The sequence below is a fragment of the Rhodanobacter denitrificans genome (genome assembly GCF_003335105.1).
In the GTDB taxonomy this organism is placed as follows: Bacteria; Pseudomonadota; Gammaproteobacteria; order Xanthomonadales; family Rhodanobacteraceae; genus Rhodanobacter; species Rhodanobacter denitrificans_A.
In genome coordinates, this window is sequence record NZ_QFWQ01000005.1 from 219,992 (window position 1) to 335,334 (window position 115,343).

Sequence of the window (115,343 nt, forward strand, 5' to 3'; positions counted from 1 at the left end):
CGGCATCATGCTGCTGGTCTCGGCAGGCAACCTGGTCACCGTCTACCTGGGACTGGAGCTGCTGTCGCTGTCGTCGTACGCGCTGGTGGCGCTGAACCGCGACGCGAAGCTGCCGCCGGAAGCGGCGATCAAGTACTTCGTGCTGGGCGCGCTGGCCTCGGGCATGCTGCTGTATGGCATGTCGATGGTCTACGGCGCTTCCGGCATGGGCGGCACGCCGACGCTGGACCTGGCGCAACTGCACAACGTGATGAGCTACACCACGGCGCCGACCCTGTTGCTGTTCGGCCTGGTCTTCATGGTCGTGGGCATCGGCTTCAAGCTGGGTGCCGCGCCATTCCACATGTGGATTCCCGACGTCTACCAGGGCGCGCCGACCCCGGTCACCACCTTCATCGCCTCGGGTTCGAAGCTGGCCGCGTTCGGCATGGCCTATCGCCTGCTCGACGCCGGCATGGGCGACCTGTCGCAGCATTGGCATCTGATGCTGGCGGTGCTCGCCGTGATTTCGCTGGCGATCGGCAACCTGGTCGCGATCGTGCAGACCAACCTCAAGCGCATGCTGGCGTACTCGACCATCTCGCACATGGGCTACCTGCTGCTGGGCCTTGCCGCCGCCGGCCCGGAAGGCTATGCCGCGGCGATGTTCTACGCGATCTGCTACGCACTGATGGGCGTGGCCGCGTTCGGCGTGATGCTGGCGCTGACCCGGGCCGGTTTCGAATGCGAGGAAATCGCCGACCTGAAGGGACTGAACCAGAAGTCGCCGTGGATGGCGTTCCTGATGCTGCTGGCGATGTTCTCGCTGGCCGGCGTGCCGCCGCTGTTCGGTTTCTGGGCCAAGGTGCTGGTGCTGGAGGCGGCGATCCACGCGAACATGCTGTGGCTCGCGATCGTCGGCATCGTGTTCGCCATCATCGGCTTGTACTACTACCTGTACGTGGTCAAGGTGATGTACTTCGACAAGCCGGTGGAAGGTGGCGCACTGCAGGCGCAGCCGGACCAGCCGTTGCGCGTGGTGCTGTCGCTCAATGCGTTGTCGCTGCTGGCGCTGGGTCTGTACTGGGGCCCGCTGCTGGCGTGGTGCCGGCACGCATTCGGCTTGTGAATGCCTGCGGGGTGACGAATGCGAGGGATTCGAGGCTTGCAAGAAATCGGCCACCCCGGTAAACTCTTCGGACTCTGATGCGGGGTGGAGCAGTCTGGCAGCTCGTCGGGCTCATAACCCGAAGGTCGCAGGTTCGAATCCTGCCCCCGCTACCAGATCTTTCTTGATGCAAGAAAGCCTCCTCGTGAGGCTTTTTTGTTGGGCGCAAGGACGCGTCGTGCGGGGCCGCCTCGGGCAGCACCTGCATCGGAAGGAGCTGCATGGAGTGGGACATCGGCGAGATAGGGAAATGGGCCGTTGGAGCCCATTTTTTGTTTCTGCGGTTCTCACAGGTGATCTGGGAAGGCTACCCATGGATACACAGGCACTGGCGCAACGTTTCAGCGGGGTCCTGGCCGATCTGGGCCTGGAATGCCTCGGCGTGGAGTTCACCCCGTCGCACGGGCAGAGTACCCTGCGCGTTTATCTGGACTTGCTGGACAAGGAAGCGGGCGACGGCGAGCGCCGCGAGGTCGGTATCGAGGATTGTGAGACCGCCAGCCGCGAGCTGTCGGCCCTGCTCGACGTGGAAGACCCGGTTCCTGGCCATTACGTGCTGGAGGTTTCCTCGCCGGGCCTGGATCGGCCGCTGTTCACCGCTGCGCAGTTTGCGCGGGCTGGTGGGCAGGAAGTGAAAGTGCTGCTGAGGGCGCCGCTGGAGGGCCGTCGTCGCCTGCGCGGCAAGCTGGTTTCGGTGGAAGGCGAGCGCATCGTGCTGGAAGCCGAAGGCAAGACATTCGAATTCGACCATGCGCTGGTGGAAAGCGCGCGCGTGGTGCCGGACTGGGTGGCGCTCGGTTATGCGCCGCAGCCCAAGCCCGGCGGCAAGGCGCCCGCCAAGAAGAAGGTTGATTGAGGCTTTGTTGAAGAGCGCAGCCATGGAAGACTGCCTCATGATCTTCGCGTTCAAGGACGAACACACAAGTATTGAACAGTGCAGCCATGGAAGGCTGCTTCGTGATCTTCGCGCTCAAGGACGAACCTACAAGCTATTGAACAGTGCGGCCATGGATGGCTGCCTCTTGATCCCGGCGTTCAGGGATGAACGCAAAAGTTACCGATCGGACGCCGCAGGGCGTTTATGGAGCTGCTGCAATGAGCAAAGAACTTTTGCTGGTCGTCGACGCGGTCGCCAATGAAAAGGGCGTGCCGGAGGAAGTGATTTTCGAAGCCATGGAGGCCGCACTGGCCTCGGCCGCGAAAAAGCGCTACCCGGACGAGGAACCGGACATCCGCGTGTCGATCGACCACAACACCGGCGAGTACGAGACGTTCCGCCGCTGGGAAATCATCGCCGACGACGGCGAGATGGAGTCGCCGTCGTACCAGCTGCGCCTGATGGACGCGCTGGACGAGCGCGCCGACGCCCAGGTGGGCGAGTACATCGAGCAGCAGATCGAGAACGCCGAGTTCGGCCGCATTGCTGCCCAGGCTGCCAAGCAGGTGATCGTGCAGCGCGTGCGCGAGGCCGAGCGCCAGCAGGTGGTGGATGCGTTCGCCGACCGCGTGGGCGAGCTGGTCACCGGCATCGTCAAGCGTGTGGAGCGCGGCAACATCTACCTCGACCTGGGCGGCAATGCCGAGGCGTTCATTCCGCGCGACAAGACGATTCCGCGCGAATCGGTACGCGTGGGCGATCGCGTGCGCGGCTACCTGTACGAGGTACGCTCCGAGGCCCGCGGCCCGCAGTTGTTCGTGTCGCGCGCCGCGCCGGAATTCATGATCGAGCTGTTCAAGCTGGAAGTGCCCGAGGTCGGCCAGGGCCTGGTCGAGATCAAGGGTTGCGCGCGCGACCCGGGCGACCGCGCCAAGATCGCCGTGCTGGCGCACGACACGCGCACCGACCCGATCGGCGCCTGCATCGGCATGCGCGGTTCGCGCGTGCAGGCGGTCTCCAACGACCTCAACGGCGAGCGCGTGGACATCATCCTGTGGCACGAGAATCAGGCCCAGTACGTCATCAACGCGATGGCGCCGGCCGAGGTGCAGTCCATCATCATGGACGAGGAAAAGCACTCGATGGACATCGCGGTGGCCGAGGACAAGCTCTCGCAGGCCATCGGCCGCGGCGGCCAGAACGTGCGCCTGGCCAGCAAGCTCACCGGCTGGCAGCTCAACGTGATGACCCAGGATCAGGTCACCGCCAAGAGCGAGGCCGAGCAGGAGGCCGCGAAGGCGCTGTTCATGGAGAAGCTCGAGGTGGACCAGGAAATCGCCGTCATCCTCGTGCAGGAAGGTTTCTCCAGCATCGAGGAAATCGCCTATGTGCCCAGCGCCGAGCTGCTGGCGGTGGAGGGCTTCGACGAGGACATCGTCGAGGAACTGCGCGCCCGCGCCCGCGACGCCCTGCTGACCGAGGCACTGGCGGCGGAGGAGGGCGTCGACGAACATCAGCCTTCCGACGAGCTGCTTGCGCTGGAAGGGATGGACGAGGCGACCGCCTATGCGCTGGCCGCGCGCGAGGTGACCACGGTCGACGACCTGGCTGACCTGGCGGTGGACGACATGATCGATATCGAGGGCATGGACGAGGAACGCGCCGCAGCGCTGATCATGGCCGCGCGGGCGCCGATGATCGCACGGCTGGAGAAGGGCGGCTAACCGCAGGCGGCGGCGCCCCGGACGGGCGTGCCGAGAAAGGCCATGAGAGGCCTTTCACCATGGATGGAGGCGGCGGTGCAGTTGGTGCCGCACAGATGATAAGCGCGGGAACGGCGGAGCAAAGAACACGATGTCGGACGTCACGATCAAACAACTCGCCCAGGTGCTGGGCATGCCGGTCGACAGGCTGCTGACGCAGCTTGGCGAGGCAGGCATGAAATTCTCCGACCAGGAGCAGGTCATCAGCAGCACCGAGAAGGTGAAGCTGCTGGGCTTCCTGCGCCGCACGCACGGCAAGGGCGGAGTCGCGGCGGAAGTCGAGGACAGCGCGCCGCGCCAGATCACCCTCAAGCGGCGGACGGTCGGCGAATTGAAGGTGGCCACGCCGGGCGGCCGGGGTGCTGCAGGCACGGCCAAGACGGTCAACGTCGAGGTGCGTGCCAAGCGTACCTACGTCAAGCGCAGCGTGATCGCCGAGGAAGCCAGCGTCGAGCCCGAGCGCGAGGACGCCGTACGCAAGCTGCACGAATCGCAGCAGCAGCGCGAGCAGGAAGATCGCGAGCGGGCCGAGGCCGAGCATCGTCGTCAGGTCGAAGCGCAGCAGCGCGCCCTGGACGAGCAGCGGCAGCAGGAGGAAAAGGCGCGGATCGAGGTCGAGGCAGCAGCCAGCGCCGACGAGCCGGACACGGCCGAACCTGTCGCGGCGGCACCGGAGACGCCGGTCGCCGAGACGCCGGCAGGCGCCGGCGGCGAGGCGGACGCATCCGTCCAGCGGATCGACCAGCGCGAGCTGGGCATGATCCTTCCGCGCATCCACGAGCCGCGCAAGCGCGAGAAGCTGGTCAAGCCGGTCGCGGCGCCTGCCCCTGCACCCGCTCCGGCCGCGCGTCCGGCTGCAGGCGACGGGGCTGCGGCTGCGACGGCCGACGGCGGCCGCGGCAAGCCCAAGCATTCTCGCGAGCGCAACGACAGTGTCGGGGACAAGGAAGGGCGCGAGAGCGCCAGCAAGCGTTTCGCTGGCGGACAGATGCATCTCAGCGAGGCCGATCGTGCCCGCCGTTCTTCCAGCGGCAAGCGCGGCAAGACGGCCCGCGGCGGCCGCGAGCTTTCGCCGCGCGCCGGCGGCAGCACACCGACCGGTCCGCACGGCTTCTCGCGACCGACCGCACCGGTGGTGCGCGAGGTGGTCGTGGGCGATGCCAACATCGTCGCCGAACTGGCCCAGAAGATGGCGGTCAAGGGCTCCGAGGTGGTCAAGGCGCTGTTCAAGATGGGCGTGATGGCGACCATCAACCAGACCATCGACCACGACACCGCCGTACTGGTGGTTGAGGAACTCGGCCACACGCCGGTGGCCGACAACCAGAACAACGCCGAGGAGACGCTGGCGGCGCATACCCAGAACATCGAACTGGAGGGCGAGAAGGTCACGCGCCCGCCGGTGGTGACGATCATGGGCCACGTCGACCACGGCAAGACCTCGCTGCTCGACTACATCCGCCGCACCAAGGTCGCCTCCGGCGAAGCCGGCGGCATCACCCAGCATATCGGTGCCTACCATGTGGAGACTTCCAGGGGCGTGATCACGTTCCTGGATACCCCCGGCCATGCCGCGTTCACCTCGATGCGCGCCCGTGGCGCGCAGTCGACCGACATCGTGGTGCTGGTGGTGGCCGCCGACGACGGCGTCAAGCCGCAGACGATCGAGGCGGTGAAGCACGCGCGCGCCGCCAAGGTGCCGCTGATCGTGGCCGTCAACAAGATGGACAAGGACGGCGCGAACCCGGACAACGTCAAGCAGGGCCTGGTGGCGCAGGAAGTGGTGCCGGAAGACTGGGGCGGCGACGTCCAGTTCATCCCGGTGTCGGCCAAGACCGGCATGGGCGTCGAGGATCTGCTCGACGCGATCTCGGTGCAGGCCGAGGTGATGGAATTGAAGGCGGTCGTCGACGGCCGCGCTTCCGGCGTGGTAATCGAGTCCAGCCTGGACCGCGGTCGTGGCCCGGTGGCCACCGTGCTGGTGCAGCAGGGCACGCTGCGCAAGGGCGACTTCGTGGTTTGCGGCGTCGAATACGGCCGCATGCGCGCGCTGATCGACGAAACCGGCAAGCAGGTGGCCGAAGCGGGCCCGTCGATCCCGGTGCAGGTGCTGGGCCTGTCAGGCGTGCCGGAAACCGGTGACGACTTTGTCGCCGTCGAGGACGAGCGGCTGGCCCGCGAGGTCGCCGAGGAGCGTCAGCTCAAGCGGCGCGAGACGCGGATGGTCAGCAAGAGCAACCGGCTCGAGGACATCATCGCCAAGATGGGCCAGGGCGTGGAGCAGCAGACGCTCAACATCCTGGTCAAGGGCGACGTGCAGGGCTCGGTCGAGGCCTTGCGCGAGTCGCTGACCCAGATCGGCAACGATCGGGTCCGGGTCAACGTGGTGGCTTCCGGCGTCGGCGGCATCACCGAGTCCGATGCCACGCTGGCCGCCGCCTCGAAGGCGCTGGTGATCGGCTTCAACGTGCGTGCCGATGCTTCCGCACGCAAGGTGATCGAGACGAACGCCGTGGATGTGCGTTATTTCTCGATCATCTACGACGTGATCGACCAGGTGACCCAGGCGGCCACCGGCCTGCTCGGCATGGAAGTGCGCGAGGACATCATCGGTACCGCCGAGGTCCGCGACGTGTTCCGCAGCTCCAAGTTCGGCGCCGTGGCCGGTTGCATGGTCACCGAAGGCTCGGTCAAGCGGAACAAGCCGATCCGCGTGCTGCGCGACCATGTGGTGATCTTCGAGGGCGAACTGGAATCGCTGCGCCGCTTCAAGGACCTGGTCGACGAGGTGCGCGCCGGCATGGAATGCGGCATCGCCGTGAAGCAGTACAACGACGTCAAGCCGGGCGACCAGATCGAGTGCTTCGAACGCACCGAAGTGGCGCGCACGCTGTAAAGCAGAAACGGGTGTGCAGGAGTGAGAAATAAGAGAAGCGCAAACGCTCTCTCTCGTTTCTCACTCCTCTTCACTCACTACTCAGGTTTTTTTTCATGCCTTCCCGCGATTTCAAACGTACCGACCGCATAGGCGCCGAATTGCGCCGCGAGTTGGGCTTGCTGGTGCACGCGGCCGTGCGCGATCACGGCTTGCCGTCGACCAGCGTATGCGACGTGGAAATCACCCGTGACCTCGACTGGGCCACGGTGTGGGTGACCACCATGCTGCCGGAACAGGGGTTGCCTGCGGTGAAGGCGCTCAACGAGATGAGTCACGAGATCCGCCATGCGCTGGCGCACAGCGGCATGCGCATGCGGCGGGTGCCGGAGCTGAAGTTCAAGTACGACGATTCGGTCGACAAGGGCGAGCGCATCGAGTCGCTGCTGCGCCAGCAGGCGCGCGATCTGGCGCCGCCGGACGGCGACAAGCAGGGCTGAACGCAGCCATTGGGCACCGCCGAGCCGATGAGCCGTCCGCCGCGCATCCAGTTTCGCGACCTGCACGGCATCGTGCTGCTCGACAAGCCGCAGGGCCTGAGTTCCAACCAGGCGCTGCAGGCCGTGCGCCGTCTGCTGCGTGCGTCCAAGGGCGGCCATACCGGCGCGCTCGATCCACTGGCCACCGGCCTGTTGCCGCTTTGCTTCGGCGAGGCGACCAAGCTGGCTGGCAGCCTGCTGGGGGCGCGCAAGGCCTATCTGGCCGAGTGCCGGTTGGGCCTCACCACGGATACGGCCGACAGCGAAGGCGAGCTCGTCCGGCAATGTCCGGTGCCGCAGCTCGACGCGGCCGCGATCGAGGCGGCGCTGGCCAAATTGCGCGGTCGCATCCTTCAGGTGCCGCCGATGTATTCCGCACTGAAGCAGGGTGGCGAACGGCTGTATGCCAAGGCGCGTCGCGGCGAAACCGTCGAGGTGCCTCCACGTGAGGTGGATGTGTACCGGCTGGAGCTGCTGGCGCGTACCGATGACACGCTGCAGTTGCTGGTGGAGTGCGGCTCGGGTACCTATGTCCGTTCGCTGGCGGTGGACCTGGGCGAGGATCTGGGCTGCGGCGCCCACCTGACCGCGCTGCGCCGGATCTGGGTCGAACCGTTCCGCGAGCCGCGGATGGTCACCCTGACGCAGCTGGAGCAGGCGGCGGAGCAGGGCGACGAGGCCTTGCTGGCATGGCTGCTGCCGGTATCGGCCGGCCTGTCCGATCTACCGGTATTGCGGCTCGATGAGACGCAGAGCATGGCGATCTCGCGCGGCCAGCAGATCGCCTTGCCGGGTCTGGCGGAAGCCGGGCGCTGCGTGGCGTACGCCAGCGATGGTGCGTTGCTGGCGCTGCTGGAACCCGACGCCGAGGGGCGCGCGCGGATCCTGCGCGGCTTCAACCTTCCGCCGGATTGACGGATTCGCATGGTTTGACCGCGCCGCACTTGTTGTAACACCGTTCCCATCAGTAGAATACACAAGTTATTTCAACGCTTTCATTCAACTAGGCGAAGCTTGCGCTTGCGTCATCGCGATGACGCAAGCGCAAGCTTCGCATCGCCTTCCAAGGAAACGTATATCCATGTCTCTTACCGCAGAACAGACCGGCAAGATCATTGCTGATTTCGGCCGGGTGCCGAACGACACCGGTTCGACCGAAGTCCAGGTGGCGCTGCTGTCCGCCCGCATCGACCATCTCACCGACCATTTCAAGGAACACAAGCAGGACCACCACTCCCGCCGTGGCCTGCTGAAGCTGGTCAACCAGCGCAAGCGCCTGCTCAGCTATCTGAAGGACAGCGATCTTGCGCGCTATCAGACCCTGATCGAACGCCTCGGCCTGCGGCGGTAATTCGTGCGTTCATCCGTGAACGCAAAGATCAAGAGACGCCTATCCGTGGGCGCACTCCTCCATCAGATCAGGAATTAAGCACGTGGCAAAAGTAACCAAGTCATTCCAGTACGGTAACCACCAAGTCACACTGGAGACGGGCGAAATTGCCCGCCAGGCGTCTGGTGCGGTGATGGTCAGCATGGGGGGTACGGTAGTGCTGGTCACCGCCGTGGCCGCCGCCAAGCAGAAGGAAGGCCAGGACTTCTTCCCGCTCACCGTCGACTATGTGGAGAAGTTCTATTCCGCCGGCCGCATTCCCGGCGGTTTCTTCAAGCGCGAAGGCCGTCCGACCGAGAAGGAGACGCTGACCTCGCGCCTGATCGACCGCCCGGTGCGCCCGCTGTTCCCCGACGACTTCAAGAACGAAGTGCAGGTCATCGCCCAGGTCGTTTCGCTCGACCCGGAAATCGACGGTGACATTCCTGCGCTGCTCGGCGCCTCTGCCGCGCTGAGCCTTGCCGGCATTCCGTTCAAGGGCCCGATCGGTGCTGCCCGCGTCGGCTATGCGAACGGCCAGTACCTGCTGAATCCGTCGGCCACCGAGCTGAAAACCTCCCAGTTGGACCTGGTCGTCGCCGGCACCGCCGGCGCCGTGCTGATGGTGGAATCCGAAGCCCAGCTGCTGTCCGAGGACGTGATGCTCGGCGCGGTGATGTTCGGCCACCGGCAGATGCAGGCCGCGATCCACGCGATCGCCGAGCTGGCCGCCGAGGCGGGCAAGCCGTCGTGGGACTGGCAGGCGCCGGCCCGTGACGAGTCGCTGGCTGCTGCGGTCAAGGGTGCCGTCGGCAACCAGCTGGCCGAGGCGTTCCAAGTGCGCGACAAACTGCAGCGCCGCGACGCAATCGCCGCGATCAAGACCGACGTGCTGGCCGGGCTCAAGGCGCAGGCCGAAGAGAAAGGCTGGGCGGCCGGCTCGCTGGCCAAGGAATTCGAGGAACTCGAATACCACACCATGCGCGACAGCGTGCTGAAGACCAAGGTGCGCATCGACGGCCGCCAGCTAGACGACGTGCGCGCGATCACCGCCCGTGTCGGCGTGCTGCCGCGCACCCACGGCTCGGCGCTGTTCACCCGCGGCGAGACGCAGGCGCTGGTCGTCGTCACCCTGGGCACCACCCGCGATGCGCAGATCATCGACGCACCCGTGGGCGAGTCGAAGGATCCGTTCCTGTTCCACTACAACTTCCCGCCGTTCTCGGTGGGCGAGGCCGGCCGCTTCGGTGCGCCGAAGCGTCGCGAGATCGGCCACGGTCGCCTCGCCAAGCGTGGCGTGCAGGCGGTCAAGCCGACGATCGAGGCATTCCCGTACGTGCTGCGCGTGGTCTCGGAGATCACCGAGTCCAACGGTTCCTCGTCGATGGCCTCGGTGTGCGGCTCCTCGTTGGCGATGATGGACGCCGGCGTGCCGCTGAAGGCGCCGGTGGCCGGCATCGCGATGGGCCTGGTCAAGGAAGGCGAAGACTTCGTCGTGCTGTCCGACATCCTGGGCGACGAGGATCACCTCGGCGACATGGATTTCAAGGTGGCCGGCAGCTCCGAAGGCATCTCCGCTCTGCAGATGGACATCAAGATCGACGGCATCACCGAGGAGATCATGAAGGTGGCGTTGGCCCAGGCCAAGCGTGGTCGCCTGCATATCCTCGGCGAGATGAACAAGGCGATCAGCACCGCCCGTGCCGAGATGAGCGAGTACGCCCCGCGCCTGATCACCATCAAGATCCACCCGGACAAGATCCGCGAAGTGATCGGCAAGGGCGGCGCCACGATCCGCTCGATCACCGAGGAGACCGGTACCACGATCGACATCAGCGACGACGGCACCATCGTCGTCGGCTCGGTCAACCGCGAGGCTGGCGAAGCGGCACGCAAGCGCATCGAGCAGATCGTCTCCGACGTCGAGCCGGGCCGCATCTACGAAGGCAAGGTGGCGAAGCTGATGGACTTCGGCGCGTTCGTCACGATCATGCCGGGCAAGGATGGTCTGGTGCACGTGTCGCAGATTTCCGACGAGCGCGTGGAGAAGGTCTCCGACAAGCTGAAGGAAGGCGACATCGTCAAGGTCAAGGTGCTCGAAGTGGACAAGCAGGGCCGCATCCGCCTGTCGATGAAGGCGGTGACCGAAGAAGAACGCGCCGGCGTCTGAGTTTCCGGACAAGGCGATTCCACAAGGCCCGGCTCATGCCGGGCCTTGTGCATTTGGACGCCGATGATTTTGTGCAATAGGCTTTTGCTAGGATGCCGGGGAACCTTGCGCGAGGATGCATCGATGACCGATCCGGCCAATGATTTCATCAGGGACTACCAGACGCTGGCGCAGCAGTCGTGGGATGCCTGGTCGCGCCAGTTCCAGCCGCAGCCTGCGGCGAATCCGTTCGCGCCACCGCCGGCACCGATTGCCGGCAACGACATGCTGGAGCGCGCGCTGACCGGCCTCAAGGGATACTTCGACTGGATGCAGGCGGCCGCTGCCGGCAGCACGGCCGCGCAACCGGGCAGCGATTGGCGCCAGCAGCTGCAGCAGATGTTCGGCAGTGCCAGCCAGCCGTTCGCGCAGGCGTTCGGCGGCATCGACAGCGCCGGTGCGGAAGGCTTCGCACGACAGTGGCAATCCTGGCTGCAGGCGGCCCGGCACGGCGGTTTCGGCGACCTGCCGGGTGCGCACGGACCGGCACCGGCGTTCGGCCTTAACCGCGAGCAGCAGATGCAGCAGCAGGCCATGGCCACAGCGCTGCTGGAAGCGATGCAGGCGTCTGCCCGGTACCAGGAACTGATCCAGCGCGCCAACACGCAAGGGATGCAACGCCTGCAGGAGAAGCTGGCCCAATATGCCGAGCCGGGTCGCCAGATCGATTCGCTGAAGGGGTTGTACGACCTCTGGGTGGACGCGTCGGAAGAAGCCTATGCCGGGATCGCGCTGTCCGAGGAGTTCCGCGAGGTCTACGGCGAGATGGTCAACACGCAGATGCGCGTGCGCAAACTGCAGCAGCAACAGACCGAACAGCTCTGCCAGCAACTCGGCGTACCGACGCGCAGCGAAGTGTCGAGCCTCGGCGAGCGGCTGCAGGCCATGCGCCGCGAGCTGGCGGCGCTGAAGCGCCAGCTTGCCGGGAACCAGGCGGCTGCGACAGCCAAGGCAACGCCCGTCAAGCCCGCGGCAGCAGCGAAGAAGGCGCCGGCAAAAGCGGCGCGCAAGCCGGCCGCCAAGTCCGTTCCCAGCCCACGCAAACGCCAGTAAGGAGACCCGCCATGCAGACGCCATTGCGCATCGACCCGGCCAGGGTGCTCGCCGACATCGCCACGTTCCAGCGCAAGCTGGCCGCCGGCATGGGCCATCTGCGCGACATGCACGAGCCGGAGTATGCGAACACCCCGCGCGAGCTGGTCTACAGCGAGGACAAGCTGAAGGTGTGGCACTTCACCGGCCACGCCAAGGCAAGGTCGAAAACCCCGCTGCTGATCGTCTACGCGCTGGTCAACACGGTCTGGATGACCGACCTGCAGGCCGACCGCTCGATGGTGCGCAACCTGCTGGAGCAGGGCGAGGACGTCTACCTGATCGACTGGGGCTACCCCGACGGCGCCGATCGCTGGCTGACCCTGGACGACTACATCAACGGCTACCTCGACCGCTGCGTGGATGCGGTGCGCGAGCGGCACGGGCTGGAGGCGATCAACCTGCTCGGCATCTGCCAGGGCGGCGCGTTCTCGCTGTGCTACACCGCGTTGCATCCGGACAAGGTGAAGAACCTGATCACCATGGTCACCCCGGTGGATTTCCACACACCGGACAACATGCTGTCGGGCTGGTGCCGCAACATGGACGTGGACCTGTTCGTCGACACCATGGGCAACATCCCGGCCGGGCTGATGAACTATGTCTACCTCACGCTGAAGCCGTTGCGGCTGAACCAGCAGAAGTACATCGGCCTGGTCGACATCCTCGACAACCCGGTCGAACTGGAGAACTTCCTGCGCATGGAACGCTGGATCTTCGACTCGCCCGACCAGGCCGGCGAAGCGTTCCGCCAGTTCATCAAGGATTTCTACCAGAGCAACAAGCTGGTGAAGAGCACGCTGGAAATCGGCGGCCAGGTGGTCGATCTGGGCATGGTCACCCAGCCGGTGCTGAACATCTTCGCCGAGCAGGATCATCTGGTGCCGCCGGATGCGTCGCGCGCGCTGGGCAAGCACGTCGGCAGCACCGACTACACCCAGCTGGCGTTCAAGGGCGGGCACATCGGCATCTACGTATCGGGCCGCGCGCAACGCGAGGTACCGCCGGCAATCCACCAGTGGCTGCACCAGCGCGACTGAACCGTCCTCGCCTGCCGTGTGAAATGCGCACGCGGCGGGCGATAATGGACGGATGAGCGCATCCACCGACACCCACGATTCCATCCGCGCCGTGCAGTGGCAGGGCGATCACCTGCGCCTGCTCGACCAGCGCCTGCTGCCCGGCGAGGAGCGCTGGATCGACTGCCGCGACGCCGCGCAGGTCACCCAGGCGATCCGCGACCTGGCGGTGCGCGGCGCACCCGCGATCGGCATTGCCGCTGCATGGGGCGTGGCGATGGCAGCGCAGCAGGGCGTGCCGCTGGAACCGGTGCTGGCCACGCTGCGTGCCGCGCGACCCACCGCGGTGAACCTGATGTGGGCGCTGGACCGGATGAAACGGCGCATCGCGACCGGCGCCGACGCCGACGTGCTGCGCCGCGAGGCGCAGGCGATCCAGGATGAAGACCTGGCTGCGAACCGGCGGATGGGCGAGTCGGGCGCCAGCCTGATTGCCGCCGGCTCGGGCGTGCTGACCCATTGCAACACCGGTTCGCTGGCCACCGCCGGCTATGGCACCGCGCTGGGCGTGATCCGTGCCGGCGTGGCGGCGGGACGGATCGCGCGGGTCTACGCCGGCGAAACCCGGCCATGGCAGCAGGGCGCGCGACTGACCATGTGGGAGCTGGTGCGCGACGGCATCCCGGCACAGCTGATCGCCGATTCCGCCGCGGCGCACCTGATGAGATCCGGCGCGGTGCAGTGGGTGATCGTGGGCGCCGACCGGATCGCCGCGAACGGCGATACCGCGAACAAGATCGGCACCTACCAGCTGGCGATCGCAGCGAAGTACCACGGCGTGAAATTCATGGTGGTGGCGCCGTCCTCCACCGTCGACATGGCCACCGGCAGCGGCGAGGAAATCGAGATCGAGCTGCGCGACCCGGCCGAACTGCTCGGTATCGCCGGTCGTCGCGTCGTGGTCGAGGGCGCGCAGGCCTGGAACCCGGTGTTCGACGTGACGCCGGCGGAGCTGATCGACGCGATCGTGACCGAGCGTGGCGTGATCGAGCGGCCGAACAGCCTGGCGATGCAGGCCATGTTCGGATGATGAAACTCCCGCGCGAGATCGCGCTGTTCGCCGTCGGCGGCGTGCTGGGGTTGCTGGTCGACGCCGGGATCGTGCAGGCGCTGGTTGGCTGGGCCGCGTGGAATCCCTACCTGGCCCGCGTGCTGTCGTTCCTGGTCGCGGCAACGGTGACCTGGTGGTGGAACCGCCGTTATACCTTTGCCGCGCGAAGCAGCAACCGCGCGGCACATGCCGAATGGTTGCACTGGCTGGGGCTGATGAGCCTTGGCGCAATGGTCAATTACGGGGTTTACGCCCTGCTGCTGGTGGGCTACCCGCTGTTGCAGCACTGGCCGGCACCGGCCGCCGCCGCCGGTTCCGCCGTGGCTGCGCTGATCAATTTTTCGACAGCACGCGGGATGCTTTTCAAGTCCACCAGGACATCGTCCTAAGTTATTGATTAATATTGGTTAAATACTGTAGTTTTGACACGGTTCGTGCTACACTCCACGGGTTGATTTCGGGTCGCTTGCGCATGCGCTTGAGGCGCGGTGCCAGCGTCCTTTTTTCGTTATCAGGGAAGCCGATTCATGGCAGAACTCGCCAAAGAAGTGATTCGCGTCAACATCGAAGACGAGATGCGCCAGAGCTATCTCGATTACGCCATGAGCGTGATCGTGGGCCGCGCCCTCCCGGATGTACGTGACGGTCTGAAACCCGTGCATCGCCGCGTGCTGTTCGCGATGAACGAACTCGGCAACGTGTGGAACAAGCCGTACAAGAAGTCGGCCCGCGTGGTCGGTGACGTGATCGGTAAGTACCATCCGCACGGCGACCAGTCGGTTTATGACGCGATCGTGCGCCTGGCGCAGCCTTTCTCGCTGCGCTACATGCTGGTCGACGGCCAGGGCAACTTCGGCTCGGTCGATGGCGACAGCGCCGCCGCGATGCGCTACACCGAGGTGCGCATGTCGCGGCTCAGCCACGAGCTGCTGGCCGACATCGACAAGGAAACCGTCGACTTCGGCCCGAACTACGACGAGAGCGAGCACGAGCCGCTGGTGCTGCCCACGCGCGTGCCGAACCTGCTGGTGAACGGTTCGGCTGGCATCGCGGTCGGCATGGCCACCAATATCCCGCCGCACAACCTCAACGAGGTGATCGCGGCGACGATCGCGCTGATCGACGAGCCCGCGCTCTCGATCGACGACCTGATGCACTACATCCCCGGCCCGGATTTCCCGACCCACGGCATCATCAACGGTTCGTCCGGCATCATCGAGGCGTACCGCACCGGTCGCGGCCGCATCCTGGTGCGCGCGAAGGCCGAGATCGAGACCGAGCCGAACGGCCGCGAGACGATCATCGTCCACGAGCTGCCGTATCAGGTGAACAAGGCCCGGCTGATCGAGAAGATCGCCGAGCTGGTCAAGGAGAAGAAGCTCGAAGGCATCAGCGAGCTGCGCGACGAGTCCGACAAGGACGGCATGCGCGTCGTCATCGAAATCCGCAAGGATGCGATGGGCGATGTGGTGCTGAACAACCTGTTCCAGCAGACCCAGCTGCAGGTCACTTTCGGCATAAACATGGTGGCCCTGCTGGACGGCCAGCCGAAGCTGCTCAATCTCAAGGACATCCTCGAGGCGTTCATCCGCCACCGGCGCGAGGTGGTCACCCGTCGCACCATCTTCGACCTGCGCAAGGCGCGTGCCCGCGCGCACATCCTCGAAGGTCTCACCGTCGCGCTGGCCAACATTGACGAGATGATCGAGCTGATCAAGACCTCGTCGTCGCCGGCCGAGGCGCGCGAGCGCATGGTGGCGCGTCGCTGGGAAGCCGGCCTGGTGCGGGCCCTGTTGTCAGCCACCGGCGCCGATGCGTCGCGGCCGGAAGACATGGACCCGCGCGACGGCCTGAAGGCCGACAGCTACCAGCTGTCCGAGGCGCAGGCACTGGAAATCCTGGCGATGCGCCTGCATCGCCTGACCGGGCTGGAGCAGGAAAAGCTTTCCGACGAATACCGGCAGATCCTGGAAACCATCCGCGGCCTGATCGAGATCCTGGAGAACCCGGACCGCCTGCTGCAGGTAATCCGCGAGGAGCTGGAGGCGATCAAGGCAGAATTCGGCGACGCCCGTCGCACCGAGATCCAGCATTCACAGGAAGATCTCAACGTCCTCGACCTGATCGCGCCGGAAGACGTGGTGGTCACGCTGTCGCACACCGGCTACGTCAAGCGCCAGCCGGCCAGCACGTACCGCGCGCAGAAGCGCGGCGGTAAGGGGCGCTCGGCTTCCGCGCTGAAGGACGAGGACGTCGTCGAGCAGCTGTGGGTGGTCAACACGCACGACACCCTGCTCACCTTCACCAGTACCGGCCGCGTCTATTGGCTCAAGGTCTACCAGATGCCGGAGGCCGGCTCCGGTGCGCGCGGCAAGCCGATCATCAACCTGCTGCCGCTGACCACCGGCGAAAAGGTGCAGGCAGTGCTGCCGGTGCGCGAGTACGCCGACGACCGCTACGTGTTCTTCGCGACGAAGCACGGCACGGTCAAGAAGACCCCGCTCACCGAATTCGCCTACCAGCTGCAGAAGGGCAAGCAGGCGATCAAGCTCGACGAGGGCGACGCGCTGGTCAACGTGGAACTCACCGACGGCAACAGCGACATCCTGCTGTTCGCCTCCAACGGCAAGGTCAACCGCTTCGACGAGGGCACCGTGCGCTCGATGGGACGCACTGCCACCGGCGTGCGCGGCATGCGCCTGGCCGAGGGCGAGGCCGTGGTCTCGTTGATCGTGGCAGCCGAGGGAGACATCCTTACAGCGACCGAACGCGGCTACGGCAAGCGCACCGCGCTGGACGAGTTCCCCAAGAAGGGCCGCGGCACCCAGGGCGTGATCGGCATCCAGTGCTCCGAGCGCAACGGCGCGCTGGTGGCCGCGGTGCAGGTTGGCGAGGCGCACGAGCTGATGCTGATCTCCGACAAGGGCACGCTCGTGCGCACCCGCGTAGTGGAAGTTTCGCAGCTCGGCCGCAACACCCAGGGCGTCACCTTGATCCGCCTGCCTGCAGACGAGACCCTGGTCAGCGTAGTGCGGCTGGAGGCGGATGAGGATAACGGCGAGGAGGCCGAATCCACCGAGGCGCCGGGACCGGCCGATGACGGCGGCTTCCCGCCGGAGACCGCCGGGTAGGCCAGCGGCAAGCTGAGAAAAACCCCGGTCATGCCGGGGTTTTTCTTTTAGCGGCCGATCGCCGCCAGCATCGCCTCCGCACTGGAGACGCGCAGCTCGCCGGGTGCCTCGACCTGCAGCAGGCGCACCACGCCGTCTTCCGCGTAGAGCGCAAAACGCCGCGCGCGCAGGCCCATGCCGAAAGCAGTGCCGTCCAGTTCCAGGCCCAGCGCGCGGGTGAAGCTGGCGTTGCCATCGGCGAGCATCAGCAGGCCCGGGGGAACCTGCTGGACGCGGGCCCAGGCCTGCATCACGTAGGCATCGTTTACCGCCAGGCACATCACCTTCACCCCGGCTTCGTGGAAGTCGGCGTAGCGTTGCACGTAGCCTGGAAGATGCCGGCTGGAACATGTCGGCGTGAAGGCGCCGGGGACGGCGAACAGCACCACGCGGCTTCCGGCAAACAGTTCGCCGGTCCGGCAGGGGAGGATCTCCTCGCCGACCGCCGACAGCTCGACATCCGGCAGCGGCTGGCCGATCTGAATGGTCATGATGACGACTTCCTCCGTGGATGGTGTCGCCATGCTAGCGCTGCGGGAGGAAGCTTGTCGCCTTGAATCGGGAGCCATGAAAACCCACTTTCCGGACAGGCGGCGTTGGGCCGCAAACCCCTACCGACGAGGAGATACGAGCATGAATCTGAGTCGCAATTTTCCGTGGAATCCGGCCAGCGCGGCCAACATCGGCGACATCCGCGAGGCGTTCGATCGCCTGCTTGGCAACCCGGCCGAGGCGGACCAGTCCAACGTGGTGACCAGCCAATGGGCGCCGCGCGTGGACATCAAGGAAGAGGACAAGCGTTTCGTGATCTACGCCGACATTCCCGGCGTGGATCCCGAGAAGATCGAGGTGAGCATGGAAAAGGGCATCCTCACCATCAAGGGCGAACGCACCCTGGAGAACCGCGAGCAGAACGGCAAGTTCACCCGGCTGGAGCGTTCGCACGGTCTGTTCTACCGTCGCTTTGCGCTGCCCGACAGTGCCGATGCCGACGGCGTCACCGCGCATGGCAAGAATGGTGTACTGGAAATCGTCATTCCGAAGAAGACGGAGACCACGCCGCGCCGCATCACCATCAATACCGGCAGCTGAAACATTTCCGCGAGTATTGCGCGGGCGACCTGTCACGGACAATGATCCGCGGCAGGTCGTCGCGTGTGGAAAAGATCGAATCGGCAGGAGCGGTGCGTGGAATTCAAAGACTATTACGAGATCCTGGGGGTGAAGCCCGAGGCGAGCGAGGCCGAGATCAAGGCGGCGTATCGCAAGCTGGCGCGCAAGTACCACCCCGACAAGAACAAGGAGGCCGGCGCCGAGGAGAAATTCAAGGCGGTCAACGAGGCCAACGAAGTGCTCAGGGATGCCGAGAAGCGGCGTTCCTACGACCAGTTGCGCGCCGGCGGCTACCGGCAGGGCGAGCAGTTCCGGCCGCCACCCGGTTGGCAGGGCCAGCAGGGTTTCGGCGGCGGCGACGACGGCGACTTCAGCGATTTCTTCGAGAGCCTGTTCGGCCGTGCCGCCGGCGGCGGCCATCGTGGCCAGCCGCGGCCGCGGCGCGGCCAGGATGTGCAGGCGTCGGTGCAGATCGACCTGCAGACCGCCTTCGACGGCGGTCGCACGCGGCTGGCGATGCAGGATCCGGCCGGTGGCGAGCGCGTTCTGGAGGTGAAGATTCCGGCCGGAATCCAGTCGGGGCAGGTGATCCGCCTGTCCGGCCAGGGCCGCAGTGGCGCCGCCGGCGGCCCGAACGGCGACCTGCTGCTGGAAGTAGGTATCCGCGACGATGCGCGTTTCCGCCTGGACGGCCACAACGTGGTGCATGTGCTGCCGATCGCCCCGTGGGAAGCCGCGCTGGGCGCCACCGTGCCGGTGCCGACCCTGGCCGGCACGGTCGACCTGCGCATCCCGGCGGGCTCGCAATCGGGCCGCAAGTTGCGCCTGAAGGGGCGCGGCATGCCGGGTGCGCATCCGGGCGATCAGCTGGTGGAGCTGTCGATCCGCACGCCACCGGCCGACAGCGACAAGCAACACGCTGCCTACGAGGCGCTGCACGAGGCGTTCAAGGGCTTCGATCCCCGCCATTGAGCGGGTGCAACGCCTGAATGAAAACGGCGCCCAAGGGCGCCGTTTTTGCAGAGGCCTGGGTGGCAAGGATCAGCCGGGCAGGAATTCCTGCAGCGCCTTGAGCAGTTCCTCTTCCTTGATCGGCTTGGTCACGTAGGCCTTGGCGCCCTGGCGCATGCCCCAGACCCGGTCGGTCTCCTGGTCCTTGGTGGTCACCAGGATGATCGGGATGTGCGCGGTCTCGGCGTTCTTGCTGATCGTGCGGGTGGCCTGGAAGCCGTTGAGGTTGGGCATCACCACATCCATCAGGATCAGGTCGGGTTTCTCCGCCTTTGCCACTTCCACACCGGCGGCACCGTCCTCGGCGGAAAGGGTCTCATGCCCGAGTTTTTCGACGATCCGCTTGATGCCAAGCAGTTGCGACGGGGAGTCGTCGACGATCAGGATGCGTGCCATAAGGTGATAATCCCCTGCGAGTTTCGTTGATTCTAAGCCGTGGCGATGGTACTTCCAAGCACGGCTTCGTCAAACCGTGTTGCCGATGCGCACCAGGGTGCGGCCGAAGGAATCACCGGCGAGCATACGCGCGAACACGCCGGGGAGTTCGTCGAGGCCGACTTCATGGGTGGCGATACGGTCGAGGTGCCGCGGTTTCCAGTCGCCGGCGAGCTGCCGCCAGACCCGGTCGCGCAGATCGCGCGCAGTCCCGGCCGACGCAATGCCGAGCAGGCTCACGCCGCGGATGATGAATGGCATCACCGTGCTGTCGAAGGCGATGCCGCCGGCGTTGCCGCAGATCGCCACGTTGCCGTACGGGCTGACCAGCGGCAGCAGGCCGCCGAGCATGCTGCCGCCGACGTTGTCCAGCGCACCGCCGAAGCGGACGGAGTCCATCGGCTTGCCGCTGAAGGCGAGCTGGTGGCGGTCGATGCATTCGCTGGCACCGAGGCCGCGCAGGAAATCGAAGTGGTCGGCCTTGCCGCTGATCGCGTGCACCTCATGGCCGGCGCGGCTGAAGATGTCGATCGCCAGCATCCCCACGCCGCCGCTGGCGCCGGTCACCGCGACCGGGCCCAGCGCAGGCGTCTGCCGGTTGTCCTGCATGCGCAGCAGCGCCAGCGCCGCGGTGAAACCGGCGGTGCCGATGATCATGCTCTCGCGCAAGCCCAGGCCGGCCGGCAGCGGGATCGTCCAGCGTGCGTCGAGGCGCGCGTATTCGCCATAGCCGCCGTCGCGTGTCTCGGACAGGCCGCTGCCGGTGCACAGCACCGCGTCGCCTTCCCGGAAGGCCGGGTCGGTCGAGGCGACCACGTGACCGGCCACGTCGATGCCGCCGTTGAGCGGGTAGGTGCGCAGGATCCGGCCCTTGCCGGTGCCGGCCAGTGCGTCCTTGTAGTTGACCGAGGAGTACGCAACCTTGACCAGTACTTCGCCGGGCGACAGCTCGCCAATGTCCATGGCCTCGATGCCGGCGCGGTAGCCGGCGTCGTCGTTGCGGATGCGGAACGCGCGGAAGCTGGTCATCTCGATATTCCTCGGCAGCCGTTCAGGCGTTGACGCTGCTGGTGTCGATCCACTTGGGGATGTAGCTGCCCCGGTAGGCCTGCATCCACTCGAACAGGGCGGCCATGCTGTCGCCGAACCAGATGCTGTCGCGCTGCTCGGGACGCACGAAATGTTCGTCGACCATGTGCTCCATCATCGTGCGCAGGTCGCGATAGTAGCCGCGCACGTCGAGGAAGGCGCAGGGATAGCGGTGCAGGCCGAGCTGGGCCCAGGTCAGCATCTCGAACATCTCGTCCATCGTGCCGAAGCCGCCGGGCAGCGCCACGAAGGCGTCGGACAGTTCGTACATGCGCGTCTTGCGCTGGTGCATGGTCTCGACGACTACCAGCTCGCTGAGGCCCGGGTGCGCCACCTCCAGCTCCACCAGCTGGCGCGGGATCACGCCGACCGCCCTGCCGCCGCCGGCAAGCACCGCGTCGGCCACCACGCCCATCAGGCCGACCTTGCCGCCGCCGTAGACCAGCGCGATGCCGCGTCGGGCCATCTCGGCGCCGAAGGCACGCGCCTGTTCGGCGTACTCGGGATGCCGGCCACTGCTGGAGCCGCAGTAGACGCAGATGGCGGTGGGTAGGGGCATGCATTCGCCTTGGTGATTACGAAGGAACGACAGGACTCGTCATTCCCGCGAAAGCGGGAATCCATCTTGACCCTATCGCACGGGCACCATGGATTCCCGCTTTCGCGGGAATGACGACCGAGTGGGTTGCGGGCGAGCCGAACGAAGGCTCCGGATCCCGGATCAACGCATGTTCATGTGCTGTCCGGGATGAGCCCATCCTGGCCTCAGTTGCCCTTGTGGATGGCGCGCTTGTCGACCGACAGCGCGGCCTCGTGCACGGCCTCGGACAGGGTCGGGTGGGCGTGGACGATGCGGGCCAGGTCCTCGGACGAACCCTTGAACTCCATTGCCACCACACACTCGGCGATCAGCTCGGACACGCCCGGGCCGACCATGTGCACGCCGAGGATGCGGTCGGTCTCGGCATGGGCAATCATCTTCACCTGGCCGACCGCCTCGTTCATCGCGACGGCGCGACCGATCGCCGCGAACGGGAAGCTGCCGACCTTGTACGGCACGCCTTCGTCCTTCAGCTGCTTCTCGGTCTTGCCGGCCCAGGCGATCTCCGGCTCGGTGTAGATCACCCACGGCACGGTATCTAGATTGACGTGGCCGGCCTTGCCGGCGATCCACTCGGCCACTGCCACGCCTTCCTCGGAACCCTTGTGCGCCAGCATCGGGCCGCGCACCGCGTCGCCGATCGCCCACACGCCGTCGACGCCGGTGTGGTTGTGCTCGTCGACCACGATGCGGCCGCGCTCGTCCAGCTTCACGCCGGTGTCGTCGGCCAGCAGGCCGGCGGTGTAGGCGCGGCGGCCCACGGCGACCAGCAACTTGTCGACCACCAGTTCATGCGCGCCGTCCTTGTCCTCGTAGGTGAGGGCAATTTCCTTTTTCTTGACCTCGGCCTTGGTCAGCTTGGCGCCGAGCTTGATGGTCAGGCCCTGCTTGGCGAACTCGCGCGCGGCTACCTTGGCCACGTCGGCGTCGGCGACGGAGAGGAAATCCGGCAGCGCTTCGAGGATGGTGACATCGGCGCCGAGGCGCTTCCACACACTGCCAAGCTCCAGGCCGATCACGCCGGCACCGATCACGCCAAGGCGCTTGGGCACTTCGGCGAGGTCGAGCGCGCCGGCATTGTCGAGGATCATCTTGTTGTCGAACTTCGCGAACGGCAGTTCGATCGGCACCGAGCCGGAGGCGAGGATCACGTTGGTCGCGCTGATGGTTTCTTTCTTGCCGTCGGCGCCGGTGATCTCGACGCTGTTGCCTTTCAGCAGCTTGCCAGTACCGAAGTAAGGCGTGATCTTGTTCGCCTTGAACAGCTGGGCCACGCCGCCGGTGAACTGCTTGACGATCTTGTCCTTGCGGCCGATGAAGGTCGGCACGTCGATCTTCGCGTTGTCGGCCGTGATGCCGTGCACCCCGAAGTTGTGCGTGAGGTTGTGGAACTGGCGCGAGGAATCGAGCAGCGCCTTGGACGGGATGCAGCCCACGTTGAGGCAGGTGCCGCCAAGCGCCTGCTTGCCGTCCTTGCCGGCGAAGGCATCCACGCAGGCGGTCTTCAGGCCCAGCTGTGCGGCGCGGATCGCAGCCACATAGCCGGCCGGGCCGGCGCCGATGACGATGACATCGTATTTGTCGCTCATGATTTTCCTCTTTGCTCTTTCCATCTCCCGCCGGGAGAAGGTGGCGCGAAGCGCCGGATGAGGGTACGGGCGGAGCGAGGTGTTGCGGTATCACCGAACCCTCACCCCAACCCCTCTCCCGGCGGGAGAGGGGTTCAAGCGGTTACAGCCCCAGCAGCATCCGCTGCGGGTTCTCCAGCTGGTTCTTGATGTCGACCAGGAACAGCACCGCGTCCTTGCCGTCGATGATGCGGTGGTCGTAGCTGAGCGCGATGTACATCATCGGCGCGGCGATGATCTGGCCGTTCTCGACGATCGGACGTTCCTTGATCGTGTGCATGCCGAGGATCGCGCTTTGCGGCGGGTTGACGATCGGGGTGGACAGCAGCGAGCCGAAGGTGCCGCCGTTGGTGATGGTGAACGTGCCGCCCTGCAGGTCGTCCAGCGACAGCTTGTTGGCGCGTGCCTTGGCGGCGTAGTCGGCGATGCCCTGCTCGACCTCGGCGAAGCTCATGTCCTGCACGTCGCGCAGCACCGGCGTGACCAGGCCCTTGTCGGTGGACACGGCGATCGAGATGTCCTGGTAGCCGTGGTAGATCACGTCGTTGCCGTCGACCGACGCGTTGACGAACGGGTAGCGCTTCAGCGCCTCGGCGGCGGCCTTGACGAAGAAGCTCATGAAGCCGAGCTTGATGCCGTGTTCCTTCTGGAACGCGTCGCCGAGGGCTTTGCGCATCTTCACCACTTCGGCCAGGTTCACCTCGTTGAAGGAGGTGAGCATGGCGATCGAGTTCTTCGACTGCATCAGGCGCTCGGCGATGCGTGCGCGCATGCGGGTCATCGGCACGCGCTCTTCCGGACGCGCGCCCGGGGTCGGCTTCGCGGCCGGCGCGGCGACGGGAGCCGCGGCAGGGCGTGAGCCGGCGTTGACCACGTCTTCCTTGATGATGCGGCCATCGCGGCCGGTGCCGGCGATGGTGGAGGTGTCGACCTTGTTCTCGGTGGCGACGCGCTGTGCGGCGGGCGAAAGCTCGGCGGCGGCCTTCGAAGTGGCGGGGGCGGGTGCCGCAGCCGCGGGCGCCGGAGCGGCGGCTGCCGGAGCCGGCGCCGGCGCGGCGGCCACGGCGCCGGCCTCGATGATCGCGATGATCTGCTCGCTGTTCACCGTGTCACCGACCTGGTGGCGGATTTCCTTCAGTACGCCGTCGACCGGCGAGGGCACTTCCAGCACCACCTTGTCGGTTTCGAGGTCGACCAGGTTCTCGTCGCGCTTCACCGCGTCGCCGGCCTGCTTGTGCCAGGTGGCGATGGTGGCGTCGGAGACGGACTCAGGCAGGACGGGGACTTTGAGTTCGATGGACATGTGAATCCTTGAGTTGGTGCGCTCGTCCATGATCGCGAAGATCAAGAAGCGGCCATCCTGGCCGCACTGTTCAGAGAAGCCGCTTTATTCCGCAGAGTGGTCGGTGCCGATCGCAGCGGTCAGTGCCTGTTCGACGAGTGCCGCCTGTTCGGCGACGTGGGTGTTGTGGTGGCCGGCGGCCGGCGCCGGCGAGCGTGCACGTCCCGCGTAGGAGAGGCTGTGCTTGGCTCCGATGCAGGCCTGCAGGTGGTGGCGGATCTGGAACCAGGCGCCCTGGTTCATCGGCTCTTCCTGGCACCAGACGACTTCCCTGGCCGACGGATACTTGTCCAGCTCGGCGCTGACCTCGGCACGCGGGAACGGGTAGAGCTGCTCCACGCGCACGATCGCCACCTCGGCGAGGTTGCTCTTTTCGGCTTCCTCCAGCAGGTCGTAGTAGACCTTGCCGGAGCACAGCACCACGCGCTTGACCTTCTTCGCGGCCAGCTCGCGATGCTCGCCGATCACCAGCTGGAAGCTGCCGTTGGCCAGCTCGTCCAGCGTGGACACCGCCAGCTTGTGGCGCAGCAGCGACTTCGGCGTCATCACGATCAGCGGCTTGCGCGCGGCGCGCAGCATCTGCCGGCGGATCATGTGGAAATCCTGCGCCGGCGTGGTCGGCACGCAGACCTGCATGTTGTCCATCGCGCACAGCTGCAGGAAGCGCTCAAGGCGCGCGGAGGAGTGCTCCGGACCCTGGCCTTCGTAGCCATGCGGCAACAGCAGCACCAGGCCGCACAGGCGATTCCACTTTGCCTCGCCGGAGCTGATGAACTGGTCGATCACCACCTGCGCACCATTGGCGAAGTCGCCGAACTGGGCTTCCCAGATATTGAGCGTGTCGGGATCGGTGGTGGAGTGACCGTACTCGAACGCCATCACCGCTTCCTCGCTGAGCAGCGAGTCGATCACCTCGACGTCGGCGCCCCCGCGCACGGTGGCCAGCGGCATCCAGGTGTGGCCGTCCTTCTGGTCGTGCAGCACTGCATGGCGGTGGAAGAAGGTGCCGCGGCCCGAGTCCTGGCCGACCAGGCGCATGTCATAGCCGCCCTCGACGAGGGTGGCGTAGGCGAGGTTCTCCGCGAAGCCCCAGTCGGCCGGCAGCTCGCCCGCGGCCATCTTGCGGCGGTCGTCGTAGATCTTCGCCACGCGGGCCTGCAGGGTGAGGTCGGCCGGCAGGGCGAGGATCTTGCCGGCCAGCTCCAGCAGCTTCTGCTTCGGCACCGTGGTGTCGACCGGCATCGACAGCTTGCCGCCGAGGAAGCGGGCCCAGTCGACGTGGCCGTCGCGCACCGGCGCCGGGTCCAGCTCGGTCATCGGTGCGCCGGCTTCCAGGCGCGCGCGGTAGGCGTCGAACTGCTTGGCGGCTTCGCCCTCGGCCAGCACGCCTTCCTTCACCAGCTGCTGCTGGTACAGGTCGCGCGCGGTCGGGCGCTTGCGGATGATCTGGTACATCACCGGCTGCGTGGCGGCCGGCTCGTCGGCCTCGTTGTGGCCGTGGCGGCGGTAGCAGACCAGGTCGATCACCACGTCCTTGCGGAACTGCTTGCGGAACTCGTAGGCAAGCCGGGTCACCAGAATCACCGCCTCCGGGTCGTCGCCGTTCACGTGCAGCACCGGCGCGTTGACCATCTTGGCCAGGTCGGTGCAGTACATGGTGGAACGCGCGTCCTGCGGGTTGGAGGTGGTGAAGCCGACCTGGTTGTTGATCACGATGTGCAGGCTGCCGCCGATCCTGAAGCCGCGGGCCTGCGACATGTTGAACAGTTCCATGTTCACGCCCTGGCCGGCCAGCGCGGCGTCGCCGTGGATCAGCACGGCCACCGACTGCAGGTGCGCGGTGTCGCGGCGGCGGGTCTGGCGCGCGTGCACCGAGCCGGTCACCACCGGGTTGACGATTTCCAGGTGCGAGGGGTTGAACGCCAGCGCTACGTGCACGCCGCCCTTGGGCGTCTTGACGTCGGCGGAGAAGCCCATGTGGTACTTCACGTCGCCGGAGTGGGCCGGATCGTCTGGATGGTCGAAGCGGCCCTCGAACTCGTCGAACAGGGTCTTCGGCGGCTTGCCCAGGATGTTGACCAGCACGTTGAGGCGGCCGCGGTGGGCCATGCCGATCACCAGCTCCTTGATGCCGTTGTCGCCGGCGGCGCGCACCACGTCGTCGAGCATCGGGATCAGGCTGTCCCCGCCTTCCAGCGAGAAGCGCTTCTGGCCGACGTACTTCGTGTGGAGATAGCGCTCCAGGCCCTCGGCGGCGGTGAGGCCGTCCAGCACGCGCTGCTTGCCGGTCTTGTCCAGGCCGCTCTGGCCGGTGGCCTGCTCGAGCCGGCTGTAGATCCAGTTGCGCTGCTCATGGTTGCTGATGTGCATGAACTCGGCGCCGATCGTGCTGGCGTAGGTCTTCTGCAGGCGACCCAGCAGCTCGCGCAGCTTCAGGCGCTGGCCGCCGCCGGCGTAGTTGCCGGTGTCGAATTCGGTGTCGAGGTCGGCGTCGGAGAGGCCGTGGAAGGCGAGGCCGAGGTCCGGCGCGGGCATCTTCTCGGTCAGGCCGAGCGGGTCGAGCTCGGCGGCGAGGTGGCCGCGCGAGCGGTAGGCGGTGAGCAGGCGCAGCACGCCGGCCTGCTTGCGCGCGTGCTCGTCGCTCACCGGCGCGGCGGCGACGCCGTTGTGGCGCTGCTTCTGCGCCGCCTCGATGCGCGCGATGGCTGCGGTGTGGGAGACGTCCCCCGATTCGCGGCCCTTGAAGGAGGCAAAGTAATTGGCCCATTCGGCCGGCACCGACGAGGCGTCGGCCAGCCAGGCGTCATAGAGGGATTCGACGTAATCGGCGTTGCCGCCGGCGAGTTGGGAGGATTCGAAGAACTCGCGAATCAGGTTTGTAGTCACGTCACCACCGGCAGGGAAGGGATGCTTGCGGCCATCCGTGTGACCTTTGAGGTCGCGGCTTCCGTCCGGTTTTCAAGCCCGGCAGACCGCTCGTACGGATGACTGGGGAGAATCCCGACGATTATAGCCTTTGGCTGCTGCGGCGCGGCAACCCGCGAACCGCCCGGAACGGGCTGCCGGCGGGCATTTCGACGATGGTCTAGGGCACGTTTTGCCGCAGGCTGCGGTTTCATGCGGTTTGCCGCGCGGTCGGTGTCATCCGGGGAAGGCGCGGCGGCCCAGTCGGCTCAGAGATCCAGCGCCTGCAGCACGCTGGCGCGCTCGGAGCGCTCCCAGACTTCGTCGAAATGCTGCTGCAGCGGTACCTGGGCCGCACGGTCGAGGCGGGAGGCGCGGCCCTGCACGCGATCCGCCTCAGGCAGGAACAGGTAGCCGCCGGCGTCGTTGAGCAGGCAGGCCGAGGCGTAGGCGAGGTCGGCCTCCTCTACCGGCGTGCGGATCTGGATCGTACTGGACAGGCGCTGCGCCAGCGCGACCAGGCGGTGGTCGTCGCGCTGGGCCGCGGCCGGGTCGTGCAGCAGGATGCGGATCTGCGCAGCTCGGCCGGAGGTCGCGATGCGCCGCAGCTCGGCCAGTTCCTCCATGCCGGCGTAGCAGTCGTTTTCCAGCAACGGCAGGCGGATGCAGAGCCGGTGGCGGGCGTCGCGAAGCAGCAGCAGGCGCGCGGCGGCGATCTCGCTGCGGCTGCCGGTGGGCAGGGCAATGCCGTCGCGCGGCGGCTCCTGCGGGCCGGCGGCGGCCAGTTCGAGGCGCATGGCCCGGTGCGGCAGGCCGGCATCCTCGAACTCGTCGCCGAATGCCACGAAACCCTGGCGCTGGTAGAAGCCGATTGCGCTGACCTGGGCATCCAGCGCCACCTGCGGCCAGCCCAGCGCGCGGGCACGTGCGAGCAGCTCGCGCAGCAGCGCCATGCCGACGCCGCGTCCCCGCCATGCCGGCAGCACCGCCATGCGGCCGATCTTGTGCTGCGGCGTGAGCCGGCCGCAGCCGATCGGCTGGCCGGCCTCGTCGCGCGCCAGCACGTGCCAGCAGTCCGCATCCAGTCCGTCGCGCTCGCGCTGTTCGGGGACTGCCTGTTCCCGGATGAATACGACCTCGCGCAGATCGAGCAGGGTGCTGCGCTGGTCGGCGCGTGACCAGTCGGCGATCTCGACGTGGAAGTCCTGCAGTTTCATCGGCGGCGGGATTTGCGCGGCAGCAGGTGGCCATCGTTGACCAGGGCCAGCAACAGGGCCCGCCCGGTGGCGTCGGGCTTGCGGGCGATGGTGAGCGCGCGTTGCTCGCACAGCTGCTGCGCCAGTGCCGGCGTGGCCGGGTACGCCTGCCCGTTGGCATAAAGCGTGCAGCCGGACTTGCCGCGGCTCCAGGCCAGCCGCGACCAGGGGTGGCGCAGCAACTGGGCACCGGCATCGAGCTGCTTCGCGAGTGTGGCGTCGGTCAGCGGCTTGTCCGGTAGCGCCGGCACCTGCGCGCTGCGATAGCGGGTGATGAAGCGGCCGAACCAGTCGCGCAGCGCGTCGTCGCGCAGGGCCGCGGCGAACGGCAGCGCGTCCTTCAGCCGTTCGATCGCGGCGCGGTCGATTTCGCCGGCAGCGGTGGCCGGCTTGAGGTCCGGGTCGGCGTAGCGCAGTTCCTCCGGCAGGCGCTCGGCGATGTAGTCGGCCAGGTCGCCGGTCAGTTCGGCCTGGGAGGGCGCGCGCATGCCCACCGAAAACGTCATGCAGGGGCCGCCGAAGGCGACGCCGTCGTGCGGTACGCCCGGCGGCAGATAGAGCATGTCGCCCGGTTCCAGCAGCCATTCGTGGGTCGGCTCGAAATGCACCAGCTGCTTCAGCTCCACGCCGGGGCGGAACGCCTTCGGCGCCAGCGGATCGTCGCTGATCGCCCAGTGCCGCGACCCCAGGCCCTGCAGCAGGAATACGTCGTACTGGTCGACGTGGGCGCCGACGCCGCCGCCGGGCTCGGCGTAGGAGACCATCACGTCGTCCACGCGCCAGCTCGGCAGGAAGCGGAAGTGCTGCAGCAGGTCGGCCACGTCCGCGTCCCACTTGTCGACATCCTGCACCAGCAAGGTCCAGTGGCTGTCGGGGGTACCGGCGAAGTCGGTCTCGTCCAGCGGGGCCGACTTGACCTGCCAGCGGTCACGCTTCTCGTCGTGCACGATCAGCCGCGCCAGCGCGGCCGGTTCGCAGGCCAGGCCGGCCAGGTCGTCCGGCTGCAGCGGCGGCTTGAAATCGGGGAACGCGTTGCGGATCAGCAGCGGGCGCTTCTGCCAATAGTCGCGCAGGAAACGGGCGGGCGGCATGCCCAGCGGCTGCTTCGCGGAACCGCGGACTTCGATCGGAAAGGAGGCTGGCTTGGTCATGCGCGCATTGTAGCGACGACCGGTGGGGGCGATGTCAGTGCAGTGCCTTCACCACGTTGTTGAGCCCCAGCGCCAGCACCGCGGTGGCGGCCAGCAGCGTCGCGGCCCGCGCCGGCATGCGGCGGGCGAGCAGGGCGCCCAGCGGCGCGGCGGTCACGCCGCCGACGATCAGGCCGAGTACGGCCACGCCGTTGGTGGCGCCGACGTGCAGCAGAAAGCTGACGCTGGCGGCGGCGCTGACCACGGACTTGGCCAGGTGCACCGTGCCGATCACCGTGCGCGGCGTGGCGCCGCGGGCGACCAGGGTGGTCACGGTCAGCGCGCTCCAGCCGCCGCCGGCCACGGCATCGGCGAAACCGGCCACCAGGCCCAGCGGACGGGTGGCGCGCGGCACTGCGTCGTCGTGGGGGCGGTCGCCGCGGGTCGCCCGTCGCAGCAGGAACACGCCCATGCCCAGCATGTAGGGGGTGAGCGCCAGCCGCATCCAGTTTGCCGGGACATGTGTGACCACGTAGGCGCCGATCACGGCGCCGATCACGCCGGGGATGGCCAGCGTCCAGAACAGCTGCCGCCGCACGTTGCCGGCCGCCAGGTGACTGAGACCGGAGGCGCCGCAGGTGAAGGTTTCGGCGTAATGCACGCTGGCGCTGGCCGCCGCTGGCGGCAGCCCCAGCCCCAGCAGCATCGCCGCCGAGACCACGCCGTAAGCCATGCCCAGCGCGCCGTCGACCAGCTGGGCGAATGCGCCCACGGCAGCGAAGGTGAAGAATTCGGAAAGCGGTGGCATGGGCAGGAGACATCCGTGCGCGATGCAAAAGTGTAGCAAGTATCGGAAGCGGCCTCAGCACGCGGAAATAAGCACTCGGCATATGCACATGCCGACACATCCTTTCCAAAGAGGGCATCCGGAAAATAATTTGAACGTCGAGAGTTTGGACGTCCAAATGGAGTCATCGTGAATAGCGTCGCCGTGCCGAACCTTCCAGCGCCGAGCCTGGATGCGGAAAAGCTGACCAGGCTGACCCGCGAGCTGGAGAGCCTGACGGTGGCCCAGTTGTACTGGATCGCCGCATGGAGTGCCGCGCAGGCGGCGCAGGCGCAGCGGGACATTCCCGCTGCGGTCGCCGAGCGCACCGCCGAGCGGCTGAGCATCGTCTACGGCAGCCAGACCGGCAACGCGAAGCGCATCGCCGAGCAGCTGGCCAGCCGTGGCGAAGCGGCCGGCCTGCCGGTGCGGCTGCTGCGCGCCGATGCCTATCCGCAGCGCGAGCTGGCGCAGGAACGCCATCTGCTGCTGGTGATCAGCACCCAGGGCGACGGCGAGCCGCCGGACGACGCGCGCGGCCTGTTCGAGTTCATCAGCGGCAAGCGCGCGCCGAAGCTGCCGGCGCTGCAGTTCGCGGTGCTGGGGCTGGGCGATTCGAGTTATCCGCAATTCTGCACGATCGGGCGCCAGCTCGACGCTCGCCTGGCCGAGCTGGGCGGCAGCCGCCTCGCTTCCTTCGGCGAAGCGGACGTGGAGATCGAAGCCGTCGCCGCGCCATGGGTGGAGCAGGCGCTGGAGCAGGCGCGGGAGCGGCTGCGGCAGGCCGGCGCGCCGGCGCGGACGACCCCGCTGCACGTGGTGCCGAGCCGCAGCGTCTGGTCGCGCGAACAGCCGTTCGCCGCCACCGTGCTGGCCAACCAGCGCATCGTGGCGCGCGACAGCGCGCGCGACGTGCGGCATGTCGAGCTGTCGCTGGAAGGCTCCGGCCTGCACTACCAGCCGGGCGATGCGCTGGGCGTGTGGGCGCACAATCCGCCGGCACTGGTCGAGCAATGGCTGGAAGCCCTGCAGCTGGACGGCGCGCAGCCGGTGACTCACCAGCAGCGCACGTTGCCGCTGCGGCAGTGGCTGGGCGGCGAGCGCGAGATCACCCGGCTGCACCGCGGTTTCATCACTGCGCTGGCGACCGCCGGCGGCCACGACGAACTGGCCAGGCTGCTGCAGCCGGAGCAGTCGGCGCAGTTCGCGGCGGTGCTGGCCGACGAGCAGCCGATCGACCTGCTCCGCCGCTACCCGGCGACATGGCAACCCGAAACGCTGCTGGCGGCGCTGCGGCCACTGGCGCCGCGGCTGTACTCGATCGCCTCCAGCACAAAGGCGGTGGGCGAGGAGGTGCACCTCACCGTGGCTGTGGTGGATTACCAGGCGCACGGCAGCGCGCACTGGGGCGCCGCCTCCTCGTTGCTCGCCGCGACCGGCGAGGACGGCAAGATGCCGGTATTCATCGAGCCGAACGAGCGCTTCCGCCTGCCGGCCGACGGCTCGCGCGACATCATCATGATCGGGCCGGGCACCGGCGTGGCGCCATTCCGCGCGTTCGTGCAGGAACGGCGCGAAAGCGGTGCCACGGGTCGCAACTGGCTGTTCTTCGGCAACCGCCACTTCACCAGCGATTTCCTCTACCAGGTGGAGTGGCAGCAGGCGCTGCAGGACGGCTCGCTGCACCGGCTCGACCTGGCGTTCTCGCGGGACGCGGAACACAAAACCTATGTGCAACAGCGCCTGCGCGAGCACGGCGCCGAGCTGAATGCATGGCTGGAGAACGGCGCGCATCTCTATGTCTGCGGCGACGCGAAACACATGGCCCGCGACGTGCACGCCGCGCTGGTCGACGTGATCGTGGCCCACGGCAACCGGTCAGCCGACGAGGCGAACGCCTGGCTCGGCGATCTCCTGCAACGGGGCCGCTACGCCCGTGACGTGTATTGATGCGTTTGTCCATGAACGCGAGAGTCAAGAAGCGGCCATCCATGGCCGCACTTTCAAAGAAAGCGACTATCCCATGACTTCTCATCTCGAACACATCAAGGCGGCCAGCCGCTTCCTGCGCGGCGGCATCGCCGAGGGTCTGGCCGACCCGGTCACCGGCGCGATCGGCGACGACGACACCAAGCTGCTGAAGTTCCACGGCAGCTACCAGCAGGACGACCGCGACCTGCGCGAGGAGCGCCGCAAGCAGAAACTGGAGCCGGCCTACTCGTTCATGCTGCGCGCGCGCCTGCCCGGCGGCGTGGTGACGCCGGCGCAGTGGCTGGTGTTCGACCGCATCGCCCGCGAGCACGCCAGCGGCACGCTGCGCATCACCACGCGGCAGACCTTCCAGTGGCACGGCATCATCAAGCGCAAGCTGAAGCCGACCATCGCGGCGATCCATGAGGCGCTGGCCACCACCATCGCCGCCTGCGGCGACGTGGTACGCAACGTGGTCAGCACGGCGAACCCGGTGGAGTCCGCCGCGCATGCCGAGGCGTACGCCTGGGCCACGCGGCTCTCGGCCGAGCTGGCGCCGAGGACACGCGCCTACCATGAGATCTGGCTGGACGGCGAAAAGCTGCATGGCGACCCTGATCCGGTTGCGGAGCACGAGCCGCTGTACGGCGCCACCTACCTGCCGCGCAAGTTCAAGATCGGCCTGGCGATCCCGCCGCTCAACGACATCGACGTGTTCGCGCAGGATCTGGGCCTGATCGCGATCGTCGAGCAGGGCACGCTGCGCGGCTTCAACATTGCTGTCGGCGGCGGCATGGGCGCGACCCATGGCGACGCCAGCACCTACCCGCGGCTGGCCAGCGTGATCGGTTTCGCCACGCCGGAACAGTTGTTCGCGGTGGCCGAGGCGTCGATCGGCGTGCAGCGCGACTGGGGCGACCGGGCCGAACGCAAGCATGCGCGGCTGAAGTACACGCTGGACCGGCACGGCCTGGACGCCTTCAAGGCCGAGCTGGAATCGCGCCTCGGCTATGCGTTGGCCGCGCCGCGCACGTACCGTTTCGAACACAACGGCGACCGCTACGGCTGGGTCGCAGGCCACGACGGCCGCTGGCATCTCACCCTGCACATCGAATCCGGCCGGCTCGCCGACACGGGCGAACGGCGCTGGCTCAGCGGCCTGCGCGAGCTGGCCAAGGTGCATGCCGGCGACTTCCGCTTGACCTGCAACCAGAACGTGATCGTGGCGAACGTCGCGGCGGCCGAGCGCGAGCGCATCGACGCGATCGTGCGCGAGCACGGACTGGACGGCTACCGCGAGCAAAGTGCGATCCGCCGCCACGCGATCGCCTGCGTGGCGCTGCCCACCTGTGGCCTGGCGATGGCCGAAAGTGAACGCTACCTGCCGGCGCTGCTGCCGAAGCTGGAGGCGTTGCTCGATCGACATGGCCTGGCCGAAGCGCCGATCCTGCTGCGCCTGTCTGGTTGCCCGAACGGCTGCTCGCGGCCGTACCTTGGCGAGATCGCCCTGGTCGGGCGCGGGCCGGGGCGCTACGACCTGCGTCTTGGCGCCGACTTCAGCGGCCAGCGGCTGAACCAGGTCTATCGCGAGAACGTGGACGAAGCGGCGATCCTCGCCGCGCTCGATCCGCTGTTCGCGCGCTACGCCGCCGAGCGTGCGGACGGCGAGGGCTTCGGCGATTTCCTGCTGCGTGCCGGCATCCTCGCGCCGCTGCCGTCGCGGCGCATTCCGGCGGAACTGCTCGCATGAGTGCCGTGCTGCTCGAGCAGGCGCCGCACGAGCCGCGTGCGCTGGCCGCGTTGAACGCCATGCTGTCCCGGCTCGACGCAGAACGCCGGGTGGCATGGGCGCTGGAAAACGTCGCTGGCGAGCACGTGCTGTCGTCCAGCTTCGGCGCGCAGTCGGCGGTATCGCTGCACCTGGTGACCCGCCAGCGGCCGTCACTGCCGGTGGTGCTGATCGACACCGGCTACCTGTTTGCCGAGACGTACCGCTTTGTCGACGAGTTGAGCGGGCGGCTCGGGCTGAACCTCAAGGTGTACAGCTCGCCGCTCAGTCCCGCCTGGATGGAGGCGCGCCACGGGCGGTTGTGGGAGCAGGGCGTGGCCGGGCTCGACCACTACAACCGGCTGCGCAAGGTCGAGCCGATGCAGCGTGCACTGGCCGACCTGCACGCCGCCGGATGGTTCGCCGGCCTGCGCCGCGGGCAGTCGCGGAGCCGGGCGGCGATCGAGTTCGCGGCGATCCGCAATGGCCGCTGGAAATTCCATCCACTGGCCGACTGGAGCGATCGCGACATCGGCCAGTACCTCGCGCGCCATGGCCTGCCGTACCACCCGCTGTGGCAGCAGGGCTACATCTCGATCGGCGACAGCCACACCAGCCATCGCTGGGAGCCGGGCATGGACGCCGAGGACACCCGTTTCTTCGGGCTCAAGCGCGAATGCGGACTGCACAGCATGGCGTAGGTTTTCTCCGCGTCGGTCCGCCGAGGTCGGCTTCAGGCCGTAGGGCGGGCACCGCCCGCCGCGCCTCCCACACTTCGTCGCAAGGTGCCGAAAGGGCGGCGGGCGGTGACCGCCCTACGTGACACGCGCCGGTTCAGGCGGCGTCGGGCAGCGCGGTGGGTGGACGCTCCCGCCAGTGCGGTACCGCTGGCCACTCGATGGGCGCCGTGTCGGCGGCAAGGGCGCGCACCACGTCGCGGCGGTCCAGGTGCGGCGCGAACTGCGCGATGAACTCCAGCACGTATTCGCGCAGCACGCTTTCACGGCGCAGCAAGATCCAGGTCGTGCACTGGGGAAACAGGTGGTCGGCCGGCAGCGCGCGCAGGTCGGTGTCGCTTTCCAGCATCGCCATCTCGGCCAGCACGCCGATGCCCAGGCCGGTGCGCACGTAGGTCTTGATCAGGTCGGCGTCGCCGGCGGTCATCGTGATCTGCGGATGCAGGTCGACGGCCTCGAACGCACGGCGCAGCGACGAGTCGGGCTTCAGCGAGGAGTCGTAGCTGACCAGCGGCAGCGCGGCCAGCTGGTCGAGCGTGGGCGGCTGCCCGCGCGCGCCCAGCGGATGCCCCTGCGGCGCCAGGATCACCCGGTGCCAGCGGTAGGCCGGCAGCGCGATGCCCGTGGCCGGGGGCGCGCCGGCGGTGCTGATCACCGCCAGATCGACGCGGCCGGCCTCCAGCTGGGCCAGCACTTCGCTGTCGCGGCCCGGCTGCAGGTGCACGCTGACCTGCGGGTAGCTGCGGTTCAGCGCGCCGATCGCAGCGGGGAGGGCGAAGCGGGCCTGGGTGTGGGTGGTGGCGATGCGCAACTCGCCGTGTGCCTCGTTGCGCAGGTTGGCGGCGATCGAGCGGATGTTGGCCACCTCGGCGAGGATCGTGCGGGCGCGTTCCAGCACGTGCCGGCCGGCGTGGGTCACCGCGTCAAGGCTCTTGCCCTTGCGCACGAACAGCTGGAAGCCCAGCTCGTCCTCAAGCTGCTTGAGCCGCTTGCTCAGGCCGGGCTGGGTGGCATGGACGCGCTCGGCGGCCAGCGTGATGTTGAGGCCGGAGTCGGCGATGGCAACGAGGTAGCGTAATTGGGTCAGCGTCATGGCGATGGTCTCGTGGGCGGTCGGGATCGTGGGATCGGGGCGCGGACGGAACACGGATACATCGCATGGCACGGGCCGGCAGCGTGCATGGAGCCTGGGCGCAGGCGGCCGACCTGGGGCCGCGGGTAGGTTCGTGGTGGTGGGTGGGACGAATCATGATTGGACGTCTATACGTCCATTTTGTTGAATGGTCAAGTGCGGCGGGCTTCATAACGCGGCGGCATATGGACGTAAGCGCAGATCATTTGCCGGCGTGGCGGCGCTTGCGTAGCGTGGTTTTGCCCTCCCTTGCACGCCGCGGTTCCGCCCGAATGAAGCTCTATCCCCTGTTCGCCGACCTGTCCCGCCGCGCCGTGCTGGTGGTGGGCGGCGGCGCGGTGGCCGAGCGCAAGGTGGCAGCCCTGCTCGGCGCGCAGGCGCAGATTACCGTGAACGCACCCGAGCTCACCCCGCAGCTGCAGCGCTGGGTGGCGGCAGGGCGCATCGCCCATCGCCCCGATGCGTTTCGCGAGGCGTGGCTGGAGCGGGTCTGGCTGGTGGTGGCCGCCACCTCCGACACCGAGCTGAACCGGCTGATCGCCACCTTCGCCGGGCTGCGGCGGATCTTCGTCAACGTGGTCGACGACGCCGCGCTGTCCAGCTTCCACGTGCCGGCGGTGGTGGATCGCGCGCCGTTGACCATCGCGATCTCCAGCGGCGGCGAGGCGCCGATGCTGGCGCGGCTGCTGCGCGAGCGGCTGGAAACCCTGCTCGACCATTCGCTGGGCGCGCTGGCCACGCTGGCGGCGCGCCTGCGCCGACGTATCCGCCTGCGCTACCCGGAGCCGGCGGCGCGGCGCGGGTTCTACGAGGAACTGTTTGCCGGTCCGGTCGCCGCGCTGCTGCGCCAGGGCCGGCCGGACGAGGCCTGGCAGGCGGCCGGGCAGGCACTGGCGGCGCCGTCGCCCGCCCGGACGGGCTCGGTGATGCTGGTCGGCGCCGGCCCCGGCGATCCGGGCCTGCTGACCCTGCGCGCGCTGCGTGCGCTGAACGAGGCCGACGTGATCCTGCACGACCGGCTGGTCAGCGCCGAGGTGCTGGAGCTGGCCCGGCGCGACGCCGAGCGGATCGAAGTGGGCAAGCAGGCCGGCCACCACCACACCACCCAGGACGGCATCCACGCGCTGCTGCTGCAGCACGCGCGGGCGGGGCGGAGGGTGGTGCGGCTGAAGGGCGGCGACCCGTTCGTGTTCGGCCGCGGAGGCGAGGAACTGGAGTTCCTGCGCGCCCACGGCATCCCCTACGAAGTGGTGCCCGGCATCACCGCGGCCGTTGCCTGCGCGGCTTACGCCGGCGTGCCGCTGACCCATCGCGACCACGCGCAGTCGGTGCGTTTCGTCACCGCGCACTGCCGGTCCTCGCGCGACACCCTGGACTGGGCCGCGCTGGCGCAGGAGCGGCAGACCCTGGCCGTGTACATGGGCGTGGCCGAACTGGCCGAGCTGCAGGCCCGGCTGGTCGCGCATGGCCGCGCGCCATCGACGCCGTTCGCCCTGGTCGAGAACGGCTCGCGCCCGGAGCAGCGGGTGGTCACCGGCACCCTGGCCCATCTGGCCGAGCGGGCCAAGGCCCATGGGGTGCGTTCGCCGGCGTTGCTGATCCTGGGCGAAGTGGCGTCGCTGGCCACCTCGCTGGCCTGGTTCGGGACGCCGCCGCTGGGCGCCGCGGTTCACGACATCCGCCCCGCGCGCACGGCCGGCCCGGCCGCCACCGACGTACTGGCAGCGGTGCACCGCGCCTGACGGCAGTTTCACCCGGGCGCGAGCATGCTCTCGCGACCGCCTTCCACCTTGCCACCCGGAGCCTTCCCATGATCCACGACAGCATCCTCGGCACCATCGGCAACACGCCGATCGTCAGGCTTCACCGCCTCGCCCCCAAGCACGTCGAGTTGTACGTGAAGGTGGAGGCGTTCAACCCCGCCGGTTCGGTGAAGGACCGCCTCGCCCTGGCGATCATCCTCGACGCCGAACAGCGCGGCACGCTGAAACCCGGCCAGACCGTGATCGAGGCCACCTCGGGCAACACCGGCGTGGCGCTGGCCGCGATCTGCGCGGCGCGCGGCTACCCGTTCGTGGCGGTGATGTCGGATACGTTCTCGGTCGAGCGGCGCAAGCTGATCCGCGCCTACGGCGGCAAGGTGGTGCTCACGCCCGGCGCCGCGCGCGGCACCGGCATGGTGGCGAAGGCGCAGGAACTGGCGCAGAAGCACGGCTGGTTCCTCGCCAACCAGTTCGAGAATCCCGCCAACCCGGCCTACCACCGGCAGACCACCGCGCCGGAGATCCTGCGTGACTTCGCCGGCCGCCGCCTGGACTACTTCGTCACCGGCTGGGGCACCGGCGGTACGCTGACCGGCGTCGGCGAGGTGCTCAAGGTGGCGCGCCCGGAAGTGAAGGTGATCGCCACCGAGCCGACCGGCGCGGCGCTGCTGTCCGGCAAGGAATGGCAGCCGCACAAGATCCAGGGCTGGACACCGGATTTCGTGCCGGCCGTGCTCAACCCCAAGGTGGTCGACCGAATCGTGCCGGTCGACGACGTACTGGCCCGCGACACCTCGCGCGCGCTGGCGCAGCAGGAAGGCATCTTCACCGGCATCTCCTCCGGCGCCACGCTGGCTGCCGCGCTGGACGTGGCGAAGAGCGCGCCAGAAGGCTCGGTGTTGTTGGCGATGCTGCCGGATACCGGCGAGCGGTATCTGTCGACGTTCCTGTTCGAGGGGGTGAATGAGGGGTCGGATGAGGTGTAATGAAGAGCGGGTATGGCGCTTGAATTGAGCTGTACAGCGATGCGGAAGTTTGAATGAATTGTCACGTGACGTGCTAATCGCGGCACCTGTTTGCGTTGCGCTCTGTGGAATGGCCAGAGATTTCCATGACATCACCGAAGCATTGACTCCGCCATCTCGACCATCTGGTGTTCCGCCAAACGATACGTGGTGGAGTGCGTGCCGCCACGCACCTCGACTATGCGTAGTTTTTCGAGTCCAGGGGTTATTCGCAAGGCAGATAACGGCGTTTCACTATCTGCCGTGCCTTGGAAAGCCACGGCCTGCTTCAAGGGAGTTTGCGAGAGTGCCTCTTTGAGCGAAAAGTCATGAGCCAGCAATGTTGACACCGGCAGCGCCGCCAAGGGTGCCAGGTACCAATGCACCCTCAACCGGAGCCGGATGGCAGATGCCAGGGAAGGAGTGGTTCCCTCGAGAATCAGCCCGGCTGGTTGATGACTCGCCACGCTGTAGGCAGCCACCATGGAACCAAGGGATCGACCGTAGACGATGACGCGGTGTTCCCCGCATATGGCGCTTGCCGCAGCGAGCGTGCGCATGCCGAGCGCTCGCATCTGCTTCAGATCCAGCGCGCCCGGGGCACCGTCCTGTCCTGGGTAGGCAACGGCCAATACGGCGATGCCATGGCCAGTGAAAGCAGGGAATAGTTGGGTGTCGTAACCTGGAATGCTGCCGTGCTGGCCGGGGAAGAAGAGCACGCATCCCACACGCGGTACTCCATAACGTCGGACGAGCAACGTTTCTTCATGGCCGCCAATGCTTTGGAGAGGTGGTATCGATGGCAGCGTTGGCGCGTCCGCGCGTGGTACAAGAAGAGGCTCCAAGTGAAATCGCAGTACGTAGATTCCGGCGCAGAAATACATCGCTGCCAGGAATGCAGTCGTTCCAATAATTGAGCGAAGTCTTATATTTCTGGCAAAAATGAACAACTCGTTCCCCTGGCTGCACACTGATATAGCAACCTGACCGCAAAGCGTTTGACGTCGCCGCAAACGCCCCCGATATCTTTCCGCGGCGTCTGCTATGGGAGCAACCGCACGGCCTCACCCCACCACACGCGTCTGCTTCACTAGCGAAGCCCGCGAATCCCACTCCGCAATCAGCTTCTGCCCCACCCGCGCCAGTGCACTGATGGCCGGCAGTAGTTCGCGGCCCAGCTCGGTGAGCGCGTATTCGGCGGAGGGCGGAGAAGTGTCCAGCAGGCGGCGCGAGACGAGCCCGCGCGATTCCAGTTCGCGCAGGCGGGCGCTGAGCACGCGGGCGGAGATGCGCGGGATGTCGTGGCGCAGTTCACCGAAGCGGCGCGGTTCGCCGCTCAGATACCAGATCACGTTGGGTGCCCAGGCACCGCGCAGCAGCGCCAGGCTCTCTGTGAGCGGGCAGGCGGGCGGCGGCGCGACCTTGCTTTTGCGGACGGGGAGGCCCATGCGGGTGGCTCGGTAACCGGGGAGTTACCGCATTCTAGGACTAACCGGTAGTTAGGTGGTATCCAATGGTAACCATGGTGGCGTAGCATGCCGGGGCTCGGAGGCGTGCAGTTTTGCCCGGTGCGCCTTCCGTGCCCCCACCCACACGGAGTCATCGCATGAAGCTCTACTACTCCCCCGGCGCCTGCTCGCTTTCCCCGCACATCGTGGCGATCGAGGCTGGCATTCCGCTCACGCTGGAGAAGGTCGACGGCAAGGCCAAGCGCACCGAGCACGGTGCGGATTTCTGGCAGATCAACCCCAAGGGCTACGTGCCGGTGCTGGCGCTGGACAGCGGCGAAGTGCTGACCGAAGGCCCGGCGATCGTGCAGTACCTGGCCGACCAGAAGCCGGCGAGCGGCCTGGCGCCCGCCAACGGCACGCCGGCGCGCTACCGCCTGCAGGAGATGCTGGGCTACATCAATTCGGAGATCCACAAAAGCTACAGCCCGCTGTTCAAGCCGGACACGCCGGAAGCCACCCGCGCCGAGCGCAAGGAATACCTGAAGCGGCGCTACCAGTTCATCGAGGACGTGCTGGCGAAGCAGCCGTTCCTGCTGGGCGATGCGTTCACCGCGGCCGATGCCTACCTGTTCACCGTGACCAACTGGGCGAAGCCCGTGGAGCTGGACCTGTCCGGCTTCCCGGCACTGCTGGCGTTCCAGCAGCGCGTGGCGGAGCGCCCGGCGGTGCAGGCGGCCTTGGAGGCCGAAGGGTTGCGCAAGAAGACTGCGTAAAGACAGGGCAATCCAGCAAACGGCCGGCTCGCAAGATGTCGGCCGTTTGCATGCCTGGTGGCGACCCGGCAATCGAAAGCTGTGCCCCGGGTTGTCGTGTGGTTCGGTGAACAACGCTCAAAGTAACTGGCCTGCAGGGTATTTTGCGCAGGTCCCGTTGATCTCAGGGGCCAGTCAAGGCCCTTCCTTCAAGCCGTGCCGGGCCAGGATCTTGTTGGCCACTGTCTGAAATTTGGCCGCATCGCCAAACATGGCCTGCATGAATTGTTTTTGAGTTGCAGGACTTGCCATGGCGCTTTGAAATTTCGTGTAGGCCGGATCGTTGAGTACCTGGCTGAGCCGAGCCAGTTCCGCGTCAGACAAGGACTCCATCGATTTCCTGAAGGTTGTGTCCAGCATGCTTCCCCGTTCAGTCAATGACTGGGTAACCGCAGTGGCAATTTCCTGTCTTATGACGCGCCAGGTATCGTCATTCACCTCGCGGTTGGCAGACTTCGTGGAAGCGAGAAGCATGTCGACAAGTGGTGAGTCGGCCGACAAGGTTGTGGCACGCAGGTAGGCCGTCTCACAGCGTTCAATCAATACATCTCTCGGCGAGGCCTGGGCAGCAGCAATCGAACACGACAAGAACAGGAATAGCGAAAAGCCTGCGAATCTTTTCATGGAACTCCCCCGGTTGGTTCGAGCATGGGTCAATCTGGATTGCGTCTACTGGTGAGTACCACAATCATTCCGATGACAGCGCCGATAAACGCCGTATTAAGCGGTACCAGCCAAGGCTGCCATGTAAAAAAGAGATTGAGTGGAAATGTGCTCAGGATTTCGACGATTGCCGAAAATATACCCACTACCGTCGCATACCCTCCAGGAGCCCCCGTTGACGAGGCTGAAGCATGATGAGTGAAAAAAGCGATCAAGCCAAGAAGAACGCCACCGATGGTGCCACCGATAAGCGATGAGCGAATCACAACCCCAAGTGGACCGGGATGCCATTGCTTCATGTCATGGGCTTCCGTTTGAAGTGCCGATGGGATGATGTCCAGCGTCCGAATTAGGCGCGCGGCCCCGGAATCCCACGATTGAACCTTGCAACTGGTCCTTGCCAACGGGCCGATGTCACCCGCTTTCAGTAGCTGGATGATTCAAGGTCCGGAGCTACTTTACCCGGACACGCGGGGACCGCCACCAGAAGTCATGGCCAACGCAGTGCCTCGCTGCATGATTGAAGTGCTATTCCGGCCTTCGCCGGAATGACGACAGGGGGCAAGTGGACACTTCGAGTCGAGGCGAGGCGAGTCGAGGCGAGGCGAGGCGACGGGCCAAGGATCACCCCGTCTTGTGTCGCAACGCTTCCGACGCCAAGGCACGGGCCTGTTCCGGGCGGCAGTGGGCTTTCGCCGGAATGGCGGTATGCAGGTGGTGACGGATCAGATATCCCGCGCCAGCCCTTCGGCCAAGCCGATGTAGCCGCCCGGCGTGAGCTCGAGCAGCCGCTGCTTCGCCTCGGCCGGCAGGTCGAGGCCGGCGATGAATTCGCGCATCGACTCCTTCGTGATGCCGTGGCCGCGGGTCAGCGCCTTGAGCTGTTCATAGGGCTGCGGCAGGCCGTAGCGGCGCATCACGGTCTGCACGGCTTCGGCCAATACTTCCCAGCTGGCGTCGAGGTCGGCGGCAATGCGTTCGGCGTTGACGTTGAGTTTGCCCAGGCCTTTCTTCAGCGATTCCAGCGCGACCAGGCCATGGCCGAACGCGGTGCCGAGCGCGCGCAGCACGGTAGAGTCGGTGAGGTCGCGCTGCCAGCGGCTGATCGGCAGCTTCTCGGCGAAGTGGCCGAGCAGCGCATTGGCGAGGCCGAAGTTGCCTTCGGCGTTCTCGAAGTCGATCGGGTTGACCTTGTGCGGCATGGTGGAGGAACCGACTTCGCCGGCCTTCAGCGTCTGCTTGAAGTAGCCCAGCGAGATGTAGCCCCAGATGTCGCGGGCCAGGTCGATCAGGATGGTGTTGGCGCGGCGCACCGCGTCGCAGTATTCGGCCACGTTGTCGTGCGGCTCGATCTGCGTGGTGTACGCGTTGTAGCCGAGGCCGAGGCTCTCCACGAAGCGCTGCGAGAACGCGCGCCAGTCGAGTTCCGGGTAGGTGATGGCGTGGGCGTTGTAGTTGCCCACCGCGCCGTTGATCTTGCCGGAAATCTCCACCGCGGCGAGTTGCCTGCGCTGGCGCTCCAGCCGCGCCACCACGTTGGCGATTTCCTTGCCCAGCGTGCTGGGCGAGGCGGTCTGGCCGTGCGTGCGCGAGAGCAGCGGCAGCGCGGCGTTCGCGTGCGCCATCTCGCGCAGCCTGGCGATCACTGCATCCAGCTGCGGCAGCAGCACCTGGCTGCGCGCGTCGCGCAGCATCAGCGCGTAGGAGAGGTTGTTGATGTCCTCACTGGTGCAGGCGAAGTGCACGAATTCCTTGGCCTGCGCCAGGCCGGTGTCGGCGCCGATCTTCTCCTTGATGAAGTACTCCACCGCCTTGACGTCGTGGTTGGTGGTCGCCTCGATCGCCTTGATGCGCTCGCCGTCGGCTTCGCTGAAGTTATCCGCGATGGCTCGCAGGGTGGCGACCTGGCCCGGGTCGAAGGGCGGCAGCTCGACGATCCGCGGGTCGGTGGCCAGCGCCAGCAGCCATTCGATTTCCACGTGCACCCGGCGATGCATCAGGCCGAACTCGCTGAAGATCGGGCGCAGCGCTTCGACCTTGCTGGCGTAGCGGCCGTCCAGCGGCGACAGGGCGGTGAGGGCGTGGGAGGACATCGCTGGTTCCGGCAAGGGGAAAACCGGCATTTTACATTGACGGCGGCGCGATGCGTTGCGGCCTATAGTGGCGAGCCATGAAACGGCTTTTTTTGCTCGTCATTCCTGCGCAAGCAGGAATCCAGTGCCTGTGGTCTTCAAGGGCCCTGAGTCACTGGGCCCCAGCTTGCGCTGGGGCGACGGGAGTTCCCCAGGATTCGGTTTTCTCCATCCACTGAAGGACCAAACCATGAACAACTTCCGCATCGAACACGACAGCATGGGCGAGCTGAAGGTCCCCGCCGAAGCGCTGTACGGCGCACAGACCCAGCGCGCGATCGACAACTTCCCGATCTCCGGCCTGCACCTGCCGCGCCAGTTCATCCGCGCACTGGGGCTGATCAAGGCTGCGGCGGCCGAGGTCAATCTGGCGATGGGGCATCTCAAGAAGAACCAGGCCGCGGCGATCCGCAAGGCGGCGCTGGCGGTGGCCGGTGGCCAGCATGACGCGCAGTTCCCGATCGACATCTTCCAGACCGGTTCGGGCACCAGCACCAACATGAATGCGAACGAGGTGATCGCGCACCTGGCGGTGGCGGCGGGCGCCAAGGTACACCCGAACGACCACGTCAACTACGGGCAGAGCTCGAACGACGTGATCCCCACCGCGATCCACGTGAGCGCCACGCTCACCGCCAGCGGGCAGCTGCTGCCGGCGCTGAAGCATCTGAAGAAGGCGATCGACAAGCGCGCCCGTGAATTGCGCAACACGCCGAAGACCGGTCGCACCCACCTGATGGACGCGATGCCGATCACCTTCGGCCAGGAGCTGTCCGGCTGGGCGGCGCAGATCGGTTCCGCTATCGAGCGCATCGGGGACGCGCTGAAACGCATGCGCCGGCTGCCGCAGGGTGGCACGGCGGTAGGCACCGGCATCAACGCCGACCCGAAGTTCGGCCCGGCGATGGCCGCGCAGCTGAAGAAGCTGACCGGCGTGAAGTTCGAGTCGGCGCAAAACTATTTCGAGGGCATGGCCGCGCAGGACGCCGCGGTGGAACTGTCCGGTGCACTGAAGACGCTGGCCGTCGCCCTGATGAAGATTGCCAACGACCTTCGCTGGATGAATTCAGGCCCCTTGGCTGGCCTGGGCGAGATCGAGCTGCCGGCGCTGCAGCCGGGTTCGTCGATCATGCCGGGCAAGGTCAATCCGGTGATTCCCGAGGCCACCGCGATGGTCGCCGCGCAGGTGATCGGCAACGACGCTTCCATCACCATCGCCGGCCAGTCCGGCAACTTCCAGCTCAACGTGATGCTGCCGCTGATCGCGCACAACCTGCTGCAGTCGATCGGGATCCTGGCCAACGTCAGCATGCTGCTGGCCGACAAATCCATCGCCGGCTTCAAGGTCAACAAGGCGCGGGTGAACCAGGCACTGGCGATGAACCCGATCCTGGTCACCGCGCTGAACCCGGTGATCGGCTACGAGAAGGGCGCGGCCACCGCCAAGCTGGCGTACAAGCAGCACCGGCCGATCATGGAAGTCGCGCTGGAGACGACGGGCTTGTCGAAGGCCGAGCTGCAGAAGCTGCTCGACCCGATGGCACTGACCAGGGGTGGCATCCACGGTGGCGGCTGAGCGCGCCGGCACTCATGCCGTGCGCGGCACGCGCGGCCACCTCCATGCGTACCACACGGCAAGCATGGTCAACGCGGCTTCCAGCGTTGCGAAACCCTGGTAGAAATGCCAATCGGCCTGGACCGCCAGCATGATCATCAACAAGGTGTAGAGCGTGCCGAACACGAGGTTGAGCCCGCGGTTCAGGCGTGGCACGAGCGCGGCGGAGAGGAAGATCATGAGGCTGGGAATGGCCATCATCAGGGAGGTGCCCACCAGCACGCCCTGAGTCGCCGGGCCGAGCGGCCCCAGCCTGGCCTGCAGCATCTCCTGCAGCTTGCCCGGCGTGTAGAGCTCGAAGTAGTCGCAGTAGATGTAGCAGAACATCACCGACGTCCACAGCGCGGCCAGTTTCAGCTGCACGGGCGCGTGCCAGTGTTCGAGCGGCTGTTTGGTGTTCGTGTTCAAGACAAATTCCCTGTATGTGGGTGCGGGGTATTTACACATCCGCCGTGGCGGCCGATGCAGCCTGGGTTCGCCGGAAGCCGGGGCGTGCGCCGAGTGCCAGCAGCCACAGCATGAACAGCACTTCCACGAACTGCAGCGGGCCGAGCAGGCTGGAAACCGTGTCTTGCCAGTCCGGTCGCAGTGCCCAGGCGAAGCTCTGGATCACATAGGCCAGACCGTTGAGGATCAGGGCGTAGCCGAACAGGCGCGGCAGGAAGTCCGAGCGCAGCACCAGCAGCGCCAGCGGGAACAGCCACAGTCCCCACAGCAGTTCGGCGGCGCCGACAGCCTGCCCGTGCAGACGCAGGAACAGCATGGCGAGCGCCGCACGCTGGGGCGGATCGAAGACGGCGAGTGCATCCCCGCCATGCACCAGCAGCAGGGCGGCGGCATCATTGAGTACGTTGAAGAAGTACAGCGCCGGCACCAGCGCGCCGCCGAGCAGCAGCATGGCAAGGCCGTGCCGGCGATCAACGTCGCCAAGCAGGCGGTACAGCGCCAGCGCCACGAAGGCCATCAACGCGCCGCAGACGAGGTCGGTGGCCAGGCCGAACCGGAAGAGTGTCTCGTGCGTGGCGATGTTCGCGACGGTGGTGGCCGCGTCGCCGCTCACGAACAAGGCGTTCGGCACGTAGATCAGGCGATACGGCGCGATCAGCACCACCAGCAGATAAAGCAAGCCGGCTTGGCGTGCGGTTCGATCCCGGGGACTCATGCGTACTCCATGCGATGGCTGCCTGGCGGCGAGGGCGGGAGATACGCCCCGTGGCGTCGCGGGATGCCACGGGGCAGCAAGGGTATCGGCGCGGCCCGGCTCAGTCGGAGAAAACGGCGAAGCCTTTCTTGCCGTCCTTGTCCTTCATGTCCTTGCCGCAGTCGTCGACGTCCTTCTGCGTCATCGTGGCGTAGGGCTGGAACGCGGGCAGGGCGGCGGCCAGCTTCTGCTGCGAGGCCAGCATGTCGGGCAAGCGCTTGCACAGTTGCATGGCGGCGGCCTGGATCTGCTCGGTCTGCGGCTTGATGCTCGCCTCGATCTCCTTGTCGGTCTTGCCGGTGAACGCGCCCCAGATCGCCTGCTTCGCCGCAGTGATGCCGATGTCCGCGCCGCTGGCGCCGATGTCCATGCCGGCCTCGGCAATGCCGACGATCTGCTGCCGGTAATCCACCAGCAGGGTGTGTTGCTCCGGTGAGGCCGGTACCGGCTTGCCGGCGATCACCAACTCGCCTTGCGGGGTGATCACCGCCTTGGGGCGGGCATGGTCGTCGCGGTGCTTGTCACCGTGGAGATGGACGCTGGCGACATCGATATCCTGGGTGACCAGCTCCTTCTTGGCCTGCTCGATGCTCTTGCGGACCTCGGCGGCAATCATCGACGAGGGGGGCTGCTCGTGGACTTCCTTCGCTGCCTGCGTCATGTCGCTGGTGGCGCCCGGCTGGGCGGTGTCCTGCCCGGACCGGCTGCAGGCGGCCAGCGGCAACAGCATGGCCAGGGCGAACGTGCTGAAAATGATGGGCTTCACTGGTGTTCTCCTTTCCCGGAATCGAGCGGAAGTCAGCTGTCGTCGCGCCAGCGGCGGAACCAGATGGCGCCGGCGAGCATGGCGGCCGCAGCGGCGACACCGATCCAGACGTTCGCCGATGCCAGCGCCGCATAGGTATGCGTGACGCTCAGCGTGGACAGCACTTCGGCGGGGTTGCTGCCGCCAATATGCGGAACCTCGGTGAACCAGCCGCCGGGGAACACGCTGAACAGGACGCGGCCCACCACGTTGCGCCAGTACCAGCCGTTCTGCAGGTCGATCGTGCCCAGCAGGTTGAACCAGCCGATCACGATGCCCAGCGCCACCGGCAGCACCACGGCCCACAGGAACGGCTTGCTGCGGGCCCAGGCCGAACACAGCATCAGCCAGCCCACGGTCGGCAATGCCCACAACAGGTACAGCGGGACCGAGCCGACCAGGTTGGCCATGACCTGCAGCGGGTGCGACAGCAGCAGCAAATGCCAGACGCCGACGCCATGGAAGGACAGCGTCACCGCGAACATCAGCAGCATCACGATGCCGGTCAGCATGCCGACGGCCACGGCGATCAGCGGTGCGACCACCGTGGCGGTGACCACTTTGGACAGCACGGTGGCGGTGTCGGTGATCGGCAGCGATTTCCAGAACAGCAGGCTGCGGTCGCGGCGGTCGTCGTAAAGCGCGCCGAGGCAGTAGAAGAACGCCACGAAGCCCAGCACCACGCCGATGATGAGCGTCGGCGAATACATCACCATGTCCAGGCCGGCGCCCACGCTGTCCATGGAATTCTTGTCGAGAGCCCGGTCGAGCAGGTGCAGGTTGCTGTCGGTTCCGCCGAAGGCGAAGTTGAAGCCGTGCTTCCTGCCTACCACCTCGCCGGTGATGATGCCCATCAGGTTCAGCAGCAGGAACACGCCGCCGGTGATGATCGGTGCCCAGAAGAAGCCGCCCCGGTGTTCCCACAGCTCGCGCTTCAGCAGCCAATAGAAGGTTTTCATGCGTAGGTCCCTTTCATGGTGGCGACGAACAGGTCGCTGACGGAGGGGCGGCGGACCTCGCCCAGCGCCTCCAGTCGCGCGCGGTCGGCGCCGTCGAACAGGAAGATGCTCTTGCCGAACACCTGGCGTTCGTCCAGCGGCTTGAGCTGGCGGGCTTCGGCGACCTTGTCGGCGCCCACCATCACCTCGGCGAAGCGCTCGCCCACCGCGTCCATGTCGGCATCCAGCACGATCCTGCCGTCGCGGATGAACATCAGGTCGGTGAGGATGTGCTCGACTTCCTCCACCTGGTGGGTGGTGACGATGATCGTCTTGTTCTCGTCGAAGTAGTCCTCCAGCAGGTTCTGGTAGAACTGCTTGCGGTAGAGGATGTCCAGGCCCAGGGTGGGCTCGTCCAGGATCAGCAGCCTGGCGTCGATCGCCATCACCAGCGCCAGGTGCAGCTGCACGATCATGCCCTTGGACATCTGCCGCACGCGCTGCTCGGGCGTGAGCTTGGTGCGCGCCAGGAAGGCCTCGCACTTCTTGCGGTCGAAGCGCGGGTGCACGTTGGCGACGAAGTCCACCGCCTGGCGCACCTTGATCCAGCGCGGCAGCACGGCCACGTCGGCGATGAAGCAGACCTCGCCCATCAGCTTGTCGCGCTGCCTGCGCGGGTCGAAGCCCAGTACGTTGAGACTGCCTGTGAAATCAGTGAGGCCGAGGATGGCCTTCAGCGCGGTGGTCTTGCCGGCGCCGTTGGGGCCGATCAGGCCGACGATGCGGCCGGGCTCGACCTGGAAGCTGATGTCGTCCAGCGCCAGCGCCGACTTGTACCGCTTGCTCAGGCCGCTGGCCGTGATCACCGCGCTCATGATTTCTCCTCCTTGTCGGCGTTGCCCTTTTCGGTCGGGGCTTCGCGCATAAGCGTCTTCAGGTCCAGTCCCAGTCGCTGCAGCCGGGCAAACAATACCGGCCACTCCTCGCGCAGGAACCGCTCGCGTTCCGATTTCAGCAGCGCCTCGCGTGCGCCTTCGATGACGAACATGCCCAGCCCCCTCCTTTTTTCAACCAGTTGTTCGTCGACCAGTTCCTGGTACGCCTTCGACACGGTCAGCGGGTTGATCTGAAAGTCCGCGGCCACCTGGCGTACCGACGGCAGCGGGTCGCCCTCGTTCAAGGCGCCGTCCAGGATCATCGCCACCACGCGTTGCTGCAGCTGGCGATAGATCGGGACGCTGTCGTTCCAGGTCATGGTCATGTTTTATTCCTTCGCGATGCGGCCGAACTTGTTGCCAAACGCATAGTAGGGCATGACCAGCTGCGACCCGAGCAGGCTGAACTGCTCGGTATTGCCGGGATTTTCCAGGCGGCGCATGGCCGGGATGGTGGCGATTCCGGCGACCCCGATCTCGTTCAACAGGGCGGCCGAGCGCATCTCGGCGGCGCTGGGGCGGACCTGGACCGGGGCCAGGTCGATGACGGGGATGGCGCTGGTCTTGCCGGCCGGGGCGGGCTGGCGCTCGACGTTGTAGTGGACGGCGCTCAGGCTGGCGAAGGTGAACAGGACGGCGGCGGCGCTGGCGATCAGGTTCTGCGCTTTCATGACGGGCCTCCTTAGTGACCTCGTTGAGTGGTGTTGTAGTGAACTATAACACTGAACTTTAAGCCGTCAATAGGTGCGGGGCAATTTCGCAACATGACTGATGGCCTATCCCGGGCAGGAGTCCCGGCGGTGCGGGCAGCACATGCTGGGGCCTGTGGTGGCGGCCGCCCAGGAGCATTCCTCAGCCATCGCTGCTGACAGCCGTCATCCCGCGGTCGCCCGCCCGGCGTGGTTCAATGCGCCGATATCAGTCGCGCGGAGGCACGCATGGATCTCGAATTGGCCGGCCGGGTCGTGGTGGTTGCCGGTGCCAGCAAGGGCATCGGGCTGGCCTGCGCGGTCGCATTTGCGCGCGAGGGCGCGAAGGTGGTGGGCATCTCGCGCGATCCGGCGAACCTGCAGGCGGCGCAGCAGCAGCTCGAATCGCTGGGCCTGGCGCTGGCGGTGCAGCCGGCGGACCTGAAGGACAGCGCGGCGGCGCAGCAGGTGATGGAACGCATCGAGCATGCGCATGGCCCGCTCGACGTACTGGTGAACTGCGCCGGCGCCGCGCGTCGCGCAACGCCGGACGAACTCGATGCCGCGGCGGTGCTGGCGGCGATGCAGGCGAAGTACCTCAGCTACATGCACGCGATCGACCCGGTGATCCGCCGCATGGGCGCGCGTGGCCGCGGCAGCATCGTCAACGTGATCGGGCAGGGTGGGCGGCAGGCCAACCCGCAGCACATCGCCGGCGGTTCGGCCAACGCCGCCCTGATGCTGGCGACGGTGGGCTACGCGAATGCCTATGCGGGCAAGGGCGTGCGGGTGAACGCGATCAACCCGGGCATCACCCGCACCAGCCGGGTCGACGAGGGCCTGGATGCCGCGGTGCGCGCCAGCGGCCTGCCGCGCGAGGTGGTACTGGCCCGGCAGCTCGCCGACATTCCGCTGGGCCGCATGGCCGAGCCCGGGGAAATCGCCGATGTCGCGGTATTCCTGGCTTCGGCGCGGGCCAGCTACGTCACCGGCGCGATCATCCCGATGGACGGGGGCAGGACCTCGGCGATCTGATCAGCCACGCAAGGACCGGCGGTGGGCCGGCCGTTGCGCGTGCGGTTGCCCGATCAATCCTGCGCGGCGTAGACCTGCCTGCCGCCGACCCAGGTCTGCAGTACCTTCGTGTTCCAGATCCTGCTGGCCGGGTCCTTGAAGATATCGTGGTCGATCAGGATGAAGTCGGCCCACCTGCCCGGCTCCAGAGTGCCCAGGGTTTTTTCCGCATGTTCCGCGTAAGCCGCGTCGAGGGTGAAGGCGCGCAGCGCCTGGGCCAGCGTCATGTCCTGGTCCGGGTACCAGCCGCCGGGCGGCTGGCCCTGGTGGTCTTCGCGGGTGACTGCCGAGTACAGGCCGTAGAACGGGTTCGGCGATTCCACCGGGAAATCCGAACCGCCGGCGACGAGCGTGCCCTGCTTGAGGAAGCGCTGCCAGGCGTAGGCGCCCTTGATCCGCTGGTGGCCGATGCGGTCCTCGGCCATGTTCATGTCGGAGGTGGCGTGGGTCGGCTGCATCGAGGCGATCAGCTTGAGCGGCACAAAACGGGGAATGTCCTGCAGCGACACGATCTGCGCGTGCTCGACGCGGTTGCGCAGCGCGATGGCGTCCGGATGGGTCTTGTAGGCGGCGGCGAAACTGTCCAGCACTTCGCGGTTGGCGCGGTCGCCGATGGCGTGGATGGCCACCTGGTAGCCCTTGCCGAACGCCTTGTCGATCTTCGCGGTCATCGTCGCCGGTGGCATGAACAGCAGGCCGCGGTTGTGCGGGTCGTCGGCGTAGGGCTGGAGCATCGCCGCGCCGCGGCTGCCCAGCGCGCCGTCGGCGAACAGCTTGACCGCGCGCACGGTGAGGAAGTCGTTGCCGTAGCCGATCAGCGGGCCGTCCTTGCTGATCGTGTCGAAATCGTCGCCGGTGTCGCGGACCATCGCGTAGATGCGCGCGGTGAGCTTGTGCTCGTCGGCGTAGCGGCGATAGAGCCGGTAATTGGCCAGGTCGATGCCGGCGTCGGCGACGCCGGTGAGGCCCACGCTGGCCATCTCGGCCAGGGCGGTATCCAGCGCGGCGGCTTTCTGCTGCGTGGTCGGCGCCGGGACTTTCGCATCGATCAGCGCGGTGGCGCCGTCGACGAAGACGCCGGCCGGATTGCCGTCGGCATCGCGCTCGATGCGTCCCCCGCTGGGATCCTTGCTGGCCCTGTCGACTCCAGCCAGCCTGATCGCGGCGCTGTTGGCCCAGCTGGCATGGCCATCGACGCGGCTCAGCCAGACGGGGCGACCGGGCACCGCGCTGTCCAGTTCCTTCGCAGTGGGGAAGCGGCCGAGTTTCCAGATTTCCTGGTTCCAGCCGCCGCCGAGGATCCACTTCGCCTCGGGGTGCGCCGCTGCGTACGCCTTCACCTTGGCCAGCGCCTCGTCGAGCGACTTCGTGCCGGTGAGGTCGACGCTGTTGCGCGCGTAGCTGAGCTCCAGCACATGGCCGTGGGCGTCGATCAGCCCAGGCAGCAAGGTATGGCCGCGGCCGTCGATCACCCTGGCGTCGCCGGCGCGGCCGGCCAGTTCGGCGCGGCTGCCGGTGGCGACCACCTTGCCCTGGTCGACCAGCAGCGCCTGGAAGTGCTGCAGCTTGCCGTGGCTGTCCAGCGTGTAGCCGTTGACGTTGTCGACCAGCAGGTCGGCGGCCTGCACGGCGGGGGCCAGCGCCAGCAGGGCGAGCATGGACAGGCATAGCGAACGGTTCATGCGCGGATTCCGGTCGAATGGGTGAACCCGCAGTGTGTCGGCATGCGCGTGGTTTTTCCACCGTGGCGGCCGTCAGTTGCGCATGCTGCAACGAAAAACGCCCTCTCCGCGGGGAGAGGGCGTTTGCGCTCGCGGTGCGAGCGGGGGATCAGGCGGCCTTGGCGACCAGCGTCCCGATCGCGCTGCGTGCAGACTTCAGGGCCGCCGCCTTCTGCTCGTCGCCGATCGCGATGCCTTCGGCCCGCACGAACTCGATGTCGTTGATGCCGATGAAGGCGAACGCGGCGCGCAGGTAGGGTTCCTGGAAGTCCATCGCGGCGGCCGGCGAATCCTTGCTGTAGATGCCGCCGCGGCTGGAAGCGACGATCACGCGCTTGCCGCCGGCCAGGCCCTCGGGGCCGTTCGCGGTGTAACGGAAGGTCTTGCCGGCGACCAGGATGCGGTCGAGCCACGCCTTGAGCTGGCTGGAAATGGCGAAGTTGTACATCGGCGCACCGATCACCACCACGTCGGCGGCGAGGAATTCCTCCAGCATTTCGGTGCCGAGCACGGCGGCGGGATCGCTGGCGTCAGCCACCGGGGTCCAGTGCGGCAGCGGTTGCGCGGCCAGGTCGTGATAATGGACGGCGGCATCCGGCGTGTTGCGCTTCAGCTCGGCTACGATGTCGGCGGTCAGCTGGCGTGATACCGAGTAGCCACCCAGCGCGCTGGAGTCGATATGCAAGAGTTTCATGGCGTTATTCCTGGTCGAGCCGGCTCGCCGGCGATGGAATAAGGATATGTTTGGAACAATCCGGCGATAAGGTAGGATTTGTCAGACTTATCGTTCCCAACAGGAAACAATCAATGACCGTATTGAGTGGCGCCCTGCAGGACCTCAACGATCTGTACTTCTTTGCCGCGGTGGTCGAGCACGGCGGTTTTTCCGCGGCCGGCCGCGCGCTGGGCGTGCCGAAATCGCGCCTGAGCAAGCGCGTGGCCCAGCTGGAGGAGCGCCTCGGCGTGCGCCTGCTGCAGCGGACCACGAGGCGCTTCGTGGTGACCGAGGTCGGCGAGCGCTTCTACGCGCACTGCCGCGCCGTGCTGGAGGAAGCGCAGGCGGCGCAGGATGCGGTGGACGAGTTGCGCGCCGAGCCGCGCGGCGTGGTGCGCCTGAGCTGCCCCGTTTCGCTGGCGCAGACCGTGCTCGCGCATGTGCTGCCGGATTTCCTCGCGCAGTACCCGAAGATGCAGGTGCGGCTGCTGTCGAGCAATCGTCGGGTCGACGTGATCGGCGAAGGCTATGACCTGGCGATCCGCGTGCGCACCAAGCTGGATACCGACGCGAACCTGGTGATCCGCACGTTCGGCCTGTCGCGTACCAAGCTGGTGGCCAGCCCGGCCTTGCTGAAGGCACAGGGACGCCCGCTGCAGCCGGACGACCTGGCCCGCCTGCCGGCGCTGTCGATGAGCGAGCACGAGGGTGCCCAACTGTGGGAGCTGATCGGTGCGAACGGCGCGCAGACCAGCGTGGAAGTGCAGGCGCGGCTGATCACCGGCGATTTCGCGGTGCTGCTGGAGGCTGCCCGCCGCGGCATGGGCGTGGCGCTGCTGCCGGAGTTCGTCTGTGCGCCGGCGATCACCGCAGGCGAGCTCGAAGTGGTGCTGCCGGAGTGGAGCGTCCCCGAGGGCACCATGCACTTCGTCTATCCCAGTCGCCGCGGCATGCTGCCGGGCGTGCGTGCGCTGGTGGATTTCCTGGCCGAGCGGTTGCCGGCCACCACCTTGCAGAAGCACGAGCAATGCAAGCAGCGTCCGCTGGACGAACTTCCCGCGGCGTGATGCGCACGGCGGCCCCGATGCGTTACGCTTTCGGGTTTACGGACATTTATACGGCCAAATGATGATCGCGACCAAGCTTCCCAAAGTCGGCACCACCATCTTCAGCGTGATGAGCCAGCTCGCGCAGCAACACAAGGCGGTCAACCTGGGCCAGGGCTTTCCCGACTTCGAGCCGCCGCAGGGGCTGCGCGATGCGCTGACCCGCGCGATGAACGAAGGCCGCAACCAGTACGCGCCGATGCACGGCACCGCCGCGCTGCGCGAGCAGATCGCGCTGAAGACCGAACGGCTGTACGGCCGCCGGCTCGACGTCGATACCGACATCACGCTCACCTCCGGCGCCACCGAGGCGATCTTCGCGGCGATCGCCGCGACGGTACGCGCGGGCGAGGAGGTGATCGTGTTCGACCCGGCCTACGACTGCTACGAGCCGGCGATCGAGTTGCAGGGCGCGCGTGCGGTACACATTCCGCTGACCGTGCCGGCGTTCGCGATCGACTGGCAGCGCGTGCGCGACGCGGTGACGCCGAAGACCCGCATGATCATGATCAACACGCCGCACAACCCGTCCGGCGCGGTGCTGTCGGCGGATGATCTGGAGCAGCTGGCGGAGATAGTGCGCGACACGGAGATCGTGGTGCTGTCCGACGAGGTCTACGAGCACATCGTCTACGACGGCGCCCGGCACGAAAGCGTGTTGCGCCACCCGGAACTTGCCGGGCGCAGCATCGTGGTTTCCTCGTTCGGCAAGACCTACCACTGCACCGGCTGGAAGGTCGGCTACGCGGTGGCGCCGGCTGCGCTGTCGGCGGAGTTCCGCAAGGTGCACCAGTACCTCACGTTCTGCACCTTCCACCCGGCGCAGGTGGCGTTCGCCGAGTTCATGGCCAGCACGCCGCAGCACTACCTGGAACTGCCGGCGTTCTACCAGGCCAAGCGCGACCGCTTCCGCGCGCTGCTGGCGCCGTCGCGCTTCAAGTTGCTCGACGTGCCGGGCGGCTACTTCCAGCTGGTCGACTATTCGGCGATCCGCGACGAGGATGACCTCGTCTTCAGCAGGTGGCTGGTCGAGCAGGGCGGTGTGGCGGCGATCCCGCTGACGCCGTTCTACGAGCGCGCGCCGGGCACGCGCCTGCTGCGGCTGTGCTTCGCCAAGAGCGACGCCACGATGGAAGCGGCGGCGGAGCGGCTATGCAAACTTTGAAGATATCGCTGGTGCAGGGCGCCACCCGCTGGCACGACGCGCCGGCCAATCGCGACTATTACGGCGCGCTGGTGCGCCAGGCGAAAGGCAGCGACCTGATCGTGCTGCCGGAGACCTTCCTGTCCGGTTTCAGCAACGACACCCGCGCCAGCGCGGAAACCATGGACGGTGAGGGCGTGGCGTGGCTGCGCGCGCTGGCGATCGAGGTCGGCGCCGTGGTCTGCGGCAGCCTGGCGATCCGCGAGGACGGCATCGTCTACAACCGCCTGTTGTGGGTGCGGCCGGACGGCAGCTTCGCGCAGTACGACAAGCGCCACCTGTTCCGCATGGCCGGCGAGCACACCCGCTACGGCGGCGGCAGCGAGCGGCTGGTGGTGGAGCTGAAGGGCTGGCGCATCCTGCCGCAGGTCTGCTACGACCTGCGCTTTCCGGTGTGGCTGCGCAATCGCCGGCTGGCCTCCGCCGGCGGCGGCATGGACTATGACCTCGCCATCTTCGTGGCGAACTGGCCCGCGCCGCGCCGCCAGCCCTGGCGCACCCTGCTGCGCGCGCGGGCGATCGAGAACCTGAGCTACGTGGCCGGAGTGAACCGGGTCGGCGTGGACGGCAACGAACTGCCGTATGCCGGCGACAGCGCAGTGATCGATCCTGTCGGCGAGCCGCTGGTGGAACTGGGCGCGCAGGAGCAGGTGGTGACGGTCATGCTTGACCCGGCGCCGCTGCTGGCGCACCGCGAGCGTTTCCCGGCGTGGATGGATGCCGACGCGTTTTCGCTCGATCCGGATTGAGCACGGCAAGCGAAGCACCGGAGCGCCAGGAAGCGCTCCCGCGGGCTCCTCAGAGTATCGCCAGCACCGCTTCCGGCGGGCGGCCCAGCGCGGCCTTGCCGTTGGCGACGACGATCGGGCGTTCGATCAGCTTCGGGTGCGCCACCATCGCGGCGATCAGGGCGTCGTCGTCGAGCGCCGGATTGTCCAGCCCCAGCGCACGGAACTCCTCTTCGCCGCTGCGCAGCAGCTGGCGTGCGCCAATGTTCAGCTGCTTCAGCAGGGCGGCCAGTTCGGCAGCGCTCGGCGGGGTGTCGAGGTAATGGATCACCTCGAGCGCACCGCCACGCTGCTCCAGCAGCGCCAGCGTGGCGCGTGACTTGGAGCAGCGGTTGTTGTGGTAGATGCGCACCATTGCCCGGTTCCTCAGCGGTTGCCGGAGCGGTTGCCGCCGCGACCGGGCGGCCGCCCGCCAGCGGGACCGCCGTGGCGACCACCGCCCTGCGGCCGGCCAGCGGGCCGGTTGCCGCCTTGGCCTTGCGGACGGGCCGGGCCGCCGTGGGCGCGATTGCCCTGGCCCTGCGGTCGGGCACCGCGGTTGCCGGGGGCGTGGTTGCCGCCGGCGCCATGGCCGCGTGCCTCGCCGCCGAAACCGCTGTACGGACTGCCGCCGGCGGTGCGGCCTTCGCTGCCGTGGTGACCGTGCCCGCCGAACGGTTTGCCGCCTCCGGCCGGCCGGCGATTGCCGGCGCCGGCAGCGCCGCGCGGGCCGCTCGGGCGGGCGGCGCCGTCACGGCTTTCGCCGGCGAACCAGGTACGTACCGATGGCAGCTCCTGGCCCGGCGCGACACGCCGGCCTTTGCCGCCACGCTTGCCGCCGCCGCGCTCGGGGTGGGCGACGTTGCCGTTGACGTCCTTGCCGCCGCCACGTGGCGGCTTGCGGCCGCGCACGGGTTCCTCGCGGATGCGGTCGAACGCGCGCAGTTCGCGCGCCTCGTCCTGGCCGCCGGTCCAGGCCGTGCCGGCGCCGCGCTCGGGCCGGTATTCGGTGACGTTGCGATTGGCGCGGCGCTGGTGCAGCACCGGGCTCAGGGTCAGCACCGGCTGCGGCGCGCCGAGGCCGGCGGTCTGACGCAGCTGCTTGACGTTCTCGGCGTCCAGCGCCTCGCATTCGCCGCGGCGCAGATGGCGCGGCAACTCGATTGTGCCGTAGCGGATGCGCTTGAGCCGGCTGACCAGGAAGCCCTGCGAGTCCCACAACCGGCGCACCTCGCGGTTGCGGCCCTCGCGAATCACCACGCGGAACCAGCTGTGGCTGCCGCCGCGGCTGATCACGGCGATCTCGTCGAAGCGGGCTGGGCCGTCTTCCAGCTGCACGCCGGCCTTCAGCCGTTCGATGACCTCGTCGGGCACCTCGCCATGCACGCGGCACAGGTATTCGCGCTCCAGCCCGCTCTTCGGATGCATCAGCGCGTTGGCCAGTTCGCCGTCGGTGGTCAGCAGCAGCAGGCCGGTGGTGTTGATGTCGAGGCGGCCCACGGCGACCCAGCGCGCGCCCTTCAGGCGTGGCAGCTGCTCGAACACGGTGGGGCGGCCCTCCGGGTCGTCGCGGGTGGTCAGCACGCCTTCGGGCTTGTGGTAGATCACCACCTCGGCGGCGTCGCGGCTGTCGGTGGCGACCACGAACTGCCTGCCGTCGATCACCACGCGATCGCCGGCATGCACGCTGGCGCCGATCGTGGCGGGGCTGCCGTTGAGTTCGACTTCGCCCGACTGGATGCGCACTTCGAGCATGCGGCGCGAGCCGAGGCCCGCATTTGCCAGCACCTTGTGCAGGCGCTCTTCCAGGGCGGGGGCGTCGGTGTTGGCGCGGGGTTCGCGCTTCAGGGACAGAACGGATTTTTGCGGCGCAGTCATGCGCGGTACTCCTCGGGATCTTGCTCGGCGGCGTCGGGTTCGGCGTCCGCGGCGGGGGTCGCTGCCTCGTCGGCAGTGGTTGCAGGGGTCTCGGCGTGCCGGCTCGGATCGGAGCCGGCGTCACCGGATGCGGGGTCGATGGGCGGTGCCTCGGCCTCGGGCGTTTCCTCGTCCGGATCGATCGGCAGGTCGCGCACGATGCGGGCGGGCAGGGGCTCGGGTTCGAAGCGCAGCTGCGGGTCTTCCATGTCGCGGATTTCCGACAACGGCGGCAACTGGTCCAGCGATTTCAGGTTGAAGTAGTCGAGGAACGCGCGGGTGGTGCCAAACAGCGCCGGCTTGCCGGGCACGTCGCGGTAGCCGACCACGCGGATCCACTCGCGCTCCTCCATCGTCTTGATGATGTTGGAGGACACCACCACGCCGCGGATCTGCTCGATCTCGGGGCGGGTGATCGGCTGGCGGTAGGCGATCAGCGCCAGCGTCTCCAGCAGCGCGCGCGAATAGCGGCTGGGCCGCTCGGTCCACATCCGCGAGATCCAGGCATGCACGTCCTGGCGCACCTGGTAGCGGAAGCCGGACGCCACTTCCTTCAGCTCGATGCCGCGCCCGGCGCAGTCGTCGGCCAATGCCTCGAGCGCGCGGGCGATCTGCTCGCGGCCGACGTCGTCGGCCTCGGTGAACAGGTCGCCCAGCTGCTGCACGGTCATCGGCTGGGTGGAGGCCAGCAGGGCGGCCTCGATGATGGGTTTGAGTTGCTCGATCTGCATGACCTTCGGAGTCGGTTGCGGATTCAGGTGGGTATCGCTCATTCGCCGGACGACTCGACCAGCGCCGATTCGCCCGTCGCGGCGTCGTCCGCCGGTTCCTCGGCGGCATGTCCGGAAGCGGACGCCTTCGCCTTCACGTATATCGGCGCCAGCGGCTCTTCCTGGACGATCTCGACCAGCATTTCCTTGGCCAGCTCCAGCATCGCCAGGAAGGTCACCACGATGCCGAGGCGGCCTTCGCTGATGTCGAACAGGCTCTCGAAGCGATGGAAGCTGCTGTCGTCGAGCCGGCTCAGCAATTCGCCCATGCGCTGGCGCACGCTGAGCGCCTCGCGCTTGATCGCGTGATGCCCGAACAACTCGGCGCGGTGCATCACGTCCTTCAGCGCCAGCAGCAACTCGGTCAGGTCCAGCGGCGGCGGCAGCTTGATCACGTTGCGCTCGCCCACGTCGGCGTGCACCACCGCGCTGTCGCGTTCCTGCCGGGGCAGCGCCTCGATGTCCTCGGCCGCGCGCTTGAAACGCTCGTACTCCTGCAGGCGCCGTACCAGCTCGGCACGGGGATCGTCTTCCAGCCCTTCCTCGGCCGGCGGCCGCGGCAGCAGCAGCCGCGACTTGATCTCGGCCAGGATCGCGGCCATCAGCAGGTATTCGGCGGCCAGCTCCAGCCGCATCACGTCCCGCATCAGCTCGATGTAGGCCATGTACTGCCGGGTGATTTCGGCGACCGGGATGTCCAGGATGTCCAGGTTCTGCCGGCGGATCAGGTACAACAAGAGGTCCAGCGGGCCCTCGAACGCCTCCAGGATGACCTCGAGCGCATCCGGCGGGATGTACAGGTCCTGCGGCATCTGCAGCATCGGCTGGCCGCGCACGATGGCCAGAGGCATTTCCTGCTGCTGCGGTACCGATGCAAACGCATCCTGCGCTACGGCATCCGGGCTCTGTGGCTCGACGGGCTCAGTGCTCATCAATACATGTCATTGGGCCGCCTGCGGCGGCTGGCAGTGTGTGCAACACGATCGGAATCATCCACATGCCGGCACAACCATGGGGTGTCCGCACTCGGAACACGGCGGTGAGGCGGCATTCCCGGGGTACTGCGTTTTTCACAATTTCGGTCGAGGCGCGACGGGCGCTATCGCCACGACGGGCATGACGAGGCCGCTCGATGGCGGTTCGGTCAGGCAGGCCGCAAGCGACCGTTGTACGCCGGCTCCAGGTTGTCAGCCACGGCTAGGGCGAAAGCCAGGGGCGGCTAGGGTGGCGCCACTGACGGTTCAACGGGTCGGTTCAGAGAGCAATCGCACGGAAGCCACGGGGTGCCCGAGGTGATCGGCAACCGTTTCCATGGAACCACGCGTGGGCAAAGAGTAGCGTCTGCCCGGCGGCAAGTCCAGCGGCGCGTGTGTGCCGGAACTGGAATCCCGTGCGCTTGTCGGCTCCCCGCGTAGCCCCTGATCCCGATGACCGGCACAATACGCCGGTCCCGCCGTGGTGAATCGGGGATTCCCGCGGTGCGGGGCGGCATGTGACCCAATGCGTCGGATGGGACTTGGCCGCGTCAGACGCAGCCTTCGCATCGACGACGGGTAGCGGTGGCGAACCCCGCGTGATGCCATGGCCCATCCGGCGCGGTTTCAGCAGGCGTCGATCGGCACCTGCATCCGGCCAGACGGAATGGATGGCATGGTGGTTGCTTGTAATATCCCCGATGAACACGACCCGCCGACACGCTGGATAGTGAGGGCGTGAGGCATGCACGGAATGCGCGAGGCATCCACGTGCATGATGCGGCAGGAAGGTTTCAGGATGATGTTGGCCACCGCTGTCGTGGCCGTAGGGCAGGCACAGGCGGATGGTTGACTGATGGCGAACGACAACAAGCGCGGACCAGACGGCGCAGGCGCGGAGCAATTGCGCCCGGCGCGTATGCAGATCGAGACGACGGTGCTGATGAGCCGGCACGGCGAGTCGCATCCGACCGAGCTGGTCGATATCTCGGCTACCGGCGCCTTGCTGCGGCGTCCGCTGGGCTGGTCCGGAGAGGTGGGGCAGAGCTGGGTGCTCGACATGATCTTCGGGCACAACCTGCACATCCACCTGGAGGCCGTGATCGCGCGCATCTCCGACCACCACATCGGGTTTTCGTACAGCCACATCCCCGAGGACAAGCAGGTGCCGCTGTGGAACCTGCTTGGCGGTTACGCCGATATCCTGGAGCACTGGAAGGGGGGCTGAGCGAAACGCCGCTGCCACAGAAAAACGCCCGCATCATGCGGGCGTTTCCGTTTCGGGGGGCCGGATCGCGGCTCAGGCGGTGGATTTCTTCCCGTCGCGCAGCTCGCGGCGCAGGATCTTGCCCACGTTGCTCTTCGGCAGGCTGTCACGGAACTCGATGAACTTGGGCCGCTTGTAACCGGTGAGATTCTCGCGGCAGAACTGTCTGAGCGCGTCCTCGGTGAGATTCGGGTCCTTGCGCACCACGAACAGCTTCACCACTTCGCCGGAATGCTCGTCCGGCACGCCGACTGCGGCTACCTCAAGCACGCCGGGGTGCTGCATCACCGTGTCCTCGACCTCGTTCGGATAGACGTTGAAGCCGGACACCAGGATCATGTCCTTCTTGCGATCGACGATGTAGAAGTAACCGTTGGCGTCCATCTTTGCGATGTCGCCGGTGTGCAGCCAGCCGTCGGCGCCGAGCACCTTGGCGGTCTCGTCCGGGCGCTGCCAGTAGCCTTTCATCACCTGCGGGCCTTGCACCATCAGCTCGCCCACCTCGCCGACGGAGAGCGGCTTGCCGTCCTCCGACCAGATCGCCACGTTGGTGGATGGCACAGGCAGGCCGATCGAGCCGCTGTATTCCTTGAGGTCCAGCGGATTGATGCAGACCGCGGGCGAGGTCTCGGTCAGGCCATAGGCCTCGGCGAGGGTGCAGCCGGTGACCTTCTTCCAGCGTTCGGCCACCGCGCGCTGCACTGCCATGCCGCCGCCCAGGGTCAGGTGCAGCCGGGAGAAGTCGAGCTCGGCGAAGCCGGGCGTATGCAGCAGCCCGTTGAACAGCGTGTTGACGCCGGTCAGCGCGGTGAAGCCGGACTTGGCCAGCTCCTTGACGAAGCCCGGCATGTCGCGCGGGTTGGTGATCAGCCAGTTGAGCCCGCCCAGGCGCATGAACACCAGCCCGTTCGCGGTCAGCGAGAAGATGTGGTACAGCGGCAGCGCGGTGATGATCACTTCTTCGCCAGGCTTGGCATTGCCGCCGATCCAGGCGTCGGCCTGCAGCATATTGGCGATCATGTTGCCGTGGCTGAGCATGGCGCCCTTGGCCACGCCGGTGGTGCCGCCGGTGTACTGCAGGAAGGCGATGTCGTCGTGGCCCAGCGCGACCGGCTGCAGCGGATGCGCCGCGCCGCGCGCCAGCGCGTCGCGGAAGCGCACCGCCTGCGGCAGGTGGAACGCAGGCACCATCTTCTTCACGTGCTTCAGCACGAAGTTGATCAGTGCGCCCTTGGGGAAGCCGAGCAGGTCGCCGATGCCGGTGGTGACGATGTGCTGCACCCTGGTGTCGGCCACTACCTGCTGCAGGGTGGCGGCGAAATTGTCCAGCACCACGATCGCCTTCGCACCGGCGTCGTCGAGCTGGTGCTTGAGCTCGCGCGCGGTGTACATCGGGTTGGTGTTGACCACCACCAAGCCGGCGCGCAGTGCGCCGAACAGCGCGATCGGGTACTGCAGCACATTCGGCATCATGATTGCGATGCGGTCGCCCTTGCCGAGCTTGAGCACGCCGGTGAGGTAGCCGGCGAACTGGCGGCTCAGCGCATCGATCTGGCCGTAGCTGAGCTGGCGGCCGAAGCTGGAGAACGCCGGGCGACCGCTGAAACGTCCAAACGCCTCTTCCAGCACGGCCGACACCGAGGCGTATTGGTTGACGTCGATTTCTGCGGGTACGCCGGCCGGATAGTGATCCAGCCACGGACGTTCATTGCTCATGCTCGGGTTCCCTGTTTTGTCGATGACGGCGGGTGGACGATGGCTTTAGGATGAGGTGGCTCCATCATGCCCCACGCGTCGTTTCATTGGAGCATACGCCCGCGTATAGCGGCAAGCCTCACCGCAACGAGTTCCATCGATGATCTTCTCGAGAAAAAACGCCTGCCTGCTGGCCGCGCTTGCGTTGCTGGTGCTGGCGTTGCCGGCCTGTCGCCGCACGCCCGATGAAGCGCAGGTGCGCGAAGCGATCGTGGCGGTGGTGCAGGCGGCCGAGGCGGGCTCGGCCAGTGGCGTAGGCAAACCGCTGAGCGAAGATTTCGACGGCAATGCCGGCACGCTGGACCGGCGCCAGCTGGTTGATATGGTGCGGCTGCTCGCGTTGCGCGGCGAGCGCATCGGCGTGACGATGGGGCCGGTGTCGATCGAGCGTCGCGGCGAGCGGATGGTGGCCTCATTCACCGTCACCCTGAGCAGCGGCGGCAAGCTGTTGCCCGACCAGTTGGGTCTGTACCAGGTCGAATCGGCGTGGCGCGAGGAACACGGCGCGTGGCGCTGCTACTCGGCCACGTGGAAGCACGCGCTGTAGGCGCCAGCGTCGCTGGCGCCATTCGATTTCCCGCAGACGGAAAGACCGCCCCGGACAGCAGGGCGGTCTTTCGTCTTGTGCGGCTTGCGCCGGAAATCAGGCGGCCTTCTTGCCCGCCAGCTGACGTAGAACGTACTGCAGGATGCCGCCGTGGCGGAAGAACTCGCGTTCCTTCGGGGTCAGCAGCATCACATTCACGCTGAACTGCTTCCTGCTGCCGTCGGCGGCCGTGGCGGTGACCGTGGCCTCCTTCGAGTTGCCGTCATCCAGGCCAGTGACGTCGAAGGTTTCCCTGCCGGTCAGGCCCAGCGTCTGCGCGTTCTGGCCATCCTTGAAGGTGCACGGCAGCACGCCCATGCCGACCAGGTTGGAGCGGTGGATGCGTTCGAAGCTCTCGGCGATCACTGCCTTCACGCCCAGCAGCAGGGTGCCCTTGGCCGCCCAGTCGCGCGAGGAACCGGTGCCGTATTCCTTGCCGGCCAGCACCACCAGCGGAGTATGGCTTGCCTTGTACTTCACCGCGGCGTCGTAGATCGCCAGCTGCTCGCCCGATGGCACGTGCAGGGTGTAGCCGCCTTCGACGTTGTCGAGCATCAGGTTCTTGATGCGGATGTTGGCGAAGGTGCCGCGCACCATCACGTCGTCGTTGCCGCGGCGCGAGCCGTAGGAGTTGAAGTCCTTCGGCTGCACGCCCTTCTCGATCAGGAAGCGGCCCGCCGGGCTGTCCTTCTTGATCGAGCCGGCCGGCGAGATGTGGTCGGTGGTGATCGAGTCGCCGAACACGCCCAGCGCGCGGGCGCCGTGGATATCCTCCACCTTGCCCAGTGCCATCGTCATGCCGTCGAAGTAGGGCGGGTTCTTGATGTAGGTGGAATCATTCCACCGGTAGACCGCGCCGTCCGGCGAGGCGATCTGGTTCCAGCGGCTGTCGCCCTTGAACACGTCGGCGTAGTTCTTCTCGAACATGGCCGGGTTGATCGCGCCGGCGATCGCGTCGGAGATTTCCTGGTTGCTCGGCCAGATGTCCTTCAGGTAGACCGGCTTGCCGTCGTTGCCGGTGCCGATCGAGTCCTTGGTCAGGTCGATGTCCAGCGTGCCCGCCAGCGCGTAGGCGACCACCAGCGGCGGCGAGGCCAGGTAGTTCATCTTCACTTCCGGGTGCACGCGGCCCTCGAAGTTGCGGTTGCCCGAGAGCACCGAGGCCACCGCCAGGTCGCCGTCGGCAATGCCCTTGCTGATCTCCACCGGCAGCGGGCCGGAGTTGCCGATGCAGGTCGTGCAGCCGTAACCCACGATGTAGAAGTTGATCTTTTCCAGTTCCTTCAGCAGGCCGGTCTGCTCCAGGTAGTCGCTGACCACCTTCGAGCCCGGCCCGATCGAGGTCTTCACCCACGGCTTGGCCTTCAGGCCCTTCGCGGCGGCCTTTTTCGCCACGATGCCGGCGCCCAGCATCACGGCCGGGTTGGAGGTGTTGGTGCAGGAGGTGATCGCGGCGATCACCACCGAGCCGTCGCCGACGCGGAAGCTCTCGCCGTCCTTCTCGACCAGCACGCCGGTTTCGCCGATGGCGTTGGCCGGATTGCCGATCGCGGTGGCCCCCCCTTCGTTGGCGAATGCCGCCACGGCACCGTTCTTCGGACGGCGGTTCGCGGTGAGCGCGCCGACCACGTCATGGAAGCTCTGCTGCACGCCCTCCAGCAGCACGCGGTCCTGCGGACGCTTCGGGCCGGCCATCGACGGACGCACGTCGGCGAGGTCCAGCTCCAGCGTGGTGGTGTACTCCGACGTCGGGCTGTTTTCGTCGTGCCACATGCCCTGCGCCTTGGCGTACGCCTCGACCAGCCTGATCTGCGCGGCGCTGCGGCCGGACAGCTGCATGTAGTTCAGCGCTTCCTGGTCGATCGGGAAGATGCCGCAGGTGGCGCCGTATTCCGGCGCCATGTTGCCGATGGTGGCGCGGTCGGCCAGCGGCAGGTGCTTGAGGCCATTGCCGAAGAACTCGACGAACTTGCCGACCACGCCGAGCTTGCGCAGCATCTGGGTGACGGTGAGCACCAGGTCGGTGGCGGTGACGCCCTCGCCCAGCTTGCCGGTCAACTTGAAGCCGACCACCTGCGGGATCAGCATGGAGGATGGCTGGCCCAGCATCGCCGCCTCGGCCTCGATGCCGCCAACGCCCCAGCCCAGCACGCCGAGCCCATTGATCATGGTGGTGTGCGAGTCGGTGCCGAACACGGTGTCCGGGTAGGCCCAGCTCTCGCCGCCGATGTCGGCGGTGAACACCACGCGGGCCAGGTGCTCCAGGTTCACCTGGTGCACGATGCCGGTACGCGGCGGCACCACCTTGAAGTTGTTGAACGCCTTCTGGCCCCAGCGCAGGAACGAGTAGCGCTCCTGGTTGCGCTCGAACTCGATCGCCACGTTCTGCTCCAGCGCGCTTTCCGTGCCGTACACGTCGACCTGCACCGAGTGGTCGATGACCAGTTCGGCCGGCGCCAGCGGGTTGATCTGGGTGGCGTCGCCGCCCAGCTTCACCACCGCGTCGCGCATCGCGGCCAGGTCCACCACGCAGGGCACGCCAGTGAAGTCCTGCAGCACCACGCGCGCCGGCATGAAGGCGATCTCGGTCGCCGGCTCGGCCTTGGCGTCCCACTTCGCGATCGCCTCGATTTCCTTCGCGGTGACGTCGACGCCATCCTCGTGGCGCAGCAGGTTTTCCAGCAGGATCTTCAGCGAGTACGGCAGCCGCTTCAGGTCGTAGCGCTGGCCCAGCTTGGCCAGGCTGGCGAAGACGTGGCGCTGGCCGTTGACCTCGAGGGTGTCGCGTACGGAAAAGGTGTCTTTCATGGGGACGTGCTCCTGGCTGGATCCTGCGGCTGGGATGACTCGACGACGCTGCCGGAATGGCGTGGGGTTCGCCGTTACGGCAAAGACGCAATTATCGCGCAAACCCCACGCGGCCGCGAATCGGCACGCCATCGTGAAGACGGCGTGCATGGCTTGCGGAGCGTCTCGCGGGCGGTGGCGGCGGGTACACTGCGCCGACATTCACGGCGACTTCGCCGCACAGGATGGATCCGATGACCAACGCACGCAAACGCCTTTGATGACATGCAGCATTCGATGATTTCGATGGGCCTGGCCGCCGTCTCGCTGCGCGACCTCGCGCTGGTGCAGGCGGTGCATCGCCACGGCAGTTTCAACAGCGCGGCGCGGGCGATGCACATCAGCCCGTCCGGGCTGTCGCACCAGGTGCAGAAGGTGGAGCAGGCGCTGGGCGCACCGCTGTTCGAGCGCGGCGGCCGGAAGATCGTGCCGACCGCGGGCGGCCAGCGGCTGCTGCAGCAGATCGACGCGGTGCTGGCCTCCGCCGAACACCTGCAGCAGGTCGCCCGCGCCGGCGAGGTCGCCTTCGGCGGCGAGTTGCGGCTGGGCGTGCCGGCTTCGCTGGGGCCGTACCTGCTGCCGCACCTGATCGCGCCGTTTCCGCAGCACTTCCCCGGTGCGCGGCTGGGTATCTCCGAAGGCAAGCCGCGCGGCCTGCTGCGACGGTTGAGCGAAGGCGAACTCGACGCGGTGCTGGCGCCGCCGGCAGCGGCGACCAGCGGGATCGCTTCGCGCCCGCTGTTCTTCGAGCCATGGGAATTGATGCTGCGCGCCGACCACCCGCTGGCCGGTCAGGACAGCATTGCGTTGGCCCGGCTCGATCCGGCCGAGGCAACGCTGATGGCCGAAAGCCACGCCGACGGCCTGCAGGGCGACGGCAGCGAGCACGGCCATGTGCAGGACGTCAGCCTGGAAAGCCTGGCCGCCCTGGTCAGCCTGCGTGGCGGCTATGCGCTGGTGCCGGCGCTGGCACACGAGCGGCTGGCCTCGATGCCGGACATTGCGCTGGCGAAACTCCAGGGGCAGGCGAGCGGCCGCGAGATCGCGCTGTACTGGCGCGACGCCTCGCCGTGGCACGACGACCTGCAGGCCTTTGCCGAACTGCTGCGCAAGCTGGCAAGGCAACGACCGGGGTTGCGTGTGGCCGTGGCAAAAGCGAAGGCGGCTTCGCCCTGAGGAAAGCCGTGGCGATCAGAGCTCCAGGTGTGCCCGCAGCGCCACAAAACGGGCCGGACCGCGATCGCGGTTGTAGCCGGGGTTGCGCACCAGTTGCAGGTCGGGACTGAGGGTGAGGTGCTTGCCGATCGAGAGGTTGTAATAGGTCTCGAGGATCTGCTCTTTGCCGTAGTGAAGCGCGCCGTCGCCCAGCACGAACCCCTCGCCGCCCAGCGCGAGGTATTCGCGATGTCCCGGCGAGAGCGCGTTGAACGCGACGCCGACACCAAGGTGATCGCCGGGGCGGTTCCAGTGCACGCCCGACAACTGGAAGCCGCCGCTGAGGGTGCGGTCGACCTCGGTGAAGGCGAACGATTCGGTGCGGCCATCGTTCCAGCCGGCGCGCATGAACAGGCCGCTGTCGCCGTGGTCGGCCAGCGGCAGCTCGCCGTTGAGGCCGAAGCCGTACTTGTGCTGGCCCGGGCGCTCGTCCGCCGCGATGTCGGGCACGCTGCCACTGGCCCGCGCGGCAGCGATGGCCTGCCGGTACACGCCCATCGAGGCGGTATTGCGGAAGGCCAGCAGGCGCAGCGCCCAGCCGTCCGGATCGGGTTGCACGGTCAGCTCGGTCTGCTCGCCGCGGGCCCGGCGCAGCGAGGGCACCAGGCGCTGGCCGTTGGCGTGGAAGGGCATCCGGTAGACGCCGTAGCGCAGGCTCCAGCCGGCATCCACCCAGGCCAGCATGACGCCGTCGGTATAACCGCGGGTGTCGGCGGCGAAATCCCAGGCGGTGTCGTTGAACAGCGTCCAGTTCATGAACTGGGTACGTGTGCTGCCGGCGTAGCGGTTCTTGTCGAAGTCGTCGCCGACGGCCATCTTGCCGACCTTGACCTCGATCCGCCGCACGGCTTCCGTGCCCGGCAGCTGATCCTGGGCACGCTCCACCGTCGAGGTGGCGTCGCCGAGCGGCAGCGTCCAGCGCAGGAAACGGCGGGCCACGTAGGGGCTCTTGCCAAGCCCGGTGGTGCCGGCGCGGATCACATCGCCGTTGGTCAGGCCGCCCAGGCCGGTGGCGTCGCTGACGCCGCCGCCCTTGAACATTTCCACGTCGAAGTAGAACTGCAGGCGTGCGGGCAGGGCCACGCCGAAGTACGCGCCGAAGGTGTCCGAGCGCCTGGTGTCGCTGCGGGCGTGCAGGCTCAGCGGGCCGGCATAGGGCGAATGCAGCGAGGACTGGTGCTGGTCGACGAAGGTGTACTGCGCGCCCAGCCACTGGGGCACGAACAGGGGCGCGTCGCCGGCGTGGGTGAGCGTGGCGACCAGCGCCAGCGGCGCGGCGAGGAGGAAACGGGCGAAGCGCATGGTCTCGTTACCGTGCAGGGGCACGGAGCGAGCGGGTCAGACCGGTACGGTCCCGCTCACGGCCGTGCCGTGATGGTATGGCTGCGGTGGGCATGGCGACGCTGGCGCGTCGGGCTGCCGCCGCGACTACTGGCGGGATCGTCGTTCATCTGGGTTGCAATTATCCAATGGGGCCCCGGGCGGGGCGCGCGCATGATCGGCGCGCGCGACCGGCGTGTCAATGCCGGTCGCGTGCGCTGCAGGGCTTCGTCACTAGCCGCGCGAGGCGCGCTTGCGATCGTTCTCGGTGAGGTGTTTCTTGCGCAGGCGGATTTCCTTCGGCGTGACCTCGACCAGCTCGTCGTCGTCGATGAAGTCCAGCGCCTGTTCCAGCGTGAATTTGATCGCCGGGGTCAGCTGGATCGCATCGTCCTTGCCCGAGGCGCGCATGTTGGTCAGCGGCTTGGGCTTGATCACGTTCACCGTGAGGTCGTTGTCCTTGGCGTGGATGCCGACCAGCTGGCCTTCATACACGTTGTCGCCCTCGGCCGCGAACAGCTTGCCGCGATCCTGCAACGGCCCCAGCGAGTAGGCCGGGGTGGTGCCGCCGGCGTTGGCGATCATCACGCCGTTGAGGCGCTTGGCGATCTGGCCTTCTTCCTTCGGACCGTAATGGTCGAACACGTGGAACAGCAGGCCCGAGCCCTGGGTGAGGGTCTTGAACTGGTTCTGGAAGCCAATCAGGCCACGCGCCGGGATCATGTACTCCAGGCGCACGCGGCCCTTGCCGTCGGGTTCCATGTTCTTGAGCTGGCCCTTGCGCATGCCGAGGCGCTCCATCACCGGACCCTGGTGCGTTTCCTCGACGTCCACCACCAGCTGCTCGAACGGCTCCATCTTCTGGCCGTCGATTTCCTTGATGATCACTTCCGGACGCGATACGGCCAGTTCGTAGCCCTCGCGGCGCATGTTCTCGATCAGCACCGACAGATGCAGCTCGCCGCGGCCGGAGACCAGGAACTTGTCGGCGTCCGAACCCTGCTCGACCTTCAGCGCCACGTTGTGCACCTGCTCGCGCTCCAGGCGGTCCTTGAGCTGGCGGCTGGTGAGGAACTTGCCGCCGGAGAGATCCTTGTTGCCGGCGAACGGCGAATTGTTCACCTGGAAGGTCATGCTGATGGTCGGCTCGTCGACGGTCAGCGCGGGCAGCGCCTCGGGCGTGTCCAGTGCGCAGATCGTGTCGGAGATGGTCAGGTCGGCAATGCCCGAGATGGCGACGATGTCGCCCGCCTCGGCGCTGTCCTGTTCGATGCGCTCCAGGCCGAGGAAGCCGAGCACCTGCAGCACCTTGCCCTGGCGCTTCTTGCCGTGCCGGTCGATCACCGCCACCGGCATGTTCTTCTTCAGCGTGCCGCGCTGGATGCGGCCGATGCCGATCACGCCGACGAAGTTGTTGTAGTCCAGCTGGCTGATGCGCATCTGGAACGGGCCGTCCGGATCGACGTCAGGCTTGCTGACGTGCTGCATGATCGCCTCGTACAGCGGGGTCATGTCGCCTTCGCGCACGCTGTCGTCAAGGCTGGCATAGCCGTTCAGGGCCGAGGCGTAGACGATCGGGAAGTCCATCTGTTCCGGCGTGGCGCCCAGGCGATCGAACAGATCCCAGACCTGCTCGACGACCCACTCGGGGCGTGAACCGGGACGATCGACCTTGTTCACCACCACAATGGGCTTGAAGCCCATCGCGAACGCCTTCTGGGTCACGAAGCGGGTCTGCGGCATCGGGCCGTCCATCGCGTCGACCAGGATCAGCACCGAGTCCACCATCGACAGCACGCGCTCCACCTCGCCACCGAAGTCGGCGTGGCCGGGGGTGTCGACGATGTTGATGCGGTTGCCCTGCCAGGTGATCGCGGTGTTCTTGGCCAGGATGGTGATGCCGCGTTCCTTTTCCTGGTCGTTCGAGTCCATCACGCGCTCGGCCAGCACGGTGCGCTCGTTGAGCGTGCCGGACTGTTTGAGCAGGCAATCGACGAGAGTGGTCTTGCCGTGGTCGACGTGGGCGACGATGGCGATATTGCGCAGTTTTTCGATGGACATGGGATCGGCTCGGGCGGCTCGGAGGCCGTCACGCAGGTTTTTGAAGGGCGAATTGACCGATTATACGGACTTGTGTGACAACTTGCCCGTCATTTCTTCGATCCGTTCATCCAGTCTGCGCCCAGCGATCCGCGGACACCGCCGCAGCGGCTACACCACGCCGAGGAGATAGTACGCGGCGATAACCACCAGCACCGCCAGCGTCTTGATCACGGTGATCGCGAAAATGTCCTTGTAGGCCTGGCGGTGGGTCAGCCCGGTCACCGCCAGCAGGGTGATCACGGCACCATTGTGCGGCAGCGTGTCCATGCCGCCGGAGGCCATCGCGGCGACCCGGTGCAGCACTTCCATGGGGATGCCGGCGGCGTGCGCGTTGGCGACGAAGGTCTCGGCCATGGCGCCCAGCGCGATGCTCATGCCGCCGGAAGCCGAGCCGGTGATGCCGGCCAGCGCGGTGACGGTGACTGCCTCGTTGATCAGCGGATTCGGGATCGTGTGCAGTGCGTCGGCGACCAGCTTGAAGCCGGGCAGGGCGGCGATCACCGCGCCGAAGCCGTACTCGGAAGCCGTATTCATCGACGCCAGCAGCGCCCCGCCGACCGCTGCCTGGCTGCCGGCGGCGAGGTGCGCGGTCACCACACGCCAGGCAAACGCCAGCACGCACAGGATGCCGACCAGCAGCGCGCCCTCGACCGCCCAGATCGCGGCGACCTTGGACACCTCCTGCACCACCGGCTTCGCGCTGCCGACCACGCTGGGCAGGAACGACTGCGTTTCGCCGTAGAAGCGCGGGATCAGGTCGGTGAACAGCTTGTTGCATGCGCCGACCAGCACCAGCGGCAGCAGTGCAATCAACGGATGCGCCAGCTTGCCGCCCTCGAACGGAGCCGGTTCGTTGACCAGGTTGCCGCCGTAGCCTTCGCCGGCCGCGGCGGCCTTGCGTCGGCGCCAGTCCAGATAACCCAGGCCCGCGATCAGGATGAACACCGCGCCGATCGTGCCCAGCCACGGCGCCGCCCAGGTATTGGTGCCGAAGAACGAGGTGGGGATGATGTTCTGGATCTGCGGCGTGCCCGGCAGCGAATCCATGGTGAAGGTGAACGCGCCCAGCGCGATGGTGCCCGGGATCAGCCGTTTCGGAATGTCCGATTGACGGAACAGTTCCGCGGCGAACGGGTACACCGCGAACACCACCACGAACAGCGACACGCCGCCGTAGGTCAGCAGCGCGCACACCAGCACGATCGACAGGATCGCCCGGCTGCGTCCGACCAGGCCGATGGTGGCCGCCACGATCGCCTTGGAAAAACCGGACAGCTCGATCAGCTTGCCGAACACCGCGCCCAGCATGAACACAGGGAAGTACAGCTTGAGGAAACCGACCATCCTGTCCATGAACAGGCCGGTGAACATCGGCGCCACCAGCGACGGATCGGTCAGCAGCACCGCCCCCAGCGCGGCGATCGGCGCGAACAGGATGACGCTGTAGCCGCGATAGGCCGCGAACATCAGAAAGCACAGCGCGGCCAGCACGATCAGGAATGCCATCCGTAAATCTCCTCGAGATGAGCCCGGGCCGCGGCAACGGCCAGGACCATGGCCCCGGAGTATCCGCAGCGCCGAGCCGGGGCGGCACTGTACGAAGGTACAAGTGCCCGTCCTTCCGCGGATGTCTAAGCTCGTTTCATCAGCATCCATCATCGGTGGTTGCGCTCGCTGTCGAATACACCACGGGGAAAGGGGAAACCATGAAGCGCACGTACCTGAGTCTGGCGATCGGCCTGGCCACCGGACTGCTGTCCGCGGCACCGTTGTATGCGCAGCAGGCCGCCGACACCGGCGGCAAGCCGGCGAAGACCACCGGCGTCAAGCAGCTGGACCAGATCACGGTGACCGCGCGCAAGCGCGAGGAGACCCTGCAGGACGTGCCGATCGCGGTCAGCGCCTTCACCGCGCAGTCGCTGGAACGGCAGAACGTGCAGAACCTGGCCGACCTGCAGGGCAAGGTGCCCTCGCTGCAGATCTACGCCGCGCGCGGCTCCAACACCACGCTCACCGCCTACATCCGCGGCGTCGGCCAGGCCGACCCGACCTGGGGCTTCGACCCGGGTGTTGGCATCTATCTGGACGACGTCTACCTGGCGCGTCCGCAGGGGGCGGTGCTGGACGTGTTCGACGTCAGCCGCATCGAGGTGCTGCGCGGCCCGCAGGGCACGCTGTACGGCAAGAACACCATCGGCGGCGCGATCAAGTACGTCTCCAACCCGCTGCCGGTGAAGACTGAGGGCTCGGTGGAGGCCACCGTCGGCACCCACGGCGAGAAGGACGTCAAGGCCAGCCTTGGCGGCGCCAGCGCGGACCAGGTGTGGCGCGGGCGCATCGCCTACGCCAGCGGGCACAACGACGGTTTCGGCAAGGACCTCCTCAGCGGCAGCCGCAACGGCAACAAGAACAGCAACTCGGCGCGCGCCACGCTCGGCTTCTTCCCGTCCAGCCAGTTCAATGCGCAGCTGTCGGTCGACGGCGTGCGCGACAACTCCAACCCGCGCGGCGCCAAGATGCTAACGGTGAACAAGCTGGACCCGGCCTACCAGCCGCTGTCCAGCGACTTCGACACCCGCAGCGGTTTCGCCCAGCTCAACCACACCAAGCTGTACGGCACCGCGCTGACGATGAACTGGATCGCCAGCCCGAACTGGTCGCTGAAATCGGTGACCGCCGTGCGCGGTTCCTCGACCGACACCAACATCGACTTCGACACGTTGCCGGAGAAGATCGCCGACGTGAATGCGGTCTACAAGGACCATCAGTTCAGCCAGGAATTCCAGGCCAACTACGACGCCGGCGGCAGCCTGCACGGCGTGTTCGGCGCGTACTACTTCGACGGCCATGCCGACGGCGAGATCCACAACATCTTCCTCGGCTCGCCGCCGTACTCCACGCTGCACCTGTCGCAGTACGGCAGCACCGGCGGGCGCATGGGCACCAGGAGCTACGCCGGCTACGGCGATTTCACCTGGGACATCAATTCCAGCTGGAGCCTGGACGTGGGCCTGCGCTACACCCACGAAACCAAGACCGCACTGATCCAGAACTTCGGTTTTTCGGACGAGACCTTCACCACCCGGACCAGCACGCTGGCCAACTTCAGTGGCTCGCACGCGACCAGCAACGTCTCGCCGAAGGTCTCGCTGGACTGGAGCGTGAGCGAGCAGGTGAAGCTCTATGCCAGCTACTCGGAGGGCTTCCACTCCGGCGGCTACAACATCCGCGCCAACTGCGTGGCGGTGCCCAGCTCGTGCCGCCCGATCGACGACGAGAAGGTGCAGTCGTTCGAGCTGGGCAGCAAGATGACCTTCCTCGATGGCGCGCTGATGATGAATACGGCGCTGTTCCACAATCTGTATACCAACATCCAGCTGTCGGTATTCAGCTCCTACACGTTGCCCAACGGCAGCCAGGGCTTCTTCGGCGATTTCACCAATGCCGGCAAGGGCCACATCGACGGCCTGGAGGAGGAGTTCGCCTGGAAGCCGGCCGAGAACTGGACCGTGCGCGGCAATGTTGCCTATCTCCACACCAAGTACACCGAGTACATGACCCGCGGCGTCAACGTCGCCGACCAGCAGAGGTTCACCAACGCGCCGAAGTGGTCCGGCGGCCTGTCGCTGGAGAACACCACGCCGCTGGCCAGCGGCGGCAGCGTCAGCGCGCGGGTGAACTACACCTACCAGAGCATGGTGTACCCGGAAACCACGCTGTCGCCGCTGATCGCCCAGCCCGCGTACGGCCTGTGGAACGCCGGCGTCATCTGGCAGATCAACCAGCCCTGGTCGCTCAGCCTGCAGGGCACCAACCTGGCCAACAAGTCCTACCGCACCACCGGCTACAACGTCGGCGCACTGGGCATCTACACGGGCTTCTACGGCGCTCCGCGGATGGTCATGCTGAGCGCGAAGTACCGGTTCTGACGCGATCGTTCCTCCCCGCCCCGCGGGAGCGCCCAGCGCTTTCGCGGGGCGTTTTTTCCCGCTGCCGGCACGGGCCGGGGCGGGTACCATCGCGGTTCCGGCCGCCTCCGCGCGGCTTCACGGCTCCGGCCGATATTTGCCGGTCCGCCAACGGAGAACATGCATGCGCAACACCCTCGGCCTGCTGGCCCTGCTGCTGGTCGCGCCGCTGGCCCGCGCGGGTGACGCGCCGCCATTGCCGACCCTGAAGATCGACGCCTCGCGTACCGCCGTGGTGGGCCTTTCTTCCGGCGCCTATATGGCGGCGCAGGTGCAGCTGGCCTACCCGGAACTGTTCCCCAATGCGGCGATCGTGGCTGGCGGCCCGTACGGCTGCGCCGGCGGCAAGCTGGAGGTGGCACTGGGCAGCTGCATGAAGGGCGTGCCGGCGCCAGACGTCGGCGCGCTGGTGGCCAGTGCCGGCAGGCGCTCCGCCGCCGGCGAGCTCGGCGCGCTGAAGGAGCTCGCGCACGCTCGCGTCTACCTGCTGCACGGCAAGGGCGACGCGCTGGTGGCACCCGCGGTAGCCGAGGCGGGCGCGCAGTTCTACCGGCAGCTGCGCGACGCCGTGCCGGGGCTGAAAGGCATGCAGGTGCACGACGACGGACAGCGTGCGTTCGCACACAACCTGCCGGTGGCCGCGCGCGGCGAGGATTGCGACAAGTCGGTGGCGCCATACCTGGGTCACTGCGGCTTCGATGCGGCCGGCGAGATTTTCGCGCAGATGTTCGGCAAGCCGCCGCGCGCGGCGGGCAAGGCGCAGGGCGAGCTGCGCACGTTCGACCAGGATGCGCTGCGTCCTGGCGGCGCCGACGCGTTCCTGGCCGCCACCGGCTACGTCTACCTGCCGCCGGCCTGCCTCGCCGGCAAGCCGTGCGGCGTGGTGGTGGCGTTCCACGGCTGCAAGCAGAACGCCGCCGCGGTGGGCAACGCCTTCGTCGAGGACGCCGGCTTCAACCGGTGGGCCGACGTCTATGCCGTGGCGGTGCTATATCCTCAGACCCGCGCAAGTTTCGCGCCCTTGAATCCGCAGGCATGCTGGGACTGGTGGGGATACTCCGGAGCCGACTACGACAGCCGCCACGGCGTGCAGCTGCGTTGGCTGGTGAACGCGGTGCGCACTTTGGGTTTGCCTGCCGGCCATTGATCGCATCCCATGCCGATGGTCTCGACGTCGTTGTAGGAGCGCACCCTGTCCACAAGGGACTTCCTGCGGTCGTGCGCGATGCCTTTGCCCTTGCTGCTTTCAGAGCGAAAAGCTCCAGAGGCAAGAGCTTTCGTGCGCCATCGGCGCCCGAGTTACTTTCTCTTTGCGTGGCCAAAGAGAAAGTAACCAAAGAGAAAGGCCACCCCGCTTGCGCGCTTTCCGGGCATCCTGCCCGGAAAGTTCGCGGCCGGGTTACGGGGTTTGTCGACAGGGCATCGGGCAACCGCTCCCTGCGTTGCCTCAACTCCGGCATCCATGCCGTCGCCTGCCCTGACGCCAAACTGGTTCGCATCCATGCGAACCACCCTTCGGGCTTTTCCTCCACCCGCCCGCCGCTGCAGAGGGGACCCCGGGTAGAGCGGCGCGCATCCTGCGCGCACTTTTCGGAAGAGCCAGGTCAAGAGCAGAGCAGGAGCAGGGCGACGCCTTGCTGTTGCTTCGGCCTTTCGTCTTTCCACCGAGTGCGGGCCACGATGGCCAGCTGCTCTACCCGGGGTCCCTTGCGCGGCGGTGAGTCGGGGTCGACAGGCCGCGCAGCGGGTGTTGCCAGGGATGGCAACACCTTTTCGCGCGGGCAGGATGCCCGCTCGAAAAGCCCGGCCCCGACTCACGGACTTGCCGGGCAGGAGCCCGGCAAGCGCCAAACGGGGGGTCGTTTTCTCTTGGTTACTTCTCTTTTGGACAAGCAAAAGAGAAGTAACTCGGCCTCCGCAGGAGGTCGAAAGCTCTTCGCTCTGAACCAGCTGGGCGTGATCGAAGCGTTGCGGCTAAAGCCACTCGCGCAAGCGCAAACACCATGCTGAGCGCCAGCGTCATCGCCGTCGCCGCGCTGTGCTGGCTCGGCCTGCTGTTCGGTGTGGCCCTGCTCGGCGAACGCCGCCCACACATTTTCGAGAAGCGCTGGGCGATCGTCTACGCGCTGTCGCTGGCGATCCACTGCACCTCGTGGACGTTCTACGGCACCGTGACCCAGGCCAGCCGCTCGGGCTGGTGGCTGCCGCCGACGTTCGTCGGGGCGATCCTGATGTACCTGTTCGCGTTGGGTTTCCTGCGCCGGATGGTGCAACTGGTGCGTGAGTACAACGCCGGTTCGCTGGCCGACCTGATCGCGGTGCGGCTGGGGCGGCATCCGGGACTGGCGGCGTTGGTCACGGTGGTAGTGGTGATCGGCATCGTGCCGTACATCGCGCTGCAGCTGAAGGCGGTGGCGATGAGCTACGGCATCCTCAGCCATGGCCAGCTGGCCGAATCCAGCCCGTGGCAGGACAGCGCGCTGTATGTGGCATTGCTGATGGCGCTGTTCGCGATGCTGTTCGGCACCCGGCGCGCCTCGACCATGGCGCACAACCGCGGGCTGGTGCTGGCGATGGCGTTCGAATCGCTGTTCAAGCTGGGCGCGATGCTGGCGCTGGGCACGCTGCTGTTCGCCGCGTTGCCGGCGGATCTGCCGGCGAATGTGCCGGCGCCGCCGGACAGCGGCGGCTTCCCTGCGCTGATCCTGCTCGGCGCGCTGGCGATGTTCACCATGCCGCACCAGTTCTACGCCGGTATCGTGGAATGCCGCGAGGATGGCCAGCTGCGCACCGCGCGCTGGCTGTTCCCGCTGTATCTGCTGCTGATCTCGCTGCCGATCCTGCCGCTGGCGCGGCTGGGCGACGCGTGGCTGGGCGCGAGCGGCGTGTCGTCGGACATGTACGTGCTGGCGCTGCCGCTGGCGCGCGGCGAACACGGGTTGGCGCTGGTCGCTTTCCTCGGTGGCCTGAGCGCCGCCACCAGCATGGTGGTGATCGCCACGCTGACCCTGAGCCTGATGGTGGTCAACCACTTCATCGCGCCGCTGCGGGTGCGGGCGGGCTGGGGCCGCGACGAGCACGGCGATCTGCGCGGCGAACTGCTGAACTACCGGCGCGTGGCGATCCTGGTGGTGATCCTGCTGGCCTGGGCCTATAGCCGGCTGCTGGCGGGCAACGAGGCGCTGGCCGACATCGGCGCGATTTCATTCTCCGCGCTGGCCGGGCTGACCCCGGCGCTGCTGGCCGCGGTGTACCGGCCGCAACTGGGTTCGCGCGCGGTCATGGCCGGGCTTGCCGCCGGCACCCTGGTGTGGATGTATGCGGTGCTGCCAGCATTGCTGTCGTCCCTGCCGGCATGGCTGCATGACGGCCCGTTCGGCCTGCACTGGCTGGCGCCGGACGGCCTGCTCGGGCTGGGCAACTGGAACCGGCTTGGTCGGGCCGTGGTGGTGAGCCTGCTGGTCAACGTCGCGGTGATGCTGGCGGTGGCCGGTTCGCGCTACGGCAGGGTGGCGCGTGCGGTCAGCGTGGGCGATGTCGGTCTGGTCGAACTGCGCGCGCTGGCGGCGCGCTTCCTGCCGTCGGAGCGGGTCGAACACCTGTTCGCCAGCGCGCCCGCTGTGGGGCCGGCCGGCGGTGCGCGCGTCGCCGAGGTCGAGCACGAGCTGGCCGCGGTGATCGGCGCCGCCTCCGCGCGCCTGCTGCTGGAGGTGGTGCACCGGCAGGGCCGCGACGACCTCGATACGGTGGTCGCCATCGTCGGCGAGGCGGCGCAGGACCTGCGCTTCAACCAGCGCGTGCTGGAGGCGGCGCTGGAGAACATGAGCCAGGGCATCTGCGTGGTCGACGCGGAGCTGCGCCTGGTGGCCTGGAACACGCCGTACGCGCGACTGTTCGACTATCCGCCGGAGATGTTGCAGGTGGGCCGGCCGGTGGCCGAGCTGACCCGTTACAACATCGACGCCGGCATGCTCGGCCCGGGTGAGGCGGAGCAGCGCGTGCAGCGTCGGCTGGCGCACATGCGCGAGGGCACCCGGCATCTGTCCGAGCGCCGCTTTCCCGACGGCACCATCGTCGAGATCCGCGGCAATCCGATGCCCGGCGGTGGCTTCGTCGCCACCTTCACCGATGTCACCGCGTTCCGCCAGACCGAGGCCGCGCTGAAGCGCGTCAACGAGACGCTGGAACTGCGGGTGGAAAAACGCACCCGCGAACTGGCTGCGGCCTCGGCCGAGGCACAGGCGGCGAACGAGGCGAAGAGCCGCTTCCTCGCCGCGGTCAGCCACGACCTGATGCAGCCGCTGCACGCGGCGCAGCTGTTCGCCCACTCGCTCACCGAAAGCGGCACCGACGGGGCCAGCGCGCGGCATCTCAACGGCGCGCTCGCTGCCACCGAAGGCCTGCTCACCGGGTTGCTCGACGTGGCCCGGCTCGAGGGTGGCCGCCTCCATCCGCAGCCGCGCGCGTTCGCGCTGGCCGAAGTGCTGGATCCGCTGGCCGCCGAGTTCCGTGCCATCGCGATCGACCGCGGCGTGCGGCTGGACGTGGTCGGTACGCGCGCGTGGGTGCGCTCCGATCCGCAACTGCTGCGCCGGGTGCTGCAGAACTTCCTGTCCAACGCGCTGCGCTATGGCGAACGCGGCCGCGTGCTGCTCGGCGCGCGCCGGCGCGGCGTGCAGCTCCGCATCGAGGTGTGGGACACCGGCCCCGGCATCGCGCCGGAGGAGCAGCGGCTGATCTTCCAGGAGTTCCGCCGCGGCAGCGCCGCGGGCGGGCAGGGCCTGGGCCTGGGCCTGTCGATCGCCCAGCGCATGGCCGACCTGCTCGGCCACCCGCTCGGGCTGCGTTCGTGGCCCGGCCGCGGCAGCGTGTTCCATGTCGACATGCCGGTGGCGCAGGCCGTGGCGCGATCCGCGCCGCCCGCGCATGCGCCACAGCCGCTGCCTGCCGGCCGCGCGTTGCTGCTGGACAATGAACCGGCGGCGCTGGCCGCGCTTGGCAGCCTGCTGGCCGGCTGGGGCTGGCACGTCCATGTCGCCCGCAACGCCGAGCAGGCGCTGGCCGCACCGTGGCAGCCCGACCTGCACATCCTCGATTTCCATCTCGACGGCGGGCAGACCGGGCTGGACGTGTGGCATCTGCTGCGCGCCCGGTACGCCGACGTACCCGCCGTGATGCTCACCGCCGACCGCGACGGTGAATTGCGCCAGCGCCTGCTCGAAGCCGGAGTAGGCGTGCTGTACAAGCCGCTGAAGCCGCTGGCGTTGCGGCAGGTGCTGCAGCGGGTGACCGCGGGCGCCGTGCGGCCCTGATCGGCATGGCGGCCGCCCTGGGCACTTCCGGTCACCCGCGTCGATCCCTCATCATTCCGGCAGGGCGATCCAATCGGCGGCGCCCATTTTCCGGCGGAATTTCCGATGCCGCAGACATGCCTGACGACGTGGGCTGATACTCCCCGAGACCCATGCGTTGCCGTGGGCGCCGCAGCAGCGAGCCCTGCACCATGAGCCAGCCGATGCCGCAGGACATGCCCGGCGCTGGCGGCGCCGCTTCACGGCGCGCCGGCCGCGGCGTCTTCGTCATCCTGCTCGCGCTGTACGTGCTGATCCTTTACCCGATCCTGCGCGCCAACCGTTATTACATGGACGACCTGAAGCGCGCGCTGATCGGCCATACCGGCTGGGATTCCAATGGCAGGCCGCTGACGACCCTGCTGATGAAACTGTTGCAGTGCTACGACTCGGCGCTGGTCGACCTCTCCCCGCTGACCCAGATCGGCGCCGTCGTGGTGCTCGCCTGGGCTGGCGCGATGATCGCGCGCCGCTACGCCATCCGCTCGCCGTGGGTGGCAGCCCTGGTGGCGTTTCCGCTGGGTGCACAGCCGTTCTACCTGGAGAATCTTTCCTACAAGTTCGATGCCCTGAGCATGAGCATGGCGATGCTGCTCGCCCTGTTGCCGCTCATCGCGCTGAAAGACGACCGCCGCGGATGGTGGCTCGGCGTGCTGGCGATTTTTGCCAGCCTCTGCTTCTACCAGGCCGCCATCAATGCCTATCTGATCTTCGTGCTGCTGGAGGTGGTGCTCGCCCAGTTGCACGGGGAGGAATTGCGGCGCTGGACCAGGCGGTTCCTGGCGCGGGCCGGGCAGGTCGGCCTCGCCATGCTGGTCTATCAGGTGCTCGTCGGTATCCACATCCACGGCTGGGTGAAGCAGAAGGCGGAGCGGATCCACGGCTTGCACGACCTGCCGCTGATCAAGGGCAACGTCATCGATTTCTGCGGGTTCATCGGCAGCAGCTTCAATCGCCACTGGTGGATGTATTTCGCCCCGGTCCTGGTGTTGCTGGCGCTGCTTCCCGTGGCGATCGGCCTGCGTTATACGCTGCGAGTTCGGCACGCGCATCCGGCCTGGGTCGGCGCGATCCTGTTCGTGACTGCTTTCGCGCTGCCGCTGGCGGCGCTGCTCTGTGTGGCGGGGCCCATGCTGGTGCTGCTCAAGCCGGAGATCGAGCCGCGCGTGCTGGTGGGCGTGGGTGCCCTGCTGGCGGCGGCACTGATCGTCATGCAGGCGGCCCTGCGGCAATGGCGTCGCTCGGCGCGGTGGGTCGTGGGCGTCGCCGGCATGCTCGCCCTCGGCATGTGTGCCATCGCCAGCGCCTATGGCAATGCCATGGGCGAGCAGAAAAGCTACGAGGAGCGGATTGCCGCGCGACTGGCCGACGACCTTGCCGAGCTGGGAGCCGCCGCGCCGCTGCACGCCTACCTGCTTGACGGCACGGCGGGATACTCGCCCCCCGCGGCGCACGTCGTGGAGCAGTTCCCGCTGGCCCGCGCGCTGGTGCCGATCTATCTTTCCGTGGACGACATGTTCGCCACCCACAACTTCCTCAACTACTACGTCCCCGAGCTGGTGGACCTGCGCTTCCGGACCGACTCCGTGGCGACGCAGCGGATGACCGCCATCCTGGCGGAGGCCTGCACGGTGCCGGTGGCGCGCCGCACCCGCGCCTACACCCTGCGCCTGGTGGGCGATACCGTGGTGGTGACGTTCGGCTCCGTGCTTGCGCAGCGTTGCGCCGGCGGCACGGGCGCCGATGCGAGCCTGCCCCGGAGGTAGCGGGCAGGCGGCGGATGCATGGCGCGATGCACGGCCATCCGCACCGTGCCGCGCTCAGGCTTCCCGCGTCGGGGTTTCCAGCTCCAGCGACCGCAGCGCCATCCCGGCCTGCGTCCGGTTGCGCACCTTCAGCTTCTCGAAGATGGCGGTGACATGCGCCTTGACCGTGCGTTCCTGGATACCCAGGCGGTCGGCGATCTGCTTGTTGAGCAAGCCTTCGGCGAGCAGTGCCAGCACGCGCGACTGTTGTTCGGTGAGGCGGGCGAGGCGGCGGGCGAGATCGGTGTCGGCGGGGTCGGCCGGCAACGCGGCGACGGCGTCGGCGAGGCCGGGCGGCAGCCAGCTGCCGCAGTCGAGCACGCTCCTGATCGCGCTGCCGATTTCGGCAGGGCTGGCGCTCTTGGGAATGAAGCCGGCGGCACCGTGGTCGAGCACGCGGCGCACGATGCGCGGGTCGTCGTGGGCGGACACCACCAGCACGGCCACGCCAGGATGCTGGCCGCGCAACGCGGCGAGCCCGGACAGGCCGCGGCTGCCGGGCATGTGCAGGTCGAGCAGGACCAGGTCGGTATCCGGTTCGGCGGCCAGCACGTCGAGCACGCCGGACAGGTCGGCGGCTTCCTGCACGCGGCAGCCGGGCAGGTTCTCGCCGGCGGCCAGGCGCAGCGCAGCGCGGAACAGCGGATGGTCGTCGGCGATCAGCAGGGTGGTCATCCCGCCGAAGTTAACGGGCCGTGGCGGCCACGTCGAGTTCGGCGCATGGACTTTCGTACGATGGCGGCCGCCGATGTGTTTGCTAGGGTGACCGGATGAGGAACTCCGCCCGCATTTCTCCGCTGCTGTTCTTGTTCGCCCTCGTATCGGTCATGCTGGCGGGGTGTGCCGGCCAGGGAACGAGGAAGGAATCCGCCATGCGTGAGGTCGATTACGGCAACGTGCGGGTAACCGAGCATCGCGGCCCCGACGATCTGCTGAGCGCGGGGCTGGGCCTGGCAGGACTGGCCGGCCTGCCATCGCCGTTCGCCAATCCGCTGGATCCCACCGCTGAGGAACTGCGCCGGCGCGCGATCCAGAACAGCTGGAAAGGGATCGCCGACCTCGGTCCACTGGGTGGTTACGGTACGGTCTACGGCGCTGTGCCGGACGTGCCGGGGGGCGAATACCAGGCGTTCGCGCGCATCCCCGGCGCCCGTTCGCCGCATCGCGTGCTGCTGCAGCTGCCGGATCACTTCGATCGGCAGAAACGCTGCCTGGTGGTGACCGCTTCGTCCGGTTCGCGCGGTATCTATGGCGCGATTGCACTGGCTGGCGCCTGGGGCCTGCCGCACGGCTGCGCGGTGGCGTACACCGACAAGGGCACCGGCGCGGGTTACTTCGATTACGCCGACGGCAGCGGCGTGGCGCTGGACGGCCGTCGCGCGAAGCGCGGCGAGGCGGAACTGGAATTCCAGCCGCCGCCGGCGTCGCCCGCTGCGGGTATCGCGATCAAGCATGCGCATTCGGGCGACAACCCCGAGGGGGACTGGGGCCGCCACGTGATCCAGGCGGCGCAGTTCGGCCTGGCCATGCTCGACCGCGCGTTTCCAGGTGAAGCGCCGTTCACGCCGCAGAACACGAAGATCATCGCTGTCGGCGTCTCCAATGGCGGCGGCGCGGTGCTGCAGGCGGCGGGACTGGACCAGGAACACTTCTTTGCCGGCGTGGTGGCGCTGGAGCCGAACGTGCACGTGCAGGACCGCGGCCGCGCACTGTACGACTACGCCACCGAGGCGGCGATCTGGTTGCCGTGCGCGTTGAGCGCAGAGCATTTTGCCCCGGTGCCGCTGGCGCGCGGACCGCGCGGCGTGCCGCTGCCGGCGTGGCTGATCCGTTGCGCCAGCCTGCGCGCGCAGGGCAAGCTCGGCGGCAACACCGTGGCCGTGCAGGCGGAACAGGCGCGGCAATACCTGTACGCGCGCGGCTGGACCGACGAGGCGATGCATACCGCGGCCAGCACGACCGCCTTCGACCTTTGGCGGGTGATCGCCGCGGGCTACGCCTCGGCCTACCTGCGCCGCGGTGCCACGGACATGCCGTGCGGCTTTCATTACGCGGCGATCGGTGCGGGCGGGCTGCCCGGCGTCACCGATCCGGTGACGCGGGCCAGCTGGTGGGCGGATGGTTCGGGTATTCCGCCGGGCAATGGCATCGGCCTGTTCGGCGGCATGAACGTCTCGGCCGATCCCGCCCTCATCGGCAGCGAGTGCCTGCGCGCGCTGTGGACCGGCGACGACCACGAGTCGCAGATGCTGCACGCCGCCGTAGCGGCCACTGCAGCGAGACTGCCGCGTCGCGACCTGCCGCTGTGGGTGCTGCACGGCTCCGGCGACGGCCTGCTGCCCACCGCCTTCAGCTCCGAACCCTATGTGGCATGGCTGCACGACGAGGGACGCCACCCGATCTACTGGAAGGTGCCGCACGCGCAACACTTCGATGCCTTCCTGGCGCTGCCCGGCTTCGGCGAGCACTACGTGCCGCTGCTGCCGTATGGCTATGCCGCGCTGGACCGGTTGTGGGCGCACCTGTACGAAGATGCGGCGTGGCCGCTCGACGCGCCGGCGCCGGCGGCACGGCCGCGAGGTGCCGGGCCGCTGGCGCGCGGCATGCTGGGTCTGTAGAGGGTGCTGGGTTATCCTTGACCATCCTCGTGCCGGTGCCCCGGCGCGGAGCAGCTTTCAAACCCAAGGATTTGCGATGACCATCAACGTCACCTTCACCACCAACCGCGGCCCGATCCACCTGCGCCTGCATGAAGACAAGGCGCCGGTCACGGTGGCCAGCTTCGTCAACCTGGCCCGTCGCGGCTACTACGATGGCCTGTCGTTCCATCGCGTGATCGCCGACTTCATGATCCAGGGCGGTTGCCCCGAGGGCAGCGGCCGCGGCGGCCCGGGCTACAAGTTCGAGGACGAGTTCAACCCGTCGCTGCGCCATGACAAGCCGGGGGTGTTGTCGATGGCGAATGCCGGCCCGCGGACCAACGGCAGCCAGTTCTTCATCACCCACGGTCCGACGCCGTGGCTGGACGGCAAGCACAGCGTGTTCGGCGAGGTGGTCGATGCGGCCGACATGGACGTGGTCAACGCGATCCGGCAGGGCGACACGATCGAGAAGGTCACCGTCGAGGGCGACGTCGACGCGTTGCTGGCGGCGCAGGCCGATCGCGTGGCGGAATGGAACGCGGTGCTCGACCGGCGCGGCTGAGTTTTTGTCACGGATGCACAGGAAACCGCCGGTTCCAGCCGGCGGTTTCTTTTTGTGCGCGAACGTCATGACAAATACGGTTTCCCGTGTCTATGATCGGCTGGCTACGCATCCATTCACTTGATGAAGGAGAACGACCATGTCATTTCTCGACAGTTTGCTCGGTGGACAGGGGCAACAGGCCGGTGGTACGGGTTCGCTGGTCGGCGTGGCCGGCCAGTTGCTGCAGCAGGCCGGCGGGGTGCAGGGCTTGGCCAGCATGTTGCAGCAGCATGGTCTGGGCGATGCCGTGCAGTCGTGGATCGGCACCGGCGCCAACCAGCCGGTTTCCGGCGAGCAGCTCGGCCAGGCGCTGCAGAGCGGCGGCATGGGCTCGGTGGTGCAGGAAGCCGCCAGCAAGCTCGGCGTCGATCCCAGCGTGGTGCTCAATGGTTTGTCGCAGGTGCTGCCGCATGCGGTCGATCACCTGACGCCGGACGGCCAGGCTCCGGCTGCCGGGCAGCAGGGCGGTGGTTTCGACCTCGGCATGCTCGAAGGCCTCGCCGGCAAGCTGCTCGGCAGCAGGGCCTGAAGCGGCTGGCCTGAAAGCGGGGCGGTTCACTGAAGTAAAAAACGGCGGGAGTCATCCCGCCGTTTTTCTTTTTGCGCAGCCAACCGGGGCGGACGCTTGCGCCCCGGTCGCCGACGAAGCTCAGTGCACCACGAAGTGCACGACCAGCAGCAGGATGACGGCGCCCACGATCGACATCAGGAAGCCGGCGGTATGGAACTTGGAGTCGGGCGGCGGCGCGCTGATCATCCTGCCGATCAGGCCACCGATAACCGAACCCACGATGCCGACGATGGCCGTCAGCCAGAAGCCGAGGTGGATGTCGGCATGGAAGATGTGAACGAGGAGAAACTTGCCGATCAGACCGACGAAGAAGCCGACGATGATGGACCATATCAGGTGGAGCATGGACATCTACCTCCCGGGTTGTTGTTGACTCGACCAATTCCACCAGCGACCGTGTGCACGATGGTGCGGCGGCGTCCGCATCATGCATGGAGTTGCCCGAATTGCGCCATAGGCGTCTGATCCCGCAAGGTTTTGCGGATCGCTGGATGCCGCAGTGCCGCATGCTAAAATTCCCCGGTTTGCAGACCTCACCCACTGACGTCGAGGAACCCATGCCCCAGCTCGCCCAGCGCGTCGGTCGCGCCAAACCCAGCGCGATCATGGTGATTGCCGAGAAGGCGAAGCAGCTCAAGGCTGCCGGCCGCGACATCATCAGCTTCTCGATCGGCGTACCGAATTTCCTGCCGGGCGAGCATGTATACGCCGCCGCGCGCGAGTCGCTGTCGCACGACTCCGGCCAGTACGGCAGCAACCGCGGTGCCGAGGCCCTGCTGGATGCGTTCCTCGGGCATATCGAGGCGCTGGGCTTCACCGGCTACACCCGGATGAACCTGTCGATCGGCATCGGCGCCAAGCAGGTGCTGTACAACCTGGCCGAGGCACTGCTGGACGAGGGCGACGAGATCTGCTTCGCCGCGCCGTACTGGACCACCTACCGCGACATCGCCGACATCGTGGGCGCGAAGGCCAACGTCATGCACTGCGGGCCGGAGCAGGACTACAAGCTCACCCCGACCCAGCTCGACGCCGCGCTGGCGCGCAAGCCGAGGGTGTTCCTGTTCAACAACCCGTCCAACCCCACCGGCATGGTCTATACCGCCGGGGAGATCGCGGCGCTGGCCGACGTGCTGGCGAAGCACCCGGACACCTGGGTGATCACCGACGACATCTATAACTCGATGGTGTTCGACGGCATCGGCTACCACAATTTCGTGTTCGCCAGGCCCGAGTTGCGCGACCGGGTGATCTTCGTCGATTCGGTATCCAAGACCTACGGCATGCCAGGCTGGCGTGTGGGCCTGGTGGCTGGCCCCGAAGCGGTGGCCAAGGCGGTCACCACGCTCAATTCGAACCATATCACCAGCCTGCCGGAGGTAATCACCGCGGCGGCGGTGGCGGCGTTCAGCGGATCGCAGGACATCCCGCGGGCAAAGTGCGCCGAGTTCGCCGGCAAGCGCGACCTCGTGGTCGCCGCGCTGGGCGCGATTCCCGGCGTGGCCTGCCCGCGGCCGCAGGGGGCGTTCTACGCGTTCCCCGACATTTCCGTGGCGTTCGGCAAAAGCCACCATGGCACGAAGATCAACAACGACGTGGAGTTCTGCGCCGCGCTGCTGGAGGCCAAGGGCGTCGCCTGCGTGCCGGGCTCCGCTTTCGGCGAGCCACGCGCGATGCGTATCTCCTACACCTGCCCGACCGCACAATTGCAGCCGGGCCTGCAACGCATCCAGCAGTTCTTCGCTGAACTGACCTGAAAACATGGATCGGGAGCCGGGCATGGGGGAATCGCTCCATGCCGATCTCCCGATCACCCTTCCGATTCCCTCTCACGGAGATCAAATGATGAAAGCCCCCGTTCGAGTTGCCGTCACCGGCGCCGCTGGCCAGATCGGTTATGCCCTGTTGTTCCGCATCGCCGCCGGCGACATGCTGGGTCCGGATCAGCCGGTGATCCTGCAGCTGCTGGAAATCACCCCGGCGCTGCCGTCGCTGCAGGGCGTGGTGATGGAACTGAACGACTGTGCGTTCCCGACCCTGGCCGGCGTGGTGGCAACCGATGACGCCAACGTCGCGTTCAAGGACGTCGACTACGCGCTGCTGGTCGGCGCCCGTCCGCGCGGCCCCGGCATGGAGCGCAAGGATCTGCTGGAGGCGAATGGTGCGATCTTCGGCCCCCAGGGCAAGGCGCTGAACGCGCACGCCAAGCGTGACGTGCGGGTGCTAGTGGTGGGCAACCCGGCCAACACCAATGCGCTGATCGCCCAGCAGAACGCCCCGGACCTGGATCCGAAGTGCTTCACCGCGATGGTCCGCCTCGACCACAACCGCGCCAAGAGCCAGCTGGCCGAGAAGACCGGCAAGCACAACACCGACGTGAAGAAGATGACGATCTGGGGCAACCACAGCTCCACCCAGTATCCGGATCTGCACCACGCCCTCGTCGACGGCAAGCCGGCGCTGTCACTGGTCGACCAGGCCTGGTACGAGAGCGACTTCATCCCCACCGTGCAGCAGCGCGGCGCGGCGATCATCAAGGCGCGCGGTGCTTCCTCGGCTGCGTCGGCCGCGTCGGCCGCGATCGACCACATGCGCACCTGGGCGCTGGGCACGGAAGAGGGCGACTGGGCTTCGATGGGCATTCCGTCGGACGGCTCCTACGGCATCGCCCCGGGCGTGATCTACGGCTACCCGGTGACCGTGAAGAACGGCAAGTACGCGATCGTGCAGGGCCTGGAGATCGGCGGATTCTCGCGCGCCCGCATGGACGCCACCGACAAGGAGTTGCGCGAGGAGCGCGCCGGCGTCGAGCACCTGTTCGCGAAGTAAGCGAGCGCACAAGTTCATCGCAGACTTAAGGAGGGCGGCCATGGGCCGCCCTCCTGGTTTCTGCCAGGGCTGCTCCTGGCCATCGGCGACTACGACCATCGTCGCGATGATGCGGCCGCCGGCGTGTTCTAGGCTTGCTGCAACGAAGCCCCGGAGTCCGCCCATGCGTTACGAGGATTTCTACCGGCAGTCGATCGACGAGCCGGAGCAGTTCTGGGCCGAGCAGGCGCGGCTGATCCACTGGGATACGCCGCCGCGGCAGATCCTCGACCAGTCGAATCCGCCGTTCCGGCGCTGGTTCGTCGGCGGCACCACCAACCTCTGCTACAACGCGATCGACCGGCACCTGGCCGAGCGACCAGAACAGCTGGCGCTGGTGGCGGTCTCCAGCGAAACCGGGATCACCCGCGAGTTCACCTACCGCCAGCTGCATCGCGAGGTGAACGTATTCGCCGCCGTGTTGCAGTCACTGGATGTGGGCAAGGGCGACCGCGTGGTGATCTACCTGCCGAACATCGCCGAGGCGGTGTTCGCGATGCTGGCCTGCGCGCGCATCGGCGCGATCCATTCGGTGGTGTTCGGCGGCTTTGCCGCGCACAACCTGGCGCTGCGCATCGACGACGCGCAGCCGAAGCTGCTGGTCTGCGCCGATGCCGGCATGCGCGCGGGCAACGTGATCCCGTACAAGCCGCTGGTCGACGCGGCGCTGAACGAGTCCTCCGCGCCGCCGCCGCACGTGCTGATCGTCGACCGCAAGCTGGACCCGCAGATGACCCGGGTGGCTGGGCGCGACCTCGATTACGCCGAGCTCCGTGCGCGCCACGAGGGCGCCGACGTGCCGGTGGCGTGGCTGGAGTCGAACGAGCCGAGCTACCTGCTGTACACCTCCGGCACCACCGGCAAGCCGAAGGGCGTGCAGCGCGACGTGGGCGGCTACGCGGTGGCGATGGCGCTGTCGATCCGCACCGTGTTCGACATCGCGCCGGGGCAGGTGATGTTCGCCACCTCAGACGTGGGCTGGGCGGTAGGGCATTCCTACAACGTCTATGGTCCGCTGATCGGCGGCGCCACCTCGCTGCTGTACGAGGGCCTGCCCACGCGACCGGATGCAGGCATCTGGTGGCAGCTGTGCGAGCGCTACAACGTGCGTACGATGTTCTCTTCGCCCACCGCGATCCGCGTGCTGAAGAAGCAGGACGAGAGCTGGCTGAAGAAGTACGACCTGTCGAAACTGAAGTGGCTGTTCCTCGCCGGCGAGCCGCTGGACGAGCCGACCGCGCAGTGGATCACCGACGCGCTCGGCGTGCCGGTGATCGACAACTACTGGCAGACCGAGACCGGTTGGCCGGCGATCACCCTGATGCCGGGGCTGGAGCTGAAGACGGTGAAATTCGGCTCGCCCGGTCTGCCGGCGCCGGGCTACCGGATGAAGGTGATCGACGAGAACACCGGCAGGGAAGTCGCCGCCGGCACCAAGGGTGTGCTGGTGTTCCAGCTGCCGCTGCCGCCGGGCTGCCTGACGACCGTGTGGCGCGACGACGACCGCTACGTGCACAGCTACTTCAGCCACTTCCGCGAGCTGTTGTACAGCTCGCTGGACTGGGCGGTTCGCGACGAGGACGGCTACACGTTCGTGCTCGGGCGCACCGACGACGTGATCAACGTGGCCGGGCACCGCCTCGGCACGCGCGAGATCGAGGAGTCGGTGGCCAGCCACCCGGCGGTGGCCGAAGCGGCGGTGATCGGCGTGAAGGACGAACTGAAAGGACAGGTACCGATCGTATTCGCCACACTGAAGCAGGATGCCGGCGACGGCGCCCAGGCGGTGGCGAAGGCGATGCAGCAGCGCGTGGTCGACCAGCTCGGCGGCGTGGCGAAACCGTCACGTGTCTACGTGGTGAACGCGCTGCCGAAGACCCGCTCCGGCAAGCTGCTGCGCCGCTCGCTGCAGGCGCTGGCGGAGCAACGCGACCCGGGCGATTTGTCCACGCTGGACGACCCGGGCGCGCTCGACGATATCCGTCGTGCGCTGGAACGCGGACCCGACCAGGGTTGATGACGTACGGCGGGCACTGCCCGCCGGTTTGCTTTGTGCCGTGATTGGCAGTGGATCAAGAACGGCGGGCAGTGTCCGCCCTACAAAGCGGTGGTCACGCCGCTACCGCTTTCTTTTCCACTGCCGCCACCGGGCTGCGGATCAGGTGGTCGAACGCGCTCAGCGCGGCGGTGGAACCGGTACCCATTGCGATCACGATCTGCTTGTACGGCACGGTGGTGGCGTCGCCGGCGGCGAACACGCCGGGCAGCGAAGTCTGGCCGCGTGCGTCGATCACGATCTCGCCGCGCGGGCTGAGTTCCAGCGTGCCCTTCAGCCATTCGGTGTTCGGCAGCAGGCCGATCTGCACGAAGATGCCTTCCAGTGCAAGGCTGTGCATCACGCCGTCGGTGCGGTCCTTGTAGACCAGGCCGGTGACCCTCTGCCCGTCGCCGAGCACTTCGGTGCTCTGCGCGCTGACGACGACGTCGACATTGGACAGGCTGCGCAGCTTGCGCTGCAGCACTTCGTCCGCACGCAGCCTCCCATCGAATTCGATCAAGGTGACGTGGGCCACGATGCCGGCCAGGTCGATCGCCGCCTCCACGCCGGAGTTGCCGCCGCCGATCACCGCCACGCGCTTGCCCTTGAACAGCGGCCCGTCGCAGTGCGGACAGTAGGCCACGCCCTTGTTGCGGTACTCCTCTTCGCCGGGTACGCCCATCTGCCGCCAGCGCGCGCCGGTGGAAAGGATCACGGTCTTCGACTTCAGCGTGGCGCCGTTGGCCAGCCGGATCCCGATCAGGCCGTCGGTGGTGTCGCTGGCTGGCACCAGCTCTTCGGCGCGTTGCAGGTTCATCACGTCCACGTCGTATTCGTGCACGTGCTGCTCCAGCGCGGCGCCCAATTTCGGACCTTCGGTGTAAGGCACGGAGATGAAGTTCTCGATCGCCATGGTGTCCAGCACCTGGCCGCCGAAACGCTCGGCCGCCACGCCGGTGCGGATGCCCTTGCGTGCGGCATAGATTGCCGCCGCTGCGCCGGCCGGCCCGCCGCCGACGACGAGCACGTCGAACGCGTCCTTGGCCTTGATCTTCTCGGCCTCGCGGACGCTGGCGCCGGTGTCGAGCTTGGCCAGAATCTGCTCCAGGCTCATGCGGCCCTGGTCAAACACTTCGCCGTTGAGATAGACGGTGGGCACCGACATCACCTGGCGCGCTTCGACCTCGTCCTGGTACAGCGCGCCGTCGATGGCCACGTGCTGGATGCGCGGATTGAGCACGCTCATCAGGTTCAGCGCCTGCACCACGTCGGGGCAGTTCTGGCAGGACAGAGAGAAATAGGTCTCGAACCTGTAATCGCCATCGAGATTGCGTACCTGCTCGATCACCTCCGCAGCGGTCCTGGACGGATGTCCGCCGACCTGCAGCAGGGCGAGCACGAGCGAGGTGAATTCATGGCCCAGCGGAATGCCGGCGAAGCGCACGCCGATGTCGCTGCCGACGCGGTTGATCGCAAACGAGGGCTTGCGTGCGTCGTCGTCGCGGCGCACCAGGCTGATGCGGTCGGACAACGAGGTGATTTCCTCGAGCAGCTCGTTCAGTTCGGCGGACTTGGCGCTGTCGTCAAGGGACGCAACGATCTCGATCGGCTGTGTGACCTTTTCCAGATAGGCCTTCAACTGGGTCTTGAGGTTGGCATCCAACATGGCGGACTCCGTGGGATTTCTTCGGGATGTGCGTGGCGATCACCCGGGCGGACCCGGGCGTCGCGTTACGCCGTGTTTCGGTAAATCGGATCCGGGAGAACCCCGGATCCGGCGCGCAATGCGCGAGGTGAATCAGATCTTGCCGACCAGGTCCAGCGACGGCGCCAGGGTCTTCTCGCCTTCCTTCCACTTGGCCGGGCAGACTTCGCCCGGATGGGTGGCGACGTACTGCGCGGCCTTGACCTTGCGCAGCAGTTCCTTGGCGTCGCGGCCGATGCCGCCGGCAGTGATCTCGACGATCTGGATCTTGCCCGCCGGATCGATCACGAAGGTGCCGCGATCGGCGATGCCGGCATCTTCGATCAGCACTTCGAAATTCTTCGAGATCTGATGGGTCGGATCGCCGACCATGGTGTACTGGATCTTCTTCACCGCGTCGGAGGTGTCGTGCCAGGCCTTGTGGGCGAAGTGGGTGTCGGTGGACACCGAGTAGATCTCCACGCCCAGCTTCTGGAACTCGGCATAGTTGTCGGCCAGGTCCTCGAGTTCGGTCGGGCAGACGAAGGTGAAGTCGGCCGGGTAGAAGAACACCACCGACCACTTGCCCTTCAGGTTGGCGTCGGTGACTTCGATGAAGTTGCCGGCCTTGAGGGCCTGGGCCTTGAACGGTTTCACTTCGGTGTTGATCAGGGACATCGTTGCTTGCTTCCCGTGGTGGTTGAAAGATGGAGAGAGGTTACGGCCTGCAATATGATAAATCTAATTGATTGTTGGCATAGATTCGATTGTTTGAAACTATCGCATGGCTATCCAGAGGTGAGGTCGGGCAGGGCAGCTTCAAGCCCCGCCGCCCGGCCACGCCTGCGCGGGGAGTCAAGGATTTGCCGCAAGCCGGTCGCGCAACTGGTGGTCGACCACGGTGGCGGTGACGATGTCGCTGCCCACGTTCACCGTGGTGCGCATCATGTCGAGGATGCGGTCGACGCCGATGATGATGCCGATGCCCTCGGGCGGAATGCCGAAGGTGGCCAGCAGGCCGGCGATCATCGGCAGCGAGCCGCCCGGAATGCCGGCCACGGCCACCGCGCTGAGCACGGACAGCAGCATCAGGATGGCCTGGTGGCCCAGGGTGAGTTCCACGCCGAACGCCTGCGCCACGAACAGCACGACGCAGCCCTCGAACAGCGCGGTGCCGCTCATGTTCATGGTTGCGCCCAGCGGCAGCACGAAACCGGCCGTGCTGGGAGCGAGCTTCAACTCGTCGTGCGCCACCGCCAGCGAGGCGGGCAGGCAGGCGTTGCTGGAGCTGGTCGAGAACGCGGTGATCAGCAGCGGCCGGATCTGCCGGAAATAGGCCAACGGCGAGCGTCCGGCCAGGAAGCGCAACCACAACGACATGGTGCCGAACAGGTGCGACGCCAGCGCCACGCTGCAGCCGACCACGAACACCGACAGCGCCAGCAGCACGTCCACGCCGACCTTGACGATCACGCTGTAGATCATCGCCGGCACGGCGTACGGCGCCAGCTGCAGGGCGAAGCCGACGATCTTCGTCATCAGCTCGGTGATGGTGTCCAGCGCCAGCTGCACCCGCTTGCGCTCTTTCTCGCGCAACTGAGTGGCGGCCGCGCCGACCAGGATCGCGAACAGGATCAGCGGCAGCACGTCGCCCAGCACGTCGCGGCTGGGACCGGCCACCGCACCGAACAGGTTGCGCGGCATGAACATTTCCACCAGCGTGCCGAAACTCATGCCGGGTTGGGCCGCCTTCCTGTCGATCGTCTGCTGCGCGCTGCTGCCGTATTCCTGCATCAGCTGGCTGCGCGCCTGTTCGTCCAGGTGGCGGCCCGGCTGCACCGTGTTCATCATCGCCAGGCCGATCGCCACAGCGATGCCCATGTTGAGGAAGAACAGCAGGAAGGTCCGGCCGGCCAGCGGACCGAGCCGGTCCAGTCGGCCGAGCTGGGCCACGCCGGAGGCCAGCGAAGTGAACACCAGCGGGATCACCACGAAGAACAGCATGCGCAGGAAGATCTGCCCGAACGGGTCGAACACCGCGCCGGAGATCTTCTGCATCAGCGCCAGCGTGGCGGGGTGCAACTGGCCGATACCCAGCGTGGCCACGGCGGCCACCACGCCGATCACCAGGCCCCAGAGGATGCGTTTTGCGAGAGGAGTCGATGTGCTCATCCGGTTGAATGTAAGGGGTGGCGGCGGATTCGTCACGCAGGAACTTGCGCACCGGCACGGCCGGCCGCGCCGATGCCCTAGCGGCCCCCAGCTATGGCGGAAAGTCCAATCCCGGCTGCGGACGGGCATGGGCTAAAATGGCTGCTTTGACGGAGGTCACATGACGCAGCCAGCATCCCCGGGCGCACGTTTTCGCGCCGCACTCGCCGCCGAGCAGCCGCTGCAGGTCATGGGTGCGATTACCGCCTATGCCGGCCTGATGGCCAGACGGGTCGGCTACAAGGCGCTGTACCTCTCCGGGGGTGGCGTGGCTGCCAATTCGCTGGGCATGCCCGACCTCGGCATCTCCACCATGGAAGACGTGCTCACCGATGCCCGTCGCATCGTGGACGCCACTGGCCTGCCGCTGCTGGTCGACATCGACACCGGCTGGGGCGGGGCGTTCAACATCGCGCGCACGATCCGCAACTTCGAGCGCATCGGCGTGGCCGCGGTGCACATGGAGGACCAGGTCGGCCAGAAGCGCTGCGGCCATCGTCCCGGCAAGGAAGTGGTGCCGAAGGATGAAATGGTCGATCGCGTGAAGGCCGCAGTGGACGCGCGCACCGACCCCGGCTTCGTGCTCATGGCACGTACCGATGCGGCGGCCGTGGAAGGCATCGACGCGGCGATCGAGCGCGCGGTGGCCTACGTGGAAGCCGGCGCCGACATGATCTTCCCCGAGGCGATGAAGACGCTGGCGGATTACCGCAAGTTCAAAGCCGCGGTGAAGGTGCCGATCCTGGCCAACCTCACCGAGTTCGGCTCCACGCCGTTCTTCACCACCGACGAATTGCGCGAAGCCGGCGTGGACATCGCGCTGTACTGCTGCGGTGCCTACCGCGCGATGAACAAGGCGGCACTTCACTTCTACGAAACCGTGCGCCGCGAAGGCACCCAGAAGCACATCATCGACACCCTGCAGACGCGCGAGGAGCTGTACGACTTCCTCGGTTACCACGCCTACGAGGACAAGCTCGACACGTTGTTCTCGAAGCAGGGCTGACCCATACGATCAGCCACGTAGGGGGGCCGCTTGCGGGCGACATGTTTTGATGCTCGAAAGAAAGAGCATCGCCCGCAAGCGGGCTCCTACACACCACAAACGCACACGCGTAGCACCAAACCTGCACCCTGGAGATTCCCGATGAGCGAGCAAGCCCTTCCCAAGGCCAAGAAATCCGTCGCCCTGTCCGGCGTGGCCGCGGGCAATACCGCGCTGTGCACGGTCGGCCGCAGCGGCAATGACCTGCATTACCGCGGCTATGACATCCACGACCTGGCTGCCAAGGGCTGTTTCGAGGAAGTGGCCTACCTGCTGGTGCACGGCGTGCTGCCGAACTGGACCGAACTGAACAACTACCGCGCGCGCCTGAAGCGCCTGCGCGGCCTGCCGGCGCCGGTCAAGGCCGCGATGGAACTGCTGCCGGCCGCCACCCATCCGATGGACGTGCTGCGCACCGGCTGCTCGGTGCTCGGTACCGTGCTGCCGGAGAAGGACGACCACAACGTCACCGGCGCGCGCGACATCGCCGACCGGCTGATGGCCAGCTTCGGCTCGATGCTGCTGTACTGGTACCACTTCAGCCACAACGGCAAGCGCATCGAGACCGAGACCGACGACGACTCGATCGCGGCGCACTTCCTGCACCTGCTGCACGGTCGTAAGCCGAGCGAGCTGCATGCGCAGTCGCTGGACAAGTCGCTGGTGCTGTACGCCGAGCACGAGTTCAACGCCTCGACCTTCGCCGCCCGCGTCATCGCCGGCACCGGTTCGGACCTGTATTCGGCGATCACCGGTGCGATCGGCGCGCTGCGCGGCCCCAAGCACGGCGGCGCGAACGAGGTGGCGATGGAGATCATCGCGCGCTACCGCAGCGCGAACGATGCGGAAGCCGACATCCGTGCCCGTGTCGAGCGCAAGGAGATCATCATCGGCTTCGGCCACCCGGTCTACACCGTGTCCGATCCGCGCAACGAGATCATCAAGGAAGTCTCGCGCAAGCTGTGCACCGACGGCGGCAACCCGACCCTGTTCGACGTTTCCGAGCGGATCGAGAAGGTGATGGGCGAGGTCAAGAAGATGTTCCCGAACCTCGACTGGTTCTCGGCCAGCGCGTACCACATGATGGGCGTGCCCACCGCGATGTTCACGCCGCTGTTCGTGATCGCGCGCACCTCCGGCTGGAGCGCACACGTGATCGAGCAGCGCCAGGACGGCAAGATCATCCGCCCCAGCGCGAACTACACCGGCCCGGAAGACCAGGCCTACGTGCCGATCGACAAGCGCTGATCGCACCACTCGGAACGCGAAGAAAAGGGCGCCGTACGGCGCCCTTTTCTTCGCGTGATCGACTCCTGTGCCGGACCGTCCGTTCAGCCGCCGGGAAGGGCAGGGCCGTCGTGCGGCATCTTCCCGCGAGGGATGGATTTCGACCGCCGCCGCTGCACCAGCCAGCCGCCGCCGCAGATGGCGAGCACCGCCAGCGCATCCAGGCCGTACTTCGCCCAGCCGTTGGCGTCGAACCAGCCGCTGAGCAGAGGGTCGTGGGTGATCATGCGCCCGGCGGTGATCGCAATCGCGGCGGCGCCGATGTACATGATGATCGGGAAGCGGTCGATCAGCTTCAGGATCAGGGTCGAACCCCAGACCACCAGCGGCACGCTGATCAGCAGGCCGAGGATGACCAGGGCGAGGTGGCCCTTCGACGCGCCGGCGATCGCCAGCACGTTGTCCATGCCCATCAGCGCGTCGGCGGCGATGATCGTGCGCAACGCGCCCCAGAACGTGTTGCCGGCCTTGATGTCGGGGCTCTGTTCGTCACCGTGGCTCAACAGCTTCCAGGCGATCGGCAGCAGCAGCACGCCGCCCGCCAGCATCAGTCCCGGGAGCTTGAGCAGGTAGACGACGGCGGTGGTGAGCACGAAACGAACCGCGACGGCGCCGAACGTACCCCAGAATACGGCCTTCTTCTGCAGTTCCCTAGGCAGGCGAACGGCAGCCATGGCGATGACGATGGCATTGTCGCCGGCGAGAACGAGGTCGAGCAGGATGATGGCCAGCAGGCCGGAGAGAAAGTCGGGACTGGTGAATTCCATGGGCGTTTCCATGCGCGTCGGACAATGCGGCGACTGCGGACGCGCGCGACCCGCAGTCACCGCAAAAGTCTCGTTCGCAGCATGGCTGCCGAGGTGACCGGAGCGAAACGTCGCTCGTGTTGACGATCACCGCACCGGGGCAGGCGAAGCCGCCGCGGGAACTACTCCCTTTTGGGGGTGTGTTTGTCGGATTGTCGGGGGCGCTGCGATCGCGGTCAAGCGACGGGCTGCATGCCGGTCGGCTAAAATGGCGCTTTTCCCCTGCCGCGAGATCCGCCATGAGTGCGCACGATATCCGCTCCGCCGTCCGCCCCGATCCCGACCAGCCACTGGTCGACATCGCCAATTACGTGGTCGACTACCAGATCGACTCGAAGGAGGCGTACGACACCGCGCGCTACATGCTGCTGGACTCGCTGGGCACCGCGATGCTGGCGATGAAGTTTCCCGAGTGCGTGAAGCACCTCGGCCCGCTGGTGCCGGGCGCCACGCTGCCGGGCGGTGCGCGCGTGCCGGGCACCAGCCATGAGTTGGATCCGGTGCAGGCGGCGTTCGCCATCGGCACGCAGATCCGCTGGCTCGACTTCAACGACACCTGGCTGGCGGCCGAGTGGGGCCACCCGTCGGACAACCTCGGCAGCATCCTGGCGGTGGGCGACTACCTGAGCCGCAAGGCGGAGCGGGAGGGTGGCCGGCCGCTGACCGTGCGCGACGTGCTCGGCTACGCCATCAAGGCGCACGAGATCCAGGGCTGCTACGCGCTGCTGAACAGTTTCAACCGGGTTGGCCAGGACCATGTGATCCTGGTGCGGCTGGCTTCCACCGCGGTGGCCACGGCGATGCTCGGCGGCGACAAGGAGCAGATCACCACCGCTGTCTCGCACAGCTGGATCGACAACGGCGCGTTGCGCACCTATCGCCATGCGCCGAACACCGGCCCGCGCAAGAGCTGGGCCGCCGGTGACGCCTGCCGCCGCGCAGTGACCCATGCCATCAATGCGGTGTATCGCGGCGTGGTCGGTTATCCGTCGGCACTGTCGGCGAAGACCTGGGGCTTCTACGACGTGGCGTTCAAGGGCAAGCCGTTCGAGTTCGAGCGTCCGTTCGGCAGCTACGTGATGGAGAACGTGCTGTTCAAGATCAGCTACCCGGCCGAGTTCCACGCGCAGACCGCGGTGGAGTGCGCGATGAAGCTGCACGGCGAAGTGGCGGGCAGGCTCGACCAGGTCGAGAAAATCGTCATCGAGACCCAGGAAGCGGGCTGCCGCATCATCGACAAGACCGGCCCGCTGGCGAACTACGCCGATCGCGACCACTGCATCCAGTACATGGTGGCGGTGCCGCTGATCTTCGGTCGACTGGTGGCCAGCGACTACAACGACGACGTAGCCGCCGATCCGCGCATCGACACGCTGCGCGACAGGATGACGGTGGTCGAGAACCCGCAGTTCACACGTGATTACTTCGATCCCGCCAAGCGCTACATCGGCAATTCGGTGCAGGTGTTCTTCAAGGACGGCAGCAGCACCGAAAAGGTGTCAATCGACTATCCGATCGGCCACCGCAAGCGTCGCGCCGAAGGCATTCCGGTGTTGCTGCGGAAGTTCGAGGCGGCTATGCGCGACCAGCTTCCCGCGCATCAGGTCAAGGCGATCATGGCGGCAGTCGAGGATCCGGCGCAGTTGGACGCCATGCCGCTGCAGCAGTTCCTTGGGCTCTTCACATTGTAAAGACGGTGTGAGTGGAAGATTAATGGCAGGGCAGTCGCAATATTGGCTGCTGCCTTGCCAATCCGCTTCCGCCCGGGAATCCAGCGTTAATGCAGTGGCAACGCGTGACACCGGCTTCCATACGCGGATCCGGTCATGTGCAAGTCAATGAACTTTCCTGAACAAAGCCTCACCAGGATGGTGTGGGAACGATGTTAAAGCGCTACCTGCTTAACGATTTTGCTACACTCTCCGCCGCTTGTTGCAGGAAAACACCAAGCAGGGGCTGCCAGAGTCCTGAATGAGTAGTTCAGTTCTGACGTACGACTTCCGGTTGGGGTTGAACGGATGCGAAATCTAATAAACGAGGAGACACCTGATGAAACGTAAGGGCTTGTATTTTCTGATCGCGCTGGCCCTGGGCGGCGTAGGTGCCGTTCATGCGCAGAACACTGCCGCTCCCGCCGATACCACCGCTGCCACTTCTTCCTATGACGGTCGTTGGTATATCGCGCCGACGGTGGGCGGTTATTACAACGACACCGACCGCAACACCAACAGCCGCCAGTTCTATTATGGCCTGGGCGTAGGTCGTTTCATCGCGCCGAATGTCTCGATTGACGGGTTCATTGACCGCACCAAGCGCAATCGTGACTCCCAAGTCGGTGGCGGCAGCTGGTCCAACAACAACGTCGGCGCGGTTGCGCGTTTCTATGCGGGTGACTGGAACGCCTGGCGTCCGTACCTGCTGGCCGGCGTAATGGGCAGCAACCACCACAACTCCGGTGACAACGGCTGGTCGCCGGCTGCCGAGCTGGGTGGCGGTGTGTCGAAGACGATCACCGACAGCTCGGACTTCCGTGCCGAAGCCGGCTACCGCTATGACTGGGACAACAAGTCGCAGCCGTCGAAGAGCGGTTACGGCGACTGGTTCCTGGGCTTCAGCATCGTTTCGCGCTTCGGCGCGCCGGCCGCGGCTGCGGCCCCGGTAGCGGCGACCCCGCCGCCGGCTGACTGCTCGACCATGGACAGCGACCACGACGGCGTCAACGATTGCGACGACAAGTGCCCGGGCACTCCCGCCGGCACGATCGTCGGCCCGGATGGTTGCCCGCAGAAGGTCGTGATCGACCTGCGCGGCGTGAACTTCAAGTTCGATCGCCCGAAGAAGGGCGAGACCGATATCTCGAAGTCGCTGGCCGAGCCGAGCGCCGATTCGATCGCGGTGCTGAACCAGGCCATCGACACCCTGCAGCGGTATCCGCAGGTGAAGGTGACGGTTGCCGGTTACACCGACGCGAAGGGTACCGATGCCTACAACCAGAGCCTGTCGGAGCGTCGTGCGAAGATCGTGTACGACTACCTGACCGGCCACGGCATCGCTGCCAGCCGTCTGGAGGGCCCGATCGGCCACGGCAAGAACGACCCGATCGGTGACAACAGCACCGACGCGGGCCGTGCGCAGAACCGCCGTACGGAACTGCAGGTCCAGCAGTAATCGGACCGCGTAATGCAGCAATGAAAAAACCCGGCTTCGGCCGGGTTTTTTTTGGTTTCCTCCCTGTGGCTGGGGTGCGTCTTGTTGTCGCATCGCGGCTGCGGCCTATACGCTAGCGCGATGCCTCGTCCGCCTTTCCGCTCCGCACCTCCTGCCGCAGCATCCGCACTGCAGCCGCCACGGCACGGGCTGGCGCGCGTGCTGTCCAAGCTGGGCGCATGCTCGCGCAGCCAGGCCGAGCAGTGGGTTCGTGACGGTCGCGTCAGCGTGGAGGGCCGGGTGGTTCGCGATCCCTACCATCCGACCTTGATCGATCGGCAAAGGGTGGCCGTCGATGGCCAAGTGGTGAAGCCTGTCGAGTGTGTCTATGTCGCCTTCAACAAGCCACGCGGGCTGGTCGTCAGCGCATCCGACGAGCACGGACGCGCCACGGTCTATACCGCGCTGGCCGCCGCCGGGCTGCCGTGGCTGGGCCCGGTGGGGCGGCTGGACAAGGCCAGCGAGGGCCTGTTGCTGCTGAGCAACGACACCAGCTGGGCCTCCGCCATCACCGACCCGGCCACCCACCTCGACAAGACCTACCACGTGCAAGTGGCCGGCCGGCCCGACGCATCGACTCTCGAGGCGATGCTGAGGGGCGTGGAGGACGCCGACGATCGGCTGGTTGCGCGCCGCGCGTCGCTGCTGCGCACAGGCGAAAAGAACGCCTGGCTGGAGGTGGTGCTGGACGAGGGGCGCAACCGGCACATCCGCCGGTTGCTGGCCGTGCTGGGTTTCGACGTGTTGCGCCTGATCCGGGTGGCGATCGGACCGCTGGCACTGGGCGGATTGGCGAAGGGGCAATGGCGGCGGCTGAGCGCCGATGAAGTGCGCTCGCTTGCCGCGCCATCTGTCCGGTAGAAGCCCGCCAGCGGACTTCCGCAACCGCGGTCAGACCGGGATGATGCCCAGCTTCCGGCCCACCCTGGTGAAAGCGGCGATGGCCCGGTCGAGGTGCTCGCGGGTATGCGCCGCGCTCATCTGCGTACGGATGCGCGCCTGGCCCTGCGGCACCACCGGGTAGAAGAAACCGGTGACGTAGATGCCTTCCTCCAGCAGAGCGCTGGCCATCGCCTGCGCCTTGGGCGCGTCGTAGATCATCACCGGCACGATCGGGTGGACGCCCGGCTTGATGTCGAAACCGGCTGCGGTCATCTGCTCGCGGAAGTAGTGCGTATTCTGCTTGAGCTTGTTCCGCAGGTCACCGGCACTGGCCAGCATGTCGAACACCTTGATCGCGGCGGCGACCACGTGCGGCGGCAGCGAGTTGGAGAACAGGTACGGACGCGAGCGCTGGCGCAGCAGTTCGATCACTTCCTTGCGACCGGTGGTGAAGCCGCCCAGCGCGCCGCCCAGTGCCTTGCCCAAGGTGCCGGTGAAGATATCGATCTTGTCCATCACGCCGTTGACCTCGGCCGAGCCGCGGCCGGTGTCGCCCAGAAAACCGGTGCAGTGGCACTCGTCGATGTGCACCATGGCGTCGTATTTCGCCGCCAGCGCGGTGATTTCGTCGAGCTTGGCGATGAAGCCGTCCATCGAGAATGCGCCGTCGGAGGTGATCAGCTTGGTCCGGGCGCCGGCCGCGTCGGCGGCCTTGAGCTGGGCCTCCAGGTCGGCCATGTCGCTGTTGGCGTAGCGGAAGCGTTTGGCCTTGCACAGGCGGATGCCGTCGATGATCGAGGCGTGGTTCAGCGCGTCGGAGATCACCGCATCCTCCTCGCCCAGCAGCGGCTCGAACAGGCCGCCGTTGGCGTCGAAGCAGGCGGCATAGAGGATGGCGTCCTCGGTGCCGAAGAAAGCGGCGATCTTCGCCTCCAACTGTTTGTGCAGGTCCTGCGTGCCGCAGATGAAGCGCACGCTGGCCATGCCGAAGCCGTGGCTGTCCAGCGCGTCCTTGGCGGCCTGGATCACTTTGGGATGATCGGCCAGCCCCAGATAGTTGTTGGCGCAGAAGTTCAGCACCTTGCGGCCGCCTTCCAGCTCGATCTCGGCAGACTGCGGCGAGGTGATGATGCGCTCGGCCTTGAACAGCCCCTGTTCGCGGATGGAGTCCAGTTCGCTGGCGTAGCGCGCCTTGGTGGGGTAGGTCATGGCAGGGTTCCGGGCCTTGGGGAGAGCCCATTGTAGCGGCCGGCCACCGCCAGCGAACGGGTGTCCGGCTCCGTTCCCGCCGCTCCGTCAGCGCAAGCCGAAATCCACACGCGTCGTCTTGCCCTTGTCCTCGATGCCCTTGGCGTCGAGCTTCGGTGCCTGCAGCGCCATGCGCTTGTCGTCCAGCTTGCCTTTCAGCCAGGCCTGCACCGCCAGTGCACGGCGTTCGGCCAGTTGCTTCATGGCTTCGGCATCGACCGGCATGTTGGTTTCCAGCAACTGGTGCATTTCCTCTGGCGGCTGCGACTTGGTCAGGCCGATGATGTTCTTCGGTTTCGGGAACTTGGCGCGCTTGTACACCCGCACCAGGTAATGCTGGTATTCGTCCGGGGTAAGCTGGAGCGCGGCCGGATCCTCGTGCTTGCCGTCGTCGTCGGCCTTGGCCTGGCGCACCAGGTCATCGACCATCACCTTGCGCAGGCCATTTTCGTCGACGCCGGGATCGACGCGGCCCGAGATGTCCAGCGTCAGCGATGGCCTGGACTGCAGGAACGCCACCAATTGTTCCAGCCGCGACTTGGCCTCGGCATCCAGCACGGCCGAGCCCGGCGCGAATTCCACGTAGCCCAGGTCGGGCTTGTTGCCGCCGCCGATCGACGCCAGCAGTCGGAACGGCGACGTCACGGCGCGGGTGATCAGGTTCACGAACGCATGCCAGACCAGGCTGCCCATGCTGAACTGCGGATCGTCCAGCGAACCGGACACCGGGATGTTCAGGTCGATGTTGCCGTCGGCGTCCTTCAGCAGCGCCACCGCGAGCTTCACCGGCAGGTGGCTGACGCCGACACCCTCGATGCGGTCGCCGAAGGTCAGCTGGGTGATGAAGATGTGGTTGTTCGCGACCAGCTTGCGCTGGTCGAGCTGGTAGTGGACGTCGACGTTGAGCTTGCCGCTGGTGATCGGGTAGCCCGCGTATTTGCCCGAATAGGGCGACAGATGCGGCAGCTCGACGCCATCGGCCTTCGCCTTGATGTCGAGGAAGGCCACCGGCGTCAGAGGGTTGATGGTGCCGTTGATGTCCACCGGGGAGTTTTCGTCGAGCTTGCCCTGCAGTACCAGCTCCGCCGGCGGTGCGCCGCCGGTGGTGCCGAAGGCGCCGATCTTGCCGGTGAGGCCGGTGACGTTCGCGGTGTAGTTCGGCTTGATGAAGTTGTCGGTGTAGTTCAGTTCGCCGCGGGCGAGGGTGATCTGGCCGATGTGGATTTCCGGGGCCGGCCCTTCTGCGTTCGGCGCCGCGGCCACCGCGGCGGCTGGCGCGGTCGTCGAGGCGGGAGCCGGCTTGGCCTTGGCCGGGTTCGCCGCGGCTCCCTGTTCGCGGGTCACCGATACCGGGGCCGCCGCGGGATTCGCGACGACGTCCTGCAGGTTCAGGCGGCCGTTCGCGTTGATGATGACGCGGGCATAGAAGTCGCTCAGCGCGATGCCGTCGATGTCGGCGCGCGGCGCGCCCTCGCCCAGCCGGATGGCCATGCCCGAGGCAGTCAGCGAGTGCCAGCGCAGGAAATCGTCGCCGGTCAGCTTGTCCTGGATGCGGACCCGGCCGAACGTGGCGTGGCCGCGATAGTCCACCCGGGCGGGAGCCTTGCCCCGGTCGCTGTAGCGTGCGCGTCCGTCCATGCTGAGCAGGGCGCTGGCGATGTGCACGTTCAGCGGTACGCTGATCAGGGACTGCAGCGGCGCGATATCCACGCCGGAGGTCTTCAGGCGCAGGTCGGCATCGAGCGGCTGCGGTTTCACGCTGCCCTCGACGCTGTACTTGCCCTTGCCCAGCTGGCCGGTCAGCGCCAGCTTCAGGGGCTTGTGCAGATCGCTGGACAGTCCGTCGATGCTGTAGTGCCCGGCATGCACCAGCAACGGCATCGGTCGGTCGGCAGCGAGATTCTTGAACCTCACATCGCTGTCCTGCAGTTGCAGGTTCGCCACGCTCCAGCGCCACGCCGGCGCAGCCGCGGCCGTGCCAGCTTTGGCGGGTGCCGGCGGTGTGCCCATCAGCGTGGCCAGGTCGATCGTGCCGTTGCGCAGGCGCTGCAGGTCCAGCTTCAGCCCGTCGACGAGCACGCTGTCGAGGCGGGCCTCGCGGCTGAGGAGATCGAGGCTGGCGATCTTCAGCCGCAGGGACTTCCAGGCCAGCGGCGTGGCCTGGCCGTCACGCCGTTTCAGGGCCAGGCCGTTCACCACGAAGGTGGCCGGCTCCAGGTGCAGGTTCACCGCCTTGCCCCATTCGGCCCGCAACTGGCCGTCGGCATCCAGTGCGCCGCCGGCGACGGTCGCCTTCAGCTGCGGCAGTGCCAGCGGTTGCAGCGGCGCCAGTTGCACGCCCTGCAGCTTGAGCTTGCCGTTGAAGCGCGCGGCGGCGAGATCCAGGCCGCCTTTGCCGGCGATGCCGCCGCCATTGAGCTGGCCGGCGATGTCGAGTGCGGCTGCCGGCGCCGCCACGGTGGACAGCCCGTGCACCGTGCCATGCAGGTTCTCCAGTTGCAGCGTGCCGGGCGCATCGCCGCTGGAGCCGAGGTCGGCATAGTCGAAGCGGCTGGCGTTCAGGCTCAGCGTGTCGATCCTTACCTCGGTGGGCTTGCCGGCCGGCTGGCCGGCCGGGGCGGGTGGAGCGGTGGGTGCGAGAAGCGGATCGAAGTTGCTGTGGCCGCCGGCGGTGCGGTGGTAGTGCACGGTGGCCTTGTCCAGCGAGATCGCGCCCAGGTGGTAGTGCGACTGCAGCGGCTGCACGTCGACCAGTTCGGCGGTGCCGTGCCCCAGTTCCAGCAGCGCCACGCCGTCGGGGTTGTTCAGCGCGAAATCGTCCAGGGCCAGGCCGCCGCCCAGGCGCAGCTGGTTGCCATCCGGGGCCGCCACGAAATGCAGTTCCAGCTTGCCGGACAGCTGGCCGCGAGGCACTGCGACCGGCAGCGGCGTCGGCGCGTAGGCGAGGTACTTCGGCAGGTCCAGGTGATCGATCTGGAACGTCATCACCGATTCGCGGCTGTTCGCGAACGGCTTGGTCTGGCCGTCGATGCGCAGCGGACTGCCGTCCACGCGCATCGCCAGCAGCGGTTGCACGAACAGGTCGGTGTCGGCGGGCAGGTTCGCCAGGAACGGAATCCCCACCTCGATCCGGTCGACGCGGTGGCTGGTTTTCAGCACCTGGTCGTCGAATGCGATGTCGCCGCCGTGCACGCTGATATTGGCGAGCGCGAAGCGTGCCGGTTTCGCGTTGGGGTCGGACGGACGGGAGAGTCGCTGGACCATGTCCGAGAAATTGAAGCGCTGCGGCCCGGTGCGCACCAGATGGATCCGCGGCTGCTGTACGGCCAGCTCGTCCAGTACCGGCGCCAGCCGGAACAGCGAGGCCCACGACGCATTGATGGTGAGCCGGTCCACGTCCACGAACGGCGAGTGGCCGTCGGCGTCGGCGATGTGCAGCCGGTCCAGATCCAGGCGCAGCGTGTACGGGTTGAGGTGCGCAGCACCGATTGTCACCGTGCGCCCGAGTGCCGCGCCGAGCCGTGCCTGCAATTGCGAGCGGATGATCGGCGGCGCCGCAAAGAAGCCCAGCAGGCCGAACACCAGCAGCACGATCGCGGCGATCAGCAGGTTGCGGCGCAGGCGGTGCGAGCGGTACAGCCGCTCGGCGCGTTCCCGCACAGCGACCCAGCGTGGCCCGGCGAGAAAATGACGATCGAGCATGGACAACTCCCCGTGGGCACCCGGCCTGGTGGCGCGGAATACGCCGTGCCGGCCGTTGGCCATCCTGCCTCTCAGCGCGGACCGGTGCAGTGTACGGAGAAGCCGGGGGTGGGTGAAGGACCGGCCGACTTGCGCGTCAGCAGCGGTTGGGTCGGCCCGGCGACATTCACGGAACGGACGTCGCCGTTCCGTGAACTCGAGGTGCGCGCCGCGCTCAGCTCCAGGAGCAGACCACCTTGCCGCACTTGCCGGCGTCCATCAGGTCGAAGCCCTTCTGGAAGTCGTCGATGCGGATCTGGTGGGTCAGCACCTTCTGCAGCGGGAAGCCGGTCAGCACCATCTGCGTCATCTTGTACCAGGTCTCGTACATGCGCCGGCCGTAGATGCCCTGCAGGGTGAGGCCCTTGAAGATCACCTTGTCCCAGTCGATGCCGGCGCCCTTGGGCTGGATGCCGAGCAGGGCGATCTTGCCGCCGTGGTACATGCAGTCGAGCATGTCGTTGAACGCGCGCGGGTTGCCGCTCATCTCCAGGCCCACGTCGAAGCCCTCCATGTGCAGGTCCTTCATCACGTCCCGGAGCGACTGGTTGGTGACGTTGACCACCCGCGTGGCGCCCATCTCGGCAGCCAGCTTCAGGCGATAGTCGTTGACGTCGGTGACCACCACGTTGCGCGCGCCCACGTGCTTGGCGATGCCGGCGGCGATGATGCCGATCGGGCCGGCGCCGGTGATCAGCACGTCCTCGCCGATCAGGTCGAACTCCAGCGCGCAATGCGCGGCGTTGCCGTAGGGGTCGAAGAACGCGGCCAGCTCGGACGGGATCTGGTCCGGGATCGGCCACAGGTTCGAGGCCGGCATGCTCATGTACTCGGCGAACGCGCCGTTGCGGTTCACGCCGATGCCGATGGTGTTCGGGCACAGGTGCTGGCGCCCGGCGCGGCAGTTGCGGCAGTGGCCGCAGACGATATGGCCCTCGGCCGAGACGCGGTCGCCGACCTTGTAGCCGGTGACGCCGGGGCCGATCTCCACGATCCGGCCGACGAACTCATGGCCGATGGTCAGGCCGGGCTTGATCGTGCGCTGGCTCCATTCGTCCCACTTGTAGATATGCAGGTCGGTGCCGCAGATCGCGGTCTTCTCGATCTTGATCAGCACCTCGTTCGGGCCGACCTCGGGCAGCGGCACCTCTTCCATCCAGATGCCCTGCTCGGGCTTGCGCTTGACCAGGGCTTTCATTGTCTGCGGCATGGGAATTTCCGTGGGGAGGGCAGGTAAACAGGCATTATAGGAGGCGCGCGGGAGGGCGGCTTCGTGCAGTGCAGCGTTGTCGTTCCGGACCCGTGCTTTTACTGTCGCAAGACTGTGCGTCACTGAACGGAGTGGGCGAATGCGTTTGAGCACGATGGCGAGTTTGGTCGGGGCGGCGGCACCGAAGCGGCGGTGGCGTTCCGTCGTTTCGTCGCTGGCCCTGGTGGCGGGCCTGGCGGCGATGCCGGCGGCGCAGGCGGCGCCGGATCCGGGGATCGGGACACCACTGCAGTTCCGCATCACGGAGGGGAACATCGAGAACGCGTTTTTCCAGGACGGAAGCGTCGCTGCCCATCTGCTGCTCAGCTCCGGCGAGAAGCCGCGCGTGCTGGTGGCGTTCCCGGCCGGCAACAGCGGTGCAGGCATATGGTTCGAGCCGACCGACAAACCGGTGCACTGGTCCCTGGGGCGGGTGACGGGCCAGCAGCGCGTCGTGGAGGGCCACGCCTGGAACGGCATCGCCGCCGATGCCAGAGTGACGGCTGATCGGCTGGTATTGAAGGATGCCGTGCTCGGCAGCATCCGCGTGTTGCGCGACTACCAGCTCGGCCAGGGCTACACCGCACAGGTGGCGGCCACGCCGCAGATCGTCGCCACGCCGCAGCTCACCGGCCGCTCGATCCGTTGGCAGCGCCAGCGGCTGGACGGCGCGCCGGGTTACGCCATCGCGCTGAGCACGGACAACGGCCGCTTCGTCCGCGAGAACGGGCGCATCGTGCTGCGCCCGGATCGTGCGGGCGAGGCGCTGCACCTGCGCATCGAAGCCAGCACCGGCGAGCCCGCGCTGACCCCGTTCGCCAACCTGCTCAACGACCATGCGCAACCTGATCTGCGCAGCCGCGAGGCGCTGCAGTTCCTCAGCTACCGCGAGAAATTCCTCGCCGGCTCCTGGCGTTTCGATACCTATTTCGGGCGCGACACGCTGATGTCGCTGCGCCTGCTGATGCCGGTGCTGCAGCCGGCCGCGGTCGACGCCGGGATCGCCTCGGTGCTGTCGCGCCTCTCGCCGGATGGCCAGGTCGCGCACGAGGAGGGCATCGGCGAGTTCGCGGTGCTGCAGCATCTCAAGGAGGAGGGCAAGCCGTCGGCCGCGCCGATCTACGACTACACGATGATCGACGGCAACTTCATGCTGCCGCCGGTCGCGGCCGCATGGTTGCTGGAGGATCCGCGCGGACGTGAAGGCGCCCACGCCTTCCTGGCCGGCAAGCTCGGGATAGGGCGGCAGGGCGATGCGCTGGTGCGCAACCTGCTGTTCGTCGCCGCCAGCAGCGAAGCCTTCGCGCGCAAGCCGGTGTACGCGAACCTGATCGCGCTCAAACCCGGCGCCAAAGTGGGGCAGTGGCGCGACAGCAACGAGGGCATCGGCCGCGGCCGCTATCCCTACGACGTCAATGCGGTCTGGATGCCGGCCGCGCTGCGCGCGATCGGCCAGTTCCTCGATGCCGGCCTGCTGGACGGCTACACCACGCAGGCGCAACGCGAGCGCCTGCGCGCGGCCGCGGCCAGCGCCGGCGATTGGGAGCAGCACGCCAGCGCCCTGTTTACCGTGGGCCTGTCCAACAAGCTCGCTACCCGGCAGGTGCGCGATTACGCCAGGCAGATCGGTGTGTCCGATGCTTCCGCATTGAAGGCCATGGGCGGCGCCAGCCTGGAATTCCCTGCCATCGCGCTGGATGCGCAGGGCAAGCCGATTCCGGTGCTGCATTCGGACGAGGGTTTCCAATTGTTGTTCGGCAAGCCTGACCCCGCCGTGCTGGACCGCAACGTCGCCAGCCTGATGCGGCCGTTCCCGGCGGGCCTGATGACCGACGTGGGCATGGTGGTCGCCAATCCCGCCTACGCCGATCGCGAGGTGTGGTCGCGCTTCGGCAACAACGCCTACCACGGCACCGTGGTCTGGGCCTGGCAGCAGGCCATCATGGCTGCCGGCCTGAAGCGCCAGCTGGCCCGCGCCGACCTGTCCGCCCCAACCCGTCGGCACCTCGAGGCGGCACAGTCCGAGCTGTGGCGGGCGATCTGCGCCGCCGGTGCGGTACGTACCTCGGAGCTGTGGTCCTGGTCGTACGCCAACGGCCATTACCGCATCGAGCCGTTCGGTGCGGAAGGCACGCACGAGGACGAATCCAACGCCGCGCAGCTGTGGAGCACGGTGTTCCTGGCGCTGCCGCCGCCGGCCGGGCAGTCCTGTCGCTGAGCCTCCCCGATGCCGGCCGCCCTCGTGCGGCCTGGCATCGGCCTTTCTTCGCGGACGTCGTCTTCCCGGGCGGCAGTGTGCAATGCAGCGTTACCCACGCGGGCGTTCCGTTCTATGTTCGCAAATTATTGCGAACCGCCCGGGGGGGAACACGAATGCGCTTGAGGAAAATGGGACTCGTCATGGCCATGATGCTGGCACCGGCTGCACAGGCCGATGAAGGCATGTGGATGCCCTCGCAGCTGCCGGGCATCGGCGGGCAGCTGCACGCGGCGGGCTTCCAGGGCAATCCGGCCGACCTCGCCGATCTCACCAGGGCGCCGCTCAATGCAGTGGTCAAGGTCGGTGGCGCCACCGGCGCCTTCGTCAGCGACCAGGGCCTGGTGCTGACCAACCACCACGTCGCATTCGGGGTGATCCAGTACAACAGCAACGCCCAGCGCGACCTGATCCAGGACGGCTACGTCGCCGCCGACCGCTCGCAGGAGCTGCCGGCCAACCCCGACTTCCGCCTGCTGGTGACCACCGGCTTCGACAAGGTCACCGAGCAGGTGCTTGCCCGCGCCAAGGGCAAGACCGGCCGCGGCTATTACGACGCGGTGGACGCGGCGAGCAAGGCGCTGGTCGCCGAGTGCGAACGCGAAGCGGGTGTGCGTTGCAGCGTGGCTACCATGTTCTACGGCCGCGACTTCTACCTGGTGAAGCAGCTGGAGCTGCGTGACCTGCGCCTGGTCTATGCGCCGCCGCGTGCGATCGGCAATTACGGTGACGAGGTGGACAACTTCATGTGGCCGCGCCACAGCGGTGACTTCACCGTGCTGCGCGCCTACGTCGGCCCGGATGGCAAGCCGGCGGATTACGCGAAGGACAACCGGCCGTACACGCCGCCGGCGCATCTGCAAATCGCCCGCGAAGGCGTCAACGAGGGCGATTACGTGATGCTTGCCGGCTACCCCGGCATCACCTACCGCCATCGCAGCGCCGCCGAGTTCGCCGACCAGGTGCAGTGGCGCCTGCCTGCGGCGGTGGCGGCGATGAAGCAGCTGCAGGACGTAATCGAGGAGGCCGGCGCGGCGGACGCGCAGGCGAAGATCCGCTACGCCTCGCAGTTGCAGTCGCTGAAGAACGGCATCAAGCGTTTCAGCGGCGAGCTGGACGGCCTGAAGCGCAGCAACGCGGTGGCGGTGCGGCAGCAGGACGAGACGGCGATGCTGGCCTGGCTGGGCGGCCAGCGCACGGCGAAGACGCTGCGCCCGCAGATCGACGCCGCGATGGCGCTGATCGCCGACGGCAGCGCCACCCGCGAGCGCGACCTGCTGCTCGGCCTGATCCAGTCGCAGACCCAGCTGATGCGCTCGGCGCTGCGCCTGCAGCGGCTGGCGCACGAGCGCGGCAAGCCTGACGCCGAACGCGAGAGCGGCTACCAGCAGCGCGACGAGGAGCTGATCGCGGGCCAACTGCGCCAGGTGCAGCGCCGCTACGACCCGACGGTGGAAAAGCGCTTGGTCGGTGCGTTGCTGACCCGCTACCAACAACTGCCCGAGGCGCAGCGCCCGCCCGAGTTTGACGCCGCGTTCGGCCGCACCCCGGCCGAGTTGGCGGCGACGCTGGATCGCGTCTACGCCGCCACGAAACTGGGCGACGAAGCGCAGCGTCTGCATTGGCTCAAGGCCGCGCCAGCCGAACTGGTCAACAGCGACGACGCACTGCTGTTGCTCGCCGCGAAGTTGCAGCCCGCGCTGCTGCGCATCGACGACGAGCGCAAGGCGCGCGAGGGTGACCTGCTGCGGCTGCGCCCGGCCTACATGCAGGCGCTGATCGCCTATCGCGAGCATCAGGGCCGTGCGGTCTATCCGGATGCGAACTCCACCCTGCGCGTGAGCTACGGCAAGGTCACCCCGCTGAAGGCTCGCGACGCAGTCAGCTATGCGCCGCTTACCAGCACCACGGGCATCGTCGAAAAGAACACCGGCGTGGTGCCGTTCGACGCACCCAAGCCCCTGCTCGACGCGATCGCCAAGGGCGACTACGCCGGCTACCTGGACCCGAAGTCCGGCGCCATGCCGGTGAACTTCCTCAGCAACCTCGACACCACCGGCGGCAACTCCGGCTCGCCGGTGCTGAACGCGAAGGGCGAACTGGTTGGTCTCAACTTCGACAGCAACTGGGAGGCGGTCAGCGCCAGTTGGATGTTCGATCCGCGCTACAAGCGCGCGATCCACGTCGACATGCGCTACATGCGCTGGTTGATGGACAAGGTCTACCCGGCGCCATGGCTGCTGCAGGAGCTGGGCGTGCCGGCGAAGTAGGCCGCCTGTTCGCGCAAGCTCGGCAAGCACCAAGGCCCGCGTCGACGACGTGGGCCTTTTGCATGGAGCAGCCCCTAAACTAACGCGATGCCTGTCGACACCCGTCCCCTCGCCATCTTCCTGATGGGTCCCACCGCCTCCGGCAAGACCGCGCTGGCGTGCGAGCTGGGCGAACGGTTTCCGCTGGACCTGGTCAGCGTCGATTCGGCGCTGGTCTACCGCGGCATGGACATCGGCACGGCCAAGCCCGATCTGGCCACGCTGGCGCGCCATCCGCATGCGCTGGTCGATATCCGCGATCCCGGCCAGTCGTATTCGGCGGCGGACTTCCGCGCCGATGCGCTGCCGGTGATGCAACGGATCGGCGCGCAGGGCAGGGTGCCGCTGCTGGTCGGCGGCACCGGGCTGTATTTCCGCGCGTTGCAGCAGGGGCTGTCCGACTTGCCGGAGGCCGACCCGGCGACCCGCGCGCGGCTGGCCGCCGAGGCGCGGCAACTCGGCTGGCCGGCCATGCATGCGCGGCTGGCGACGCTCGATCCGGCTGCCGCCGGCCGCATCGGCTGCAACGACGTGCAGCGCCTGCAGCGCGCGCTGGAGGTGATCGAACTGACCGGCCGGCCGCTGTCCGAACTGCAGCGCGGCGGTGCGGCAACGCACTTCCCATGGCGGGTGCTGAAACTGGCCCTGCTGCCGGCCGACCGGCGCATGCTGCATGAGCGCATCGCCCGGCGTTTCGATGCGATGCTGGCGGAAGGCTTCCTGGACGAGGTACGCGCGCTGCGCGCGCGCGGCGACCTGCATGCGGACCTGCCGGCGATCCGCGCGGTCGGCTACCGGCAGGCGTGGGAGCACCTGGACGGCCAGACCGATGCGGTCGGGTTCCGCGACCGCGCCATCTTCGCCACCCGCCAGCTGGCCAAGCGGCAGATCACCTGGCTACGCAGCGAGGTCGGCGCCCGGCTGTTCGACCCGGACCAACCCGGCATGGCCGCCAGCGCCGCCACCGCGGTGCAGCTGTTTCTGGGCCAACCGGGCCGGGCAACCCCGCCAGCGTGACCCGGCGCACCTGCGTGGCGTGAAAATCTCCTTTCATCAATCATTTGAAAGCAGCTAACATCCCTGTACATGTTGGGCCGGGGCGCCATCGGCGTTTTTTCTCCGGTCTGTCCGAGGCAAGGGGAGAACAAGAAATGTCCAAGGGGCAGTCGTTGCAAGACCCGTTTCTGAATGCGTTGCGGCGTGAGCGCGTGCCGGTAGCCATCTACCTGGTCAACGGCATCAAGTTGCAGGGGACGGTGGAATCGTTCGACCAGTTCGTGGTGCTGCTGCGCAACCAGGTGAGCCAGATGGTCTACAAGCACGCCATCTCCACCGTGGTACCCAGTCGCAACGTGCGTATCGGCAATGGTCACGAAGGGCATGAGGGCAACGACCATCACGCCGACGCGCTGACCGCGTCCACCGACACGGACGCTTGATAGCCGCGGTGTCAGCCCGCATGAAGTGGGTCTGCTCCCGAAGGACCATGCCCACCCGTGTTTGACCGACAGAAGAAAGGCGACCGCGCCGTGCTGGTCCTGCCGCATTCGCGCGGCGAGGGCGACGCGGCGCGGCGCGCGGCAGAGTTTGCCGAGCTGGTGAAATCCGCCGGGGCCGAGGTGCTGGGCGTGATCGGCGCCCGCGTCGAGGATCCCAACCCCCGCTACTACATCGGTACCGGCAAGGCCGATGAGGTGGCCGAGGCAGCGCGTGCGCTGGAGGCCGACCTGGTGCTGGTCGACCATGTGCTGACCCCGGTGCAGGAACGCAACCTCGAGAAACATCTGGGCATCCGCGTGGTCGACCGCGCCGGCCTGATCCTGGACATTTTCGCCCAGCGTGCCCGCTCGCACGAAGGCAAGCTGGAGGTGGAGCTGGCCCAGTTGAAGCACCTGGCGACCAGGCTGGTCCGCGGCTGGACCCATCTGGACGCTCAGCGCGGCGGCGCCATCGGCAACCGCGGCCCGGGCGAAACCCAGCTGGAAACCGACCGCCGCCTGCTCGGCGAGCGGGTCAAGATGCTCAGCAAGCGGCTGGAGAAAGTGCAGACCCAGCGCGGCCAGCAGCGCCGTGCGCGGCTGCGCAACACGGTGCCGCGGGTCGCCCT

Annotated in this window: 92 protein-coding genes and 1 tRNA gene (2 of these 93 running past the window's edge); 50 read left to right on the forward strand and 43 right to left on the reverse strand. The window is 67.1% G+C overall.

The window, feature by feature from the left end; translation table 11 throughout:
• The 14 genes from nuoN to gyrA form a co-directional block, all read left to right on the forward strand.
• On the forward strand, nt 1–1,108 hold the 3' portion of the coding sequence (nuoN, locus tag DEO45_RS08355; protein WP_114342464.1) for an NADH-quinone oxidoreductase subunit NuoN. The gene continues 347 nt to the left of window position 1, outside the view; the window shows 1,108 of its 1,455 coding nt (coding positions 348–1,455); its start codon lies beyond the left edge, outside the window; it ends in the stop codon at nt 1,106–1,108.
• Between the two features lie 78 nt (nt 1,109–1,186).
• Nucleotides 1,187–1,263: transfer RNA gene (locus DEO45_RS08360), tRNA-Met, on the forward strand.
• A 197-nt stretch (nt 1,264–1,460) separates the two neighbouring features.
• Complete coding sequence (gene rimP / locus DEO45_RS08365) at nt 1,461–2,003, forward strand: ribosome maturation factor RimP (protein WP_189339703.1); 543 nt, start codon at nt 1,461–1,463, stop codon at nt 2,001–2,003.
• 239 nt (nt 2,004–2,242) lie between these two features.
• Nucleotides 2,243–3,748, forward strand: coding sequence for a transcription termination factor NusA (gene nusA, locus DEO45_RS08370; RefSeq protein WP_114342468.1), 1,506 nt, complete (start codon nt 2,243–2,245; stop codon nt 3,746–3,748).
• A 130-nt stretch (nt 3,749–3,878) separates the two neighbouring features.
• Nucleotides 3,879–6,683 carry a translation initiation factor IF-2 gene (infB, locus tag DEO45_RS08375; RefSeq protein ID WP_114342470.1) on the forward strand — a complete coding sequence of 935 codons (2,805 nt, stop codon included), beginning with the start codon at nt 3,879–3,881 and terminating at the stop codon, nt 6,681–6,683.
• 95 nt (nt 6,684–6,778) lie between these two features.
• Nucleotides 6,779–7,162 carry a 30S ribosome-binding factor RbfA gene (gene rbfA / locus DEO45_RS08380; RefSeq protein ID WP_114342472.1) on the forward strand — a complete coding sequence of 128 codons (384 nt, stop codon included), beginning with the start codon at nt 6,779–6,781 and terminating at the stop codon, nt 7,160–7,162.
• A 27-nt stretch (nt 7,163–7,189) separates the two neighbouring features.
• Nucleotides 7,190–8,116: a tRNA pseudouridine(55) synthase TruB gene (gene truB / locus DEO45_RS08385; protein WP_114342911.1), complete on the forward strand. Its 927-nt coding sequence runs from the start codon at nt 7,190–7,192 to the stop codon at nt 8,114–8,116.
• Nucleotides 8,117–8,282: 166 nt separating this feature from the next.
• Nucleotides 8,283–8,552 carry a 30S ribosomal protein S15 gene (gene rpsO / locus DEO45_RS08390; RefSeq protein ID WP_114342474.1) on the forward strand — a complete coding sequence of 90 codons (270 nt, stop codon included), beginning with the start codon at nt 8,283–8,285 and terminating at the stop codon, nt 8,550–8,552.
• Nucleotides 8,553–8,634: 82 nt separating this feature from the next.
• Nucleotides 8,635–10,740, forward strand: coding sequence for a polyribonucleotide nucleotidyltransferase (gene pnp, locus DEO45_RS08395; RefSeq protein WP_114342477.1), 2,106 nt, complete (start codon nt 8,635–8,637; stop codon nt 10,738–10,740).
• 123 nt (nt 10,741–10,863) lie between these two features.
• A complete protein-coding gene (locus DEO45_RS08400) occupies nt 10,864–11,832 on the forward strand; it encodes a poly(R)-hydroxyalkanoic acid synthase subunit PhaE (RefSeq protein ID WP_114342479.1) in 969 nt (322 codons plus the stop codon).
• An 11-nt stretch (nt 11,833–11,843) separates the two neighbouring features.
• A complete protein-coding gene (locus DEO45_RS08405; protein ID WP_114342481.1) occupies nt 11,844–12,911 on the forward strand; it encodes a class III poly(R)-hydroxyalkanoic acid synthase subunit PhaC in 1,068 nt (355 codons plus the stop codon).
• A gap of 52 nt (nt 12,912–12,963) precedes the next feature.
• Nucleotides 12,964–13,980 carry an S-methyl-5-thioribose-1-phosphate isomerase gene (gene mtnA, locus DEO45_RS08410; RefSeq protein WP_114342483.1) on the forward strand — a complete coding sequence of 339 codons (1,017 nt, stop codon included), beginning with the start codon at nt 12,964–12,966 and terminating at the stop codon, nt 13,978–13,980.
• Nucleotides 13,980–14,390 (forward strand): GtrA family protein, encoded by a 411-nt coding sequence (locus DEO45_RS08415; RefSeq protein ID WP_114342486.1) that lies wholly within the window; start codon nt 13,980–13,982, stop codon nt 14,388–14,390. Before mtnA ends, DEO45_RS08415 begins: the two co-directional genes overlap by 1 nt.
• 138 nt (nt 14,391–14,528) lie before the next feature.
• Nucleotides 14,529–17,132, forward strand: a complete 2,604-nt coding sequence (gyrA, locus tag DEO45_RS08420) for a DNA gyrase subunit A (protein WP_114342489.1) — start codon at nt 14,529–14,531, stop codon at nt 17,130–17,132.
• A 47-nt stretch (nt 17,133–17,179) separates the two neighbouring features.
• On the opposite strand, the gene DEO45_RS08425 is transcribed toward gyrA, so the two are convergent.
• On the reverse strand, nt 17,180–17,662 hold the full coding sequence (locus DEO45_RS08425; protein WP_114342492.1) for a peroxiredoxin: 483 nt from the start codon (nt 17,660–17,662) through the stop codon (nt 17,180–17,182).
• Nucleotides 17,663–17,804: 142 nt separating this feature from the next.
• Between DEO45_RS08425 and DEO45_RS08430 the strand changes: the two genes are divergently transcribed.
• Nucleotides 17,805–18,263 (forward strand): Hsp20/alpha crystallin family protein, encoded by a 459-nt coding sequence (locus tag DEO45_RS08430; protein WP_114342494.1) that lies wholly within the window; start codon nt 17,805–17,807, stop codon nt 18,261–18,263.
• Nucleotides 18,264–18,359: 96 nt separating this feature from the next.
• The gene (locus DEO45_RS08435) at nt 18,360–19,256 is read left to right on the forward strand and encodes a DnaJ C-terminal domain-containing protein (RefSeq protein WP_114342496.1); all 897 of its coding nucleotides are present in this window, start codon (nt 18,360–18,362) and stop codon (nt 19,254–19,256) included.
• Nucleotides 19,257–19,325: 69 nt separating this feature from the next.
• Here the strand turns inward: DEO45_RS08435 and pilH are convergent, their stop codons facing one another.
• The 9 genes from pilH to DEO45_RS08480 all read right to left on the reverse strand — a co-directional run bounded on the left by pilH (nt 19,326) and on the right by DEO45_RS08480 (nt 30,488).
• Complete coding sequence (gene pilH, locus DEO45_RS08440; RefSeq protein WP_008435575.1) at nt 19,326–19,691, reverse strand: twitching motility response regulator PilH; 366 nt, start codon at nt 19,689–19,691, stop codon at nt 19,326–19,328.
• Nucleotides 19,692–19,760: 69 nt separating this feature from the next.
• On the reverse strand, nt 19,761–20,759 hold the full coding sequence (locus DEO45_RS08445) for an acryloyl-CoA reductase (protein ID WP_114342498.1): 999 nt from the start codon (nt 20,757–20,759) through the stop codon (nt 19,761–19,763).
• A 22-nt stretch (nt 20,760–20,781) separates the two neighbouring features.
• Nucleotides 20,782–21,378, reverse strand: coding sequence for a TIGR00730 family Rossman fold protein (locus DEO45_RS08450; RefSeq protein WP_114342500.1), 597 nt, complete (start codon nt 21,376–21,378; stop codon nt 20,782–20,784).
• A 206-nt stretch (nt 21,379–21,584) separates the two neighbouring features.
• Nucleotides 21,585–23,009, reverse strand: coding sequence for a dihydrolipoyl dehydrogenase (gene lpdA, locus DEO45_RS08455; protein ID WP_114342502.1), 1,425 nt, complete (start codon nt 23,007–23,009; stop codon nt 21,585–21,587).
• 142 nt (nt 23,010–23,151) lie between these two features.
• Nucleotides 23,152–24,351 carry a 2-oxoglutarate dehydrogenase complex dihydrolipoyllysine-residue succinyltransferase gene (odhB, locus tag DEO45_RS08460; RefSeq protein ID WP_114342505.1) on the reverse strand — a complete coding sequence of 400 codons (1,200 nt, stop codon included), beginning with the start codon at nt 24,349–24,351 and terminating at the stop codon, nt 23,152–23,154.
• 84 nt (nt 24,352–24,435) lie between these two features.
• The gene (locus DEO45_RS08465) at nt 24,436–27,276 is read right to left on the reverse strand and encodes a 2-oxoglutarate dehydrogenase E1 component (protein WP_114342507.1); all 2,841 of its coding nucleotides are present in this window, start codon (nt 27,274–27,276) and stop codon (nt 24,436–24,438) included.
• Between the two features lie 287 nt (nt 27,277–27,563).
• On the reverse strand, nt 27,564–28,511 hold the full coding sequence (locus DEO45_RS08470; RefSeq protein WP_114342510.1) for a GNAT family N-acetyltransferase: 948 nt from the start codon (nt 28,509–28,511) through the stop codon (nt 27,564–27,566).
• The gene (locus DEO45_RS08475; RefSeq protein WP_114342512.1) at nt 28,508–29,701 is read right to left on the reverse strand and encodes a cupin domain-containing protein; all 1,194 of its coding nucleotides are present in this window, start codon (nt 29,699–29,701) and stop codon (nt 28,508–28,510) included. Before DEO45_RS08475 ends, DEO45_RS08470 begins: the two co-directional genes overlap by 4 nt.
• A 34-nt stretch (nt 29,702–29,735) precedes the next feature.
• Nucleotides 29,736–30,488: a sulfite exporter TauE/SafE family protein gene (locus DEO45_RS08480; RefSeq protein WP_114342514.1), complete on the reverse strand. Its 753-nt coding sequence runs from the start codon at nt 30,486–30,488 to the stop codon at nt 29,736–29,738.
• A 168-nt stretch (nt 30,489–30,656) separates the two neighbouring features.
• Here DEO45_RS08480 and DEO45_RS08485 point away from each other — a divergent pair, with 168 nt between their 5' ends.
• The 3 genes from DEO45_RS08485 (at nt 30,657) to DEO45_RS08495 (ending at nt 34,946) form a co-directional block, all read left to right on the forward strand.
• On the forward strand, nt 30,657–32,456 hold the full coding sequence (locus tag DEO45_RS08485) for an assimilatory sulfite reductase (NADPH) flavoprotein subunit (protein WP_114342516.1): 1,800 nt from the start codon (nt 30,657–30,659) through the stop codon (nt 32,454–32,456).
• 73 nt (nt 32,457–32,529) lie between these two features.
• A complete protein-coding gene (cysI, locus tag DEO45_RS08490; protein ID WP_114342518.1) occupies nt 32,530–34,227 on the forward strand; it encodes an assimilatory sulfite reductase (NADPH) hemoprotein subunit in 1,698 nt (565 codons plus the stop codon).
• Nucleotides 34,224–34,946, forward strand: a complete 723-nt coding sequence (locus DEO45_RS08495) for a phosphoadenylyl-sulfate reductase (RefSeq protein ID WP_114342520.1) — start codon at nt 34,224–34,226, stop codon at nt 34,944–34,946. The genes cysI and DEO45_RS08495 overlap by 4 nt, the downstream gene beginning before the upstream one ends.
• Before the next feature lie 133 nt (nt 34,947–35,079).
• Here DEO45_RS08495 and DEO45_RS08500 read toward each other — a convergent pair whose 3' ends face one another.
• Nucleotides 35,080–36,075, reverse strand: a complete 996-nt coding sequence (locus DEO45_RS08500) for a LysR substrate-binding domain-containing protein (protein WP_114342913.1) — start codon at nt 36,073–36,075, stop codon at nt 35,080–35,082.
• Between the two features lie 311 nt (nt 36,076–36,386).
• Between DEO45_RS08500 and cysG the strand changes: the two genes are divergently transcribed.
• A complete protein-coding gene (gene cysG, locus DEO45_RS08505) occupies nt 36,387–37,856 on the forward strand; it encodes a siroheme synthase CysG (RefSeq protein WP_114342522.1) in 1,470 nt (489 codons plus the stop codon).
• 68 nt (nt 37,857–37,924) lie between these two features.
• Nucleotides 37,925–38,863, forward strand: a complete 939-nt coding sequence (cysK, locus tag DEO45_RS08510; RefSeq protein ID WP_114342524.1) for a cysteine synthase A — start codon at nt 37,925–37,927, stop codon at nt 38,861–38,863.
• 131 nt (nt 38,864–38,994) lie between these two features.
• Here the strand turns inward: cysK and DEO45_RS08515 are convergent, their stop codons facing one another.
• Nucleotides 38,995–39,600 carry an alpha/beta fold hydrolase gene (locus tag DEO45_RS08515; RefSeq protein WP_223250825.1) on the reverse strand — a complete coding sequence of 202 codons (606 nt, stop codon included), beginning with the start codon at nt 39,598–39,600 and terminating at the stop codon, nt 38,995–38,997.
• A gap of 345 nt (nt 39,601–39,945) precedes the next feature.
• Nucleotides 39,946–40,329, reverse strand: a complete 384-nt coding sequence (locus DEO45_RS08520; RefSeq protein ID WP_114342527.1) for a winged helix-turn-helix transcriptional regulator — start codon at nt 40,327–40,329, stop codon at nt 39,946–39,948.
• Between the two features lie 158 nt (nt 40,330–40,487).
• Here DEO45_RS08520 and gstA point away from each other — a divergent pair, with 158 nt between their 5' ends.
• Complete coding sequence (gstA, locus tag DEO45_RS08525) at nt 40,488–41,105, forward strand: glutathione transferase GstA (RefSeq protein WP_114342529.1); 618 nt, start codon at nt 40,488–40,490, stop codon at nt 41,103–41,105.
• Between the two features lie 174 nt (nt 41,106–41,279).
• Here gstA and DEO45_RS08530 read toward each other — a convergent pair whose 3' ends face one another.
• The 3 genes from DEO45_RS08530 to purB all read right to left on the reverse strand — a co-directional run bounded on the left by DEO45_RS08530 (nt 41,280) and on the right by purB (nt 43,900).
• Nucleotides 41,280–41,768 carry a hypothetical protein gene (locus tag DEO45_RS08530; protein ID WP_114342531.1) on the reverse strand — a complete coding sequence of 163 codons (489 nt, stop codon included), beginning with the start codon at nt 41,766–41,768 and terminating at the stop codon, nt 41,280–41,282.
• Nucleotides 41,769–41,797: 29 nt separating this feature from the next.
• Complete coding sequence (locus DEO45_RS16500; protein WP_147269691.1) at nt 41,798–42,106, reverse strand: hypothetical protein; 309 nt, start codon at nt 42,104–42,106, stop codon at nt 41,798–41,800.
• 426 nt (nt 42,107–42,532) lie between these two features.
• Nucleotides 42,533–43,900, reverse strand: a complete 1,368-nt coding sequence (gene purB, locus DEO45_RS08535; RefSeq protein WP_114342533.1) for an adenylosuccinate lyase — start codon at nt 43,898–43,900, stop codon at nt 42,533–42,535.
• Nucleotides 43,901–44,129: 229 nt separating this feature from the next.
• Here purB and DEO45_RS08540 point away from each other — a divergent pair, with 229 nt between their 5' ends.
• On the forward strand, nt 44,130–45,515 hold the full coding sequence (locus tag DEO45_RS08540; protein WP_114342534.1) for a class II fumarate hydratase: 1,386 nt from the start codon (nt 44,130–44,132) through the stop codon (nt 45,513–45,515).
• 12 nt (nt 45,516–45,527) lie between these two features.
• On the opposite strand, the gene DEO45_RS08545 is transcribed toward DEO45_RS08540, so the two are convergent.
• The 7 genes from DEO45_RS08545 to DEO45_RS08575 all read right to left on the reverse strand — a co-directional run bounded on the left by DEO45_RS08545 (nt 45,528) and on the right by DEO45_RS08575 (nt 50,104).
• Nucleotides 45,528–45,962 carry a DUF6326 family protein gene (locus DEO45_RS08545; protein ID WP_114342536.1) on the reverse strand — a complete coding sequence of 145 codons (435 nt, stop codon included), beginning with the start codon at nt 45,960–45,962 and terminating at the stop codon, nt 45,528–45,530.
• Nucleotides 45,963–45,993: 31 nt separating this feature from the next.
• Entirely contained in the window at nt 45,994–46,716 is a 723-nt protein-coding gene (locus tag DEO45_RS08550) for a DUF4386 domain-containing protein (protein ID WP_114342539.1), read from the reverse strand.
• Nucleotides 46,717–46,816: 100 nt separating this feature from the next.
• Nucleotides 46,817–47,485 carry a hypothetical protein gene (locus tag DEO45_RS08555; protein ID WP_114342917.1) on the reverse strand — a complete coding sequence of 223 codons (669 nt, stop codon included), beginning with the start codon at nt 47,483–47,485 and terminating at the stop codon, nt 46,817–46,819.
• 68 nt (nt 47,486–47,553) lie between these two features.
• A complete protein-coding gene (locus DEO45_RS08560; RefSeq protein ID WP_114342541.1) occupies nt 47,554–48,519 on the reverse strand; it encodes a hypothetical protein in 966 nt (321 codons plus the stop codon).
• On the reverse strand, nt 48,516–49,373 hold the full coding sequence (locus DEO45_RS08565; protein ID WP_114342544.1) for an ABC transporter ATP-binding protein: 858 nt from the start codon (nt 49,371–49,373) through the stop codon (nt 48,516–48,518). The genes DEO45_RS08560 and DEO45_RS08565 overlap by 4 nt, the downstream gene beginning before the upstream one ends.
• Nucleotides 49,370–49,759, reverse strand: a complete 390-nt coding sequence (locus DEO45_RS08570) for a GntR family transcriptional regulator (RefSeq protein WP_114342546.1) — start codon at nt 49,757–49,759, stop codon at nt 49,370–49,372. Before DEO45_RS08570 ends, DEO45_RS08565 begins: the two co-directional genes overlap by 4 nt.
• Nucleotides 49,760–49,762: 3 nt before the next feature.
• Nucleotides 49,763–50,104, reverse strand: a complete 342-nt coding sequence (locus DEO45_RS08575; RefSeq protein WP_114342547.1) for a hypothetical protein — start codon at nt 50,102–50,104, stop codon at nt 49,763–49,765.
• A 267-nt stretch (nt 50,105–50,371) separates the two neighbouring features.
• Here DEO45_RS08575 and DEO45_RS08580 point away from each other — a divergent pair, with 267 nt between their 5' ends.
• Nucleotides 50,372–51,157: an SDR family NAD(P)-dependent oxidoreductase gene (locus tag DEO45_RS08580; RefSeq protein WP_114342549.1), complete on the forward strand. Its 786-nt coding sequence runs from the start codon at nt 50,372–50,374 to the stop codon at nt 51,155–51,157.
• 53 nt (nt 51,158–51,210) lie between these two features.
• Here the strand turns inward: DEO45_RS08580 and DEO45_RS08585 are convergent, their stop codons facing one another.
• Together DEO45_RS08585 and DEO45_RS08590 are read right to left on the reverse strand one after the other, a co-directional pair.
• On the reverse strand, nt 51,211–52,878 hold the full coding sequence (locus tag DEO45_RS08585; protein ID WP_114342551.1) for an amidohydrolase: 1,668 nt from the start codon (nt 52,876–52,878) through the stop codon (nt 51,211–51,213).
• A gap of 148 nt (nt 52,879–53,026) precedes the next feature.
• Nucleotides 53,027–53,611 carry an FMN-dependent NADH-azoreductase gene (locus DEO45_RS08590; RefSeq protein ID WP_114342553.1) on the reverse strand — a complete coding sequence of 195 codons (585 nt, stop codon included), beginning with the start codon at nt 53,609–53,611 and terminating at the stop codon, nt 53,027–53,029.
• 113 nt (nt 53,612–53,724) lie between these two features.
• Here DEO45_RS08590 and DEO45_RS08595 point away from each other — a divergent pair, with 113 nt between their 5' ends.
• The 3 genes from DEO45_RS08595 (at nt 53,725) to DEO45_RS08605 (ending at nt 56,691) form a co-directional block, all read left to right on the forward strand.
• Nucleotides 53,725–54,699 carry a LysR substrate-binding domain-containing protein gene (locus DEO45_RS08595; protein ID WP_114342556.1) on the forward strand — a complete coding sequence of 325 codons (975 nt, stop codon included), beginning with the start codon at nt 53,725–53,727 and terminating at the stop codon, nt 54,697–54,699.
• A 61-nt stretch (nt 54,700–54,760) separates the two neighbouring features.
• Complete coding sequence (locus DEO45_RS08600) at nt 54,761–55,903, forward strand: pyridoxal phosphate-dependent aminotransferase (RefSeq protein WP_114342919.1); 1,143 nt, start codon at nt 54,761–54,763, stop codon at nt 55,901–55,903.
• A complete protein-coding gene (locus tag DEO45_RS08605) occupies nt 55,891–56,691 on the forward strand; it encodes an amidohydrolase (RefSeq protein ID WP_114342558.1) in 801 nt (266 codons plus the stop codon). The genes DEO45_RS08600 and DEO45_RS08605 overlap by 13 nt, the downstream gene beginning before the upstream one ends.
• A 49-nt stretch (nt 56,692–56,740) precedes the next feature.
• On the opposite strand, the gene arsC is transcribed toward DEO45_RS08605, so the two are convergent.
• From arsC to DEO45_RS08625, 4 genes are read right to left on the reverse strand one after another with little or no spacing between them, the layout of a single operon-like run.
• A complete protein-coding gene (arsC, locus tag DEO45_RS08610; RefSeq protein WP_114342561.1) occupies nt 56,741–57,085 on the reverse strand; it encodes an arsenate reductase (glutaredoxin) in 345 nt (114 codons plus the stop codon).
• An 11-nt stretch (nt 57,086–57,096) separates the two neighbouring features.
• Nucleotides 57,097–58,587 (reverse strand): pseudouridine synthase, encoded by a 1,491-nt coding sequence (locus DEO45_RS08615; protein WP_114342563.1) that lies wholly within the window; start codon nt 58,585–58,587, stop codon nt 57,097–57,099.
• The gene (gene scpB, locus DEO45_RS08620; RefSeq protein WP_114342921.1) at nt 58,584–59,357 is read right to left on the reverse strand and encodes an SMC-Scp complex subunit ScpB; all 774 of its coding nucleotides are present in this window, start codon (nt 59,355–59,357) and stop codon (nt 58,584–58,586) included. Before scpB ends, DEO45_RS08615 begins: the two co-directional genes overlap by 4 nt.
• 38 nt (nt 59,358–59,395) lie before the next feature.
• Complete coding sequence (locus DEO45_RS08625) at nt 59,396–60,328, reverse strand: segregation and condensation protein A (RefSeq protein WP_114342565.1); 933 nt, start codon at nt 60,326–60,328, stop codon at nt 59,396–59,398.
• Between the two features lie 898 nt (nt 60,329–61,226).
• Here DEO45_RS08625 and DEO45_RS08630 point away from each other — a divergent pair.
• A complete protein-coding gene (locus DEO45_RS08630; protein ID WP_114342568.1) occupies nt 61,227–61,598 on the forward strand; it encodes a PilZ domain-containing protein in 372 nt (123 codons plus the stop codon).
• A gap of 72 nt (nt 61,599–61,670) precedes the next feature.
• Here the strand turns inward: DEO45_RS08630 and DEO45_RS08635 are convergent, their stop codons facing one another.
• On the reverse strand, nt 61,671–63,353 hold the full coding sequence (locus tag DEO45_RS08635; protein WP_114342571.1) for a long-chain-fatty-acid--CoA ligase: 1,683 nt from the start codon (nt 63,351–63,353) through the stop codon (nt 61,671–61,673).
• 139 nt (nt 63,354–63,492) lie between these two features.
• Here DEO45_RS08635 and DEO45_RS08640 point away from each other — a divergent pair, with 139 nt between their 5' ends.
• Entirely contained in the window at nt 63,493–63,939 is a 447-nt protein-coding gene (locus DEO45_RS08640; protein WP_114342573.1) for a hypothetical protein, read from the forward strand.
• 96 nt (nt 63,940–64,035) lie between these two features.
• Here DEO45_RS08640 and acnA read toward each other — a convergent pair whose 3' ends face one another.
• Nucleotides 64,036–66,786 (reverse strand): aconitate hydratase AcnA, encoded by a 2,751-nt coding sequence (gene acnA, locus DEO45_RS08645; RefSeq protein ID WP_114342576.1) that lies wholly within the window; start codon nt 66,784–66,786, stop codon nt 64,036–64,038.
• 264 nt (nt 66,787–67,050) lie between these two features.
• Between acnA and DEO45_RS08650 the strand changes: the two genes are divergently transcribed.
• Complete coding sequence (locus DEO45_RS08650) at nt 67,051–68,001, forward strand: LysR family transcriptional regulator (RefSeq protein ID WP_114342578.1); 951 nt, start codon at nt 67,051–67,053, stop codon at nt 67,999–68,001.
• Nucleotides 68,002–68,016: 15 nt separating this feature from the next.
• Here DEO45_RS08650 and DEO45_RS08655 read toward each other — a convergent pair whose 3' ends face one another.
• The 3 genes from DEO45_RS08655 to DEO45_RS08665 form a co-directional block, all read right to left on the reverse strand.
• The gene (locus tag DEO45_RS08655) at nt 68,017–69,342 is read right to left on the reverse strand and encodes a carbohydrate porin (protein WP_114342580.1); all 1,326 of its coding nucleotides are present in this window, start codon (nt 69,340–69,342) and stop codon (nt 68,017–68,019) included.
• A gap of 252 nt (nt 69,343–69,594) precedes the next feature.
• The gene (gene typA / locus DEO45_RS08660) at nt 69,595–71,421 is read right to left on the reverse strand and encodes a translational GTPase TypA (RefSeq protein ID WP_114342583.1); all 1,827 of its coding nucleotides are present in this window, start codon (nt 71,419–71,421) and stop codon (nt 69,595–69,597) included.
• 150 nt (nt 71,422–71,571) lie between these two features.
• Complete coding sequence (locus DEO45_RS08665; protein ID WP_114342585.1) at nt 71,572–72,969, reverse strand: GntP family permease; 1,398 nt, start codon at nt 72,967–72,969, stop codon at nt 71,572–71,574.
• 200 nt (nt 72,970–73,169) lie between these two features.
• On the opposite strand from DEO45_RS08665, the gene DEO45_RS08670 reads away from it, so the two are divergent.
• The 4 genes from DEO45_RS08670 (at nt 73,170) to DEO45_RS08685 (ending at nt 82,548) form a co-directional block, all read left to right on the forward strand.
• Entirely contained in the window at nt 73,170–75,392 is a 2,223-nt protein-coding gene (locus DEO45_RS08670; protein ID WP_114342588.1) for a TonB-dependent receptor, read from the forward strand.
• A gap of 163 nt (nt 75,393–75,555) precedes the next feature.
• Nucleotides 75,556–76,578: an extracellular catalytic domain type 2 short-chain-length polyhydroxyalkanoate depolymerase gene (locus DEO45_RS08675; protein ID WP_114342590.1), complete on the forward strand. Its 1,023-nt coding sequence runs from the start codon at nt 75,556–75,558 to the stop codon at nt 76,576–76,578.
• Between the two features lie 856 nt (nt 76,579–77,434).
• Complete coding sequence (locus tag DEO45_RS08680; protein ID WP_114342592.1) at nt 77,435–80,743, forward strand: hybrid sensor histidine kinase/response regulator; 3,309 nt, start codon at nt 77,435–77,437, stop codon at nt 80,741–80,743.
• A 203-nt stretch (nt 80,744–80,946) separates the two neighbouring features.
• Nucleotides 80,947–82,548: a glucosyltransferase domain-containing protein gene (locus DEO45_RS08685; RefSeq protein ID WP_223250827.1), complete on the forward strand. Its 1,602-nt coding sequence runs from the start codon at nt 80,947–80,949 to the stop codon at nt 82,546–82,548.
• Nucleotides 82,549–82,602: 54 nt separating this feature from the next.
• Here DEO45_RS08685 and DEO45_RS08690 read toward each other — a convergent pair whose 3' ends face one another.
• On the reverse strand, nt 82,603–83,262 hold the full coding sequence (locus DEO45_RS08690; protein ID WP_114342597.1) for a response regulator transcription factor: 660 nt from the start codon (nt 83,260–83,262) through the stop codon (nt 82,603–82,605).
• A 152-nt stretch (nt 83,263–83,414) separates the two neighbouring features.
• Between DEO45_RS08690 and DEO45_RS08695 the strand changes: the two genes are divergently transcribed.
• The 3 genes from DEO45_RS08695 (at nt 83,415) to DEO45_RS08705 (ending at nt 86,362) form a co-directional block, all read left to right on the forward strand.
• The gene (locus DEO45_RS08695) at nt 83,415–85,205 is read left to right on the forward strand and encodes a 3-hydroxybutyrate oligomer hydrolase family protein (RefSeq protein WP_114342923.1); all 1,791 of its coding nucleotides are present in this window, start codon (nt 83,415–83,417) and stop codon (nt 85,203–85,205) included.
• Nucleotides 85,206–85,281: 76 nt separating this feature from the next.
• Nucleotides 85,282–85,791: a peptidylprolyl isomerase gene (locus DEO45_RS08700; RefSeq protein ID WP_114342600.1), complete on the forward strand. Its 510-nt coding sequence runs from the start codon at nt 85,282–85,284 to the stop codon at nt 85,789–85,791.
• A 139-nt stretch (nt 85,792–85,930) separates the two neighbouring features.
• Nucleotides 85,931–86,362: a YidB family protein gene (locus DEO45_RS08705; RefSeq protein ID WP_114342602.1), complete on the forward strand. Its 432-nt coding sequence runs from the start codon at nt 85,931–85,933 to the stop codon at nt 86,360–86,362.
• Between the two features lie 120 nt (nt 86,363–86,482).
• On the opposite strand, the gene DEO45_RS08710 is transcribed toward DEO45_RS08705, so the two are convergent.
• Nucleotides 86,483–86,749 carry a GlsB/YeaQ/YmgE family stress response membrane protein gene (locus DEO45_RS08710; protein WP_114342925.1) on the reverse strand — a complete coding sequence of 89 codons (267 nt, stop codon included), beginning with the start codon at nt 86,747–86,749 and terminating at the stop codon, nt 86,483–86,485.
• A gap of 212 nt (nt 86,750–86,961) precedes the next feature.
• On the opposite strand from DEO45_RS08710, the gene DEO45_RS08715 reads away from it, so the two are divergent.
• From DEO45_RS08715 to prpE, 3 genes are all read left to right on the forward strand, one after another.
• A complete protein-coding gene (locus DEO45_RS08715) occupies nt 86,962–88,161 on the forward strand; it encodes an aminotransferase class I/II-fold pyridoxal phosphate-dependent enzyme (protein WP_114342604.1) in 1,200 nt (399 codons plus the stop codon).
• Between the two features lie 88 nt (nt 88,162–88,249).
• Nucleotides 88,250–89,233, forward strand: a complete 984-nt coding sequence (locus DEO45_RS08720) for a malate dehydrogenase (RefSeq protein WP_114342927.1) — start codon at nt 88,250–88,252, stop codon at nt 89,231–89,233.
• Between the two features lie 163 nt (nt 89,234–89,396).
• On the forward strand, nt 89,397–91,289 hold the full coding sequence (gene prpE / locus DEO45_RS08725) for a propionate--CoA ligase (RefSeq protein ID WP_114342606.1): 1,893 nt from the start codon (nt 89,397–89,399) through the stop codon (nt 91,287–91,289).
• A gap of 94 nt (nt 91,290–91,383) precedes the next feature.
• Here the strand turns inward: prpE and ahpF are convergent, their stop codons facing one another.
• From ahpF to DEO45_RS08740, 3 genes are all read right to left on the reverse strand, one after another.
• The gene (gene ahpF / locus DEO45_RS08730) at nt 91,384–92,976 is read right to left on the reverse strand and encodes an alkyl hydroperoxide reductase subunit F (RefSeq protein WP_114342608.1); all 1,593 of its coding nucleotides are present in this window, start codon (nt 92,974–92,976) and stop codon (nt 91,384–91,386) included.
• A gap of 132 nt (nt 92,977–93,108) precedes the next feature.
• Nucleotides 93,109–93,672, reverse strand: a complete 564-nt coding sequence (ahpC, locus tag DEO45_RS08735; RefSeq protein WP_114342610.1) for an alkyl hydroperoxide reductase subunit C — start codon at nt 93,670–93,672, stop codon at nt 93,109–93,111.
• A gap of 177 nt (nt 93,673–93,849) precedes the next feature.
• Entirely contained in the window at nt 93,850–95,166 is a 1,317-nt protein-coding gene (locus DEO45_RS08740; RefSeq protein WP_114342613.1) for a dicarboxylate/amino acid:cation symporter, read from the reverse strand.
• 160 nt (nt 95,167–95,326) lie between these two features.
• On the opposite strand from DEO45_RS08740, the gene prpB reads away from it, so the two are divergent.
• Together prpB and prpC are read left to right on the forward strand one after the other, a co-directional pair.
• On the forward strand, nt 95,327–96,211 hold the full coding sequence (gene prpB / locus DEO45_RS08745) for a methylisocitrate lyase (RefSeq protein WP_114342616.1): 885 nt from the start codon (nt 95,327–95,329) through the stop codon (nt 96,209–96,211).
• 141 nt (nt 96,212–96,352) lie between these two features.
• Nucleotides 96,353–97,498, forward strand: a complete 1,146-nt coding sequence (gene prpC / locus DEO45_RS08750) for a bifunctional 2-methylcitrate synthase/citrate synthase (protein WP_114342619.1) — start codon at nt 96,353–96,355, stop codon at nt 97,496–97,498.
• Nucleotides 97,499–97,581: 83 nt separating this feature from the next.
• Here the strand turns inward: prpC and DEO45_RS08755 are convergent, their stop codons facing one another.
• Nucleotides 97,582–98,304 (reverse strand): TerC family protein, encoded by a 723-nt coding sequence (locus DEO45_RS08755; RefSeq protein WP_114342622.1) that lies wholly within the window; start codon nt 98,302–98,304, stop codon nt 97,582–97,584.
• 278 nt (nt 98,305–98,582) lie between these two features.
• Between DEO45_RS08755 and DEO45_RS08760 the strand changes: the two genes are divergently transcribed.
• The 3 genes from DEO45_RS08760 to DEO45_RS08770 all read left to right on the forward strand — a co-directional run bounded on the left by DEO45_RS08760 (nt 98,583) and on the right by DEO45_RS08770 (nt 102,411).
• Nucleotides 98,583–100,034: a bifunctional 2-methylcitrate dehydratase/aconitate hydratase gene (locus DEO45_RS08760; RefSeq protein WP_114342624.1), complete on the forward strand. Its 1,452-nt coding sequence runs from the start codon at nt 98,583–98,585 to the stop codon at nt 100,032–100,034.
• A 358-nt stretch (nt 100,035–100,392) separates the two neighbouring features.
• The gene (locus DEO45_RS08765; protein WP_114342626.1) at nt 100,393–101,511 is read left to right on the forward strand and encodes an OmpA family protein; all 1,119 of its coding nucleotides are present in this window, start codon (nt 100,393–100,395) and stop codon (nt 101,509–101,511) included.
• A 120-nt stretch (nt 101,512–101,631) separates the two neighbouring features.
• The gene (locus DEO45_RS08770) at nt 101,632–102,411 is read left to right on the forward strand and encodes a pseudouridine synthase (RefSeq protein WP_114342628.1); all 780 of its coding nucleotides are present in this window, start codon (nt 101,632–101,634) and stop codon (nt 102,409–102,411) included.
• A 30-nt stretch (nt 102,412–102,441) separates the two neighbouring features.
• Here DEO45_RS08770 and kbl read toward each other — a convergent pair whose 3' ends face one another.
• From kbl to tdh, 3 genes are all read right to left on the reverse strand, one after another.
• Complete coding sequence (kbl, locus tag DEO45_RS08775; protein WP_114342631.1) at nt 102,442–103,641, reverse strand: glycine C-acetyltransferase; 1,200 nt, start codon at nt 103,639–103,641, stop codon at nt 102,442–102,444.
• A gap of 87 nt (nt 103,642–103,728) precedes the next feature.
• Nucleotides 103,729–107,382, reverse strand: a complete 3,654-nt coding sequence (locus DEO45_RS08780; protein WP_114342633.1) for a DUF748 domain-containing protein — start codon at nt 107,380–107,382, stop codon at nt 103,729–103,731.
• A gap of 214 nt (nt 107,383–107,596) precedes the next feature.
• Complete coding sequence (tdh, locus tag DEO45_RS08785; RefSeq protein ID WP_189339706.1) at nt 107,597–108,631, reverse strand: L-threonine 3-dehydrogenase; 1,035 nt, start codon at nt 108,629–108,631, stop codon at nt 107,597–107,599.
• A 139-nt stretch (nt 108,632–108,770) separates the two neighbouring features.
• Between tdh and DEO45_RS08790 the strand changes: the two genes are divergently transcribed.
• From DEO45_RS08790 to hflX, 5 genes are all read left to right on the forward strand, one after another.
• On the forward strand, nt 108,771–110,888 hold the full coding sequence (locus DEO45_RS08790) for a hypothetical protein (protein WP_114342637.1): 2,118 nt from the start codon (nt 108,771–108,773) through the stop codon (nt 110,886–110,888).
• Between the two features lie 182 nt (nt 110,889–111,070).
• On the forward strand, nt 111,071–113,197 hold the full coding sequence (locus DEO45_RS08795; RefSeq protein ID WP_428992432.1) for a S46 family peptidase: 2,127 nt from the start codon (nt 111,071–111,073) through the stop codon (nt 113,195–113,197).
• 87 nt (nt 113,198–113,284) lie between these two features.
• Nucleotides 113,285–114,253, forward strand: coding sequence for a tRNA (adenosine(37)-N6)-dimethylallyltransferase MiaA (miaA, locus tag DEO45_RS08800; RefSeq protein ID WP_114342643.1), 969 nt, complete (start codon nt 113,285–113,287; stop codon nt 114,251–114,253).
• Between the two features lie 134 nt (nt 114,254–114,387).
• Complete coding sequence (gene hfq / locus DEO45_RS08805) at nt 114,388–114,675, forward strand: RNA chaperone Hfq (protein ID WP_114342645.1); 288 nt, start codon at nt 114,388–114,390, stop codon at nt 114,673–114,675.
• A 57-nt stretch (nt 114,676–114,732) separates the two neighbouring features.
• On the forward strand, nt 114,733–115,343 hold the start of the coding sequence (gene hflX / locus DEO45_RS08810) for a ribosome rescue GTPase HflX (protein ID WP_114342647.1). Its footprint extends 691 nt past the window's final position; 611 of the gene's 1,302 nt are visible here — the first part of the coding sequence; the start codon lies at nt 114,733–114,735; its stop codon lies off the right edge, out of view.

Coding starts and splice junctions, on each gene's coding strand:
- rimP (WP_189339703.1), top strand. CDS start 1,461: ATGGATACACAGGCACTGGCGCAACGTTTCAGCGGGGTCCTGGCCGAT.
- nusA (WP_114342468.1), top strand. CDS start 2,243: ATGAGCAAAGAACTTTTGCTGGTCGTCGACGCGGTCGCCAATGAAAAG.
- infB (WP_114342470.1), top strand. CDS start 3,879: ATGTCGGACGTCACGATCAAACAACTCGCCCAGGTGCTGGGCATGCCG.
- rbfA (WP_114342472.1), top strand. CDS start 6,779: ATGCCTTCCCGCGATTTCAAACGTACCGACCGCATAGGCGCCGAATTG.
- truB (WP_114342911.1), top strand. CDS start 7,190: ATGAGCCGTCCGCCGCGCATCCAGTTTCGCGACCTGCACGGCATCGTG.
- rpsO (WP_114342474.1), top strand. CDS start 8,283: ATGTCTCTTACCGCAGAACAGACCGGCAAGATCATTGCTGATTTCGGC.
- DEO45_RS08400 (WP_114342479.1), top strand. CDS start 10,864: ATGACCGATCCGGCCAATGATTTCATCAGGGACTACCAGACGCTGGCG.
- DEO45_RS08405 (WP_114342481.1), top strand. CDS start 11,844: ATGCAGACGCCATTGCGCATCGACCCGGCCAGGGTGCTCGCCGACATC.
- mtnA (WP_114342483.1), top strand. CDS start 12,964: ATGAGCGCATCCACCGACACCCACGATTCCATCCGCGCCGTGCAGTGG.
- DEO45_RS08415 (WP_114342486.1), top strand. CDS start 13,980: ATGAAACTCCCGCGCGAGATCGCGCTGTTCGCCGTCGGCGGCGTGCTG.
- gyrA (WP_114342489.1), top strand. CDS start 14,529: ATGGCAGAACTCGCCAAAGAAGTGATTCGCGTCAACATCGAAGACGAG.
- DEO45_RS08425 (WP_114342492.1), bottom strand. CDS start 17,662: ATGACCATTCAGATCGGCCAGCCGCTGCCGGATGTCGAGCTGTCGGCG.
- DEO45_RS08430 (WP_114342494.1), top strand. CDS start 17,805: ATGAATCTGAGTCGCAATTTTCCGTGGAATCCGGCCAGCGCGGCCAAC.
- pilH (WP_008435575.1), bottom strand. CDS start 19,691: ATGGCACGCATCCTGATCGTCGACGACTCCCCGTCGCAACTGCTTGGC.
- DEO45_RS08445 (WP_114342498.1), bottom strand. CDS start 20,759: ATGACCAGCTTCCGCGCGTTCCGCATCCGCAACGACGACGCCGGCTAC.
- DEO45_RS08450 (WP_114342500.1), bottom strand. CDS start 21,378: ATGCCCCTACCCACCGCCATCTGCGTCTACTGCGGCTCCAGCAGTGGC.
- lpdA (WP_114342502.1), bottom strand. CDS start 23,009: ATGAGCGACAAATACGATGTCATCGTCATCGGCGCCGGCCCGGCCGGC.
- odhB (WP_114342505.1), bottom strand. CDS start 24,351: ATGTCCATCGAACTCAAAGTCCCCGTCCTGCCTGAGTCCGTCTCCGAC.
- DEO45_RS08470 (WP_114342510.1), bottom strand. CDS start 28,511: ATGAAACTGCAGGACTTCCACGTCGAGATCGCCGACTGGTCACGCGCC.
- DEO45_RS08475 (WP_114342512.1), bottom strand. CDS start 29,701: ATGACCAAGCCAGCCTCCTTTCCGATCGAAGTCCGCGGTTCCGCGAAG.
- DEO45_RS08480 (WP_114342514.1), bottom strand. CDS start 30,488: ATGCCACCGCTTTCCGAATTCTTCACCTTCGCTGCCGTGGGCGCATTC.
- cysI (WP_114342518.1), top strand. CDS start 32,530: ATGACTTCTCATCTCGAACACATCAAGGCGGCCAGCCGCTTCCTGCGC.
- DEO45_RS08495 (WP_114342520.1), top strand. CDS start 34,224: ATGAGTGCCGTGCTGCTCGAGCAGGCGCCGCACGAGCCGCGTGCGCTG.
- DEO45_RS08500 (WP_114342913.1), bottom strand. CDS start 36,075: ATGACGCTGACCCAATTACGCTACCTCGTTGCCATCGCCGACTCCGGC.
- cysG (WP_114342522.1), top strand. CDS start 36,387: ATGAAGCTCTATCCCCTGTTCGCCGACCTGTCCCGCCGCGCCGTGCTG.
- cysK (WP_114342524.1), top strand. CDS start 37,925: ATGATCCACGACAGCATCCTCGGCACCATCGGCAACACGCCGATCGTC.
- DEO45_RS08520 (WP_114342527.1), bottom strand. CDS start 40,329: ATGGGCCTCCCCGTCCGCAAAAGCAAGGTCGCGCCGCCGCCCGCCTGC.
- gstA (WP_114342529.1), top strand. CDS start 40,488: ATGAAGCTCTACTACTCCCCCGGCGCCTGCTCGCTTTCCCCGCACATC.
- DEO45_RS08530 (WP_114342531.1), bottom strand. CDS start 41,768: ATGAAAAGATTCGCAGGCTTTTCGCTATTCCTGTTCTTGTCGTGTTCG.
- DEO45_RS16500 (WP_147269691.1), bottom strand. CDS start 42,106: ATGAAGCAATGGCATCCCGGTCCACTTGGGGTTGTGATTCGCTCATCG.
- purB (WP_114342533.1), bottom strand. CDS start 43,900: ATGTCCTCCCACGCCCTCACCGCCCTGTCGCCGCTGGACGGCCGCTAC.
- DEO45_RS08540 (WP_114342534.1), top strand. CDS start 44,130: ATGAACAACTTCCGCATCGAACACGACAGCATGGGCGAGCTGAAGGTC.
- DEO45_RS08550 (WP_114342539.1), bottom strand. CDS start 46,716: ATGAGTCCCCGGGATCGAACCGCACGCCAAGCCGGCTTGCTTTATCTG.
- DEO45_RS08555 (WP_114342917.1), bottom strand. CDS start 47,485: ATGCTGTTGCCGCTGGCCGCCTGCAGCCGGTCCGGGCAGGACACCGCC.
- DEO45_RS08560 (WP_114342541.1), bottom strand. CDS start 48,519: ATGAAAACCTTCTATTGGCTGCTGAAGCGCGAGCTGTGGGAACACCGG.
- DEO45_RS08565 (WP_114342544.1), bottom strand. CDS start 49,373: ATGAGCGCGGTGATCACGGCCAGCGGCCTGAGCAAGCGGTACAAGTCG.
- DEO45_RS08570 (WP_114342546.1), bottom strand. CDS start 49,759: ATGACCATGACCTGGAACGACAGCGTCCCGATCTATCGCCAGCTGCAG.
- DEO45_RS08575 (WP_114342547.1), bottom strand. CDS start 50,104: ATGAAAGCGCAGAACCTGATCGCCAGCGCCGCCGCCGTCCTGTTCACC.
- DEO45_RS08580 (WP_114342549.1), top strand. CDS start 50,372: ATGGATCTCGAATTGGCCGGCCGGGTCGTGGTGGTTGCCGGTGCCAGC.
- DEO45_RS08585 (WP_114342551.1), bottom strand. CDS start 52,878: ATGAACCGTTCGCTATGCCTGTCCATGCTCGCCCTGCTGGCGCTGGCC.
- DEO45_RS08590 (WP_114342553.1), bottom strand. CDS start 53,611: ATGAAACTCTTGCATATCGACTCCAGCGCGCTGGGTGGCTACTCGGTA.
- DEO45_RS08595 (WP_114342556.1), top strand. CDS start 53,725: ATGACCGTATTGAGTGGCGCCCTGCAGGACCTCAACGATCTGTACTTC.
- DEO45_RS08600 (WP_114342919.1), top strand. CDS start 54,761: ATGATCGCGACCAAGCTTCCCAAAGTCGGCACCACCATCTTCAGCGTG.
- DEO45_RS08605 (WP_114342558.1), top strand. CDS start 55,891: ATGCAAACTTTGAAGATATCGCTGGTGCAGGGCGCCACCCGCTGGCAC.
- arsC (WP_114342561.1), bottom strand. CDS start 57,085: ATGGTGCGCATCTACCACAACAACCGCTGCTCCAAGTCACGCGCCACG.
- DEO45_RS08615 (WP_114342563.1), bottom strand. CDS start 58,587: ATGACTGCGCCGCAAAAATCCGTTCTGTCCCTGAAGCGCGAACCCCGC.
- scpB (WP_114342921.1), bottom strand. CDS start 59,357: ATGCAGATCGAGCAACTCAAACCCATCATCGAGGCCGCCCTGCTGGCC.
- DEO45_RS08625 (WP_114342565.1), bottom strand. CDS start 60,328: ATGAGCACTGAGCCCGTCGAGCCACAGAGCCCGGATGCCGTAGCGCAG.
- DEO45_RS08630 (WP_114342568.1), top strand. CDS start 61,227: ATGGCGAACGACAACAAGCGCGGACCAGACGGCGCAGGCGCGGAGCAA.
- DEO45_RS08635 (WP_114342571.1), bottom strand. CDS start 63,353: ATGAGCAATGAACGTCCGTGGCTGGATCACTATCCGGCCGGCGTACCC.
- DEO45_RS08640 (WP_114342573.1), top strand. CDS start 63,493: ATGATCTTCTCGAGAAAAAACGCCTGCCTGCTGGCCGCGCTTGCGTTG.
- acnA (WP_114342576.1), bottom strand. CDS start 66,786: ATGAAAGACACCTTTTCCGTACGCGACACCCTCGAGGTCAACGGCCAG.
- DEO45_RS08650 (WP_114342578.1), top strand. CDS start 67,051: ATGCAGCATTCGATGATTTCGATGGGCCTGGCCGCCGTCTCGCTGCGC.
- DEO45_RS08655 (WP_114342580.1), bottom strand. CDS start 69,342: ATGCGCTTCGCCCGTTTCCTCCTCGCCGCGCCGCTGGCGCTGGTCGCC.
- typA (WP_114342583.1), bottom strand. CDS start 71,421: ATGTCCATCGAAAAACTGCGCAATATCGCCATCGTCGCCCACGTCGAC.
- DEO45_RS08665 (WP_114342585.1), bottom strand. CDS start 72,969: ATGGCATTCCTGATCGTGCTGGCCGCGCTGTGCTTTCTGATGTTCGCG.
- DEO45_RS08670 (WP_114342588.1), top strand. CDS start 73,170: ATGAAGCGCACGTACCTGAGTCTGGCGATCGGCCTGGCCACCGGACTG.
- DEO45_RS08675 (WP_114342590.1), top strand. CDS start 75,556: ATGCGCAACACCCTCGGCCTGCTGGCCCTGCTGCTGGTCGCGCCGCTG.
- DEO45_RS08680 (WP_114342592.1), top strand. CDS start 77,435: ATGCTGAGCGCCAGCGTCATCGCCGTCGCCGCGCTGTGCTGGCTCGGC.
- DEO45_RS08685 (WP_223250827.1), top strand. CDS start 80,947: ATGCCGCAGGACATGCCCGGCGCTGGCGGCGCCGCTTCACGGCGCGCC.
- DEO45_RS08690 (WP_114342597.1), bottom strand. CDS start 83,262: ATGACCACCCTGCTGATCGCCGACGACCATCCGCTGTTCCGCGCTGCG.
- DEO45_RS08695 (WP_114342923.1), top strand. CDS start 83,415: ATGCTGGCGGGGTGTGCCGGCCAGGGAACGAGGAAGGAATCCGCCATG.
- DEO45_RS08700 (WP_114342600.1), top strand. CDS start 85,282: ATGACCATCAACGTCACCTTCACCACCAACCGCGGCCCGATCCACCTG.
- DEO45_RS08705 (WP_114342602.1), top strand. CDS start 85,931: ATGTCATTTCTCGACAGTTTGCTCGGTGGACAGGGGCAACAGGCCGGT.
- DEO45_RS08710 (WP_114342925.1), bottom strand. CDS start 86,749: ATGCTCCACCTGATATGGTCCATCATCGTCGGCTTCTTCGTCGGTCTG.
- DEO45_RS08715 (WP_114342604.1), top strand. CDS start 86,962: ATGCCCCAGCTCGCCCAGCGCGTCGGTCGCGCCAAACCCAGCGCGATC.
- DEO45_RS08720 (WP_114342927.1), top strand. CDS start 88,250: ATGAAAGCCCCCGTTCGAGTTGCCGTCACCGGCGCCGCTGGCCAGATC.
- prpE (WP_114342606.1), top strand. CDS start 89,397: ATGCGTTACGAGGATTTCTACCGGCAGTCGATCGACGAGCCGGAGCAG.
- ahpF (WP_114342608.1), bottom strand. CDS start 92,976: ATGTTGGATGCCAACCTCAAGACCCAGTTGAAGGCCTATCTGGAAAAG.
- ahpC (WP_114342610.1), bottom strand. CDS start 93,672: ATGTCCCTGATCAACACCGAAGTGAAACCGTTCAAGGCCCAGGCCCTC.
- DEO45_RS08740 (WP_114342613.1), bottom strand. CDS start 95,166: ATGAGCACATCGACTCCTCTCGCAAAACGCATCCTCTGGGGCCTGGTG.
- prpB (WP_114342616.1), top strand. CDS start 95,327: ATGACGCAGCCAGCATCCCCGGGCGCACGTTTTCGCGCCGCACTCGCC.
- prpC (WP_114342619.1), top strand. CDS start 96,353: ATGAGCGAGCAAGCCCTTCCCAAGGCCAAGAAATCCGTCGCCCTGTCC.
- DEO45_RS08755 (WP_114342622.1), bottom strand. CDS start 98,304: ATGGAATTCACCAGTCCCGACTTTCTCTCCGGCCTGCTGGCCATCATC.
- DEO45_RS08760 (WP_114342624.1), top strand. CDS start 98,583: ATGAGTGCGCACGATATCCGCTCCGCCGTCCGCCCCGATCCCGACCAG.
- DEO45_RS08765 (WP_114342626.1), top strand. CDS start 100,393: ATGAAACGTAAGGGCTTGTATTTTCTGATCGCGCTGGCCCTGGGCGGC.
- DEO45_RS08770 (WP_114342628.1), top strand. CDS start 101,632: ATGCCTCGTCCGCCTTTCCGCTCCGCACCTCCTGCCGCAGCATCCGCA.
- kbl (WP_114342631.1), bottom strand. CDS start 103,641: ATGACCTACCCCACCAAGGCGCGCTACGCCAGCGAACTGGACTCCATC.
- DEO45_RS08780 (WP_114342633.1), bottom strand. CDS start 107,382: ATGCTCGATCGTCATTTTCTCGCCGGGCCACGCTGGGTCGCTGTGCGG.
- tdh (WP_189339706.1), bottom strand. CDS start 108,631: ATGCCGCAGACAATGAAAGCCCTGGTCAAGCGCAAGCCCGAGCAGGGC.
- DEO45_RS08790 (WP_114342637.1), top strand. CDS start 108,771: ATGCGTTTGAGCACGATGGCGAGTTTGGTCGGGGCGGCGGCACCGAAG.
- DEO45_RS08795 (WP_428992432.1), top strand. CDS start 111,071: ATGGCCATGATGCTGGCACCGGCTGCACAGGCCGATGAAGGCATGTGG.
- miaA (WP_114342643.1), top strand. CDS start 113,285: ATGCCTGTCGACACCCGTCCCCTCGCCATCTTCCTGATGGGTCCCACC.
- hfq (WP_114342645.1), top strand. CDS start 114,388: ATGTCCAAGGGGCAGTCGTTGCAAGACCCGTTTCTGAATGCGTTGCGG.